This window comes from Rhizobium sp. TAL182 (genome assembly GCF_002117725.1).
Lineage (GTDB): Bacteria > Pseudomonadota > Alphaproteobacteria > Rhizobiales > Rhizobiaceae > Rhizobium > Rhizobium esperanzae.
Map to the genome: position 1 here is coordinate 4082501 of NZ_CP021024.1, position 114073 is coordinate 4196573.

108 protein-coding genes, 2 tRNA genes and 1 pseudogene (2 of these 111 cut by a window edge) are annotated in these 114073 nt (G+C 61.8%); 51 read left to right on the top strand and 60 right to left on the bottom strand.

From position 1 onward, the window contains the following. On the top strand, positions 1-1615 hold the 3' portion of the coding sequence (locus tag Tal182_RS20315) for a M23 family metallopeptidase (protein WP_064805194.1). The gene continues 326 nt to the left of window position 1, outside the view; the window shows 1615 of its 1941 coding nt (coding positions 327-1941); the start codon falls outside the window, past its left edge; the stop codon is at positions 1613-1615. Between the two features lie 57 nt (positions 1616-1672). Here Tal182_RS20315 and clpB read toward each other — a convergent pair whose 3' ends face one another. From clpB to Tal182_RS20345, 6 genes are all read right to left on the bottom strand, one after another. Next, entirely contained in the window at positions 1673-4273 is a 2601-nt protein-coding gene (clpB, locus tag Tal182_RS20320; protein ID WP_064805196.1) for an ATP-dependent chaperone ClpB, read from the bottom strand. A 252-nt stretch (positions 4274-4525) separates the two neighbouring features. Continuing rightward, complete coding sequence (locus Tal182_RS20325; protein ID WP_085860561.1) at positions 4526-5254, bottom strand: DUF4167 domain-containing protein; 729 nt, start codon at positions 5252-5254, stop codon at positions 4526-4528. A 343-nt stretch (positions 5255-5597) separates the two neighbouring features. Further along, a complete protein-coding gene (gene prmC / locus Tal182_RS20330) occupies positions 5598-6458 on the bottom strand; it encodes a peptide chain release factor N(5)-glutamine methyltransferase (RefSeq protein WP_085860562.1) in 861 nt (286 codons plus the stop codon). Beyond that, positions 6455-7534, bottom strand: coding sequence for a peptide chain release factor 1 (gene prfA / locus Tal182_RS20335; RefSeq protein ID WP_064805201.1), 1080 nt, complete (start codon positions 7532-7534; stop codon positions 6455-6457). The genes prmC and prfA overlap by 4 nt, the downstream gene beginning before the upstream one ends. A 28-nt stretch (positions 7535-7562) precedes the next feature. Beyond that, positions 7563-9830, bottom strand: a complete 2268-nt coding sequence (gene ptsP / locus Tal182_RS20340) for a phosphoenolpyruvate--protein phosphotransferase (protein WP_064805203.1) — start codon at positions 9828-9830, stop codon at positions 7563-7565. A gap of 89 nt (positions 9831-9919) precedes the next feature. Beyond that, on the bottom strand, positions 9920-11194 hold the full coding sequence (locus tag Tal182_RS20345; protein ID WP_064697592.1) for an aspartate kinase: 1275 nt from the start codon (positions 11192-11194) through the stop codon (positions 9920-9922). 296 nt (positions 11195-11490) lie between these two features. On the opposite strand from Tal182_RS20345, the gene ubiG reads away from it, so the two are divergent. Then, a complete protein-coding gene (gene ubiG / locus Tal182_RS20350; RefSeq protein WP_085860563.1) occupies positions 11491-12237 on the top strand; it encodes a bifunctional 2-polyprenyl-6-hydroxyphenol methylase/3-demethylubiquinol 3-O-methyltransferase UbiG in 747 nt (248 codons plus the stop codon). An 81-nt stretch (positions 12238-12318) separates the two neighbouring features. On the opposite strand, the gene Tal182_RS20355 is transcribed toward ubiG, so the two are convergent. The 4 genes from Tal182_RS20355 to Tal182_RS20370 are packed head-to-tail and all read right to left on the bottom strand — an operon-like array spanning position 12319 to position 14679. Next, complete coding sequence (locus Tal182_RS20355) at positions 12319-12747, bottom strand: DUF1178 family protein (RefSeq protein ID WP_085860564.1); 429 nt, start codon at positions 12745-12747, stop codon at positions 12319-12321. After that, complete coding sequence (locus Tal182_RS20360; RefSeq protein ID WP_064805208.1) at positions 12744-13601, bottom strand: carbon-nitrogen hydrolase family protein; 858 nt, start codon at positions 13599-13601, stop codon at positions 12744-12746. Before Tal182_RS20360 ends, Tal182_RS20355 begins: the two co-directional genes overlap by 4 nt. An 11-nt stretch (positions 13602-13612) precedes the next feature. Continuing rightward, positions 13613-13870 (bottom strand): glutaredoxin 3, encoded by a 258-nt coding sequence (gene grxC / locus Tal182_RS20365; protein WP_064805210.1) that lies wholly within the window; start codon positions 13868-13870, stop codon positions 13613-13615. A gap of 32 nt (positions 13871-13902) precedes the next feature. Continuing rightward, positions 13903-14679: a ComF family protein gene (locus tag Tal182_RS20370; protein WP_085860565.1), complete on the bottom strand. Its 777-nt coding sequence runs from the start codon at positions 14677-14679 to the stop codon at positions 13903-13905. 77 nt (positions 14680-14756) lie between these two features. On the opposite strand from Tal182_RS20370, the gene Tal182_RS20375 reads away from it, so the two are divergent. Beyond that, positions 14757-15641 (top strand): methyltransferase domain-containing protein, encoded by an 885-nt coding sequence (locus tag Tal182_RS20375; RefSeq protein WP_085861004.1) that lies wholly within the window; start codon positions 14757-14759, stop codon positions 15639-15641. A gap of 15 nt (positions 15642-15656) precedes the next feature. Here the strand turns inward: Tal182_RS20375 and Tal182_RS20380 are convergent, their stop codons facing one another. The 6 genes from Tal182_RS20380 to Tal182_RS20405 all read right to left on the bottom strand — a co-directional run bounded on the left by Tal182_RS20380 (position 15657) and on the right by Tal182_RS20405 (position 19801). After that, positions 15657-15824 (bottom strand): Flp family type IVb pilin, encoded by a 168-nt coding sequence (locus Tal182_RS20380; RefSeq protein ID WP_064805214.1) that lies wholly within the window; start codon positions 15822-15824, stop codon positions 15657-15659. A gap of 78 nt (positions 15825-15902) precedes the next feature. Then, positions 15903-16220: a hypothetical protein gene (locus tag Tal182_RS20385; RefSeq protein ID WP_085860566.1), complete on the bottom strand. Its 318-nt coding sequence runs from the start codon at positions 16218-16220 to the stop codon at positions 15903-15905. Positions 16221-16367: 147 nt separating this feature from the next. Next, positions 16368-16781, bottom strand: coding sequence for an 8-oxo-dGTP diphosphatase MutT (gene mutT, locus Tal182_RS20390; protein ID WP_064805216.1), 414 nt, complete (start codon positions 16779-16781; stop codon positions 16368-16370). Further along, complete coding sequence (locus Tal182_RS20395; protein ID WP_085860567.1) at positions 16778-17584, bottom strand: GNAT family N-acetyltransferase; 807 nt, start codon at positions 17582-17584, stop codon at positions 16778-16780. The genes mutT and Tal182_RS20395 overlap by 4 nt, the downstream gene beginning before the upstream one ends. Further along, complete coding sequence (argJ, locus tag Tal182_RS20400) at positions 17565-18806, bottom strand: bifunctional glutamate N-acetyltransferase/amino-acid acetyltransferase ArgJ (protein WP_085861005.1); 1242 nt, start codon at positions 18804-18806, stop codon at positions 17565-17567. Before argJ ends, Tal182_RS20395 begins: the two co-directional genes overlap by 20 nt. Before the next feature lie 113 nt (positions 18807-18919). Then, positions 18920-19801, bottom strand: a complete 882-nt coding sequence (locus Tal182_RS20405; protein WP_064806365.1) for a peptidylprolyl isomerase — start codon at positions 19799-19801, stop codon at positions 18920-18922. A 246-nt stretch (positions 19802-20047) separates the two neighbouring features. Between Tal182_RS20405 and secA the strand changes: the two genes are divergently transcribed. From secA to Tal182_RS20420, 3 genes are all read left to right on the top strand, one after another. Then, a complete protein-coding gene (gene secA / locus Tal182_RS20410) occupies positions 20048-22762 on the top strand; it encodes a preprotein translocase subunit SecA (RefSeq protein WP_085860568.1) in 2715 nt (904 codons plus the stop codon). Positions 22763-22939: 177 nt separating this feature from the next. Next, on the top strand, positions 22940-24355 hold the full coding sequence (locus Tal182_RS20415) for a lipopolysaccharide biosynthesis protein (protein WP_085861006.1): 1416 nt from the start codon (positions 22940-22942) through the stop codon (positions 24353-24355). Continuing rightward, complete coding sequence (locus Tal182_RS20420) at positions 24356-25633, top strand: GNAT family N-acetyltransferase (RefSeq protein WP_085860569.1); 1278 nt, start codon at positions 24356-24358, stop codon at positions 25631-25633. Positions 25634-25648: 15 nt separating this feature from the next. Here Tal182_RS20420 and Tal182_RS20425 read toward each other — a convergent pair whose 3' ends face one another. Then, a complete protein-coding gene (locus tag Tal182_RS20425) occupies positions 25649-27277 on the bottom strand; it encodes an AMP-binding protein (RefSeq protein ID WP_085860570.1) in 1629 nt (542 codons plus the stop codon). Positions 27278-27474: 197 nt separating this feature from the next. On the opposite strand from Tal182_RS20425, the gene Tal182_RS20430 reads away from it, so the two are divergent. Further along, positions 27475-28455: an aldo/keto reductase gene (locus Tal182_RS20430; protein ID WP_085860571.1), complete on the top strand. Its 981-nt coding sequence runs from the start codon at positions 27475-27477 to the stop codon at positions 28453-28455. Between the two features lie 64 nt (positions 28456-28519). On the opposite strand, the gene Tal182_RS20435 is transcribed toward Tal182_RS20430, so the two are convergent. Then, on the bottom strand, positions 28520-29098 hold the full coding sequence (locus tag Tal182_RS20435; RefSeq protein ID WP_085860572.1) for a TetR/AcrR family transcriptional regulator: 579 nt from the start codon (positions 29096-29098) through the stop codon (positions 28520-28522). 124 nt (positions 29099-29222) lie between these two features. On the opposite strand from Tal182_RS20435, the gene Tal182_RS20440 reads away from it, so the two are divergent. Further along, positions 29223-30518 (top strand): MFS transporter, encoded by a 1296-nt coding sequence (locus tag Tal182_RS20440; protein ID WP_085860573.1) that lies wholly within the window; start codon positions 29223-29225, stop codon positions 30516-30518. A gap of 123 nt (positions 30519-30641) precedes the next feature. After that, positions 30642-30726, top strand: a tRNA-Leu gene (locus Tal182_RS20445). Between the two features lie 172 nt (positions 30727-30898). Here Tal182_RS20445 and Tal182_RS20450 read toward each other — a convergent pair. Together Tal182_RS20450 and Tal182_RS20455 are read right to left on the bottom strand one after the other, a co-directional pair. After that, positions 30899-31186: a hypothetical protein gene (locus Tal182_RS20450; protein WP_064697599.1), complete on the bottom strand. Its 288-nt coding sequence runs from the start codon at positions 31184-31186 to the stop codon at positions 30899-30901. Positions 31187-31353: 167 nt separating this feature from the next. Next, the gene (locus tag Tal182_RS20455; RefSeq protein ID WP_064805249.1) at positions 31354-31635 is read right to left on the bottom strand and encodes a hypothetical protein; all 282 of its coding nucleotides are present in this window, start codon (positions 31633-31635) and stop codon (positions 31354-31356) included. A gap of 209 nt (positions 31636-31844) precedes the next feature. Between Tal182_RS20455 and Tal182_RS20460 the strand changes: the two genes are divergently transcribed. Next, positions 31845-33590, top strand: coding sequence for a cation:proton antiporter (locus tag Tal182_RS20460; RefSeq protein ID WP_085860574.1), 1746 nt, complete (start codon positions 31845-31847; stop codon positions 33588-33590). 16 nt (positions 33591-33606) lie between these two features. Here the strand turns inward: Tal182_RS20460 and Tal182_RS20465 are convergent, their stop codons facing one another. Continuing rightward, the gene (locus tag Tal182_RS20465; RefSeq protein ID WP_085861007.1) at positions 33607-33897 is read right to left on the bottom strand and encodes a hypothetical protein; all 291 of its coding nucleotides are present in this window, start codon (positions 33895-33897) and stop codon (positions 33607-33609) included. A 195-nt stretch (positions 33898-34092) separates the two neighbouring features. Here Tal182_RS20465 and Tal182_RS20470 point away from each other — a divergent pair, with 195 nt between their 5' ends. Both Tal182_RS20470 and Tal182_RS20475 read left to right on the top strand, forming a co-directional pair. Next, positions 34093-34683, top strand: a complete 591-nt coding sequence (locus Tal182_RS20470) for a YqaA family protein (RefSeq protein WP_064805251.1) — start codon at positions 34093-34095, stop codon at positions 34681-34683. Between the two features lie 22 nt (positions 34684-34705). After that, positions 34706-35218 carry a disulfide bond formation protein B gene (locus tag Tal182_RS20475; protein ID WP_064811443.1) on the top strand — a complete coding sequence of 171 codons (513 nt, stop codon included), beginning with the start codon at positions 34706-34708 and terminating at the stop codon, positions 35216-35218. Between the two features lie 10 nt (positions 35219-35228). Here Tal182_RS20475 and Tal182_RS20480 read toward each other — a convergent pair whose 3' ends face one another. Together Tal182_RS20480 and Tal182_RS20485 are read right to left on the bottom strand one after the other, a co-directional pair. After that, positions 35229-35786 (bottom strand): HNH endonuclease, encoded by a 558-nt coding sequence (locus tag Tal182_RS20480; protein WP_064710619.1) that lies wholly within the window; start codon positions 35784-35786, stop codon positions 35229-35231. Positions 35787-35897: 111 nt separating this feature from the next. After that, positions 35898-36590 carry a DNA-3-methyladenine glycosylase gene (locus Tal182_RS20485; protein WP_085860575.1) on the bottom strand — a complete coding sequence of 231 codons (693 nt, stop codon included), beginning with the start codon at positions 36588-36590 and terminating at the stop codon, positions 35898-35900. On the opposite strand from Tal182_RS20485, the gene gluQRS reads away from it, so the two are divergent. Next, positions 36589-37470, top strand: a complete 882-nt coding sequence (gluQRS, locus tag Tal182_RS20490; protein WP_064811445.1) for a tRNA glutamyl-Q(34) synthetase GluQRS — start codon at positions 36589-36591, stop codon at positions 37468-37470. The genes Tal182_RS20485 and gluQRS overlap by 2 nt on opposite strands. On the opposite strand, the gene Tal182_RS20495 is transcribed toward gluQRS, so the two are convergent. After that, complete coding sequence (locus Tal182_RS20495) at positions 37435-38358, bottom strand: YihY/virulence factor BrkB family protein (protein ID WP_064805259.1); 924 nt, start codon at positions 38356-38358, stop codon at positions 37435-37437. The two genes, gluQRS and Tal182_RS20495, sit on opposite strands and share 36 nt — an antisense overlap. 75 nt (positions 38359-38433) lie before the next feature. On the opposite strand from Tal182_RS20495, the gene Tal182_RS20500 reads away from it, so the two are divergent. The 7 genes from Tal182_RS20500 (at position 38434) to Tal182_RS20535 (ending at position 44208) form a co-directional block, all read left to right on the top strand. Further along, the gene (locus Tal182_RS20500) at positions 38434-39267 is read left to right on the top strand and encodes an SDR family oxidoreductase (protein ID WP_085860576.1); all 834 of its coding nucleotides are present in this window, start codon (positions 38434-38436) and stop codon (positions 39265-39267) included. A gap of 18 nt (positions 39268-39285) precedes the next feature. After that, positions 39286-39489 carry a twin transmembrane helix small protein gene (locus tag Tal182_RS20505; RefSeq protein WP_064805263.1) on the top strand — a complete coding sequence of 68 codons (204 nt, stop codon included), beginning with the start codon at positions 39286-39288 and terminating at the stop codon, positions 39487-39489. 406 nt (positions 39490-39895) lie between these two features. Continuing rightward, positions 39896-40474, top strand: a complete 579-nt coding sequence (locus Tal182_RS20515; RefSeq protein WP_064811447.1) for a cob(I)yrinic acid a,c-diamide adenosyltransferase — start codon at positions 39896-39898, stop codon at positions 40472-40474. Between the two features lie 32 nt (positions 40475-40506). Beyond that, positions 40507-41289: a rhomboid family intramembrane serine protease gene (locus tag Tal182_RS20520; protein ID WP_085860578.1), complete on the top strand. Its 783-nt coding sequence runs from the start codon at positions 40507-40509 to the stop codon at positions 41287-41289. A 184-nt stretch (positions 41290-41473) separates the two neighbouring features. Next, positions 41474-42223, top strand: a complete 750-nt coding sequence (locus Tal182_RS20525; protein WP_085860579.1) for an electron transfer flavoprotein subunit beta/FixA family protein — start codon at positions 41474-41476, stop codon at positions 42221-42223. A gap of 24 nt (positions 42224-42247) precedes the next feature. Continuing rightward, the gene (locus Tal182_RS20530) at positions 42248-43177 is read left to right on the top strand and encodes an electron transfer flavoprotein subunit alpha/FixB family protein (RefSeq protein WP_085860580.1); all 930 of its coding nucleotides are present in this window, start codon (positions 42248-42250) and stop codon (positions 43175-43177) included. 149 nt (positions 43178-43326) lie between these two features. Further along, entirely contained in the window at positions 43327-44208 is an 882-nt protein-coding gene (locus Tal182_RS20535; RefSeq protein ID WP_064805274.1) for a 3-hydroxybutyryl-CoA dehydrogenase, read from the top strand. A gap of 174 nt (positions 44209-44382) precedes the next feature. On the opposite strand, the gene Tal182_RS20540 is transcribed toward Tal182_RS20535, so the two are convergent. Continuing rightward, complete coding sequence (locus tag Tal182_RS20540) at positions 44383-45045, bottom strand: TlpA disulfide reductase family protein (RefSeq protein ID WP_085860581.1); 663 nt, start codon at positions 45043-45045, stop codon at positions 44383-44385. Positions 45046-45069: 24 nt separating this feature from the next. Here Tal182_RS20540 and argH point away from each other — a divergent pair, with 24 nt between their 5' ends. The 4 genes from argH to Tal182_RS20560 all read left to right on the top strand — a co-directional run bounded on the left by argH (position 45070) and on the right by Tal182_RS20560 (position 51041). Continuing rightward, positions 45070-46473, top strand: coding sequence for an argininosuccinate lyase (argH, locus tag Tal182_RS20545; protein ID WP_085860582.1), 1404 nt, complete (start codon positions 45070-45072; stop codon positions 46471-46473). Between the two features lie 154 nt (positions 46474-46627). Beyond that, positions 46628-46822: a lipoprotein gene (locus Tal182_RS20550; protein ID WP_003582619.1), complete on the top strand. Its 195-nt coding sequence runs from the start codon at positions 46628-46630 to the stop codon at positions 46820-46822. 12 nt (positions 46823-46834) lie between these two features. After that, positions 46835-48103 (top strand): diaminopimelate decarboxylase, encoded by a 1269-nt coding sequence (gene lysA / locus Tal182_RS20555; RefSeq protein ID WP_085860583.1) that lies wholly within the window; start codon positions 46835-46837, stop codon positions 48101-48103. A gap of 268 nt (positions 48104-48371) precedes the next feature. Then, positions 48372-51041, top strand: coding sequence for a TIGR02302 family protein (locus tag Tal182_RS20560; RefSeq protein WP_085860584.1), 2670 nt, complete (start codon positions 48372-48374; stop codon positions 51039-51041). A gap of 33 nt (positions 51042-51074) precedes the next feature. Here Tal182_RS20560 and Tal182_RS20565 read toward each other — a convergent pair whose 3' ends face one another. From Tal182_RS20565 to Tal182_RS20575, 3 genes are all read right to left on the bottom strand, one after another. Further along, on the bottom strand, positions 51075-51434 hold the full coding sequence (locus Tal182_RS20565) for a response regulator (RefSeq protein WP_010028815.1): 360 nt from the start codon (positions 51432-51434) through the stop codon (positions 51075-51077). A gap of 136 nt (positions 51435-51570) precedes the next feature. After that, a complete protein-coding gene (hpt, locus tag Tal182_RS20570) occupies positions 51571-52113 on the bottom strand; it encodes a hypoxanthine phosphoribosyltransferase (protein WP_064805282.1) in 543 nt (180 codons plus the stop codon). Between the two features lie 129 nt (positions 52114-52242). Beyond that, entirely contained in the window at positions 52243-52896 is a 654-nt protein-coding gene (locus Tal182_RS20575; RefSeq protein ID WP_064806375.1) for a hypothetical protein, read from the bottom strand. 206 nt (positions 52897-53102) lie between these two features. On the opposite strand from Tal182_RS20575, the gene ftsE reads away from it, so the two are divergent. The 4 genes from ftsE to Tal182_RS20595 all read left to right on the top strand — a co-directional run bounded on the left by ftsE (position 53103) and on the right by Tal182_RS20595 (position 56442). Then, the gene (gene ftsE, locus Tal182_RS20580) at positions 53103-53762 is read left to right on the top strand and encodes a cell division ATP-binding protein FtsE (RefSeq protein ID WP_064805284.1); all 660 of its coding nucleotides are present in this window, start codon (positions 53103-53105) and stop codon (positions 53760-53762) included. Beyond that, entirely contained in the window at positions 53755-54774 is a 1020-nt protein-coding gene (locus Tal182_RS20585; RefSeq protein ID WP_085860585.1) for an ABC transporter permease, read from the top strand. Before ftsE ends, Tal182_RS20585 begins: the two co-directional genes overlap by 8 nt. 66 nt (positions 54775-54840) lie before the next feature. Continuing rightward, complete coding sequence (locus Tal182_RS20590; RefSeq protein WP_189636981.1) at positions 54841-55557, top strand: YdcF family protein; 717 nt, start codon at positions 54841-54843, stop codon at positions 55555-55557. Positions 55558-55644: 87 nt separating this feature from the next. Then, positions 55645-56442 carry a 1-acyl-sn-glycerol-3-phosphate acyltransferase gene (locus Tal182_RS20595; protein WP_064811453.1) on the top strand — a complete coding sequence of 266 codons (798 nt, stop codon included), beginning with the start codon at positions 55645-55647 and terminating at the stop codon, positions 56440-56442. Here the strand turns inward: Tal182_RS20595 and Tal182_RS20600 are convergent, their stop codons facing one another. Further along, positions 56443-56973 (bottom strand): gamma-glutamylcyclotransferase, encoded by a 531-nt coding sequence (locus Tal182_RS20600; RefSeq protein ID WP_085861008.1) that lies wholly within the window; start codon positions 56971-56973, stop codon positions 56443-56445. It lies immediately after the preceding gene. Between the two features lie 49 nt (positions 56974-57022). Between Tal182_RS20600 and Tal182_RS20605 the strand changes: the two genes are divergently transcribed. Next, complete coding sequence (locus Tal182_RS20605) at positions 57023-58039, top strand: DUF2125 domain-containing protein (RefSeq protein ID WP_085860586.1); 1017 nt, start codon at positions 57023-57025, stop codon at positions 58037-58039. Here the strand turns inward: Tal182_RS20605 and Tal182_RS20610 are convergent. The 4 genes from Tal182_RS20610 to Tal182_RS20625 all read right to left on the bottom strand — a co-directional run bounded on the left by Tal182_RS20610 (position 58036) and on the right by Tal182_RS20625 (position 61385). Next, complete coding sequence (locus Tal182_RS20610) at positions 58036-58455, bottom strand: GNAT family N-acetyltransferase (RefSeq protein WP_064805294.1); 420 nt, start codon at positions 58453-58455, stop codon at positions 58036-58038. The genes Tal182_RS20605 and Tal182_RS20610 overlap by 4 nt on opposite strands. A 9-nt stretch (positions 58456-58464) precedes the next feature. Beyond that, complete coding sequence (locus Tal182_RS20615; protein WP_064811456.1) at positions 58465-59391, bottom strand: prephenate/arogenate dehydrogenase family protein; 927 nt, start codon at positions 59389-59391, stop codon at positions 58465-58467. Beyond that, entirely contained in the window at positions 59388-60485 is a 1098-nt protein-coding gene (gene hisC / locus Tal182_RS20620; protein ID WP_170965834.1) for a histidinol-phosphate transaminase, read from the bottom strand. The genes Tal182_RS20615 and hisC overlap by 4 nt, the downstream gene beginning before the upstream one ends. A 123-nt stretch (positions 60486-60608) precedes the next feature. Beyond that, positions 60609-61385 carry a class I SAM-dependent methyltransferase gene (locus Tal182_RS20625; RefSeq protein WP_085860588.1) on the bottom strand — a complete coding sequence of 259 codons (777 nt, stop codon included), beginning with the start codon at positions 61383-61385 and terminating at the stop codon, positions 60609-60611. 53 nt (positions 61386-61438) lie between these two features. Here Tal182_RS20625 and gloB point away from each other — a divergent pair, with 53 nt between their 5' ends. Beyond that, positions 61439-62209: a hydroxyacylglutathione hydrolase gene (gloB, locus tag Tal182_RS20630; protein WP_085860589.1), complete on the top strand. Its 771-nt coding sequence runs from the start codon at positions 61439-61441 to the stop codon at positions 62207-62209. Continuing rightward, positions 62209-62631, top strand: a complete 423-nt coding sequence (locus tag Tal182_RS20635; protein WP_064805304.1) for a cupin domain-containing protein — start codon at positions 62209-62211, stop codon at positions 62629-62631. Before gloB ends, Tal182_RS20635 begins: the two co-directional genes overlap by 1 nt. A 3-nt stretch (positions 62632-62634) precedes the next feature. Here Tal182_RS20635 and Tal182_RS20640 read toward each other — a convergent pair whose 3' ends face one another. Together Tal182_RS20640 and Tal182_RS20645 are read right to left on the bottom strand one after the other, a co-directional pair. Continuing rightward, the gene (locus Tal182_RS20640) at positions 62635-63525 is read right to left on the bottom strand and encodes an EamA family transporter (RefSeq protein WP_064805306.1); all 891 of its coding nucleotides are present in this window, start codon (positions 63523-63525) and stop codon (positions 62635-62637) included. A 30-nt stretch (positions 63526-63555) separates the two neighbouring features. Next, on the bottom strand, positions 63556-64335 hold the full coding sequence (locus Tal182_RS20645; protein ID WP_064805308.1) for a DUF3108 domain-containing protein: 780 nt from the start codon (positions 64333-64335) through the stop codon (positions 63556-63558). Between the two features lie 240 nt (positions 64336-64575). Between Tal182_RS20645 and rpmB the strand changes: the two genes are divergently transcribed. Together rpmB and Tal182_RS20655 are read left to right on the top strand one after the other, a co-directional pair. Then, complete coding sequence (rpmB, locus tag Tal182_RS20650; RefSeq protein ID WP_008527777.1) at positions 64576-64872, top strand: 50S ribosomal protein L28; 297 nt, start codon at positions 64576-64578, stop codon at positions 64870-64872. A 109-nt stretch (positions 64873-64981) separates the two neighbouring features. Further along, positions 64982-65617: a VUT family protein gene (locus tag Tal182_RS20655; RefSeq protein WP_064805309.1), complete on the top strand. Its 636-nt coding sequence runs from the start codon at positions 64982-64984 to the stop codon at positions 65615-65617. A gap of 6 nt (positions 65618-65623) precedes the next feature. Here the strand turns inward: Tal182_RS20655 and Tal182_RS20660 are convergent, their stop codons facing one another. The 5 genes from Tal182_RS20660 to Tal182_RS20680 all read right to left on the bottom strand — a co-directional run bounded on the left by Tal182_RS20660 (position 65624) and on the right by Tal182_RS20680 (position 71133). Beyond that, on the bottom strand, positions 65624-66190 hold the full coding sequence (locus Tal182_RS20660; protein WP_064805311.1) for an AAA family ATPase: 567 nt from the start codon (positions 66188-66190) through the stop codon (positions 65624-65626). Positions 66191-66248: 58 nt separating this feature from the next. Next, a complete protein-coding gene (locus Tal182_RS20665; RefSeq protein WP_085860590.1) occupies positions 66249-67274 on the bottom strand; it encodes an esterase-like activity of phytase family protein in 1026 nt (341 codons plus the stop codon). Between the two features lie 24 nt (positions 67275-67298). Further along, entirely contained in the window at positions 67299-69200 is a 1902-nt protein-coding gene (gene cobT, locus Tal182_RS20670; RefSeq protein ID WP_064805314.1) for a cobaltochelatase subunit CobT, read from the bottom strand. A 13-nt stretch (positions 69201-69213) separates the two neighbouring features. Then, positions 69214-70206: a cobaltochelatase subunit CobS gene (gene cobS / locus Tal182_RS20675; protein ID WP_064805316.1), complete on the bottom strand. Its 993-nt coding sequence runs from the start codon at positions 70204-70206 to the stop codon at positions 69214-69216. A 309-nt stretch (positions 70207-70515) separates the two neighbouring features. Then, positions 70516-71133: a J domain-containing protein gene (locus Tal182_RS20680; protein ID WP_085860591.1), complete on the bottom strand. Its 618-nt coding sequence runs from the start codon at positions 71131-71133 to the stop codon at positions 70516-70518. 102 nt (positions 71134-71235) lie between these two features. Here Tal182_RS20680 and Tal182_RS20685 point away from each other — a divergent pair, with 102 nt between their 5' ends. Then, positions 71236-71520 (top strand): BolA family transcriptional regulator, encoded by a 285-nt coding sequence (locus Tal182_RS20685; RefSeq protein WP_170965835.1) that lies wholly within the window; start codon positions 71236-71238, stop codon positions 71518-71520. A gap of 46 nt (positions 71521-71566) precedes the next feature. On the opposite strand, the gene Tal182_RS20690 is transcribed toward Tal182_RS20685, so the two are convergent. The 3 genes from Tal182_RS20690 to Tal182_RS20700 are packed head-to-tail and all read right to left on the bottom strand — an operon-like array spanning position 71567 to position 74594. Continuing rightward, complete coding sequence (locus tag Tal182_RS20690; protein WP_085860592.1) at positions 71567-72880, bottom strand: HlyC/CorC family transporter; 1314 nt, start codon at positions 72878-72880, stop codon at positions 71567-71569. Further along, positions 72877-74010, bottom strand: a complete 1134-nt coding sequence (gene aroB / locus Tal182_RS20695) for a 3-dehydroquinate synthase (RefSeq protein WP_085860593.1) — start codon at positions 74008-74010, stop codon at positions 72877-72879. Before aroB ends, Tal182_RS20690 begins: the two co-directional genes overlap by 4 nt. Then, complete coding sequence (locus tag Tal182_RS20700) at positions 74007-74594, bottom strand: shikimate kinase (RefSeq protein WP_085860594.1); 588 nt, start codon at positions 74592-74594, stop codon at positions 74007-74009. Before Tal182_RS20700 ends, aroB begins: the two co-directional genes overlap by 4 nt. A 148-nt stretch (positions 74595-74742) precedes the next feature. Here Tal182_RS20700 and Tal182_RS32355 point away from each other — a divergent pair, with 148 nt between their 5' ends. From Tal182_RS32355 to Tal182_RS20720, 5 genes are all read left to right on the top strand, one after another. Continuing rightward, positions 74743-74919 (top strand): hypothetical protein, encoded by a 177-nt coding sequence (locus tag Tal182_RS32355; RefSeq protein ID WP_020922424.1) that lies wholly within the window; start codon positions 74743-74745, stop codon positions 74917-74919. Positions 74920-74924: 5 nt separating this feature from the next. Continuing rightward, the gene (gene xerD / locus Tal182_RS20705) at positions 74925-75875 is read left to right on the top strand and encodes a site-specific tyrosine recombinase XerD (protein WP_085860595.1); all 951 of its coding nucleotides are present in this window, start codon (positions 74925-74927) and stop codon (positions 75873-75875) included. Between the two features lie 62 nt (positions 75876-75937). After that, entirely contained in the window at positions 75938-76891 is a 954-nt protein-coding gene (locus Tal182_RS20710) for an acetyl-CoA carboxylase carboxyltransferase subunit alpha (RefSeq protein WP_011427025.1), read from the top strand. A 196-nt stretch (positions 76892-77087) separates the two neighbouring features. After that, entirely contained in the window at positions 77088-78320 is a 1233-nt protein-coding gene (locus tag Tal182_RS20715; protein WP_064805326.1) for a murein L,D-transpeptidase family protein, read from the top strand. Positions 78321-78325: 5 nt separating this feature from the next. Beyond that, the gene (locus Tal182_RS20720) at positions 78326-78550 is read left to right on the top strand and encodes a sulfurtransferase TusA family protein (RefSeq protein ID WP_085860596.1); all 225 of its coding nucleotides are present in this window, start codon (positions 78326-78328) and stop codon (positions 78548-78550) included. Between the two features lie 67 nt (positions 78551-78617). Here the strand turns inward: Tal182_RS20720 and Tal182_RS20725 are convergent, their stop codons facing one another. Further along, positions 78618-79787: a GTP-binding protein gene (locus Tal182_RS20725; protein ID WP_085860597.1), complete on the bottom strand. Its 1170-nt coding sequence runs from the start codon at positions 79785-79787 to the stop codon at positions 78618-78620. Between the two features lie 30 nt (positions 79788-79817). Next, positions 79818-80951: a D-alanyl-D-alanine carboxypeptidase family protein gene (locus Tal182_RS20730; RefSeq protein WP_064805331.1), complete on the bottom strand. Its 1134-nt coding sequence runs from the start codon at positions 80949-80951 to the stop codon at positions 79818-79820. A gap of 157 nt (positions 80952-81108) precedes the next feature. On the opposite strand from Tal182_RS20730, the gene Tal182_RS20735 reads away from it, so the two are divergent. The 3 genes from Tal182_RS20735 to Tal182_RS20745 all read left to right on the top strand — a co-directional run bounded on the left by Tal182_RS20735 (position 81109) and on the right by Tal182_RS20745 (position 82987). Beyond that, entirely contained in the window at positions 81109-82272 is a 1164-nt protein-coding gene (locus Tal182_RS20735; protein WP_085860598.1) for a M20 aminoacylase family protein, read from the top strand. Positions 82273-82326: 54 nt separating this feature from the next. Then, positions 82327-82403: transfer RNA gene (locus Tal182_RS20740), tRNA-Arg, on the top strand. A 320-nt stretch (positions 82404-82723) separates the two neighbouring features. Continuing rightward, positions 82724-82987, top strand: a complete 264-nt coding sequence (locus Tal182_RS20745) for a DUF982 domain-containing protein (RefSeq protein ID WP_064805335.1) — start codon at positions 82724-82726, stop codon at positions 82985-82987. A 130-nt stretch (positions 82988-83117) separates the two neighbouring features. On the opposite strand, the gene Tal182_RS20750 is transcribed toward Tal182_RS20745, so the two are convergent. Continuing rightward, positions 83118-83633, bottom strand: coding sequence for a DUF2937 family protein (locus tag Tal182_RS20750; protein WP_085861010.1), 516 nt, complete (start codon positions 83631-83633; stop codon positions 83118-83120). 167 nt (positions 83634-83800) lie between these two features. On the opposite strand from Tal182_RS20750, the gene Tal182_RS20755 reads away from it, so the two are divergent. Both Tal182_RS20755 and Tal182_RS32360 read left to right on the top strand, forming a co-directional pair. Further along, entirely contained in the window at positions 83801-84040 is a 240-nt protein-coding gene (locus tag Tal182_RS20755; RefSeq protein WP_085860599.1) for a hypothetical protein, read from the top strand. 120 nt (positions 84041-84160) lie between these two features. Next, complete coding sequence (locus Tal182_RS32360; RefSeq protein ID WP_164517809.1) at positions 84161-84313, top strand: hypothetical protein; 153 nt, start codon at positions 84161-84163, stop codon at positions 84311-84313. Between the two features lie 68 nt (positions 84314-84381). On the opposite strand, the gene Tal182_RS20760 is transcribed toward Tal182_RS32360, so the two are convergent. Further along, positions 84382-84672 carry a BON domain-containing protein gene (locus Tal182_RS20760; RefSeq protein ID WP_064805340.1) on the bottom strand — a complete coding sequence of 97 codons (291 nt, stop codon included), beginning with the start codon at positions 84670-84672 and terminating at the stop codon, positions 84382-84384. 61 nt (positions 84673-84733) lie between these two features. Next, entirely contained in the window at positions 84734-85384 is a 651-nt protein-coding gene (locus tag Tal182_RS20765; protein ID WP_085860600.1) for a hypothetical protein, read from the bottom strand. 379 nt (positions 85385-85763) lie between these two features. On the opposite strand from Tal182_RS20765, the gene dxr reads away from it, so the two are divergent. Further along, entirely contained in the window at positions 85764-86954 is a 1191-nt protein-coding gene (gene dxr / locus Tal182_RS20770) for a 1-deoxy-D-xylulose-5-phosphate reductoisomerase (protein ID WP_085860601.1), read from the top strand. A 15-nt stretch (positions 86955-86969) separates the two neighbouring features. Here dxr and ugpC read toward each other — a convergent pair whose 3' ends face one another. The 7 genes from ugpC to hemA form a co-directional block, all read right to left on the bottom strand. Further along, positions 86970-88055, bottom strand: a complete 1086-nt coding sequence (ugpC, locus tag Tal182_RS20775; protein WP_085860602.1) for a sn-glycerol-3-phosphate ABC transporter ATP-binding protein UgpC — start codon at positions 88053-88055, stop codon at positions 86970-86972. Positions 88056-88066: 11 nt separating this feature from the next. Continuing rightward, the gene (locus tag Tal182_RS20780; RefSeq protein WP_085860603.1) at positions 88067-89989 is read right to left on the bottom strand and encodes a glycoside hydrolase family 127 protein; all 1923 of its coding nucleotides are present in this window, start codon (positions 89987-89989) and stop codon (positions 88067-88069) included. 19 nt (positions 89990-90008) lie between these two features. Beyond that, on the bottom strand, positions 90009-90872 hold the full coding sequence (locus Tal182_RS20785; RefSeq protein ID WP_011427038.1) for a carbohydrate ABC transporter permease: 864 nt from the start codon (positions 90870-90872) through the stop codon (positions 90009-90011). After that, positions 90869-91786 (bottom strand): sugar ABC transporter permease, encoded by a 918-nt coding sequence (locus Tal182_RS20790; protein WP_064811472.1) that lies wholly within the window; start codon positions 91784-91786, stop codon positions 90869-90871. Before Tal182_RS20790 ends, Tal182_RS20785 begins: the two co-directional genes overlap by 4 nt. Positions 91787-91859: 73 nt before the next feature. Then, positions 91860-93098 carry a sugar ABC transporter substrate-binding protein gene (locus tag Tal182_RS20795; RefSeq protein ID WP_085860604.1) on the bottom strand — a complete coding sequence of 413 codons (1239 nt, stop codon included), beginning with the start codon at positions 93096-93098 and terminating at the stop codon, positions 91860-91862. Between the two features lie 69 nt (positions 93099-93167). Continuing rightward, positions 93168-94232 (bottom strand): LacI family DNA-binding transcriptional regulator, encoded by a 1065-nt coding sequence (locus Tal182_RS20800; RefSeq protein WP_237350420.1) that lies wholly within the window; start codon positions 94230-94232, stop codon positions 93168-93170. Between the two features lie 259 nt (positions 94233-94491). Next, complete coding sequence (gene hemA / locus Tal182_RS20805) at positions 94492-95706, bottom strand: 5-aminolevulinate synthase (RefSeq protein ID WP_085861011.1); 1215 nt, start codon at positions 95704-95706, stop codon at positions 94492-94494. 328 nt (positions 95707-96034) lie between these two features. On the opposite strand from hemA, the gene Tal182_RS20810 reads away from it, so the two are divergent. The 3 genes from Tal182_RS20810 (at position 96035) to Tal182_RS20820 (ending at position 104871) form a co-directional block, all read left to right on the top strand. Then, positions 96035-96292, top strand: coding sequence for a YMGG-like glycine zipper-containing protein (locus Tal182_RS20810; protein WP_011427043.1), 258 nt, complete (start codon positions 96035-96037; stop codon positions 96290-96292). Between the two features lie 167 nt (positions 96293-96459). Beyond that, entirely contained in the window at positions 96460-98388 is a 1929-nt protein-coding gene (locus tag Tal182_RS20815; RefSeq protein ID WP_170965836.1) for an autotransporter assembly complex family protein, read from the top strand. Positions 98389-98448: 60 nt separating this feature from the next. Beyond that, entirely contained in the window at positions 98449-104871 is a 6423-nt protein-coding gene (locus Tal182_RS20820; RefSeq protein ID WP_085860605.1) for a translocation/assembly module TamB domain-containing protein, read from the top strand. 176 nt (positions 104872-105047) lie between these two features. Here the strand turns inward: Tal182_RS20820 and Tal182_RS20825 are convergent, their stop codons facing one another. Further along, positions 105048-105485, bottom strand: a complete 438-nt coding sequence (locus Tal182_RS20825; RefSeq protein ID WP_170965837.1) for an Lrp/AsnC family transcriptional regulator — start codon at positions 105483-105485, stop codon at positions 105048-105050. Between the two features lie 122 nt (positions 105486-105607). Between Tal182_RS20825 and rocF the strand changes: the two genes are divergently transcribed. From rocF to Tal182_RS20840, 3 genes are all read left to right on the top strand, one after another. Then, complete coding sequence (gene rocF, locus Tal182_RS20830) at positions 105608-106543, top strand: arginase (RefSeq protein ID WP_064811477.1); 936 nt, start codon at positions 105608-105610, stop codon at positions 106541-106543. A 22-nt stretch (positions 106544-106565) separates the two neighbouring features. Continuing rightward, positions 106566-107765, top strand: a complete 1200-nt coding sequence (rocD, locus tag Tal182_RS20835) for an ornithine--oxo-acid transaminase (RefSeq protein ID WP_085860606.1) — start codon at positions 106566-106568, stop codon at positions 107763-107765. Between the two features lie 198 nt (positions 107766-107963). Then, positions 107964-108440 (top strand): chemotaxis protein CheW, encoded by a 477-nt coding sequence (locus tag Tal182_RS20840; RefSeq protein WP_064707940.1) that lies wholly within the window; start codon positions 107964-107966, stop codon positions 108438-108440. A gap of 184 nt (positions 108441-108624) precedes the next feature. On the opposite strand, the pseudogene Tal182_RS20845 reads toward Tal182_RS20840, so the two are convergent. From Tal182_RS20845 to fdhF, 4 genes and pseudogenes are all read right to left on the bottom strand, one after another. Beyond that, positions 108625-110282, bottom strand: a pseudogene (locus Tal182_RS20845) (OFA family MFS transporter). Positions 110283-110461: 179 nt separating this feature from the next. Continuing rightward, a complete protein-coding gene (locus Tal182_RS20850) occupies positions 110462-110707 on the bottom strand; it encodes a formate dehydrogenase subunit delta (RefSeq protein ID WP_064805366.1) in 246 nt (81 codons plus the stop codon). After that, complete coding sequence (fdhD, locus tag Tal182_RS20855) at positions 110697-111521, bottom strand: formate dehydrogenase accessory sulfurtransferase FdhD (protein WP_085860607.1); 825 nt, start codon at positions 111519-111521, stop codon at positions 110697-110699. The genes Tal182_RS20850 and fdhD overlap by 11 nt, the downstream gene beginning before the upstream one ends. A gap of 73 nt (positions 111522-111594) precedes the next feature. Further along, positions 111595-114073, bottom strand: partial view of a formate dehydrogenase subunit alpha gene (gene fdhF, locus Tal182_RS20860; protein ID WP_085860608.1) — the 3' portion only. 401 nt of this gene lie beyond the right edge of the window; 2479 of the gene's 2880 nt are visible here — the last part of the coding sequence; its start codon lies beyond the right edge, outside the window; its stop codon occupies positions 111595-111597.

The window sequence follows — 114073 nt, forward strand, 5'->3', positions numbered from 1 at the left end:
CGTCCATGACGGCGAAAAGGAGGTCGTGCGCCGCCAGCCGTTCGCGCATGTGAAGATGACGCTGGCCGCCAACCATGTGGCGACCGAGGACTACCCCGATTTCGATCCTCTGGCGATATTTTCCGCCGACGAACCGCAGCCCGCCCCGCAGAGCCGCACCGGCGTACTCTACGGCTCCGACGTTGAATCCGAGGTCAGTCTGAAGACCGTTCCCTTCCCGACCGCCAAGACCAGTATGAAAATGGCCTCCGGCCTGTCGCTCGAGGAGGTCGAGGAGAACGTCCGTTCCAACGGCTCCGTGCTGACCGACGGCAATACGCAGCTCGCAGCCCTCTACTACGTCGATCCACGTCGTTTCTCCAATGAGGAAGCCGATGTCGATCTGACCGCCGGCCTGTCAGCCCGCGTGCTCGAGCAGAACATGACGGTTTCTGCGCCGGAATCGATCACGCCGCAGACCGAAGAATTCGCCGACGACATTCTTCCGGTGCGCGCCGATACACCGATCGCCAAGGCGCTTACGGATTCAGGCTACCCACAGCAATATGCCGATGGCATTGCCAACTATATCTCGCAGCAACTCGGCGCCAGCGATCTCGAAAAGGGTGACGTGCTGCGCATCGGCATCATCCAGAAGGGCGAACAGGCAAAGATCATCCGGGCCAGCGTCTACCGCGGCACGCGCCATCTCGTCACCGTAGCCCTCGACGACAAGGGCAAATACGTGTCCGGCAGCGAGCCGCCGATGCTGGATGCCATCGCCACCGCTTTCGATGACAATACCTTCGCTCCGCCGCCCGGCCAGAACCTGCCGCGCGTCTATGACGGCATCTATCGTGCCGCCCTTTCCTATGGCATGACCAAGGATATGACCGCGCTGATCATCAAGCTGCTCGCAAGCAATGTCGATTTCCAGGCGCAGCTGAGATCGACCGATAAGCTGGAGGCCTTCTTCTCCGTCGCCGACAGCACCGGCCAGGCGACCGAGGATTCCGAACTGCTCTACGTCAATGCTCGTTTCGGCGATACGCAGACGCGCTTCTATCGCTTCCAGGATCCCGACGACGGCACGGTCGATTATTTCGACGAGAACGGCAAGAGCATCCGTCAGTTCCTGCTGCGCAACCCGGTTCCGAACGGCATTTTCAAGTCGGGCTTCGGCATGCGCCGCCATCCGATCCTCGGTTTCGCGCGAATGCATACCGGCGTCGATTGGGCGGCGCCGCGTGGCACCGCGATTATCGCCTCCGGCAATGGCACAGTCGAAAAAGCCGGCTGGGATTCCGGCGGCTACGGCAATCAGACGATCATCCGCCATGCCAATGGCTATGAATCCTCCTATAATCACCAGAGCGCCATTGCCAAAGGCGTCGTTCCCGGCGCGAAAATACGTCAGGGCCAGGTGATCGGCTGGGTCGGCACGACGGGTGAATCCACCGGCCCGCATCTGCATTACGAGCTGATCGTCAACGGCACCAAGGTCGATCCGCTGCGCATCCGTCTGCCGGGCGGCAAATCGCTGCAGGGCGAGGCGCTGGCGAAATTCGAGGACGAGCGAAAGCGTATCGATACGCTGCTGAACAACCAGACGCCGGATCAGGTGGCGAGCAAGTAGTCTCTAAACGAGAAATGGCGGCTGAAGCCGCCATTTCTCATTTCTCGACAAACCAAATTATGCCGCTGCGCTCACCGTCTGCCGCGTGCTGAACTGCAGCCGGTCCGAACCATTCGTCACCTTGACAGTCGATCCGTCCGGCACCTGGCCCGACAGGATCTGCTCGGCCAACGGGTCCTGCACGAATTTCTGGATCACCCGCTTCAGCGGCCTTGCGCCGTAAACCGGATCATACCCCTTGTTCGCCAGCCAATGGCGAGCTTCCTCGTCGAGATCGATAACAATCTTGCGTTCGGACAGCAGAGCCACCAGCCGCTTCAGCTGGATATCGACAATCGCGCCCATCTCCTCGCGTTTCAGGCGGTGGAAGAGGATGATCTCATCGATGCGGTTCAGGAACTCCGGCCGGAAATGCCCACGCACGACGTCCATCACCTGCTCGCGAACCGTATCGCTGTCATCGCCGTCCCTGAGCTGCGTCAGATATTCGGCTCCGAGGTTCGAGGTCATGATGATCATCGTATTACGGAAGTCGACCGTCCGGCCCTGACCGTCCGTCAACCGTCCGTCGTCCAGCACCTGCAGCAGGATGTTGAAGACGTCGGGATGCGCCTTCTCGATCTCATCGAACAACACGACCTGATATGGCCGGCGGCGCACGGCTTCCGTCAACGCCCCGCCTTCGTCATAACCAACATAGCCGGGAGGCGCGCCGATCAACCGGGCGACGGAGTGTTTCTCCATGTATTCCGACATGTCCATGCGCACCATGGCCGTTTCGTCGTCGAAGAGGAAGCGGGCGAGCGCCTTGGTAAGTTCGGTCTTGCCGACGCCGGTCGGGCCGAGGAAGATGAACGAGCCGATCGGCCGGTTCGGATCTTGCAGGCCGGCGCGGGCGCGGCGGACGGCGCGCGACACGGCCTGAACCGCATCGCCCTGGCCGATCACCGATTTCGCCAGCTCGTCTTCCATCCGAAGCAACTTGTCGCGTTCGCCTTCCAGCATCTTGTCGACCGGGATGCCGGTCCAGCGGGAAACGACATGGGCGATATTGTCGGGGCTGACCACCTCCTGCACCATCGCGCCGCGTTCACCATCCTGCTTCTCGGCTTCGACCAGCTGCTTTTCGAGATCCGGAATGACGCCGTAGGTGAGCTCGCCGGCGCGCTGGAATTCACCCTTGCGCTGGGCAATCGCCAGTTCGTTGCGGGCGTCGTCGAGCTGCTTCTTGAGATCGGCGGCAAGGCCGAGCTTCTGCTTTTCCGCCTGCCAGCGGGCCGTCAGCGCATCGGCCTCCTCTTCAAGCGCGGTGAGTTCGGTCTCCAGTCGCTTCAGCCGGTCGGCGGAAGCAACGTCGGTCTCCTTCTTCAGCGCCTCACGCTCGATCTTCATCTGAATGATCCGGCGGTCGAGTTCATCGAGCTCTTCCGGCTTGGAATCCACCTGCATGCGCAGTCGCGCCGCCGCCTCATCCATCAGATCGATGGCCTTATCGGGCAGGAAGCGATCCGTGATATAGCGGTTGGACAGCGTCGCGGCGGCGACCAGCGCCGCATCGGCGATGCGAACCTTGTGATGCTGCTCGTATTTTTCCTTGAGTCCGCGCAGGATCGAGATCGTATCTTCGACCGTCGGTTCGTCGACGACGACAGGCTGGAAACGGCGGGCAAGCGCCGGATCCTTCTCGACATGTTTACGATATTCGTCGAGCGTGGTTGCGCCGACGCAATGCAGCTCGCCGCGGGCAAGCGCAGGCTTTAGAAGGTTGGAGGCATCCATCGCCCCGTCCGCCTTGCCGGCGCCGACCAGCGTGTGCATCTCGTCGATGAATAGGATGATCTCGCCGTTTTCCGCCTGAACTTCATTGAGGACCGCTTTCAGCCGCTCTTCGAATTCGCCGCGATATTTCGCGCCGGCAATCAGCGCGCCCATGTCGAGCGCCATCAGCTTCTTGTCCTTCAGCGATTCCGGCACGTCGCCGTTGACGATGCGCAGAGCCAGACCTTCGACGATCGCCGTCTTGCCAACGCCCGGCTCGCCGATCAGCACCGGATTGTTCTTGGTGCGGCGCGACAGGACCTGGATGGTGCGGCGGATCTCATCGTCGCGGCCGATCACCGGATCGAGCTTGCCCTCGCGGGCTTCGCCAGTGAGGTCGCGGGCGAATTTCTTGAGTGAATCGAAGCCCTGCTCGGCGCTGGCGGAATCCGCGGTCCGGCCCTTGCGGATATCGTTGATGACCTGGTTGAGACCTTGGGCTGTCACGCCCGCATTCTTCAGCGTCGAATAGGTCGAAGCCGAGGATTCGATCGCCAGCGCCTGCAGCAGACGTTCGACCGTAACAAAACTGTCGCCGGCTTTCTTGGCCACCTCTTCGGCGGTCGAAAGCACCTTGGCGAGCGGTTGCGCCAGGTAGATGTTGCCGTTGCCGCCCGATATCTTCGGCAACTTGGCAAGAGCCGCGTCATTGGCAAGGCGAGCAGCCTTGGCATCGCCGCCGGCACGCTCGATCAGCGACGCCGCCATGCCCTGATCGTCATCGAGCAGAACTTTGAGCACATGTTCGGGTGAAAATTGCTGATGCCCCTGCGCCAGCGCATAGGTTTGGGCCGACTGAATGAAACCGCGCACCCGCTCGGAATATTTCTCGATATTCATATTCTACCTCCATTGATCGCCCTGCCCTTACGAGGCGCAGACCGATGATTGAGATCGACCCCCTGAAAAGGCAGGCCGCGCTTGGCCCATCTGGGATTTGGGCGAAGCAGTCGAGGAGAATATGGTACGCTGTTTCGGGAGTTTAAAGAGCCCATAAGACGAAAATCCCCGGCACGAGGCCGGGGATTTTCAAGGAAATTCGAACAGATGGCATGAGCACCCGGCTCTCCCCGAAAGGAGCGGCCAGATCCCTTAATCCGATGCGGCATCCGCCAGAACCGGCGCGTCGGCGGAAGCACCCTCGCCCTCGGAGGCTGCATCGCCGTCTGCGCCGCGGCGCGGGCGACGGGGACGATTGCCGGGGCTACGACGACGGGGCTGGCGTTCGCGTGACTGGCCGGCAGACCCTTCCTCGTCCATGGCGACCTCGGCAGGAATGCCTTCGATCTCCGGCTGCGGGCCGGTTCCGTCGATGATTTCGGGTTGGGGTGCCGGGGCAGGCGCCGCAACGGGTGCCGGCGCGGACTTTGGTTGTGCCTGCGGCTGATGCTGCCTGCTCTGCGGCGGCTGGACGACGACGACATCGTCGCCATCATTGTCGCTGGTATCGATGTCGTCGCTGTCGCGATCCGCCGCGTCGCGGTCATTGTAGTCGCTGCGATCGTCGCGCTGGAACCGCTCTTGCATCTGCGCCTGAGCGCTGGCAATGATCCGATTGTAATGTTCGGCGTGCTGAAGATAATTCTCGGCTATCACGCGGTCGCCAGAGCTCTGGGCATCACGGGCAAGTTGCGCATATTTCTCGGCGATATGCTGTGCAGTACCGCGAATCTTAACATCGGGACCGGAGCTGTCATAGCTCCGGGTCAGCGGGTTACCGCCCTTGCGGTTGAAATTGTTGTTATTGTTATTTCCGCCGCCGCCATTGTTATTGTTGTTACCACGCCCTCGACCGCGCTTGTTTTGCTGTCCTGGCCTCATAGATCGTTCACCTGAATTCTCTGTTTGTGATGGATACATGGCACCAACCGCCATGACCGGAAAACCGGGTCAGGACCTTTGTGCCGCGAGCATACTGCGCCTTTGCGCCGACCTGCCGCTTGGTTCTCAAGTCAGTTTGACTGATTCACGCGTTGGGTCGTGTTCAACCGTTGAAACTCTCGTTTAAAAGAGCGGACCCCCGAGGCAAACCAAGTGCCGAACGAATCTCGTTCATTCCTATCTGCCCAACACGTGTCCGCAACCTATATTGCTTCCCTGGGAAATCCAAGCCTTTTCTTCGCAATAGCAATAATGTCCCGTCCGATGCCGCAGTTACCGCCTTTTACGCAAGCGCGAAAACAAGCGCCCTGTCGTTCTGACCATAATCTTTCACGGATTTGAGGCACTTGAAGCCTTTCGCTTCGAAGATCGCCGTCACATCGTTTCGCTGATCGTAGCCGATTTCCAGTCCGAGAACCCCGTTGGGCCTCATGAACCTTGCCGCATCCTTGGCTATGGCTTTGTAAGCGTCAAGCCCATCCGGGCCGCCATCCAGCGCTGCAACCGGATCAAATTTCGTCACTTCGGGAGCGAGATCGTGAATGACATTGGAGGCAATATAGGGCGGATTTGAGACAATCGCGTGAAAGGAGCCCTGGATGTTCTCGAACCATTTCGACTGCACGGCCTGAAAACGATCCTGCAACCCGTTTCTTTCTGCATTTGACTTCGCCGTCCTAAGTGCATCAGCCGATATGTCGCTGCCGATACCTGACGCCTCGGGACATTCACTCAAGAGCGCGAGGCATATCGCCCCACTCCCGGTTCCGATATCAAGAATATGGAGATGGCGTTGCGCCTTTGCAAGGTCCTTCAAATAGGGAAGCACCGTATCGACCAGGATTTCCGTATCCGGACGCGGCTCCAGAGTTTCCGCCGACAAGCCAAGCGGCAGGCCGTAGAATTCCCGCTCGCCCAGAATACGATGCACCGGCTCATGGCCGAGACGCCGCTCCAAGGCCCTCGAAATCGCCTCCGCCTGATCTGAAGAGAGCCTCTCGGCCGACCGCGTCAAAAGCTCCGTTGACGACAGTTTCAAAATGCCTGCGACAAGCAGCCGCGCATCGGTCACCGGATCGACAATGCCTGCCTCTGTGAAACGACGGCGCGCTTCGGCAAGCATATCGGCGACCGTAGCGCTCATTGCTGTTCGCCGAGCTGCGCCAGCTGGCTTGCTTGATAATCGGCCATCAGTGCGTCGACGACCTCTTCGATCTCGCCTTCCATCATCCGGTCGAGCTTGTAAAGCGTCAGATTGATGCGATGGTCCGTTATGCGACCCTGGGGGAAATTATAGGTACGGATGCGTTCCGAACGATCGCCGGAGCCGACCTGGCTCTTGCGATCGGCCGAGCGCTCACTATCGGCCCGCTGCCGCTCGGCATCGTAAAGCCTGGAACGCAAGACCTGCATCGCCTTGGCGCGGTTCTGATGCTGTGATTTTTCCGAGCTGGTGACGACGATGCCGGTCGGCAGATGGGTGATGCGCACCGCCGAGTCCGTCGTATTGACGTGCTGACCTCCGGCGCCCGAAGAGCGCATCGTATCGATGCGGATGTCTTCCGGCCGAATGTCGATGTCGATCTCCTCGGCTTCCGGCAGCACCGCCACCGTCGCGGCCGAAGTATGGATGCGCCCGCCTGCTTCGGTCTCCGGCACGCGCTGCACACGGTGCACGCCGGATTCGAACTTCAACTTGGCGAACACCCCCCGGCCTGTGATCGTCGCGATGATTTCCTTGTAGCCGCCGGCTTCACCCTCGCTTGCCGAGAGCACCTCTACCTTCCAGCCCTTTTCCGACGCGAAACGCTCGTACATCCGGAAAAGATCGCCGGCAAAAAGGGCAGCTTCCGAGCCGCCGGTGCCGGCGCGGATTTCCAGGATCGCGCTCTTTTCGTCGGCTGCGTCCTTCGGCAGAAGCAGGATCTGCATTTCCTGCTCCAGCGCCTCGATCCGCCCTTTCACTTCGGGCAGTTCGAGCTCGGCAAGATCGCGCATCTCGCGATCGACCGATTTGTCCTCGAGCAGCGTTTCGAGATCGGCGAGCTCGGCGACAGCCTTCTCATAGGCGCGGATCTTCGTCACGACGGGCTGCAGCTCGGAATATTCGGATGCAAGCTTCACATAGACATCGGCGGCCGGGCCAGCCGACATGCGCGCTTCGATCTCGCCGAAACGGCGTTCCAGCTCGCGCATTTTTTCAACGGGAAGCTTCGCCACCCTTCACTCCGATTCTTCTTATATTTCTCTAAAGGGGAATATTGTGGCTCTCGGCGAAGCGGGCAAGCACCTCGCGCATCGGCACCGTGCTGCGATGATCGTCCAGCACTTCGTCCATCACCTTCGCCAGCGCTCCGACATCAAGCCCGAGCAGCATCGCCTTTACCGGACCAATCGAGGCCGGCGACATCGAGATCGACCGAAAGCCGATGCCGAGCAGCGCCATTGCCGAAAGCGGCTTGCCGGCAAGCTCGCCGCAAAGCGTCACCGGCGTCGTGTTCCGATCCGCCCCGCGCACGATATCACGGAGGATCCGCAAAAACGGTTTTCCGAGGGGGTCGAAGCGATCGGACACCCGCGCATTGCCGCGATCGACCGCCATAGCAAACTGGAAAAGGTCGTTGGAACCGACCGAGACGAAATCGACCGCCTCCATCAGTTCGTCGAGCTGCCAGAGCAGCGCAGGCACCTCCAGCATCGCTCCGAATTGCAGCTTGCGCGGCAGTCCATGCCCGAAGCGCGACAGATGCTGCACTTCTTTCTGCAGGAGTTCGCGCACCATCTTCAGCTCGGAAACCTCAGTCACCATCGGCACCATCAGCTTCAGCTCGGTGCCGGCGGACGCCTTCAGCATGGCGCGCAGCTGGGTGCGCAACAATCCCGGACGGTCGAGCGACAGCCGGATCGCGCGCCAGCCGAGTGCGGGATTTTCCTCCTCATGGCCTCGGAAATAGGGCACCACCTTGTCGCCGCCGATATCGAGCGTGCGGAAGGTGACGACGCGGCCTGCCGCCTGTTTGATCACATTGCGGTAGAACTGCTCCTGCTCTTCCGCCTTCGGCATGGTCGAGGCAATCATGAACTGCAGCTCGGTGCGGAAGAGACCGATGCCCTCCGCACCCGATTCCGAGAGCTGCGGCAGGTCGACCAGCAGGCCGGCATTCATCATAAGCGAGATCCGCTGGCCGTCTTTGGTGACCGGCTCGATCGCGCGCAACGCCCGGAACTGCTCCTGCCGCCTCGCGCGGAAGCGCACTTTTTCCTCGTAGGAGCGCCGATGATCGGCCATCGGCCGGAGATGCACATGCCCTTCGTCGGCGTCGATGATCACGGCATCGCCATTCTCGGCGAGCGCCACAACACCCGCCGCCTGGCCGATGACGGGAATGCCCATGGCGCGGGCGACGATCACCACATGGCTCGTCACCGCTCCCTCTTCCAGCACCAGCCCGCGCACGTTGGCACGGGGATAATCGAGCAGCTCGGCCGCCCCCATGGCCCGCGCCAGGATGATCGCGTCATTGGGAAAACCCTCGGCGGTCGTGCGCCCGGTATAACCCGTCAACTGCCTGAGCAGCCGGTTCGCCAGGTCCTCGAAATCGTGCATGCGTTCGCGCAGATAAGGGTCGGTCAACCGCATCATCCGCGCCTTGGTGTCGCTCTGCACCTTTTCGACCGCCGCTTCCGCCGTCAGGCCGTTGCGGATCGCTTCCTCGAGCTTGCGCACCCAGCCCTGGTCATGCGCGAACATGCGATAGGTTTCGAGCACCTCGCGATGTTCGCCTTCCATCGAGACGTCGCGGCGCGACAGCATGTCGTCGATCGAGATCCTGAGCGACCCCATGGCCTCCGCCAGCCGGCGGATTTCCTTCTCGGCATCCTCGTTCAGCAGGTTGGTGACGACGATGCGCGGCTCGTGCAAGACGACATAGCCAAGGCCGATGCCGTCATTATAGGTGTCGCCGTCAATCGTCACCGAACGCGTCAGGTCGAGTTCGAGGCCCGGTTTGGTGATCTTCTTGAGCTCGCCGGTGGCGATCATCTCGGCAAGCACCATCGCCGTCGTTTCGAGTGCTTCCACCTCCTCCTCGCGATAGTTGCGGCTCGCCTTGTTCTGGACGACGAGAACGCCAAGCGAGCGCCCGGTCCTGAGGATCGGCACACCGAGGAAGGAATGGTAGATTTCTTCGCCCGTCTCCGGCAGGTAGCGGAAGGCCGGATGCGACTGCGCGTCGGAAAGGTTGAGCGGCTGCGCCGAGGCGGCGATCGTGCCGACTAGGCCCTGCCCCATCTTCAGCTGCGCCAGGTGCACCGCCTCGCGGTTGAGACCTTCGGTCGCGTAGAGTTCGAGCACACCGTCGGCGCGCAGCACATAGACGGAGCAGACTTCCGCCACCATGTTGCTGGCAATCTGTCGGACGATTCGGTCAAGACGATCCTGCGGCTCCAGCGGCTCTGCCATCAACTCGCGCAGCCGCCTGAGCAGCACGCGCGGACCGCCGGAAAGGTCTCTCATGGCGTCTCAAGCTCCCGAAACAACGCACTCTGTCCCGGCCGGCCTGCCTTCGTCTCCTCAACCTGAAGGGGCAGGCCGCCCGCTGGGAATCAATTCTTATCCAGACCGTAGCAGGAATGCAAAGTCCTGACAGCGAGTTCTGCATAGGGACCGTCAATCAGGATGGAAATCTTGATCTCGGAGGTGGTGATCGCCTTGATGTTGATGCCTTTTTCGGCAAGTGCACGAAACGCGGTCGCTGCCACGCCGGCATGGCTGCGCATGCCGATGCCGATGACCGAGACTTTCACCAGCCCCGATTCGTTTTGCACGACGTCGTAGCCGATCTTCTCCTTATGGTCGCCGAGCACCTTGATCGCCTTCTCGACATCGCCCGACGGCACGGTGAAGGTCATATCGGTCTTCGATCCGTCCTCGGAGATATTCTGGACGATCATGTCGACATTGATATGGGATTCGGCAAGCGGTCCGAAGATCGCGGCGGAAACGCCCGGCCGGTCGGCAAGACGGCGAAGCGAGATCTGAGCCTCATCCTTGGCATAGGCGATGCCGGTGACTACTTCCTGTTCCACGATTTCATCCTCGTCACAAATCAGCGTTCCGGGCGGGTTCAACAGATCGCCCATGCCCGGAGCATCGGGATCTTCGAAAGACGAGCGCACGAAGGTACGCACCTTGTGCACCATGGCAAGCTCGACCGAGCGCACCTGCAGCACCTTGGCGCCGAGCGAGGCCATCTCAAGCATTTCCTCGAAGGCGATCTTCTTCAGCCTGCGCGCCTGCGGCACGATGCGCGGATCGGTCGTATAGACACCGTCGACATCGGTATAGATATCGCAGCGATCCGCTTTGACAGCCGCGGCAATGGCGACGGCCGACGTGTCCGACCCGCCGCGTCCCAGAGTGGCGATGCGGTTGTCCGGTCCCAACCCCTGGAAGCCGGCGATGACGGCGACCTGCCCCTCGCCCATCCGCTTGACGATGTCGGAACCGTCGATCTCCAGAATCCGGGCTGCGCCATGTGCGTTGTCCGTGCGGATCGGAATCTGCCATCCCTGCCAGGACCGCGCATTGATATCCATCGCCTGCAATGCGATCGCCAGCAGCCCCGAGGTCACCTGCTCACCGGAGGCGACGACCGCATCATATTCCCGCGCATCGTAAAACGGCGAATTGGCGCCGATGACCTTCGGCGTGCCCTGCACCCAGCCGACCAGCTCATTGGTCTTGCCGGACATCGCCGAGACCACCACCGCGACCTCGTGACCGGCATCGACTTCGCGTTTGACGTGGCGGGCAACGTTCTTGATGCGGTCCAGGTCAGCGACGGACGTGCCGCCGAATTTCATTACGATGCGTGCCATATGCCTCTACCACGACTGGCGCCGGGAAGCGGAAACCCGACCCGGCATCACGAAAGCTCTGGGGCGAACGGCTTGGCGAAAGAGCCGGGCTCCTACTTTCTGGAACCGCTCTAAAAGCCCAGGCCCTGAAGGCCCCAAGTTGCGGGGTCTCTTAGCGAGTTTGGCGGGGGGAGGCAAGCGCACGATATAAAGCAATTGCCGAGCGTCTGCACGCCCGTCGCTCCTCGATAACCTCCGCCCTTGACTTATGTCGCCGATCGTCCGACTTCACTTGTCACGAACGCAAGGAGAAGACGATGACGGAAGGCGCCAGGAGCACGATCGACCAGGGCGAAGTGGACCGCTTCTCGGCGATGGCGGCGGAATGGTGGAGCCCGACCGGCAAGTTCAAGCCACTGCACAAATTCAACCCCGTCCGTCTCGCCTATATAAGAGACAAGGCCTGTGAGAATTTCGGCCGTGATCCGAAAAGCGCCCGCCCGCTCGAAGGCCTGCGCGTGCTCGATATCGGCTGCGGCGGCGGTCTCCTGTCCGAACCCGTCGCCCGCATGGGCGCCTCTGTCGTCGGCGCGGACCCCTCCGAGAAGAATATCGGCATCGCCTCGACCCATGCGAAGGCCTCAGGCGTTGCGGTCGACTATCGCGCGGTCACCGCCGAGGAACTTGCCGACGCCGGCGAGACTTTCGATATCGTCTTGAACATGGAAGTGGTCGAACACGTCGCCGACGTCGAGTTCTTCATGACGACCTGCGCAAAGATGGTTCGCCCCGGCGGCCTGATCTTCATCGCCACGATCAACCGCACGATGAAGGCGGCGGCCCTTGCCATCTTCGCCGCTGAAAACATCCTGCGCTGGCTGCCGCGCGGCACCCATCAGTATGAAAAGCTGGTGCGCCCGGAAGAGCTGGAAAAGCCGCTCACGGCAAGCGGCCTTGAGATTACCGACCGCACCGGCGTCTTCTTCAATCCGCTGTCCAACCAGTGGAACCTGTCCAAGGATATGGACGTGAACTACTTGTTGCTGGCAAAGCGGCCCGCATAGTTCCCGCAGACAATTAGTCGGCTAAATGTCTGCGGCGCCTTCCGCCAACTTTCAAGAGGGGCCAGGTGAACTGAATGCATCTCAATTCACGTCTTCCGGCAGTACCGGAATGGCGGCGATCTCGATGCCTTCCTCCACCAGCGCCTGGGCCTCGTCGACCGTCGCCTGGCCGATGATGCCGCGAGCATCCGCCTCGCCATAATGGATCTTGCGGGCTTCCTCAGGGAACTTCGTGCCCACATCCTCGGAATTGGCTTTGACGGCCGCGACCGCCTCTTTCAGCTTTTGCAGGGCCTCCCGGCGCATGGCGTCCATCGCCAGCGTCTGCCTCTCGTCCTTCTTGCGCGCAGTCGACACCGAAGGCGCCATCAGGAGCTTGGATATGGCGGCGGAATGGCAAACCGGGCAGGTCAGAGACCCGCTCGCGACCTGACGGTCGAAATCGGCGCTTTCTGAAAACCAGCCTTCGAATTCATGGGCATTGTCGCAGGTGAGGGAATAGCGGATCAAGCGGCGACGCCTCCTGCGACTGCCCCCGCGATCTTCTCAACCGAGAATTCCCGACCGTTCCTGAGGTTCGGGATCTTGTCATGGGCGGCCTTGACCGCACCGGGATCGATCTCGGCGACGATGACCGCCTCGCCCGTTGCGCCGGCCGAAGCCAGCACCGTGCCCCAGGGGTCGATGATCATCGAGTGACCGAAGGTCTCGCGCCCGTCCTCGTGCCGGCCGGCCTGCGCCGCGGCAACGACGAAAACGCCGTTCTCGATCGCGCGCGCTCTCAGCAGGATTTCCCAATGCGCCTCACCGGTTTGCTTGGTAAACACGGCAGGAACCGTCATTACCTCGGCGCCGGCAACGGCCTGAGCGCGGAAAAGTGCGGGGAAGCGAACATCGTAGCAGATCGCAAAACCCATTTCCGCAAAGGGCAGCGACAGAACGCGGGCTTCCGAGCCGGCCGTATAGAACGCGCTTTCGCGCCAGCTCTCACCATTGTCGAGATCAACGTCGAACATATGGATCTTGTCGTAGCGATTGAGGATCCGCCCGTCAGGACCGAAGAGGAAACCACGATTGGCGATCTTGCCGTCGGCAAGCGCGATCGCCGTCGAGCCGACATGCATGTGGATGCCGAGTTCCCTGGCAAGCTCGGACCCCGTCTTGACGATGATATCGCGCGCCTCATCGGTAAGCACGGCGCGTGCCGCCGCGCGGTCACGCTGCAGCATACCGGTCATTTCAGGCGTCTGCACATAGGTGGCGCCTTTGGCGGCCGCCTCGCGCACCAGCCGCGCCATGGCGGTGGCGTTCTTTGCCGGGTCGACCCCGGAGCACATCTGAACGGCGGCGGCCTTGAAGCTCATCGGGTCTTCCTTCAGGCCGCCAGCATCGGATCGAGCTTGCCGGCGCGATCGAGCGCGAAGAGGTCGTCACAACCGCCGACATGTTCGGCGCCGATGAAGATCTGCGGGAAGGTCGCGCGCCCATTCGCCTTGCCGACCATCTCCTGGCGAAGATCCGGCGAATAGGTCGCGTCGTGCTCGATATAGTCGACGCCTTTTTGTTCGAGAAGGGACTTGGCGCGGCTGCAATAGCCGCAGAACTGCCGTGTATAGATGGTGACGGGTACCATGATATCTCCAGACGGATGCCGGGTATTTTCTGTCATATAGGCTCGGAAAGGGCCCTTGCAAAGGTTAAAACCGTTATCTCGGCCGCACCCGCCTTCCGCAGCGTCCGGCTGGCGGCGGCGACTGTCGCGCCTGTTGTGTAGACATCGTCGACAAGCACAATACGCTTGCCGAAAACGTCGTTCTCGCAGCCTTTGGCAATCGCGAAAGCACCTCTGACATTGTCCTCGCGCGCCTTGGCGCCGAGGCCGACCTGCTGACTGGTGCGCTTGACGCGGATGAGCGTTGCAGCAAGCAGCGGTTTGCCCGATAGGCTCGCGATATGGCGGGCAAGTTCGGCAGCCTGGTTGAACTTACGGGACAGCATGCGGGTGCGGTGCAACGGCACCGGGATCAGCGCATCGCAGCTTTCCACCGCGCCGTCGGAGGCACGCAGCATCCAGCCGGCCATCATCGGCGCCAGATCGGTGCGATCGCGATATTTCAACCCGTGAACGAGATCTCGGACGGCATGGTCGTGCGTCGCCGCTGACCGCAACCGGTCGAAAGGCGGCGGATTGGCGATCGCCTCGGCGCTGAGGATGCCGGCGCCGAGATCATGCGAGAAGGGAATACCGAGCACTTCGCAATAGGGCCGCTCGATGAAGCGGATGCCGGACCAGCATTTCGCACACAGTCCGCGATGGCCGCCGGTCGAAATGCCGCAGACGGAACAGGCGGGCGGATAGAGAAAATCGGCAAGCGCCGAAAACGGTCGCAGGAGATGCGCCCGGAGCAAGTCTGCCGGCCATTCGGAATGGATCCGTTTCATGAGGGCGAGACTAGCCTGTTCTCTTCGAAAGGAAAATCGCCTTGCCGCTGCAGCGAGCCGGGACTATGGACATCCCCATGGAAACGATCTTCGACAGAGCCCTGATCGCCGCACATCGCCATCGCGCGCTTGTTAACAAGGACCCGAAAGCCACTTTCCTGCTCGACATCGCGGCCGAGGAAATGGCCGAGAGACTTGATGTCGTCGAGCGGCGCTTCGAAACCGCCGTTGAATTGCATGGCACGACCGGTGCAGCCGCCCGCGCGGCAATGGCGACGGGCAAGATCGGCACGATGATCCGCGTCGAGAGCGAGAAGACCTATGCGGGCCCAGGCGAAACTTTTGTCGAGGCGACGCTCGAGGACGTGCCGCTTGCGCCGCAATCGGTCAATCTTATCCTCGCGCCGCTCAGCCTTCATCTGACCAACGATACGCCCGGCGTTTTCATCCAGATTCGTCGTGCCCTGAAGCCGGACGGCCTTTTCCTGGCGGCCATTCCCGGCGCCGGCACGCTGCAGGAACTGCGCGACGTGCTTTTGGCAGCCGAGGTCGAGATGACGGGCGGCGCAAGCCCGCGCGTCATCCCTTTCGCCGATGTGCGCGATATCGGCAGTCTGATGCAGCGCGCCGGCTTCACCCTTCCGGTGATCGACGCTGAGAACTATACGGTCCGATATGACTCGCTCTTCCCGCTGATGCGTGATCTCAGGGCGATGGGCATGAGCAATCCGCTTGCAGCCCGCAGTCGCATGCCGCTGACGCGCGCCTTCTTCCTGCGTGCCGCAGAGATCTACGCCGAACGCTATTCCGATTCCGACGGACGCATTCGCGCGACATTCTCGATCATCTATGTCTCCGGGTGGGCTCCGCACGAGAGCCAGCAGAAGCCGCTCCAGCCGGGCTCGGCCAAAGCACGCCTTGCCGACGCGCTGAAAGTGGACGAACACAAGCTCAGGCAGTGATCGTCCGCAGCTTCGTCAATTGACGGTGATGTTGTTGCTGACCACGTTGAAGACGTTCTGCAGGCTGCCGCTAAAGATGCCGAGACCGGAGACAAGCGCTGTGCAAATGATGGCGGCGATCAGGCCGTATTCGACCGCCGTTGCGCCGTTGTCATCTGCAAGAAATGCTTTCCAAAGACGCATTACCCCAACCTTCTGCGTGAACCGCCTGCAACGATCAATTCCACAGCCACCGAGCGATGGCCATCCCAAGCGTCCGCTTCAGCAACCGGCGCCGACGCCGTAGCCTTGGACGACGCAGACTGAGCCGGGCGTGTCCTGAAGGACGCTACGACGAATGGTATAGTGCTTGCCGCTTTCGTTCTTCGGAATCGATCCGGTCGTGATCGTATCGAAATCGACCGGTGCACTCGCAAAGACACTTTTCTTCGAGGAATCCGTAAGCATAGGCGTCAGAATCAACGTCAACGCGACCACCGCCGTGCCGAACAGAAGGGCGATATTGAGCGCACCCGTCCTGCGCGAGGCAGACGAAGCCCGTTCCTTTTCCCGGACAGCTTTCCAGAAATCGTCGTCCATGACGTCAAGCCTTTTAATACACGCACGCCAGATGCTTGATTGAGGCCGATCTTTGGCAGAAGGTGTTAAACGATCCATTAATATCCACAGCCGAAAACGCCGCGGCACAATAAAAATCAGCCGATGCTAATACATGTCGGGACGCGCTTAAAGTAAATCCTGCAGCATCGGGATAAGCGGCTCGTCGGCGGGCGGCATGGGGTAGTCGCGCAGCGCCTGCGCACGCACCCATTTCAAAGCCTGCCCCTCAAGGCCTTGGGCAATCCCCTCATAGCGCCGGCAGATATAGAGCGGCATCAACAAGTGGAACGTCTCGTAGGAATGGCTGGCAAAGGTGAGCGGCGCCAGGCAGGCGATCTTGGTCTTGACACCAAGCTCTTCCTCGAGCTCACGCACCAGCGTCTCCTCCGGAGTCTCGCCGGGCTCGACTTTCCCTCCGGGAAACTCCCAAAGCCCGGCCAGCGACTTTCCCTCGGGACGCTGTGCCAATAGGATACGCCCATCGGCATCGATCAGCGCACAGGCGGCGACCAGCAATATTTTTCGGCCTGCCTCGCTCATCGGGGACCTCGTTGCCAATAGCAATAATGATAGGCATCGCGAAAACCGAGGCGCTCGTAGAGCGCGATGGCCGGGCGATTGGAAAGCCTGACCTGCAGCCAAGCCGAGCGGGCGCTGCGCATGCGCGCCCAGCGCAGCGCCGAGGTCAGGATTTCGGTGCCGAGCCCCTCACGCCGCCGCGTTTCGCAGACTGAAAGCGACATGATGCCGGCAAGATCGTTGTCCTGAACGCAGAGCACGGTCGCGAGCGGTCCCTCCACGGCATTCTCGATCATGAACAGACCCGACGGCGGCTTGATCGCCGAAATGATTTCGGCAAGCGCCGGCTTCAGGCTCAGCGGGGCCCTGTCGACCGCCAGGTTGGCATCGACGAAACGGCCGACATCATGGGTCGGCAGATGATCGAGCGTATCCGGCAGCTCGGCCTCGGCGAGATCGCAGGTCATCACCATGGTCTCGTCGAACCGTGTCCAGTTCCGGGCGCCGAGAAGGTCGATCAGCACCGGCGAGGCGAGCGGCGTCTGACGGACCACGGCGGCGCGGCCATAGGCCTCGAACTTCCGGCTCGCCTTTTCCAGACGGATCTCGACATCGCGATGGTCCGAGGGGTCGAGCGGCACGATGGAATTCAGCCGGTTGGACGGGTGGCCCGCCGTCAGCCGCACCTGCCAGCTGCCGTCATATTGCACGGACGCCGCCGGCCAGGCGCGAAAGCCGACGGCCTCCAGCCTGCGGACCAATGGCAGATTCGTTGAAGATATGGATGCCTGCACCAATAGACGATCAGCTCCGATAGTCGCCATTGATCGCAACATATTCCTTGGTGAGGTCGCAGGTCCAGACGGTCGCCGACCCAGTGCCGAGGCCGATATCGACTTTGACGGGGATATCCTGCGCTTTCATCACGTTTGACGCGGCTGCCTCGGAATAATCCGGGTCACGTTCGCCGTTGACGGCGACCCTGATGTCCCCGAACCAGATGGCGAGCCGGTCGCGGTCGGCCATCTCGCCGGATTTGCCGACCGCCATGACGATACGGCCCCAATTGGCGTCTTCGCCGGCGGCCGCTGTCTTGACCAGCGGCGAATTGGCGATCGACAGCGCAATGCGCTTGGCGGCGGCATCGCTCTCGGCGCCCGTCACGGTGATTTCGAGCATCTTGGTGGCGCCTTCGCCGTCGCGCACAACCTGCAGCGACAGGTCCTTCAGCACTTCGTTGAGCGCGGCGCGGAAGGCGGCAAGGCGCGGATCGTCGGCGCGTTCGATGCGGGCCTGGCCGTCCTCGGCCGCAGCCCCCGTCGCAAACAGCATCAGCGTATCGGAAGTGGACGTGTCGCTGTCGACGGTCATGGAATTGAAGGTCGGCCCGACGCCGTCGGACAGAAGCGCCTGCAGCGCTTCCGACGCGATGTCGGCATCGGTAACGACGAAGGAGAGCATGGTCGCCATGTCGGGCGCGATCATGCCGGCGCCTTTGGCAATGCCGTTGATCGTCACGGCCACGCCGCCGATCTCGGCGCTGCGGGTTGAAACCTTCGGATAGGTATCGGTCGTCATGATCGCCTTGGCGGCTTCGAACCAGAAATCGCCGGTCGCCTCGGCCTGCATCCTGTCAAGGACGCCTGAGAATTTGGTGGCGTCGAGCGGCTCGCCGATGACGCCGGTCGATGCCAGATAGATCTCGTTTTCGCCGCAGCCGACGGCCGCAGCAGCCGACTTTGCCGTCAGGGCGGTCGCCTGGCGGCCCTTCTTGCCGGTAAAGGCATTGGCGTTGCCGGAATTGACGACGACGGCGCGCGCAGTGCCGTGCGGCAGGTTCGCACGGCAGAAATCGACTGGCGCGGAGGGGCATTTGGAACGGGTGAAGACGCCCGCGACCGATGCCGGCTTATCGAAGACCATCATCAGCACGTCGGTGCGGTTCTTGTACTTGATGCCGGCCGAAGCCGTCGCCATGCGCACGCCGCGCAGCGAAGGCATCGGAACGAAGGATTTCGGGGCGAGCGGCGAAACGGAACCGGACATGATCAAACCTGCCAATGAGCATTTCCCGGCGACTGAAAGAACCGGCTCGCCGTCCGGAAATGCGACAACAACGATAAGGAAGGGCCCGGAAGAACCGGGCCCTGATGCGAATATTACTGCTTCGGCGCCGGCTGGGCGGGCTCGCTGCCCGGCTCCGGCTGCTTGTTGGCCTCGTCGTAACCCTTGCGCAGCGTCTCGTCCGAGATCTCGACCTTGGCAGACGATTTGGCTTGGTTGAGGAGGGCAAGATACTTGTCGCGCATGACGAGCTGACGAACCTGGTCCTGCACCTGGTCGAAAGGCGGCGGCGGAGCGTCGCGCTTGTCCTCGACCTTGATGACATGATAGCCGAAATCGGTCTTGACGGGCGTTTTCGAATAGGTGCCCTTCTCGAGTGCGAAGGCCGCGTCCTCGAATTCCTTCACCATACGGCCGCGCGAGAAATAGCCGAGATCGCCGCCTTCCGACTTGTTCGGATCAGTGGATTTTTCCTTGGCGAGTTCGGCGAAATCCTTGCCGGCGTCGAGCTGCTTGATGATGTCCTTGGCTTCGTCCTCGGTCTTGACCAGGATGTGGCGGGCGTGGACTTCCTCCTGCTTCGGCAGCGCGGCGACTTCCTTGTCGTAACGAGCCTTGATTTCGTCGGGTGTCACGGTGTCGACGACGTGCTTCTTGAAATAAGCATTGTGAAGCTCGCGGTCGGTGAGGTACTGCATGCGCTTCTTGAACTCGTCAGTCTGGTCGAGCTTCTCCGTCGTCGCGCCGGCCGCTAGCAGCTTCACATCGATGGCGGCGGACAGGGCTGCGACCTTCTTCTGGTCGTCGGGAAGCTGCGCCAGCTGCGGATCGAGGTTGGCGACGGCGAGATCGAGCTCAGACTGGTGGATCTCCAGATTGCCGACCTTGGCGACGACGGCGTCCTCTGCACGGGCCGGAGCCTGGAATGCAACGAAAGTTGCAAACGCCAGCACGGCGAATTTATTGGTGCTCAACATCAAATAACCCTTCACAGTTACATCGCCGGCTTCAGCATCGCCTGTTCCAGCTCAAAATAGCCATCAACACCGGATTGTGGCCTTTCTGTATCCGCCAAATCCGTTGACATCATTCGACCCCCCTCTTATCTGTCACGCAACCTCGCGTCCAGAACAGTTTCCGGGCGTTTCAAGGCGTGCGCCTGATTTTCGGCTGGGCCGCGGACAAGAAACGTCGCGGATGAATATTGAGAAAGGACCAGTCACATGGTCAGCTTTGGCGGTATAGCCCGCAAGTTATTTGGGTCGTCCAATGATCGCCGCGTGCGGTCCTACCAGCCGAACGTCGCCGCGATCAACTCCATCGAAGAGAAGACGAAGGCGCTGACGGACGAGCAGCTCGCGGCAAAGACCGCCGAATTCCGCGCCCTTCTCGCCGAAGGCAAGACGCTCGACGACATTCTGATTCCCGCCTTTGCCGTGGTGCGCGAGGCGTCGCGCCGCGTTCTCGGCCTGCGACCATTTGACGTACAGCTGATCGGCGGCATGATCCTGCATTCGAATGCGATCGCCGAGATGAAGACCGGCGAAGGCAAGACTCTCGTCGCCACCCTGCCGGTCTATCTGAACGCGCTTTCCGGCAAGGGCGTGCACGTCGTCACCGTCAACGACTATCTTGCCCAGCGCGATGCGGCGACCATGGGCCGCGTCTACGGCTTCCTCGGCATGACCACAGGCGTCATCGTCCATGGCCTCTCCGACGAGGAGCGCCGCGCGGCCTATGCCTGCGACATCACCTATGCCACCAACAACGAGCTCGGCTTCGATTATCTGCGCGATAACATGAAGTACGAGAAGAATCAGATGGTCCAGCGCGGCCACAATTTCGCGATCGTCGACGAAGTGGATTCGATCCTCGTCGACGAAGCGCGCACGCCGCTGATCATCTCCGGTCCGCTCGATGATCGCTCGGAACTCTACAATACGATCGACGCCTTCATTCCGCTGCTCGCACCCAGCGATTACGAGATCGACGAGAAGCAGCGTTCCGCCAACTTCTCCGAAGAGGGCACCGAGAAGCTGGAAAACCTGCTGCGTCAGGCCGGCCTCTTGAAGGGTAACGCGCTCTACGACATCGAGAACGTCGCGATCGTCCACCACATCAACAATGCGCTGAAGGCCCACAAACTCTTCCAGCGCGACAAGGACTATATCGTCCGCAACGACGAAGTCGTCATCATCGATGAATTCACCGGCCGCATGATGCCGGGCCGCCGTTATTCGGAAGGCCAGCACCAGGCGCTCGAAGCCAAGGAAAAGGTGCAGATCCAGCCGGAGAACCAGACGCTGGCGTCGATCACCTTCCAGAACTACTTCCGCATGTACGACAAGCTCGCCGGCATGACCGGCACGGCGCAGACGGAAGCGGAAGAATTCGGCAATATCTACAATCTCGATGTCATCGAAGTCCCGACCAACCTGCCGATCAAGCGTCTCGACGAGGACGACGAGGTCTATCGGACCTTCGACGAGAAGTTCAAGGCGATCATCGAGGAGATCCTCGACGCTCACAAGCGAGGTCAGCCGGTGCTCGTCGGCACCACCTCGATCGAGAAGTCGGAACTGCTCGCCGAGCGCATGCGCAAGCAGGGCTTCAACGATTTCCAGGTGCTGAACGCCCGCTACCACGAGCAGGAAGCCTATATCGTTGCCCAGGCCGGCGTGCCGGGCGCCGTCACGATCGCCACCAACATGGCCGGCCGCGGCACCGACATTCAGCTCGGCGGCAACCTGGATATGCGCATCGAGCGCGAACTCGGCGAACTCGAGGCCGGTCCGGAGCGCGACGCCAGGATCCAGGCGATCGTCGAGGAGATCAAGGAGCTTAAGCAGAAGGCGCTCGCCGCCGGCGGTCTCTACGTCATCGCCACCGAACGCCACGAGAGCCGGCGCATCGACAACCAGCTGCGCGGCCGTTCCGGCCGTCAGGGCGACCCCGGCCGCTCGAAATTCTACCTTTCGCTTCAGGACGATCTGATGCGCATCTTCGGTTCCGACCGCATGGACAGCATGCTGACCAAGCTCGGCCTCAAGGAGGGCGAGGCGATCGTCCATCCATGGATCAACAAGGCTCTCGAGCGCGCGCAGAAGAAGGTCGAAGCCCGCAACTTCGATATCCGCAAGAATCTGCTGAAGTATGACGACGTCCTCAACGATCAGCGCAAGGTGATTTTCGAGCAGCGTCTCGAACTGATGGAATCGGCCAATATTTCCGAGACCGTCTCCGATATGCGCCGCGAAGTGATCGAGGATCTGGTCGAAAAGCATATCCCCGAGCGCGCCTATGCCGAACAATGGGATGCGGTCGGCCTGAAGACCGGCGTTGCCAATATCCTGAACCTCGATCTGCCGATCGAAGAATGGTTCAAGGAAGAAGGCATCGGCGAAGACGACATTCGCGAGCGCCTGACGCAGGCCGCCAACACCGCCTTTACCGAAAAGGCCGAGCGCTTCGGCGACGACATCATGCATTACGTCGAACGCTCGATCGTCATGCAGACGCTCGACCATCTCTGGCGCGAGCATATCGTCAACCTCGACCATCTGCGCTCCGTCATCGGTTTCCGCGGCTATGCCCAGCGCGATCCGCTGCAGGAATATAAGTCCGAAGCCTTCGAACTCTTCACCGGCCTCCTCAACAATCTGCGCGAGGCCGTCACCGCCCAGCTGATGCGCGTCGAGCTGGTGCAGCAGGCGGCTGCTGAGCCGGAACCGCCGCTGATGCAGGCCCATCATCTCGATCCGACGACCGGCGAGGACGATTTCGCGCCGATCTACCAGGCTTCCGAAGTCATCGTCTCGCCTGAGAACCGGAATCCGGACGACCCCGCCACCTGGGGCAAGGTCGGGCGCAACGAGGCTTGCCCTTGCGGTTCCGGCAAGAAATACAAGCATTGCCACGGTGCCTTCGAGCAGGTCTGAGGAAAATCGCGAAAAGCTGGAAAATGCCGCCTCCGGGCGGCATTTTCTTTTCTGCGGCAGCACAAAAAACCTGGCCTTCACCACCGAATGGCAGCCCGATCCGGAACCGTTTCTTAACCCTGTTCTGTCAAGACTTCGGGGACGATTTGCCTGACCTCAGAGTTTTGCGTGTTCATCATGGCGGTCATAGAAACAGCGGAGAAACTGCTGCCCGCGGGCCTGCGCCCGATCGGCGGCCGTACGCTGCGCATGCTTGCCGCCATGCTCACCGAAGGCGGCGAAAAAGCCGCCGCCCGGCGGATGGCGCTGACGGCCTTCTCGATCCGCATCCTCAGCGCCGCGCTTGCCTTTATCTCGCAGATCGTGCTCGCACGGCTGATGGGCGAATATGAATATGGCATCTTCGTTTTCGTCTGGGTGCTGATCGTCGTCTTCGGCGATCTCTCCTGCCTTGGCTTCCACACCGCGATCGTCCGCTTTCTGCCGCAGTACAAGGCGGCAGGCGCCTTCGACGAAATCCGCGGCCTGACCGGCACGGCACGCATTTTCGCGATGCTTTCCGGCACAGTAATGCTCGTCGCCGGCATGATCGGGCTGCATTTCTTCGGCGATAGGATCGAGACCTATTATCTCGTCCCGATCTTCCTCGGCCTGCTTGCCATGCCGATGATCGCGCTCGGCGATATTCTGGAAGGCACGTCGCGGGCGAACCATTGGCCGGTGATGGCGCTGAGCCCGGTCTATATCGTCCGGCCGATTCTCATCATCGCCTTCATGCTGATCGCCATTGCAATGGGTGCACAGCATACGGCCGTCACCGCCATGCAGGCAGCACTTGCCGCCACCTTCGTCACCGCGTTGGGCCAGTACGGCGCGACACTCTATCGCCTTCGCCGGCACTATGACGAAGGTCCGCGCAAAATCGATTTCCTCGCCTGGCTCGGTGTCGCCTTCCCGATCTTCCTGATCGAGGGCGTGAGTTTCCTGCTCACCAATTCCGATGTCATCGTCGTCGGCATTTTCCTTGAACCGCACGACGTCGCCATCTATTTCGCCGCCGCCAAGACCATGGCGCTGGTGCATTTCATCAATTTCTCGGTCAAGGCCGCTTCCGGCCCGCGCTTTTCCTCGATCATCGCCGAAGGCGACCACGCTCAGCTGGCGGCGGCCGCCGCCGACGCCGCCCGCTGGACCTTCTGGCCGGCGCTCGGGGTCGGCCTCGCCGTGCTCGCGGCTGGCCATCTGCTGCTGTCGCTGTTCGGCGGCGCCTTCACGTCAGGTTATCTTGTCATGGCGATCCTGCTCGCCGGCATCCTTGCCAAGTCACTGGTCGGCCCGGCTGAAACACTGCTGATGATGGCGGGCAAGCAGAACCTCTGTGTGGCGCTCTATGCCGGCGCATTGGCTGCCAATGTCGGCCTCAACCTTGCTTTGATCCCGGATTACGGCATCGAAGGCACCGCTGTCGCCACAGCCTCGGCCATGGCGGTCGAAGCTATCCTCCTGCATGTCGCCGTGCGCCGCACGCTCGGCATCGCCCTCTTCGCCTTCGCCAGCCCCTCCGCCGCAACGCCAGAAATGAGAGTTCGATAGATGGTGCGCCTGCCCCCCGTCACCGAAAGCACCGACAGCATCAGCAACCGCATGATCCATGAGCTCGCGGCGCTGCATTTCGAAGCGCCGCAGGCCGAGGCCCGCGCCGAGATTGGCCGGCCGGGGCGCGAGCTCTGCCTCTATCCCGGCAAGCTCGGCTACGAACTTCAGGATGAGCTCGACTTCCTGTCCAACCGGGCGATGGAACCGAACGTCTTTTTCTCCGGCCGCTTCCTTGCGCCGGCCATGCCGCGGATCGAGGACCGGCAGGTCAATTTCGCCCTCATCCGCGATCACGGCGCCGGCCGCAGCCGCATGCGCTTCCTCCTGCCGTTTTCGGTCGACAGACCGGGTTTTGCCGTCGGTCCCTCGATCATCCGCGGCTGGTCGAACAGCTTCGGCCCGCTCGGCACACCGCTCGTCGACAGCGAAGATGCGGCCGAAACCCTCGACAATTTCTTCGAAGGACTGACCGTTCCCGATCTCAGCCTGCCGAGCACACTGGTCTTGCCGGATCTGAGATTGAACGGCATTTTCGTGCGCATGCTCAAGGCCGTGGCGCTCAGCCGCAACCTTCCGCTCACCGTGACCAATCCCTATCTGCGCCCGATGCTGCAGAGTGAGGAAGAGGCGCCCGCCTATCTCGGCAAAACCATATCCTCGTCACACATGCGTGAGATGCGCCGCCAGTGGCGCCTGCTGGAGGAACAGGGAACGGCCGTCTACGCCGTCGCCCGCCAGCCGCGCGACGTCCACGTCCGCTTCGAGGAATTCCTGGCGATGGAGGCCGGCGGCTGGAAGGGCAAACGGCGAAGCGCTCTCGTCACCGATCGCTATCATACTGCCTTCGCGCGTGAGGCCGTGTCGAACCTTGCCGCCGTCGACGCCGTGCGCATTCATACGATCGATCTTAACGGCAAAGCGATCGCCGCCATCGTGGTGTTGATGATGGGCGGCGAAGCTTATACCTGGAAGACCGCCTATGACGAGAACTATGCCCGCTATTCGCCGGGCAAGCTCTTGATGAGCGAACTCACGGAATGGCACCTTGATGACGCCAACATCGTGCGCTCGGATTCCTGCGCCGTCTCCGATCATCCGATCATGAGCCGCTTCTGGCAGGAGCGCGAGGAGATGGGAACTTTGGTCATCGGCCTGACCCAGAACGGCGACCGCGACATGCGCCAGGCCGCCGCCCAGCTCCACATGTATCGCAGCACGCGTAACATGGCGAAGATGTTGCGCGAGAAGATCATGTCGCTCGCCGGCCGGGGCTAAAGCATTTCCGGGAGCTTAGCCTTCAGCCGCAGCTTTCTCGCGCAGCAGCCGGCGGATGACCTTGCCGGTTGTGGTCAACGGCAATGACTCGACGAATTCCACCTCGCGCGGATATTCGTGCATCGAAAGCCGCATCTTCACCCATTCCCTGATTTCGGCGGCCAGCGCCTCGCTCGGCGAATGACCGGGTGACAACACGATATAGGCCTTGACGATCTCGGTGCGCACCGCATCGGGTTTGCCGACGGCCGCGGCAAGCTGCACGGCGGGATGGCCGATCAGGCAATCCTCGATCTCGGCCGGACCGATGCGATATCCGGACGAGGTGATGACGTCGTCGTCGCGGCCTTCGAAGGTGACGTAGCCGTCTTCGTCCTGCCGGCCGATGTCGCCGGTAAGCAGCCAGCCGTGGAGAAATTTTCGCTCGGTCGCCGCCGCATCGTTCCAATAGCCGAGGAACATGACGGGATCGGGACTGGCGATGGCGATCTGACCGGATTCGCCCGCCGGCAGCTCGTCGCCGGCCTCGCTGACGATCGCGACGCGATGTCCCGGCACCGCGCGTCCGATGGCGCCGGCCTTGGTGACACCAAAGGCGGCACTCGACGACAGCACGAAATTGCACTCCGTCTGGCCGTAGAATTCGTTAACGGTGACGCCGAGCGTGCGCCGCGCCCAGTCATAGGTCTCGCGGCCGAGCGCTTCTCCCGCCGAGCCGATCGTGCGCAGCACCAGATCATATTTCGAGCGCGGATCGGAAACCGATCGCATCAGCCGCAGCGCCGTCGGCGGGATGAAGGCATTGCGCACCTTCATCTTCGCCATGATCCGATAGGCCGCGTCGGCGTCGAATTTCTGCGCCGGCGACGAGACGACGGGAATGCCGAGCAGAAGGCTCGGCAGCAACGCATTGAGCAGACCGCCGGCCCAAGCCCAGTCGGACGGGGTCCAGACCTTGTCGCCCGCCTTGGGAAACCCTTCATGGGCGAACTGCATGCCGGGGATATGCCCGGGCAGAACACGGTGGCCATGCAATGCGCCCTTGGGCGGCCCCGTCGTGCCCGAGGTGAAGATCATCAGCGCCGGATCGTCGGGCGTTGTCTTCTCTCCCTCGAAGACCGGCGCATGCGAGGCGGTCAGATCGGCAAAGGAGAGGGCGTCGGCAGCCTCGCTGACACTGATCACATGTCGCAGCTCCGGCAGCCGATCGCGAATTTGCCGGACACGATCGAGGCCGAAATCATTGGTGATGATTGCCGCCGCGCCTGAGATTCTGAGCCGATATTCAAGCGCCTCGATGCCGAACAGCAACGCCAGCGGCAGGGCGATCACACCCATTTTATAGATCGCGACGTGCGCAATCACGGTCTCGAAGGACTGGGGCATCAGCAGAGCGACGCGATCACCGCGCTTGATGCCGAGCGATGCCAGCGCATTGGCGAACATCGATGAGGCCGCGGAAAGTTCACCATAGGTCAGTGAAAGATGGTCGCCGTCCGGGCTGAAATGCTCCAGACAGACACGCTCCGGATCTCGCACCGCCCATTCGTCGCTGACGGCGCGGCCGATATTGAAATCCTCCGGAATCCGCCAGGAAAAATCACGGTAGAGATCGCCATAACGATCGAAGGACGGCAGTCGCATAGTCGAATTCCGGTGAAATGCTGCAGCAGCTAACACCTTGCGGCGCGGATACGCAAGCCGCAGACAAAACGGCGGCCCCATCACGCACCATTGTACTTGCCGCCCGCAGATTTCTCATTCAGCCCCCTGCGACGTTGGCGGCTTCGCACTAGATCATGAAACGCCGTGCGGGGTTATCTCAATTCTGGAGTCGTTTCATGGAATACGTCAAATTTGGAAAGACCGGTCTCGAAGTCTCGAAAATCTGCCTCGGCTGCATGACCTTCGGTGATCCCGGCCGCGGCAATCATGCCTGGAGCCTGCGGGAAGAGGAAAGCCGGACGATGATCAAGCAGGCGATCGACCTCGGCATCAATTTCCTCGACACCGCCAACACCTATTCCAACGGCTCCTCGGAGGAGATCGTCGGCCGTGCCATCAAAGACTTCGCCAAGCGCGAGGACATCGTATTGGCGACCAAGGTGTTCAACCGCATGCGGCCGGGCCCGAACGGCGCCGGTCTGTCGCGCAAAGCGATCTTCGACGAGATCGACAATAGCCTGCGCCGCCTCGGCACCGACTATGTCGACCTCTACCAGATCCATCGTTTCGACTATACGACGCCGATCGAGGAAACGCTGGAAGCGCTGCATGACGTCGTCAAATCGGGCAAGGCGCGTTATATCGGCGCCTCGTCGATGTATGCCTGGCAATTCGCCAAGGCCCTTTATGTCTCCCGGCTGAACGGCTGGACCGAGTTCGTCAGTATGCAGAACCACCTGAACCTGCTTTACCGCGAGGAAGAGCGCGAAATGCTGCCCTTCTGCGAAGACCAGAAGATCGCCGTCATTCCCTGGAGCCCGCTGGCCCGCGGCCGCCTGACCCGCGACTGGGACGAGACGACGGCGCGCAGCGAAACCGACGAATTCGGCAAGACGCTCTACACGCAGTCCATCGATGCCGACCGCAAGATCGTCGATGCCGTGGCCGAAATCGCTAGAGCCCGCGGCATCTCCCGCGCCCAGATAGCCACGGCCTGGATCCTGCAGAAGAGTGTGGTGACCGCCCCGATCATCGGCGCTTCCAAGCCGAACCACTTGGCGGATGCCGTCGCCTCGCTATCGGTCAAACTCACCGCCGAGGAAATCGCGGAACTCGAAGCGCCCTACATCCCGCACGCCATCGCCGGCTTCAAATAGCCGTTGGCATCTCGATGGGCAGACTGGCGTGGGGAGGGTCGGACCCTCGGCTTCCGGGCTCGGATTATGTCCGGTTGGCGGGATCGAGCTGCCGGCGCATCGTCACCAGAAACTGCTCGGCAAGCGCCCTGTCCTCGACGGCGCGGGCAAGAATGACGGCCCCCATCATCGATGAGAGCGTCGTCGCTGCATTGGCGCGACGCTCCTCCTCGGTCTCGCCGGCAACGATATCGGCAAGTGTGTCGACCAATACGGACAGACCGTCGCTGAAGACCGCGCGCATCGCGCCGCGGCTGCGGCTCACCTCCTGAATCAAGGTCGCGAAAACACAGCTGCCGCCCGGATCGTCAACCGTGCGCCAATGAATATAATGGTCGAGAAGTGCCTGCAGCGGCCGGTCGGGTGACTCGGCAATATGTTCCCTCCAGCGCGTCTCGACCTTGTCGATCAGCTTGCGGCTGACCTCAAGCGCCAGTTCGTCCTTCGAACTGAAGTGGCCGTAGAAGCCGCCATGCGTCAGCCCCGCCGCTTTCATGATATCGGCAACGCCGACGCCATCGAAACCGTTCTCGCGAAAGAGCACGCCGGCAACATCGAGAATCCTCTCGCGGTTCTCGACAAATTTTTCGCGGCTGACCCGCATCTTCATCTCCAGAAATCGTCGCTTGACAAAATATATGATGTCTATCATCAATAAGCAACAAATATGATGGCCATCATGTAAAGCGGCTCTGTCTTCCCCACCTGAATTCGAATGGAATCCCCTCATGGTTTCAGCAGTTCTTGCCTCCTCCCTTGCGCGGCGCAACATTCATTACGGTTGGGTCGTCGTTGCCGCGACCTTCCTGACCATGCTGGTGACGGCAGGCGCCATGGGCGCCCCCGGCGTCCTCATCAAGCCGCTCCAGGACGAGTTCGGCTGGGAAACGGCGCAGATTTCCTCCGCACTGGCGATTCGCTTGCTCCTTTTCGGTTTCATGGGCCCGTTCGCCGCCGCCTTCATGAATTATTTCGGCGTGCGAAAGGTCATCGTCTTTGCACTGGCGCTGATCGGCTCAGGCTTCATCGGTTCGCTGTTCATGACCAAGCTTTGGCATCTGCTGGCCCTGTGGGGCATCGTCGTCGGCTTCGGCACCGGCCTGACAGCTATGGTGCTGGCGGCAACGGTTTCGACGCGCTGGTTCGTCAAGCACCGCGGCCTTGTCGTCGGTATGCTCTCGGCGAGCTCGGCAACCGGCCAACTCGTCTTCCTGCCGCTGATGGCGGAACTCACCGAACGTTACGGCTGGCGGGCCACCGTGTTCTTCGTCTGCGCCATGATCATGCTTGCCGCGCTTCTCGTCCTTCTCTTCATGCGTGACCGTCCCTCTGACGTGAACCTGCCGTCGCTGGGAGAAGCCCATGTCGCGCCTGCGCCGGCCCGCACGACGCTCGGCGCTGCGCTGATGACGCCGATCACCACGCTCCGCGAAATCTCGACGACCTCGACTTTCTGGATCCTGTTTGCCACCTTCTTCATCTGCGGCCTTAGCACCAACGGCCTGATCCAGACGCATTTCGTCACCCTGTGCGGCGATTTCGGGATCGTGCCGGTGGCAGCCGCCAGCGTGCTTGCCGTCATGGGCATCTTCGATTTCTTCGGCACCATCGGCTCCGGCTGGCTCTCCGATCGCTTCGACAATCGTTGGCTGCTGTTCTGGTATTACGGCCTGCGCGGTCTCTCGCTGCTCTATCTGCCCTTCAGCGATTTCAGCTTTTACGGCCTCTCGATCTTCGCGATCTTCTACGGTCTCGACTGGATCGCCACCGTGCCGCCAACCGTCAAGATTGCCGCCGACCGCTTCGGCCGCGAAAAGGCCGGCCTCGTCTTCGGCTGGGTCTTTGCCGGCCATCAGCTGGGCGCCGCCACCGCCGCCTATGGCGCCGGCCTGTCGCGCACGGAGCTGTCGAGCTACCTGCCCGCCTTCTTCGTCGCCGGCGCTTTCTGCCTCTTAGCTTCGATCCTGGCGATCACGCTGAAGAAGTCCGGCCTGACCAACCCGGCACCTGCCGCCGTCCACTGATATGAAAAAGGATCCGGCCTCGAAACCAGGCCGGATCCTCCAACGCTTCATGCGATAACTTCGCCGGCCCGTCTTGCGCGCGCGGGTTCTCGCATGTTAGACAGCCGCCCGTCCGTATCCGTTGCCCCATTGGCGGAATTGGTAGACGCGCTCGACTCAAAATCGAGTTTCGAAAGAAGTGCTGGTTCGACCCCGGCATGGGGCACCAGCCTCCGCTCTATGAGCTTCGGCTCGGCGAGCCGAAGAGAGCAGCTAAGCGAAGGCGGACTGGTTCGATGATGCTCCGCTTAGCGGCGCCATTATCCCGAATACAATCGTGTCGCGCCTCCGCATCATCAAGCTGACGCGGAAACACGGAACGAATTCACATCTGCCCGAAACTACTTGTTCTTCAGCAGCCACATCTTGCCGGCCATCGTGATGCCGTAGACATCTTTTGATGCGTCATCGTCGAGGTGACGCCGCTCGAGGAAGCCCGGCTCTTTCAACTCGCCCAGCGTCTTAGCCGTGACCGATTTCACCTTCTGCGGCCGCTCTTTCCAGCGGTCGGTCTTTGCGTAGGTCACCGTCGCGTTCTGATGCGTCCATTTATTCGCCGGCTGAGGATAGAGATCTCCGGCCTTGGCGAGCTTGAGTGCAACAATCTGGGATGGGGTAAGCTCAATCATACTGAAAAATTCCTGTGCGGGTTCTGTGCGCCGAAAATGCGCTTCGAACGAAAGGGTGCTCATAACACCGCCTGATCACTTCCACCACCGCATTGCGCCTGCGTGCCACGCGAAAGGCGAAAACCCGGCTTGCGGGAGCCGGGCTTCGTCTTTGTCGCGAATTTTTGTCAATAGCAGCGCCTGACCGTCCTGGTCACTTCGCCTTCATCGGTCTGACGGGTGACGCTCCTGACATCGCAGCCATCATGTCGATAGCGACGATGCTCGCGTTCGCGCACGCCGAAGGTCACGCCGCGCTCGCTGATGGTGATGCCGGGCCGCACTCGCTCGTAACGATAGTCATCGTCATAGGAACGCTCCCTGACATAAACGCTGTCGGCGAGGACAGGCGCTGCAAACGAGCAGGCGGCAAGGGCCGTCACGGCACAGTTCAGAATGATCTTTCTCATGTCGTTTCTCCTTGTCTAAAGGGCCAACGAAGCAAAAGGGAAGTGGTTCCGACATCAGCGGCAACCCTGTCATTCTCGAATAAACGTGGAATTTATTGTTCGCGACCAAGCCGACACCTCCCAGAGCAGCCGCAAAACGCAAATCAACTATTTAATTTTGCTTGCGCTTCGTCCAAGGTGGCGGCCGTTACCATCAGGCGAGGGCAGACGTGCATCAGGAAGTGGGACTCATTGCGACGGTCGCCGTCAGTTTTGTTTTCGCGGCGGTCCTCGGTTATGGCGCCGACCGGCTGCGGCTGCCGCCGCTCGTCGGCTATCTGATGGCCGGTATCCTGATCGGGCCGCTCACGCCAGGCTTCGTCGCCGATACCGCCCTTGCCGGTCAGCTTGCCGAAATGGGCGTCATCCTGCTGATGTTCGGCGTCGGCCTGCATTTTTCCGCATCCGACCTGCTTGCCGTACGCGGGATCGCGGTGCCGGGCGCGATCGGCCGAATTATCCTGGCCACGCTGCTGGGCATCGGCCTCTGCATGCTCTGGGGCTGGAGCCTCGGCGCCGGCGTCGTCTTCGGGCTCAGCCTCTCGGTGGCGAGTACGGTCGTGCTCCTGAAGGCGCTGGAGGAACGCAATCTCGTCAATGCGCCGAGCGGGCGCGTCGCCGTCGGCTGGCTGATCGTCGAGGATCTGGTGATGGTGCTGGCCCTGGTGCTGCTGCCGGCGCTGGCAGAGCTTCTCGGTGGCCACGCCGTCGATACCAATCACGGCCTCGGTGAGCTGCCGCTGGTGCTGACGATCGGACTGACCTTGTTCAAGGTGCTGGCCTTCGCCGCCATGGCGATCTTCCTCGGCCCCCGTATCGTGCCCTGGCTGCTGACGATGATCGCCCGCACCGGCTCGCGCGAACTCTTCACGCTGACGGTGCTGGCGATCGCGCTCGGCATCGCTTTCGGCTCGGCGGCGATTTTCGGCGTCTCCTTTGCACTCGGCGCCTTTTTCGCCGGCGTCGTCATGAGCGAATCCCAGCTCAGCCACAGAGCAGCGGCCGATTCGCTGCCCTTGCAGAACGCCTTCTCCGTGCTGTTCTTCGTCTCGGTCGGCATGCTCTTCGACCCCTCGATCCTGGTTCGCCAGCCGCTGGCCGTGATCGGCGCCCTGGCCCTCGTCATTCTCGGCAAGGCTGTCATTACCTTCGCCATCGTCATGCTGCTCAGATATCCGATCGGCATGGGGCTGACCTTGGCCGGCGGCCTTGCCCAGATCGGTGAATTTTCCTTCATCCTCGCCGGCCTCGGCGTCTCGCTCGGGCTTCTGCCGCATGAAGGCCAGGATCTGATCCTTGCCGCAGCGATCCTGTCGATCACCCTCAACCCGATCGTGATCGTCGCAACCGAGGGCCTGAAGAAACATATCCATGCGCAATGGCCCTCCCTCTTCGAAAGTTTCGGCAGAAAGAGGCAGAAGACGCTCGGCAAAGAACTGGAAAAGATCAGGGCGCTCGGCGAAGAACGCGAACGCCAGCATCAGCTGAAGATGCAGCAGCTGATCGAAACGTTTCCGCTGTTCTCTCAGGTCGGGGAGGATGCGCAGGAAGAGCTGCTGCTGCTCTTCAAGGCGAAGTCGGCTCCACCAGGCGAACGTGTCATCCGTCGCGGCGATCGCGGCGACAGCATGTATTTCATCTCCTCAGGTGCGGTCGAAGTGCGTCTCGCCAGCGGCGCGATTCGCCTGGAACCGGGCGCCTTCTTCGGGGAAATGGCGTTGCTGAGCGGCGGAAGGCGCACGGCAGACGTCATCGCCGTCGACTTCTGTCAGTTCGAGGTGCTCGAGCGGCGCGATTTCAACATGTTCATGTCGCATCATCCCAACTTGCGCGCCATCGTCAGCGAAATGGCGCAGAAGCGCACCGAAATGAACGTCCTGCGCCAGCAATGGGAAAAGTCGATGGATCTGTCCTGAGGGCGCGGCGCTCGTCTCAACCCGCCGGCCAATAGCCATCGGAGCGGAAATCGCCCGGAATCGGGTCGAGCCGCGACAAGGTCTCGGCTGCGAAATCGATCTGCAGCGACAGGTATTTCAGGGAGGCCAGCATCGGCACGCCGGTGGCAAATTCCCGGATGCGGGACGGGTGATAACCGCTTTCCTTGAGCCGCCGATTCGCTTCCTGGCGCACGTCTTCCCTGCTCGGTCCCGGGCTCGCTTCGGCCCGGTCATTTATTTGCACGGCCCGCCCAAGGCCGCCTTCGATCACTTTGAACATTCTCATGCCACCCTGCACGTCGACCACGTAAACCTTGCCGCAGAATGGCCGATTCGCAATCCCATGAAATCTTGGGAGAGGCGGCGACGCCTCTGCATCACAAAATTTTTAGACGGCGGTGGCACGAAGGACACAGGCGAGCATTTACAGCGCCGCATACGACCCCTAAAGCTTTTTGCACCGCAATAGGAAAGGAATGGAATGCTTCGCAGACTTTACGACTGGACCATGTCTCTGGCCTCGCGCAAATCGGCCGAAGTCTGGCTCGCCGTCATCGCCTTCGTCGAAAGCTCCGTCTTTCTCGTCCCCGCCGATGTGCTGTTTCTGCCGATGGCGCTTGCCAAGCCGGAACGCTCCTACCGCTATGCGCTGATTGCGACCGTCGCCTCCGTGCTCGGCGGCATCGCCGGCTGGGCGCTCGGCTTTTACGCCTATGAGACGGTGGCGCGACCGGTTCTCGAATTCTACGGCAAGCTCGATGCCTTTGAGCAGATGAAGGCCTATGTCAGCTACGAGTGGATCCTGCTGCTGCTCGTCACTTCGGGTATCGCGCATCTGCCGCCGATCAAGGTCGTGACCATCCTGTCCGGCGTCATCCACGTCAATCTCGGTCTTTTCATCGTTTCGGCGATTGTTGCGCGCGGCGCGCGTTTCCTGTTCCTCGCTTGGCTGCTGCGCCGCTACGGCGAGCCGATCCGGCATTTCATCGAAAAGCGCCTCGGCCAGATCGTAGGCATCGGTGCTGGTGCGGTGATCGTGCTATATGTCGGCTACCGCTCTTTCGCTCACTAGGCCTATTTTGCGGAGTTCCGCCATGACTGTTTCCTCGCCGCTCGCCCGCCCCGGCTTTACCTATTCCATATTGCTCGCTATCGGCATGGCGGCGGTGGTCGGTGCCGCGCTCGGCTTCCAGTATATCGGCGGCTATATTCCCTGCGCACTCTGCCTGCTGCAGCGCCAGCCCTATTATTATGCCATCCCGATCGCCATTCTCGCTGCCATCTGCGAGCTTGCCGGTCTGCCGAACTGGATTTCCCGCGCAATGCTGCTTGCTGCCGGCATCCTGATGCTGGTGACGGCCGGCATGGGCGTCTATCACGCTGGCGTGGAATGGCATTTCTGGCCGGGGCCGGCGACCTGCTCGACGACTGCAAACAGCATGACGAGCAATGCCGGCGATCTGCTCACTGAGCTCAATACGATCAAAGGCCCATCCTGCACCGATGCGGCGCTCAGGGTGCTTGGCCTCTCTTTTGCAGGCTGGAACGTGATCGCCGGCATTCTGCTCGCAGCTTTCGCCTTCGTCGGCGTCCGCAAATCTGCGTGAGGCGAGCCTATCAGGGCTGCAGTTCGGTATCCCAGTAGAGATAGTCGAGCCAGCTTTCATGCAGATAGTTGGGCGGAAACAGCCGGCCGTTATTGTGCAGATCCTGCACCGTCGGCTGATAGGGCTTCTGCGCCGGGAACATGCCCGCCTGCTTCGGAAGCTTGCTGCCCTTGCGCAGATTGCAGGGCGAGCAGGCTGCCACGACATTCTCCCAGGTCGTCTCGCCGCCATGGGCACGCGGGATGACGTGGTCGAAAGTCAGGTCGTCATGAGAGCCGCAATACTGGCACTCGAACCGGTCGCGCAGGAAGACGTTGAACCGGGTGAAAGCCGGATTGCGCGATGGCTGAACGTAAGTCTTCAGGCACACGACACTCGGAAGCCGCATTGAAAAGCTCGGTGAGGAGACCGAGTGTTCATATTCCGCGATGATGTTCACACGGTCGAGGAAGACCGCCTTGATCGCGTCCTGCCAGGACCAGAGCGACAAGGGATAATAACTCAGCGGCCGGTAGTCGGCGTTCAGGACGAGCGCCGGCAGGGCCTGCGGGGAGACTGCAATCGTCAAGGGACTCTCCTGATCGATTCGGCATCTGCACCTGTATATTAGGCCGGTTGTTACAGGATTGTGAAGTCGAATAAATTCAGAGGATAAAGGCAATTTGAAGAGTGTTGCCGATCAGCCCATCGGCAACATGTCGTGCCGCATTTTCGTGGCGTAATAGGCCCAGAAAAGCCGCGCCGCCACGGAGCGCCATGGCGACCAGATCTCCGAAAGCTTGGCAAGCGCCTTTGTTTGCGGCCGCGCCGCAAGTCCAAGCGCAGCGCCGACGGCATTCTGCAGCGCCACATCGCCAGCCGGAAAGACATCGGCGTGGCCGCCGCAGAACATCAGATAGACCTCCGCCGTCCATGGACCGACGCCCTTCAAGGCGGTGAGTTCGCCAAGCGCTTCGTCCGGCGGCTTCAGGCAGAGTCCGGAAAGATCGAGGCGGCCGGAGGCAACGGCCTCAGCAACCCGTGACAGCGTATCGGCCTTGGCGCGCGACAGGCCGAATTCCCGCCAAGCATCAGGCGCAAGCAGCGCGTAACTTTCGGCGGTCAGCTGCCCGTCCGCCGCCAGCATGCGCCGCCAGATCGCCTCGGCGCTGGCGCGCGAAACCATTTGCGAGACGATGATATGGGCAAGGCCGGCAAAACCGGGTTCGCGCAGCCGTAGGGGAACAGGCCCTGCATCCGCTGCAATCGGTGCAAGCCGCGGATCGAGGACAAGCAGCGCGTCGAGTCCCAGCCTGACGTCATCGTCGTTGCGGATGATCTGCACGCGTCCTCCCAGTGGTTCGAAACTTGAATCCGTGGCAGAAGAAAGCATGACCACGAGCGAGCGTCAAAAACCTGTCTTTCGTTTTGCGCCGAGTCCCAACGGATCGCTGCATCTCGGCCATGCGCTGTCGGCCTTTTTGAACCGCGACATGGCCGAAGCCGAAAATGGCCGCCTTCTGCTGCGCATCGAGGATATCGATCAGACGCGCTGCACCCCCAGATTCGAGGCCGGCATCCTGAGGGATCTCGACTGGCTTGCTATCGACTGGGAAAGCCCGGTGCGGCGCCAGTCGGAACATTTCCCGGAATATCAGGCGGCGCTCCACGCATTGATCGAGCGCGGCCTGGTCTACCCGGCCTTCTTGACACGCGGCGAGGTGAAGGCGTGTGTCTCCGCCTACGAGGTAACGGGCCAGTCCTGGCCGCGCGACCCCGATGGCACGCCGCATTATCCGCCGATTGATCGCGAGCGGTCCGAGGCCGAATGGCGGGATATTCTTTCTTCGGGCAAAAAACATGCCTGGCGGCTCGATATGCGCAAGGCGCTCGACCTGATCGGCGAACTGCTGTTCTGGACCGAAACCGGCGACGGCAGGACAGGCGAGATCGCCGCCGAACCCGACGTCTGGGGCGACGTCATCCTGTCTCGCTCGGATGCCCCCTCGAGCTATCATCTTTCGGTGGTCGTCGACGATGCGCTGCAGGGCGTCACTCATGTCGTACGCGGGCTCGACCTCTTCCACGCTACATCGGTGCACCGGCTGCTGCAGGTGCTGCTCGGCCTGCCGCAGCCCCTCTATCACCACCATCGTCTCATTCTCGATACCGATGGCCGCAAGCTTTCGAAAAGCGAAGGTGACAGCGGCCTTGCCGAATTGCGTGCCCAGGGCATGTCAGGGGCCGATATTCGCCGCCTCGTCGGGCTCTGACCGCCGTTTGACACGCTCCCTGCCGACGATCGAAAGTGTGTGCGAGAACATCCGGAAGACGCGGAACTTGATCAGCGCCGCGTTGATCTCTGCGCCGATGATGAAGATGACGCCGACCATGTAGAGGAAGATCAGCACGATCATCACCGAGGCGAGACCGGCATAGGTTGCGGTATAATTGGCGAAGGTCGCGAGATAATAGGCAAAGACCAACGCACCGGCCAGCCACAGAAGCAGCGTCAGCAGCACGCCGGGAATGACGTCGAACACCCGCCGCTTGCCGGCCGGCAGCCACAGATGCATGACCAGCAGGCCGACGGTGAGCACGACAAGCGTGCCGTAGATGCGCCAGCTGAAGACGACGTCGAGCGTATCGGCAAACAGCGGAAGCCACTTCCGGGCATAGTCGAGAGCCAATGGCACCGCCACCAGCAGGATGCTGATCGCCGCGAAGATGATGACGGCAATCAGCACATAGCCGAGGCTGGCGAGGCGGGTGAAATACCACGGCCGCGTTTCCTGCACCCGATAGGCACGGTTGAGCGAGATGCGCAGCGCTTCGACGCCGTTCGAAGCGAAATAGGCCGCCGCCAGCACCGAGATCGTCAGCAGCCCGCCGCGCTGAATGGTCAGGACCTGGAGCACCTGGTCGGCGAGCGGCTTGGCGATCGCTTCCGGCCAGGTGTCGAAGATCAGGTGAATGGCGGTGGAGGAAAACTGATCGGCGCCGAGGAAGCTTGCAAGCGCCGTGCCGAAGATCAGGAACGGGAAAACCGCAAGCAGGCTCGACAGCGCCACGTGGCTCGCCATTGCAAAGCCATCGTCCTCGACCATGTGACAGATCGCGTCATAGACCACGTCGTAGCTCGTGCGCAGCACCTTCCGCATTCCGTCCCCGGCTTCCAGATTGTATCCTCTGGTCGAATATGGGAAACGAGTCCCATTTTGTACAGGAATCATTCCATGGCGGAACAGCGCACAATCGTCGTCACCGGCTGTTCCTCCGGCATCGGCGCTTACTGCGCCCGAGCGCTGAAAACCGATGGCTGGCGTGTCTTTGCGACGGTGCGCAAAGCCGATGATCTGCCGGCGCTGGAAACCGACGGCATCGAAGTTTTCGTGATGGACTATGCCAGAGCCGACACCATCTCCGACCTGGTAGCCGCGGTCCTCGATCGCAGCGGCGGCCGCATCGACGCGCTCTTCAACAACGGTGCTTATGGCCAGCCTGGCGCGGTCGAGGATCTGTCGACGGCGGCGTTGCGCGCGCAGTTCGAAGCGAACTTCTTCGGCTGGCACGAATTGACGCGGCAGCTCATTCCGTCGATGCGCGAACATGGTCGCGGACGGATCGTGCAATGCTCCTCCATTCTCGGCCTGGTTCCCTATCGCTATCGCGGTGCCTATACTGCCTCGAAATTTGCCCTCGAGGGCCTCAGCATCACCCTGCGCATGGAACTCTACGGCAGCGGCATCCATGTGAGCCTGATCGAGCCCGGGCCGATCGCCACGCGTTTCACCGCCAACGCGCTCGCAAAGATCAAGGAAAATATCGATCTCGAGAATTCGCCGCACGCAGCCGATTATGCCAGACAGTTGGCGAGGCTTGACGGCTCCGGGCCGGTCAACCGCCACAAACTTGGTCCGGACGCGGTCTACTCGGCATTGAAACACGCATTGAACTCGAAAAGACCAAGGCCACATTATCCTGTAACGACTCCGGCTAAACAGGGCATGCTCCTGAAGCGGCTGCTTCCGGCGGACCTCTTCTACAATCTGATGCGCTGGACCGATTGATCGAGAAAGTTGAATACCATGTCCACGGCCACCTATATTCTTGCAATCATCGTCATGGGCCTCGTCGCCCTCGTGCTGATCCGCGGCCTCTTCAACATGATGAAGGGCGGTGATGCCAACCTTTCCAACAAGCTGATGCAGCTTCGTGTTCTGTTGCAGGCAATCGCCGTCGTCCTGATTATGATCACACTCTGGATCACCGGCGGCGGCCGTCCGAGCTGAGGGACCATGGAGCGGGGATTTTAATGATGCACGCAAACATATCCTCCCTCATTCCTGTGCTCGTCACAGGAATGAAGCCACGGCGAGTTCGCGCCGTGAATGACCATAGCCTGCCATTGAAGAAGTCTCCCGCGCCCAAGGACTTGGGCGCACTGGATTCCTGTGACGAGCACAGGAATGAGGGAGGTGAGGCAAGCGCTGGCTCGAGGAAGCACCCTGACGCGGTGTGCGTCAGTATGCCGGGGCCGGTTTGGCGAAAAGGCCAACCCCACCTTCCGTCGTCCTCGGGCTTGACCCGAGGACCCATCCTCCTAACCGCCGACGGATGCGGTGTGGATGCTCGGGTCAAGCCCGAGCACGGAGGTTGGGCGGAGGCGGCCGCCCTCCCCCTGACAGGCGGTGCGGCATGGTGAAGCTCAACAAGATTTACACGAAAACCGGCGACGACGGCACGACTGGACTGGCCGCTGGCCGGCGCCGAAGGAAGGATGACCTGCGCGTCGCCGCCTACGGCACGATCGATGAGGCCAATTCCGCGATCGGCTTGGCGCGGCTTCACACGACAGGCTTGCCCGAGCTCGACGCGATGCTGATGTCGATCCAGAATGATCTCTTCGACCTCGGCGCCGATCTCGCCACTCCCGACACCGGCGAGCCCCCGGTCTACGAGCCGTTGCGGATCGTCGAGACGCAGGTCGAGCGGATCGAATGCGATATCGACCGGCTGAACGCCGATCTGGATCCGCTGAAATCCTTCATCCTGCCGGGCGGCAGCCCGGCTGCCGCCCATCTGCATCTGGCCCGCACGATCGCGCGCCGCGCCGAGCGCCTGATGGTCACGCTTGCGCGCACGGACGGGGAGATCGTCGGCGAAACCGCGATGAAATATATCAATCGGCTCTCTGATTTCCTCTTCGTCGCGGCCCGTCATGCAAATGACCAGGGTCGTGCGGATGTGCTTTGGGTTCCGGGAAAAAACAGATAGGTTTGCCGCGATCACGATCGCCGGGGGGCCTTATGTTCATACCACTTCACGATGCCAATACGCTGAAGCATATCAAGGTCCAGTGGGTGACCCTCGCCTTGATCATCCTGAATGTCGCGGTCTGGCTCTTCACCAGTCTGGAGAGCGAACTGGCTGCCCAGGCGACGACGGTTGGTCTCGGCTTTATTCCGGCGATCGCCTTCGGCCACGCGCAATTGGCACAGGGACTGGAAATCGTGCCGGAGCCGCTGACCTATCTCACCTATGCCTTCGTCCATGCGGGTTTCTGGCATCTGGCCTCCAACATGGTCTTCCTCTGGGTTTTCGGCGACAATGTCGAGGATGCGATGGGGCATATGCGTTTCCTGCTTTTCTACCTCCTCTGCGCGGCTGCCGGCGCCCTTTGCCATGGTCTGCTGACGACGACGTCGGAGGCGCCGCTGGTCGGCGCTTCCGGGGCGATCTCCGGCGTCGTTGCCGCCTATGTCATGCTGCATCCGCGCGTCAGGGTCTGGGTACTGGTGTTCCTGCGTGTGCCCTTGCCCTTGCCGGCCTTCGTGCCGCTGCTTTTGTGGATCGGACAGCAATTCTTCATGCTGGCGATTGCGCCGGATGGCGATGTTTCCTGGGGCGCCCATGTCGGCGGCATCCTTGTCGGTGCCCTGCTGATCCTCGTCCTGCGCCGTCCGGGCGTGCCGCTCTTCGACCGGGAAATCGTAACGCCCCGCGCCGTAAGGGATGAAGCCGGCGCCGTTGCGGCCGCCACGGGCGGCCGCAACGAGCAGCGTCTTCCCTGGGGCCGAGGCCGGCGCTGATCAATATGTTGACGTGTACGTAAACGTCCATATATTGCCGCGGCGATTCCCCGCCGGCGTCATGCAAGCGTTGTATTTGGAGGAAAAACGCGTATCCATGTCGCCATTCGACAATCGAAGCGGCGCCTGAGCGCGCATTTTCCAAAAAACTCGTGAAACCAGTTTCTCTTGAAGGAAGGCCCCCATGAAGATTCTCGTGCCCGTCAAGCGGGTTGTCGACTACAACGTGAAGATCCGGGTTAAGCCGGATGGCGCGGGTGTCGAGCTTGCCAACGTGAAGATGTCGATGAACCCGTTCGACGAGATCTCGGTGGAAGAGGCGCTGCGGCTGAAGGAGGCCGGCAAGGCGGAAGAAGTGGTGGTGGTGTCGATCGGCCCGGCCAAGGCCGAGGAGACGCTGCGCACCGCGCTCGCCATGGGCGCCGACCGGGCGATCCTGGTCGAGACCGACGATCAGGTCGAGCCGCTCGCCGTCGCCAAGATCCTCAAGGCGGTCGCCGATGCCGAACAGCCGGGTCTTGTTATCGTCGGCAAGCAGGCGATCGACGACGATTCCAATCAGACCGGCCAGATGCTGGCGGCACTGCTGGGTTCGGCCCAGGCGACCTTCGCCTCGAAGATCGAGATCGGCGACGGCAAGGCGACGGTCACCCGCGAGGTCGATGGCGGCCTGCAGACGATCGAGATCAAGCTGCCGGCGGTCGTGACCACCGATTTGCGCCTGAACGAGCCGCGTTATGCCTCGCTGCCGAACATCATGAAGGCGAAGAAGAAGCCGCTCGACAAGAAGGCTCCTGCCGATTTCGGCGTCTCCACGACGCCGCGGCTGAAGGTGCTGAAGACCGAGGAGCCGTCCGGCCGCAAGGCCGGCGTCAAGGTCAAGTCGGTCGCCGAACTCATCGACCGGCTGAAGAACGAAGCCGGCGTGCTGTAACGGGCAAGAACAGGAGCAACTATCATGAGCATTCTTCTTCTGGCCGACCATGACGGCAATCACCTTTCCGACCAGACCGCCAAGGCACTGACGGCAGCAAGCCAGATCGGCGCCGACGTGCATGTGCTGGTTGCCGGCAAGGCTGCCAGAGCGGCGGCCGATGCGGCGGCAAAACTTTCCGGTGTGACCAAGGTGCTGCTCGCCGAAAGCGACGCGCTTGCCAACAATCTCGCCGAGCCGCTGGCCGACCTGATCGTCTCGCTCGCCGGCTCCTACGACACGATCGTCTCGGCCGCCACCTCGGTCGGCAAGACGGTGCTGCCGCGGGTCGCCGCCCTGCTCGATGTCGCCCAGATCTCGGAGATCATCGAGGTCGTCAGCCCCGATACCTTCAAGCGACCAATCTATGCCGGCAATGCCATCCAGACGGTGCAGGCAAGCGACGCCAAAAAGGTGATCACCGTGCGCACCGCCTCCTTCGCCTCGGCAGCTGAAGGCGGTTCGGCAACGGTCGAGGCGATCCCGGCCGTCTCCGATCCGGGCCTGTCGCGTTTCGTCTCCGATGCGCTGTCGGCCTCGGAACGTCCGGAACTGACCTCGGCGAAGGTCATCATCTCCGGCGGCCGGGCGCTCGGCTCGGCCGAGAAGTTCAAAGAGGTCATCCTGCCGGTTGCCGACAAGCTCGGTGCCGCCGTCGGCGCATCGCGCGCCGCCGTCGATGCCGGTTATGCCCCGAACGACTGGCAGGTCGGCCAGACCGGCAAGGTGGTGGCGCCCGATCTCTATATCGCCTGCGGCATCTCCGGCGCCATCCAGCATCTGGCCGGCATGAAGGACTCCAAGGTGATCGTCGCCATCAACAAGGACGAGGAGGCGCCGATCTTCCAGGTTGCCGACTATGGTCTGGTCGCCGATCTCTTCGACGCACTGCCGGAACTGGAAAAGGCGCTCTGAGCGAGGCAAATGCCTTTCTTTCGCACTTGCGAATGACTGGAAAATTGTCTTTTATCGGTCTACTACTTACTGCCGGGCGATCTTTCGTCCGGCAGTATTGCTAATATAATACGGCACCGCGGGGGCGACTGCCGAGCGGGGGTTTGGAGATGAATGCGGTGTTGAAGAATATTGGTATTATCGGTGCCGGCCAGATGGGCTGCGGCATCGCGCATGTTTCGGCCGCCGCAGGTTACAGGGTTCATATCTACGATCTCTCGCAGGACCGCATCGAATCCGGCCTCGCCACCATCAACGGCAATCTCGCCCGCCTGGTGACGAACGGCAAGATGACCGACGAGGAGCGCAAGGCGACCTTGTCGCGCATATCAGGCTCCGCCGATGTCAACGATCTCGCCCCGTCCGATCTCGTCATCGAGGCGGCCACCGAGGACGAAAGCGTCAAGCGCAAGATTTATAGCCAGGTTTGTCCGGTGATGAAGCCGGAAGCGCTGCTGGCCACCAACACCTCTTCGCTTTCCATCACCCGTCTTGCCGCCGCCACCGACCGCGCCGAGCGCTTCATGGGCATACACTTCATGAACCCGGTGCCGGTGATGAAGCTGGTCGAGCTGGTGCGCGGCATTGCAACCGATGAGAAGACCTTCACCGCCGCCAAGGAGTTCGTCGGCTCGCTGGAGAAGACCGTCACCGTCGCCGAGGACTTCCCGGCCTTCATCGTCAACCGCATCCTCTTGCCGATGATCAACGAGGCGATCTATACGCTCTACGAAGGTGTCGGCACCGTCGACGCCATCGATACGGCGATGAAGCTCGGCGCCAACCATCCGATGGGGCCGCTGCAGCTTGCCGATTTCATCGGCCTCGACACCTGCCTGTCGATCATGCAGGTGCTGCATGACGGCCTGGCGGACTCCAAGTATCGCCCCTGCCCGCTGCTGGTGAAATATGTCGAAGCCGGTTGGCTCGGACGCAAATCCGGCCGCGGCTTCTACGATTATCGTGGCGAAGTGCCCGTCCCGACGCGGTAAGCAGACATCATCAGAAAGGGCGAATGGACCGCACGCCCGCGAAATGCTTTCCTTACCGGGAACGGGAGGAATGCCATGTCGACCGAAACACCCATGTTCCTGCTGCAATGTTGCGTCCTGATCGGACTCGCAGGCGTCTTCCTCATAAGAGGCGATGGGGACTGAGCGATATCCTCACGACTCGATTGCGCCCTTGATCAGCGCCTTTGCATCTTCGCTGTCCCAGGCGGCAGGCCCGTTCATGGCGGAAATCAGGCAGCCCTTGTCGTCGAGCAACAGCGTCACCGGCAGGCCGAAAGCGAGACCTTCCTTCTTCAGGCTATTGAAGACGCCGATTGTATTGTCGCGGTAAAGCTGCAGCGCATCGACACCGGTCTCGGCAAGGAAAGTCTTCGGCTTTTCATCGTCGCCAGTGTCGATATTGACCGGCACGACCTGGAACTTGTCGCTGCCCATCTCCTTTTCCAGAGCGTTCAGTGCCGGCATCTCCTCGCGGCAGGGCACGCACCATGTCGCCCAGAGATTGAGCAGCACGGTCTTGCCGGCGAAATGATCGAGCGTCAGCGGTTTGCCATCCGGTCCGTTGAAGGACACAGTGGTCAGTTTGCGCGGCTCGTTGGCGGCAACCATGGCGGCGACCTGACCCTTCATGAGCGGCGTCAGATTGGCGGCGCGCCCCTTTGCCAACGGGCATTCGGCCGAAGCGCTGCTGCCGATGCCATTGCCAATGCCCGTCTCCTTCACGTATACCGCTGCCGCACCTGCAACGACACCTGCGACGGCGGCGATTGCGATCAGTTTTCCGGACGGCAGGCCGAAGGGTTTTTTCGTCGTCATTTCATTCTCCAGGACGGGCATCTTATGGCCGAGAGCAACACGGACACCAAATCCTCCAACCAGATGTGGGGCGGGCGTTTCGCTTCCGGCCCGGACGCGATCATGGAGGAGATAAATGCCTCGATCGGTTTCGACAAGAAGCTATTCGCCCAGGATATCCGTGGTTCCGTCGCCCATGCGACCATGCTCGCCCATCAGGGCATCATTTCATCGGACGATAAGGACAAGATCGTTCACGGGCTAAACACGATCCTGTCAGAAATCGAAAGCGGCAATTTCGAATTCTCGCGCCGGCTCGAAGACATCCATATGAACATCGAAGCGCGCCTGGCAACGCTGATCGGACCGGCCGCCGGCCGCCTGCACACCGCCCGCTCGCGCAACGACCAGGTGGCGCTCGACTTCCGCCTCTGGGTGAAGGAAGAGCTTGAGAAGACCGAGAAGATGCTGACCGGCCTGATTGCCGCCTTCCTCGACCGCGCCGAGGAACATGCCGAAAGCGTCATGCCGGGCTTCACCCATCTGCAGACTGCCCAGCCCGTCACCTTCGGCCATCACTGCATGGCCTATGTCGAAATGTTCGGCCGCGACCGTTCGCGCGTGCGCCACGCGATCGAACATCTGGACGAAAGCCCGATCGGCGCGGCTGCGCTGGCCGGCACCGGCTATCCGATCGACCGCCACATGACGGCCAAGGCACTGGGTTTCCGCGAGCCCACCCGCAATTCCATCGATACGGTCTCCGACCGCGACTTCGCCATCGAGTTCCTGGCGATCGCCGCGATTACGGGCATGCATCTGTCGCGCCTCGCGGAAGAGATCGTCATCTGGTCGACGCCGCAATTCGGTTTCGTGCGTCTATCCGACGCCTTCTCGACCGGCTCCTCGATCATGCCGCAGAAGAAGAACCCCGATGCCGCCGAACTGGTGCGCGCCAAGACCGGCCGTATCAACGGCTCGCTGATCGCCTTGCTGACGATCATGAAGGGCCTGCCGCTCGCCTATTCCAAGGACATGCAGGAAGACAAGGAGCAGGTCTTCGACGCAGCCGAGAGCCTGGAGCTGGCGATCGCCGCCATGACCGGCATGGTACGCGACATGACCGTCAACACAGCGCGCATGAAGGCGGCGGCCGGCTCCGGCTTTTCGACGGCGACCGATCTTGCCGACTGGCTGGTGCGCGAAGCGGGCCTGCCCTTCCGGGACGCCCATCACGTCACCGGCCGCGCCGTGGCGCTCGCCGAAAGCAAGGGCTGCGATCTTGCCGAGCTGCCGCTCTCCGACCTGCAGGCGATTCATTCCGCAATCACCGACAAGGTCTATGACGTGTTGACGGTGGAAGCCTCGGTCGCCAGCCGCAAGAGCTTCGGCGGCACGGCGCCCTCTGAAGTGCGCAAGCAGATCGCCTTCTGGCGCGCCCGCAATTGAGAGAGATCGGGCGGGTGAAAGCCGTCTCCCCCTTCCTGCAAAGCGCGGAAATGCCGTCCAACAATCAGGGTGCACAAGGCGGATAAACTTCGCTATGAAGATCCCGTCGTTCGATATGAATGATATCAGCCATACGCCGCACAAGAGGATATCCATGCAGAAGAGCTTGCCGCACCTCATCCGCCTGACGGCGGTGCTCGCCGTCATCGGCCTTGCCGTTGCCGGATGCGGACGCAAGGGCGATCTCGATCCGCCGAGTGCTGCGGCGACGAAGGAAGGCGACGTTTCCAAGCCGACGAAACAGCCCGGCACCGTCGATAAGCCCTTCCTTCTTGACCCTCTCCTTTAAGGCGCGCGCCCCGTGAACCATTTCGATTACCGCGACGGCATCCTTTACGCCGAGAACGTCCCCGTTCCCGAGATCGCCAAGGCGGTCGGTACGCCGTTCTATGTCTATTCCACCGCAACGCTGGAGCGCCACTATCGCGTCTTCTCCGAAGCCTTCGCCGATGTCGACTCGATGGTCTGCTACGCGATGAAGGCGAACTCGAACCAAGCCGTGCTGAAGACCTTGGGACGCCTCGGCGCCGGCATCGACGTCGTCTCGGAAGGCGAACTGCGCCGTGCGCTTGCTGCCGGCATTCCGGCGAACCGCACCATGTTTTCGGGCGTCGGCAAGACGCCGCAGGAGATGGATTTCGCGCTAGAGGCCGGCATCTACTGCTTCAATGTCGAATCTGAGCCTGAGCTCGAGATCCTCAACCAGCGCGCCGTCAACGCCGGCAAGAGAGCACCGGTCTCCTTCCGCATCAATCCGGATGTCGATGCCAAGACGCATGCGAAGATCTCGACTGGCAAGAAGGAAAATAAGTTCGGCATTTCCTGGGATCGCGCCCGCGCCATCTATGCCCATGCCGCCAAGCTGCCGGGGATCGATGTCACCGGCATTGACATGCATATCGGCAGCCAGATCACCGAGCTGCAGCCCTTCGACGACGCCTTCAAGCTGCTGCGCGATCTCGTCGCCACGTTGCGTGCCGACGGCCACGCCATCCATCACGTCGATATCGGCGGTGGCCTCGGCGTTCCCTATAAGGATGACAACAATCCGCCGCCGCTGCCCGATGCCTATGCGGCGATCGTCAAGAACCAGCTGCGCGGTCTGAACTGCAAGATCGTCACCGAACCCGGTCGCCTGATCGTCGGCAATGCCGGCATTCTCGTCACCGAAGTTCTTTATGTGAAGGACGGCGGCGAGAAGACTTTCGTCATCGTCGACGGTGCGATGAACGACCTCATTCGCCCGACGCTCTACGAGGCCTATCACGAAATCCGTCCGGTGACGATTTCGGCGGCAAACGCGCCGCGCATCCGCGCCGATGTGGTCGGCCCCGTTTGCGAGACCGGCGATTATCTGGCGCTCGACCGCGAAATGGCGATGCCGAAGCCCGGCGATCTGATGGCCGTCAGCACTGCCGGCGCCTATGGCGCCGTCCAGGCCGGCACCTATAACAGCCGTCTGCTGGTGCCCGAGGTTCTGGTCAAGGGCAGCGATTTTCATGTGATTCGCCCGCGCAGGACCTATGCCGAGCTGATCAGCCTCGATTCCGTTCCGGCCTGGCTCGACTAGAGCATGTCGCGCAAAAGTGTGAAGCGGTTTTTCGATAACGACAGGCGTAAAACAAAGAGTTAAAGCGCAAGAAGCGAATCTGAAAGACCACGACGCGCTTTAGCAGCAACATCACTTTTCGGCGAATAAACGTGAAAAGGCGGTATTCCTGCCCGTTCGCCCTCGCCTTCGCCACAAAGAGTGTTATCCTTTCGTTCATGAGCGTATTGCCCCGCAATCGCCGGAAGCGCCTTCTGTACCAGAACGCCAGATCGCGGAGACCGGACCGATGACAAGCCCCTCGAGGCAGAGGAAGGGTGCATTCGCGCTCCGCCCCTCGCTTGCCCGGCTGGTAACGACAAAACGCCTGCTGGCGCGCACCGTGCTCTTCTTCGAGCAACTGCTGCCGCTGCTGATGCCGGTCCTCTGCATCGTCGCCATTTATCTCTCGGCCTCCTGGTTCGGCATCTTCCGCAACGTGCCGGACTGGCTGCGCATCTTGCTGCTGATCGCCTTTGCCGCGGCGTTCCTCGTCTCGCTTGTCCCCTTCCGCCATCTGCGCTGGCCGAAAACCGCTGAAGCCGATCGCATGCTGGAAGAGCGCAATGGCCTGCCGCACCAGCCAGTTTCGGTCCAGGAAGACGAGCCCGCCTACAACACGCCCTTTTCGCGGGCACTTTGGCGTGAGCACCAAGTGCGCATGGCCGAAAAGATCGCAGCACTCGATGCCGGCATGCCGCAGCCTGATATCGCCGCACATGACCGCTTCGCCCTGCGCGCCATCCCTGCTCTGCTGCTCGTCACCGCTTTTGGCTATTCGCTGTCGCTCAACGGCGGCTCGGTCAGTGACGCATTGCAGTCAGCGCCCGAGCAGGTGGCGGTCGATCCGGCGGTGCGTATCGACGCCTGGGTGACGCCGCCCTCTTATACCGGTCGCGCGCCGGTTTACCTGACCGCCGACGGCAGCGAACAGGCGCCGATCGGCATTCCGCAGTTTTCCGGTCTCACCGTGCGCGTCAGCGGCGGAAAGACGGCCGAAAAGGTCGTGTTCCGCAAGGCGAACGGCGAGGCGCGGGATATCGCCGTACAGACCGACACAAGGCCGCAGCAGGCAAGCGCACCTGCCGGCGAGCAGCCGACGGCCGGCGCGCCTGCCAACAATGCCCTCATCGCACAGACGCATGTGATGAAGCTTGAGGAAAATGGCGCGCTCGAGGTCAACGGTCGCCGCTGGAGCTTCGACGTGCTGCCCGACAAGGCGCCTGAAATCGCCTTTGACGGCATGCCGAAGGCAAGCGTCAACGGCGCGCTGGAAATCGGCTTCACCGTCAAGGACGACTATGGTGTCCAGGAGGCCCATGCGGAGATCGTTCCTCTGGAAAACGATCCGGCGGCGACGCCGCTCTATCCACTGCCGGAGTACCGGCTGGATATTCCCCGCCGCAACGCCCGCGACGCCAAGGGCGTGACCAGCCGGACTCTGACCGAACATCCGCTTGCCGGCAAGCCGGTGCGTATTACCCTCGTCGCCAAGGATGCCGCCGGCCAGACCGGCCGCAGCCCGCCCTACGAAATGACGCTGCCGTCGCGGCCCTTCAACGAGCCGCTTGCCGCAGCCGTCGCCGAGGAACGGCAGGTTTTCGCGCTCGATACCCGTAAGATGCCGCAGGCGATCGCGCTGAACGAGGCGCTGACCATCCGTCCCGAGGAGACCATCCCCAAGCTCACCAACTACCTGCTGCTGGAATCGGCCTTGGCCCGCATGAAGCTGGCAAAGGGCGAGGAGGCGCTGAAGGATACGGCCCAGTATCTCTGGGAGATTGCGCTCGGCATGGAGGACGGCGATCTTTCGCTTGCCGAGCGCAAGCTGCGTGAAGCCCAGCAGAAGCTTGCCGACGCATTGGACCGCAACGCGCCCGACGAAGAGATCAAGAAGCTGATGGATGAGCTGCGCAAGGCGATGCAGGACTATCTGACGGAGCTTGCCGAACGCATGCAGAACGCCCCGACGATGCAGCCGAACCAGAATGCGCAGAACATCCTGCGCCAGCAGGATCTGGAACGGATGATGGACCAGATCGAGAATCTCGCCCGCTCGGGCAACCGCGACGCGGCACAGCAGATGCTGTCGGAATTGCAGCGCATGATGAACAACCTGCAGGCTGGCCGGCCGCAGCGGGGCCAGCAGGGTCAGGAAAACAGCGAAGCCCGCAAGCAGATCGACAAGCTCGGCGAGATCCTGCGCGATCAGCAGAAGCTGATGGAAGAAACCTTCCGCCTCGATCAGCAGCTCAAGGACCGTATGCAGCGTGGCGAATCCGATATGGGCGAAAACGATCCACTGCTCGACGAGATGATGCCGGGAGAGAATGGCGAGCCGCAGGATCAGCAGCAAGGGCAGCAAGGCCAGAGCCAGCAAGGTAAGGGCCAGCAACCTTCCGACCAGATGACCGCCGAGCAGCTCAGGGAAGCACTGAAACAGTTACGCGCCCAGCAGGATGCCCTCGGCAAGCAGCTCGGAGAATTGCAGAAGAAACTCGGCGAAATGGGCATGAAGCCCGGCCCGGGCTTCGGCCAGGCCCAACGCGAGATGGACGGCGCCGGCCGCGAGCTCGGCCAGGGCCGCGGCGACACGGCCGTCGAGAGCCAGGGCCGTGCCCTGGAAGCCCTTCGCCAGGGTGCCCGCGACATGATGAACCAGATGATGCAGGCGCAACGGGGCCAGCAGGGACAGGGCCCGAACGGCCAGGTCGGCCAGGGCGATCAGAACGGCCGGGATCCGTTGGGACGGCCACGCATGACCAACGGCTATATCGAGGACGATGGCGTGAAGGTGCCTGACGAAATCGACGTTCAGCGCGCACGCGAAATTCTCGATGCGATCCGCGAGAAGCTCGGCAACAATCCGCCACAGGAAATGGAACGGCGGTACCTCGAACGGCTTCTGGACATCCAGTAAGCCTCATACCGCCGTCAAAGATAGCCGCGCGCTTTAAGCGACGAGTGCCCGGGCGACAGCCTTGCGTATATCGGGAAGCGCAAATGGCTTGGCGACGACGTCGATGATTTTTTCTGCAAGATCGTCGGCGCGCTCGCGCTGCTCGGCATAACCGGTCATCAGCAGGATCTTCAAAGCAGGGAAGGCGTCTTTCGCCTGATGGGCGAGTTCGATGCCGTCCATCACGGGCATGCGGATATCCGACAGCAGCAGATCGTAGACCCCGTCCTTCAGCTTCTCCAGCCCCTCGGCGCCGTCGGCCGCCTCATCGGTCTCATGACCGTCGAGCCGCAAGGCCCGGGCTACGAAAGACCGCAGGGAATCCTCGTCTTCCGTAATCAGAATTCTTGCCATATGTGCATTGCTCCGTCTTCAGCCCCGCGACGGAAATCACCAGACTTTCCTTTTCGATCGGTAAAGATGGCGAAGCGATGGACGAGATGGTTAACAACCCGTCTTCACGCGGCAATGACGCGACGCCCGCATTCCGTCAGGCGTCGCCGGTCACCACGCCGACGAAGGGGAGTTCGCGAAACGCATAGGCAACGTCCATGCCGTAACCGACGACGAAGTAATCGGGACATTCGAAGCCGACATAATCGGCCTCCAGCTTTTCCTTGCGCTTGACCCGCTTGTCGAGCAGCACGGCGATCGTCACGTTGCGCGCGCCACGTTCGAAGAGCAGCTCCTTGGCAAAGAGCAGCGTCCGGCCGGACTCGAGAATATCGTCGATCAGGAGGACGTCTCGGCCATGCACGTCGCTGTCGATATCCTTGACGATGCGCACCCCCTGGGAAACCGTGCCGGTGCCGTAGCTCGACAGCGTGATGAACTCGACCTCGGGAGCAAGCCCGGTGTCGTGCAGGGCGCGGATCAGGTCGGCGGCGAAGATGAAGGAGCCCTTGAGCACGGCAATAACGAGCAGGTCCTTGGTCGGGCCGTTGGCGATCTCCCGCGCCATCGCATGATTGCGCTCCGCGATCTGCTCGGCGGTGAAGAGCGGCTCGATGTTTTTTCCGCGCACGACAGGCATAAGGGCTTGCTCCATAAAAAGAAGGGTAAGCCGTTAGCACATATGCGCGCCTGAAACAGCCTCGCCGTTCATGAAATCAACGGGATTGGCCCGCCCTGTGGCGGAAAGCCATCACGAATCCGGTTATTTCTACGGCAGGAAGGAAAGCCGAACCTCCGGCAATTTTCCGCCGGCGTGCTGGACTCGCGCCGAAAAACCACGGCTTTGGCCGTCATAGATGACGTCGGCGGGCGGATCAATGACGACGCTTGCCGTCAGCCGTTCGTCTGCCACCAGATCGGCGCGGATCGGATGCACCGTCTGCGTCGTGCCGCTTTCGTTTTCGATGATGCCGTTGACGACGAGCACACGCATGCCGTTCGCATCACGCGGCGTCACGGTGACATGGGTGAAATGCAGCGGCGCTCCGGAGGAGGCGCCCGCGGCGGAAAGGCCGGAAAAGCCGCCTGCGAGCCCGAAAACGAGCACGGCAAGCGCCAGTACCAGCACCGCGAAGCTGCGCAGCGACGCCCGCTGCAGCCAGGATTCCGCCCTTCGCAGAGCGGAAGCAGTCATCGCCAGCAGGAACGGCGGCCGTGCGGCGCGCGCTGCCGCCATGCGCCTGCTGTTGTCGTTATGGATCCTGGAGCTGAAGTCCTTCGGCCGGGTTTTGCCGACCGTCACGAATTCGGCGTCGGAAATATCGGCAGGACGTGTCGAACGATACTGGCGGCGCGCGGGTTCGGGCGGCAGGAAATCATAGGCCTGGCCCGGTGTCCGGCGGCTGAAGGAGGATGCTTCCATGGTGGCTGCCTCGCAGATGTCCACATGGTTTCGCTGCCGCAAGAAATCTTGGCATTGAAACGAATCCTGCTCAGTCGTAAATTTTAATGGTTAATGCTTCGCAAAGATTGCCATCAAACGGGCGTCTTTCCGGCAAAATTTACCGGCTGTTAACGGTGTTGGTTAACAAGTCGCGCGGTGAAACCAAGAACAGACTGAGCTGCCCGTTGATCCACTTCGAGAATGTCGGTTTGCGCTATGGCATGGGCCCGGAAATCCTCCGGGACCTGACCTTCGACATTCCGAAGAAATCCTTTCAGTTCCTGACGGGCCCATCCGGTGCCGGCAAAACCTCGCTGCTGCGGCTGCTCTTCATGTCGCTGCAGCCGACACGTGGCCTGATCCGCATGTTCGGGCGCGACATTTCCGAAATTCCCCGGCCGGAACTGCCGCTGCTGCGCCGGCGCGTCGGCATCGTCTTCCAGGATTTCCGCCTGCTCGACCATCTCACGACCTATGAAAACGTCGCTTTGCCCTTGCGGGTGCGCGGCAAGGAGGAAAGCTCCTACAAAACCGATGTTCTGGAACTCTTGAAATGGGTCGGGCTCGGCGAACGCATCAACGTGCTGCCGCCGGTCCTCTCCGGCGGGGAGAAGCAGCGCGCCGCCATCGCCCGGGCGCTGATGGACCGGCCGGAAGTCCTGCTGGCTGACGAGCCGACGGGCAATGTCGACCCGCCGATGGCGAGGCGCCTGCTCAATCTTTTCCTCGAACTCAATCGGCTTGGTACGGCGGTCGTGATCGCCACCCATGACCTGACGTTGATGGAACAGGTGGAAGCCCGCCGTATGATCCTCTCGGAGGGGCATCTCGATATCTATGACTGAGCCCCCGTCCAGGAACCGAGAGAAGGCGTCGGCCCAGCCTGCCGCCCAGCAGAAGCGCCCGGAAATGCGTGTGCGCCCGACCGCGCCGATCCTGCCGCCCTCCAATATCCAGGGCAATGCCCTGGTGGTGGTCATATCGATCATGGCCTTTCTCGCCTGCCTGACGCTCGGCGGCGTCAGCATGGTGCGTTCGACGGCGGCAAGCTGGGAGAGCCAGATCTCCCGCGAGATCACCATCCAGATCAAGCCGGACGACAATCTCGATATGGAAAAGGCGCTGACGCAGGCACGCGACCTGGCGCTGACCTTCGTCGGCACCAAGAGCGGCCAGATCGTCGACGAGGCAGCCACCGCCCGGTTGCTCGAACCCTGGCTCGGGCCTGGTCTTGATCTCAAGGATCTGCCTGTTCCCCGTCTCGTCGTCATCACCATCGACGAAAACAATCCGCCGGATTTCGATGCGATGCGGGGCCTCCTGAAGGACAGCATCCCGCAGGCGAGCCTTGACGATCACCGCACCTGGGTCGACCGGCTGGTCTCCATGGCGCATACGACGGTGCTGATCGGCACCGGCGTCCTGCTCCTGGTTTTCTCGGCCATGGTGCTGACCGTCGTCTTCGCCACGCGCGGCGCGCTGTCGGGCAACCGCCACATCGTCGAAGTGCTGCATTTCGTCGGTGCCGAGAGCTCCTTCGTCGCTACTGAATTTCAGAAGCATTTTCTGAAGATCAGCCTCAAGGGCTCGGCGATCGGCAGCGCGCTTGCGGCTCTTTTCTTCGCCACCGCCGGCTTCTGGCAGAGCCGCACGCTGGCCACGCCGGAGACGGATCAGGCGACGGCGCTATTCGGCACCTTCTCCGTCGGCGTACTCGGTTATGCCGGCATCTTCGCGACGATGATCGTCATCGCGCTCTTGACGACCGTCACGGCGCGGCTGACCGTCATGCGGACGATCTATGAAATCGATACATTGCGTTCGGACCCGACACGCACCGACGGCATCGCAAGTTGATCGTGCCATGCCGTTTTATCGTGAAAGCGTCTGTTCCGCGCCGCAATCAGCGTATAATCACGATTCATGACCATGGGCGATACGACACGCAATCCGATTCGGCAGGACCCGGAGCTTGATCGTCCGGCGGGCCTGCCGCCGCGGCGCGGTCCGATCCGCCGCCTGCTGCGCTGGGGCGGCTTTGGCTGCGTTCTGGCAATCGCCCTGGTGTTCGGCGGCTTCCTGCGGTTTGCCGATTCCGTAACCACGCTCAAGCCACCGGTCGAGCCCAAGGCAGACGCGATCGTCGTGCTGACCGGTGGCTACCAGCGCATCGACCAGGCCGTGGAACTGCTGCAGAAGGGGGCGGGCAAACGACTGCTGATCTCCGGTGTCCACCCGACGACGACGCCGGCGCAGATTCGCAAGATGACGCAAGGCCCGGCCGATCTTTTCTCCTGCTGCGTCGATATCGGCCATGACGCAATAGATACGATCGGCAACGCCGAGGAAACCTCCAACTGGATCCACGCCAGGGGATACAGAAGCGTTCTCGTCGTCACCAACAATTATCACATGCCGCGCAGCCTCGCAGAACTCTCCTATGTCGATCCGGACATCGAGTTCATCCCCTATCCGGTGGTCAATTCGGATTTGAAGACCCGCAACTGGTTTACCGACCCGAACGCGATGCGCGTCATGCTCGCCGAATATGCAAAGGTGCTGTTAACAGGCGCCCGAAATATCACCGGCTTCGGCCGTCACACCGGACTGCGCTCGGCAAGCGTATCCGCCGCAGACTGAGCTTTTGCATCGAGGCCGCATCAAACGCTTTTTATGACCGGCAATATCGTGTAGGCCGGTCGCATGAGCCTGCCTCGGGATAATTTTATGATCGCCCTGCGTTCCGTCCTCTTCAACACGATCTTCTACGCCAATCTCATCATCCGGATGATCGTGCTCTCGCCCTATTATTTCGTGGTGCCGCGGCTGACGGCCTATGCGATTCCGAAGAATTGGGCGCGCTCCAATCATTGGCTGATGCGCATGATCGTCGGCACGACCTTCGAGATCGAGGGGCTGGAGAACCTGCCTGAGGGCAGTTTTATCCTGGCGCCGAAGCACCAGTCCTTCTGGGACACCTATGCGCTGCTGCCCAATCTCAAGGATCCGGTCTACATCCTGAAGCGCGAGCTGATGTGGATTCCGCTCTTTGGCTGGTATGCGAAGAAGCAGCGCATGATCCCGGTCGACCGCGGCGCCCGCGGCAAGGTGATGGTAGAAGTGCTGAAACGCACCAAGGAAGAGCTTTCGACCGGCCGTCAGCTGATCATCTATCCTGAGGGCACCCGCCGCCCGCCGGGGGCGGAGCCGGTCTATAAATACGGCATCGCCCGCATGTACCGCGATCTTGGCATTCCCGTCGTGCCGGTTGCGATGCATCCCGGCCTCTTCTGGCCGCGGCGGAGCGTCCGCCGTTATCCCGGCCATTTCAAGGTCAGGATCCTGCCGCCGATCATGCCGGGAATGGATCCCGATGCCTTCTTCGCTCATCTGATCGAGGTCACGGAACGGGCAAGCGACGAGCTCCTCATCGACACCGTCGACCGTAATCCGCATCTGCCGTTGCCGCCAACAGCGGTCGCTCGGCTGACCGAGTTGCGCAAAGTGACGGCGGCGACGGCCTGATCAGCCGGCCCGCAGCCGCTCCACCTCGTTGCCGACCTGCTCCAGCCATGGGTCGCGAATGCCCATCTGTTTCAGGTGCGCAAGCGTGTTGAAGACATAGGTATCGTTCGGGCCTGACTGTCCTCTGGCCTCGTTCACAACCCGCGCGGCCGCAAGCGCATCGAGCGTACCGGCATATTGCTCGTGGTCGCGATCAGCGATGTAGGTAACCGCTTCCGTTCGGCGACCGCCGGCAAACTGCAGCCGAACCCGGCGCTCCAGATAGACATTGGTGACGAGTTCGCGGGCACGGAGATATTCGATCACCTCGTCCCATTTGTGCGCCGAAATACGGAACGCCATGCCGCGGCATGCTCCACCCCTGTCGAGGCCGAGAACCAGGCCCGGATTGTCGCGCGTGCCGCGATGAACGAAGGATCGGACGCACAGCGAACGCCGGTAACCATGCACCAGAGCTTCTGCCCGCTCCAGGAACTCGAAGCCCGGATTCCACATAAGCGAGCCGTAGCCAAACACCCAAAATTCGTCCATATCGCACGCCAGACCGGAATCACTTTGCGATTCACCATTGGAGAACATCATGGCAGCGTCAAGCCGATCCGGCAGCAGCCAAACCGGCAACAGCAAGAAATTTTGGTTGCTGGGCGGAGGCATCCTCCTGGTGATCGCCCTTTATACCGGCGGCTGGTTCTATGCCGCATCGGCTTTGAAAACGACGGTGTTGAAAGCAATCGCGCCGCGCGATCAGGCAGGCGTCACCGGCGAATGCTCCGATATCGAATTCCGCGGCTATCCCTTCCGCATCGGTCTGTTTTGCTCCAAGGTCGATGTCGACGACAATGTCAACGGCGTCTCCGCCACCTTCGGCGCATTGCGCTCCGCCGCGCAGGTCTATGCGCCGAGCCATATCGTCTGGGAGCTCGATTCGCCGGCCGAAATCCGCACCACAAACGGCCTTTCGGTTTCGGCTCAGTGGACGAATCTGCAGGCGAGCCTGACGACCAAGCTGCAGGGCGTTGATCACAGCTCCACCGTCATCGAGGGTCTTAAGGCGACGGCAGTCTCCTCCTATACCGGTCAGACCATCAGCTTCGATGCGGCTCGCACCGAAATTCACCTGCGCCAGAACGGCGCCGATCTCGACGGCGCAATCTCGGTGCAGGATGCGAACACCGCGATCAAGGACTGGCCGCAACTCTTCCCGAAACTCTCCGCCAGTATCGATCTCACGATCGCCGGCAAAGCCGGCCTGATTGACGGCAGCGACCCGAACGGCCTCAATGGTTCTGCCGGCGAACTGCGTCGCATCGTCGCCGACATCGGCGACGGTAAGGTGATGACGCTCACCGGCCCCTTTTCCTTCGACGAGCAAGGCTTCCTCTCCGGAAAATTCAAGCTGGAAATCGAACGACTCGGCCCCTGGGGCGACAGCCTGAAACAGGCCTTCCCGGATATTGCCTCGACCGTCAACACGGCGACGAAGATGTTGAAGGCGCTGGCCGGCGGCAGAGACAAGGTCTCGGTCGATCTCGTCGTCGACCGCGGCAATGCCACCGTCAGCGGCTTCATTCCGCTCGGTCAGATCCCGCCGATCTAATCAATCCGTTTGGTGAAGAACACCTCAGGCACCGATTGCAGGCCAAGCAACTCGATCGCGCCCGTTTCGGTAAATCCGTTGCGGCGATGCCAGTCCTGCGGCCGGCTCTCGTCGCATTCGCTCGACGTCATCAGCAGCCGGGCGCCCTCGCCACGCATGGCCGCTTCCCAGGCGAGAAACAGTGCGGTGCCGACGCCCGACCGGCGATTGCCGGGCAGAACGCGGATCATCTCCATATAGGGAACCCTGCCCCAGAAGCGGGAGAAGCGCAGGAAGCCGACGATCTCGCCGGACTCCCTGGCAATCAGGTATTCGCCAAGCGCCACGCATCGCGATACCCACGCCTTGCCGGCACCGGCATCCTCGCGAGCCAGCCAGTCGATATCCGCCTGACTTGCGCTCGCCACCTCCACCATCGCGAGAGTCTACTTCTTATCAAGCGGGTGGGGGCGGCCGAAATCGGGCGCGTCAACATCCTGGCCAGCCTGGATAATCGAGCGACGGATGGCGCGCGTGCGGGTGAAGAGTTCGAAAATCTTGTCGCCTTCACCCCAGCGGATCGCGCGCTGCAGATAAGCGAGATCTTCTGAGAAGCGCGCCAGCATTTCGAGGATCGCATCGCGATTGTGCAGGCAGACGTCGCGCCACATCGTCGGGTCGGAAGCGGCAAGTCGGGTGAAATCGCGAAAGCCGGAGGCCGAATATTTGATGACCTCGGACTCCGTCACCGTCTCCAGATCGTCGGCGGTGCCGACGATGTTGTAGGCAATGATATGCGGCAGGTGCGAAACGATCGCGAGCACCTTGTCGTGATGCTCCGCATCCATCTCGTCGACCTTGGATCCGAGCGCTTCCCAGAAGCTGCGCAGCCGCTTCAGCGCCGTCTCGTCGGTTCCCGGAACGGGCGTGAAGATGCACCAGCGACCTTCGAAGAGGCCGGGGAAACCGGCATCCGGGCCGGATTTTTCCGTGCCGGCCAGCGGATGACCGGGGATGAAATGCACGTGGTCGGGCATATGCGGCTGCATTTGCGCGATCACCGATGCTTTGGTGGAACCAACATCGGTGACGATTGCCCCCGGCTTCAGGCTGCCGGCGATTTCCTTCGCCACGCTTTCCGAAGCGCCGACCGGAACCGAAACGATGATGAGGTCGGCATCTCGAACAGCATCGGCCGAAGAGGTCGTATAACGGTCGCCGAGGCCGAGCTCTTCGGCGCGCTTCAGCGTATCGGCACTGCGCGTTGCGACGACGATCTCTTTGGTAAGCCCGAGCCGCCGGATATCGTGAGCAAGCGAAGAGCCGATCAGCCCGATGCCGATCAGCGCGATGCGATCGAACAGCACGCTCATGCCTGCCGTCCCATGAACTCACGCAGCGTGGCGATGACGCCGCGATTGGCCTCTTCAGGACCGATGCTCATCCGCAGCGCATTGGAAAAGCCGTAGCTGCGCACGGCGCGCAGGATGTAGCCGCGGCTCGTCAGGAGCTCGTCGGCATCGGCCGCGCGCCTGCCGTCGACGTCAGGAAAATGAATGAGCACAAAATTGGCGACGGAGGGCGTCACTTTCAGCCCGATCGCTTCGAGGGCCTCGGTGAGCGTCTCCACCCACATCTGGTTGAAAGAGACGGCCTGCTGGACGAAGGCCTGGTCGCGGATGGCCGCGGCACCGGCGGCAATCGCGGCCGCATTCAGGTTGAACGGAGCGCGGACACGGTTCACGGCGTCGACGATCTCCGCGGGCGCATACATCCAGCCCACGCGCAGAGCCGCAAGACCGTAGGCCTTCGAAAAAGTGCGGGTCATCACCACGTTGGAACTGAACGATACAACCTCGATGCCGGCTTCATAATCGTTGCGGCGCACATATTCGGCATAAGCCGCATCGAGCACAAGCACGACGTGTTTCGGCAGGCCGGCCTGCAGACGGCGGATTTCGCTGACCGGAACATATGTACCGGTGGGGTTGCCTGGATTGGCGATGAAGACGATCTTCGTCCTTTCCGTCACCGCTGCCAGGATCGCATCGACGTCGACGGTATAGTCCTTCTCCTTGACGACGACGGGCGTGGCACCCGTGCCCATGATCTGGATCTTGTAGACCAGGAAGCCATGCTCGGTGATGATGCCTTCGTCGCCGGCGCCAAGATAGACATGGCAAAGCAGGCCGAGCAGCTCGTCGGAACCATTGCCGCAGAGGATGTTTGCCGGATTGAGGCCTTGCACGGCGGCGATCGCCTCGCGCAGTTCAATTGCCTGCCCGTCGGGATAACGTCCCAGATTGTCGGCAGCTGCCTTGACGGCGGCGATCGCCTTCGGGCTGGCGCCGAGCGGCGTTTCGTTGGAGGAAAGCTTGTAGACGCGGGCAACACCCGGCGCGTGTTCCTTGCCCGGCACATAGGATGCGATATCGAGAATACCGGGACGCGGAACGGGCTTGCTCATCTCAACGCTCATGGGTCGACCTTGGATTTTCCGGAAAATGACCAAGTGGCATTAAAGCGGAATGTGATTGTTGTCGAGAGGCATGGGCGTGACACAAGCAGAAGGAGAATATCATTATGATATTCAGCTGTTGCGTGTTGTCGGTACGCCGTGCGGCGCGAGAACGGGCACGAAGACGCGGCGGGAGGCACGGGCGGCGACCGGCAACCCCTGATAGAGCCGCTTCTGCGCCTCGACGATGATGACACCCGAAAACGCCGGCCATAAGGTGCGGCCGATCCGCTCGAAGGCGCGGCGAAGGCGCAGGATGGTCCTGAGCTTCGAGGGCGGAAAGAACAGCGCTTCGGCGGTCGCACCCGGCGTGAAGTTGGTCTCGCGCAGCAAATGCGTCAGCTGGCCCCGGGAATAGGGCCGGCCCGAACCGAAGGGGGTGTGTTCCATGCGGGCCCAGACTCCGCGCCGGTTCGGCACCACGATAACAAGCCGCCCGCCCGGCGCCAGCACCCGCCAGAGCTCCTTCAGCGTCTCGCGCGGGCTTTCCGCGAACTCGAGTGAATGCACCATCAGCACCCGGTCGATCGAGGAATCCGGCAGCGGCAGTTCCTCATCGAAGATAAGCGTCGTCGACGACAGCGAGCCCATCGGCCAGTTCACCGCGCCCTGTCCAGCCGGCATGAAGGCGAAGGTGCGTTCGGTATCCGCCTGGAAGCGATCGAGGAAAGGCACGGCGTAACCGAGCCCGACGAGACGCTCCTGCGGCAGGCGCACCCAGAGCGACGAAAGCGCCATGGCGATCGACTGCTCGGCAAGACGCCCGAGGTCGGAGTGATAGAACTGACGTAGGTCGACGATATCGGCGTGCATTGCGATAAATGTTATCAGCGGGTGGTTGGACTTCAAGGCCGGACTCTCTACATTCCCGCGAGAGTCGTGGGACAAGGGATTGTTTGAAGATGAAACCTTTGGAATTAGACATTTTTCTCTGCCGCACCGACAATTTCGGCGTGCTCGTGCACGACCCCGAGACAGCATTTACCGCGGCGATCGATGCGCCGGAGGAGGCGCCGATCCTGGAAGCGGCAACACGGCGCGGCTGGAAGATTACCCACATCTTCACCACGCATCACCACACCGATCACGTCGCCGCCAACCTGGCGCTGAAGGAGCAGTTCGGCTGCGAGATCATCGGTCCGATCAACGAGGCCATCGCCATTCCTGGTCTCGACCGGACGATGGCCGATGGCGACAGCTTCCTTTTCGGCGATCACACGGTCAAGGTCATTGAGACTCCCGGTCACACCGCCGGTCACATCTGCTATCACTTCGTCGACGATAAGCTGCTTTTTGCCGCCGACACGCTGTTTGCGCTCGGTTGCGGCCGCCTGTTCGAACGCCCCGCCGCCGACATGTGGCATTCCCTGCAGAAGCTTGCCGTGCTGCCGGACGAGACCGCCGTCTATTTCGGCCACGAATATACATTGTCTAACGCCCGCTTCGCACTGACTGTCGATCCCGACAATGAGCGCCTGAAGAGCCGCGCCGCCGAAATCGAAGCCCTGCGCGCCGAAGGCAAATTCACCATCCCGACGACGCTCGGACTGGAAAAGGAAACCAATCCGTTTCTGCGTGCCGCCGATCCCGCGATCCGCCGCAATCTGCTCATGGAAGGCAAGACGAATGAGGAGGTCTTTGCCGAGATCCGCAAGCGCAAGGACAACTTTTGATGTCGCCTGAAGGGATCATTCGCGAGCTCGGCATGCAGCCGCATCCCGAAGGCGGCTGGTACGTGCAGACATTCCGCGACACGGCGGGTGGAGCGCGCGGTCATTCGACGGCGATCTATTATCTGCTGACAAAGGGACAGCGTTCGCACTGGCATCGGGTCCATGACGCGGCCGAGGTCTGGCATTATTATGCCGGTGCGCCGCTGGCGCTGCACCGCTCGCAGGACGGGATGGCAAGCGAGACACTGACGCTCGGAACCAACCTTCCTGCCGGCGAGCGGCCGCAGGCAATCATTCCCGCCAATTGGTGGCAATCGGCCGAGCCGCTCGGCGATTTCACCCTGGTCGGCTGCACTGTCTCGCCCGGTTTCGAATTTTCGAGCTTCGAGATGGCGCCGGCGGATTGGAAACCCGGCGGCTGAGACTTACTCTGCGGCCGCGGGCTGTACCTGGCTTTTGCGGCGGAACATGTCCTGGGCGGCGAGCACCGCTCCACCGGTGACGAGCAGGCAGGCGAGAGCAATGCGCCAGCTCGGCTCGGCAAATCCGAACAGCGTCAAGATGAGCGTCGAAAGCAGCGGCGCGGCATAACTTGCTGCGCCGAGAATCTGGATATCGCCATTCTTGACGCCGTAATCCCAGGCATAGAAGGCCGCCCCGACCGGGAAGAGGCCGAGCCCGACGACGGCCACCCATTCGACGCCGGTTTCCGGCCAGACAGTCGCCTCCAGGCCGAGATGGCTGAAGAAGGACAGGATGGAGGTCGCAAGGCAGAAGCCGGTGACGACATCTGTGGAGACAGCCTCGAAACGCCGTGTCAGCAGGGAATAGCCCGACCATGTGAAGGCGCAGAGGAAGGCAGCGCCATAACCGACTGCGTAAGCTCCATCGAAATCGATGCCATTGCGGCCGACAATCAGGAAGGTTCCGCAAAGCCCCGCAAGCGCGCCCGCCACGTGATACCAGCGCAACCGCTCTCCCGGCAGCAGCGCCGAGCCAACGACGATCAGAAGCGGCCAGAGATAGGAGATCAGCCCTGCCTCCACCGCAGGCGCACTCCTGAGCGCGGTAAAATAGAGGAAGTGATAGCCGAAGAGACCCGCAATACCGGTGATCCAGACCCGGGCAGGCTGCTTCAGCAGCCCCAGCCGCGCCGGGTTGAGGACAAGCATGACGAGACCCGGAATGCTGCCGATCGCAAAGCAGACGGCCGAAAGCTGGAAGGGCGGCATCTTGCCGGAGCCGGCCGTCAATAGTGCCAGGAACGACCACATCAGAATAGCTGTAAAACCGACTACCGTCGCACGAAGCTTCACCTGTCCCCCTTCACGGAGGCGAAAGCTCCGTCAGCCGACGCTGCCATATTTGACGGCGGTGATCGTCACCATTCCATATTCTGTGGGAATGCGCACATAGACCGGAGCGTATACATTGGCCGCCTCCGACTTGGCAAACCAGATTTCCATGCGGTCGCTCTTGCTGAGATAGTCGATGTCCTTGCGGCCCTTTTTGTAGCCGGAGCGCGGCACGAAACGCACGCCGCAGACGACCGCCTTGCCCTTGAAGCCGTCGGTCGAAAAATCCTCGTCGCCTTTCGGCGAAAGCACCAGATCCATGCGCGTCTCGCCGTCGAAGATCGGCAGCGTCTGTGCACAGACCTTGGTATCCCCGGTGAAAACAAGGCCGGAGATCGGATCGAGCACCGAACGCATGTCGCCCGGGGTGACGTCGATCCAGTTCTTCGGGCGCTTCGGCGGCGGTGTCGTCGTCGCCGAGATGATGTTGCCGTTGCGGTAACTGACCTCGTAGACGCGGGCCTTCTTGCCGCTCTTGTAATAGAGCGAATATTTCAGCGCCTGCAGCCGGTCATTACGGACGACGCCGGTGACGCTGGTCTTTGCCGAGATTGTCTTGATGAGATCGGCAAGGCCGGCGGATTTGATATCGCCCGCGATCTTGTAAGAGTGATCATCCTCGATCTGCGTCAGAAACGCCGCGCGCGCGATCGGCAGGCCGGCAAGCGTCACCCGGTATACTGTCTGATGCTGGATTTCGGCCGCCGATGCCGGTATGGCAAGGAGTGCGGCGATAGCCGAAATGAAAATGCGTCTGCCCGAGTGAGCCATGAGTGAAGCCTTGTCTTGCCGCGCGCCGGCAGCCCTGCCGAGCGCTCTATACTCCTGCCGCAAAGGGAAGAAAACAGCAGCTTTTTGACAGAATTGCGGGAAAGGCCAAGGTTTGGCTTGACGCGCGCAGCCTCTCTGACTATAGAACCGCAACTTTCCAATCATGCCTGTTGGATTGCGCGCCCGGTTTTGCCGGGGATGTCAATTCGATGGCCCGAGAAAAACAAGAATAGGTGTTCCATGTCCCGCGTGTGCGAATTGACCGGCAAGGCCGTCCTGACTGGTAACAATGTCAGCCATGCCAACAACAAGACCAAGCGCCGGTTCCTGCCGAACCTGTGCCAGGTAACGCTGATCTCCGACGCTCTCAACCAGCGTTATCGTCTTCGCGTTTCGGCTGCGGCTCTTCGCTCCGTCGAACATCGTGGCGGCCTCGATGCCTTCCTGATCAAGGCAAGCGAAAACGAACTGTCGATGCGCGCGCGCCTGCTGCGCCGTCAGATCGTCAAGAAGACTGCCGAAGCCGCTGCTGCGTAAGCTTCTGCCCTTCTTTCATACGGCTTCGAAAGGCTTGAACGGATAACACCGGACAAGCCTTTTGCTTTGCCAGAGCACTCCAACTGGTGGCATCACCCAGGATAAAAAAATGCTGAAGACGCGCTACACCATTGCCTATGTCGCACTGATGACGCTTGTCGTCGTCGCCTCCAACTTCCTGGTCCAGTTTCCGCTGAACGTTGAAGTCGGCGGCGTCAACCTGGCCGACATCCTGACCTGGGGCGCCTTCTCCTATCCGGTCGCCTTCCTGATTACCGATCTGACCAACCGCCAGTTCGGCCCGCAGGCAGCCCGCAAGGTTGTTTTTGCCGGCTTCGTCGTCGGCGTGACGCTGTCCTTCTTCACCTCGGTGCCGCGCATCGCCATCGCCTCCGGCTCGGCCTATCTCGCCGGCCAGCTGCTCGATATCGCCGTCTTCAACCGCCTTCGCCGCCAGGCTTGGTGGCGCGCGCCGCTCATCGGCTCGCTGATCGGCTCGGCGCTCGACACGGTGATGTTCTTCTCGCTGTCCTTTGCCGCATTTTTCGTCTTCCTCGGCCCGAACGAGCCCTTTGCGCTCGAAGCAGCTCCTGTCCTCGGCATCTTTGCCGCCGAGGCCCCGCGCTGGATTTCCTGGGCGATCGGCGATTTCGCCGTCAAGATGATCGTCGGCCTCGTCATGCTGCTGCCCTATGGCGCGCTCATGAACGTGCTGCGGCCGATGCAGCCCGCACGCGTCAGCTAAAGCCTTTCAACGACGCTGTCGGACCGCGCCGGCGGCGATGGCCGGATGCAGCAAAACCTCTGCAACCAGATCATCGATCTCTCGTGACGAATCGAGCCGCAGGACCGGGGCCGTCTGCGTTTCCAACCATTGCTCATGCGCCGCAAGACTGCGGCGTTCCGGACCGGCCGTGTCGTAACTTGCCGCCCATTCCATGAATTCCCCGCTTTTGATTTCCATATCGCCCCCAGGCCCGATCCTGTCTCCGTAGCGGGCGATCTCGCGCGCACGGATCCGCGCCATCCGCAGCTCCGGCTCGATCCTGAGGAACACGATCAGATCATAGAACGGCTCGACCTGCCTCGCCCATTTCAGCGCCGATCCGGAGAGGATCCAGCCGTCATGCCGTGCCGCCTCGGCAAGAAGCAGCCGTATGCGTTCGTCGGCGTCCCGCGGGGTCGTGAATGGCGGGTCGGTCGGCAGCCAAAAGAAATCGTCGGTATCGAGATGAGCGATATCAAGCCGTTCGGCAAGCGTATAGCCGAGCGATGTCGTACCGGAACCGGAGGCACCCATGATATGAATATGCACCATGACTGTCCCTCCGAAAGCTGCTCTCGATGCGACAATGGGATAGCCGAGGCATGTGACGTCAATCCGACGCCGCGCTGAGCACGTGGCGATCGGCGAGCCGGAATTCCAGCATCAGATTGCGCTGCAGGATCGAGTGGTTGTCGTCCGACACCATAATGACATGGACCGTGCCGTCGGAGGACTGGAACACGTCAAGCCCTTCCATATTGTCGATCTGCGAGTTGAAATTGCCCTCGATCAGCAATTCGCCGTCGACGATCGCCCCCGGCCGGATATCGGCGCCTTTGATGCGCCGAAGGCGCATGCCTATGCCTTCAGCCATATTGAACCGCCGCTCCAGGAGCAGCAGGTCGCCGTCCGGCAGGAAGGCACCGTCGGTCACGTCGAAGCTGCCGTCGCGTTTGATCGAGAACAGCCCTTTCAGCGGGCCGCTGAGAATAGCCGCCATCCGGTTGCCCTCGCTGTCGAGACCGCGCTCGGAGACGATGACCACGCCGCTCTTCAATGGACTGGAGGCGGGCGCCACGGCTATGGTTTCGATACCGCGATTGTCGCTCAGCATCTTGCGTGGGATGAGGATCGGCAGGGTCGCGATCGCGCGCGATGCGGCAAAGCCGGGATCGGGATAGGCATCGACGCGATGGTTCTGCTCGAAAGAGACCAGAATGCGGTCGCCGTCGAGCGCCAGGCCCTCGGCATCCATATAGCCCTTGCCCTCGAGACTGCGGCCGGCGCGGTTCTTCATCGGGGTGATCTCGACCTGAGAAAGGCCCGAAAGCCTGCCCTTGGCATCGCGCTCGATGCTGCCGGTCAGCCACTGGCCGGTGTCGAGGACGACGATGAAGTGTTTCTGGTCCTGCCGGAAACGGATGGAGGAAAGCGAGCCGAACAGCGCGCGGCTGGAAACCATCTCCAGCCCGCCGAGAAATTCCAGCGATCCGAACGTCGTCTCCGACGATCCGATCCTGAAATCGCTAATTTGTCGGCCAATGACGGGTATTTCGTCGCCGGCCATCGCCGCGGAAGCGCCCCCTGCCAGGCAGAGCAAGACCGATGCCGCACGGCAGAGGCGCTTGACCATCATTCCACGTGTTTCCTTCCAGGAGCGTCAGCCGGCACGGCGTAACCGGCCGCCGCGCGGCTGGGCGGATTGATCTTCGAAGAGTGAGGCAAGCTGTTCGGTCATCGCCCCGGCCAACTCGTCCGCATCGACGATCGTCACGGCGCGGCGATAGTAGCGCGTCACGTCGTGACCGATGCCGATCGCCAGCAATTCGACAGGCGAGCGCGTCTCGATCTGCTCGATGACGGCGCGCAGATGCCGCTCGAGATAATTGCCCGGATTGACCGACAGCGTCGAATCGTCGACCGGCGCGCCGTCCGAGATCATCATCAGAATGCGGCGCTGCTCGCGGCGGGCGAGCAGGCGGTTATGCGCCCAGATCAGCGCCTCGCCGTCGATATTTTCCTTGAGCAGGCCTTCGCGCATCATCAACCCGAGATTGGCGCGTGCGCGCCGCCACGGCGCGTCGGCCGATTTGTAGATGATGTGACGCAGGTCGTTGAGACGACCCGGCGTCTGCGGCTTGCCGCCGGCAAGCCAGGTCTCACGCGCCTGCCCGCCCTTCCAGGCCTTGGTCGTAAAGCCGAGAATCTCGACCTTGACGCCGCAGCGTTCCAGCGTGCGGGCAAGAATATCGGCGCAAGTGGCGGCAACCGTGATCGGCCGGCCGCGCATGGAGCCGGAATTGTCGATGAGCAGGGTGACGACCGTGTCGCGGAACTGTGTGTCGCGCTCCATCTTGAAGGAGAGCGGCTGCATCGGATCGATGATGATGCGCTGCAGCCGGGCCGTATCGAGATAGCCCTCTTCCAGATCGAAATCCCAGGAGCGGTTCTGCTGCGCCATCAGGCGGCGCTGCAGCCGGTTTGCGAGACGCCCGACTGCGCCCTGCAGATGCGCCAGCTGCTTGTCGAGAAAGGCACGCAGGCGCTCCAGCTCGGCGGCATCGCAGAGCTCCTCGGCGGTGATGATCTCGTCGAACTCTTCGGTATAGACGTGATAATCGACCTTCTCGTTGAAATCGGCAAAAGGCGTGTTCGGACGGCGGGTCTCGCCCGGCGTTTCCGAATCGTCCTCACCCTCTTCCATCATGTCGTCGTCGGAGATTTCGGCGCCTTCAGTCTCGCCGTCCTCCATCTGCTCGTCGGAGACTTCACTGTCCTCCACGGGCGCGGCATCGGTGCCGGCATCCTCGTCGACCTCGTCCTGGTCCTGCTCATCGCCGCTCGGCTGGTCTTCCTGCTCCGACTGATCGTCATTGTCGGCTTCGCTGTCGTCGTCGCCGTATTCCTCGGCCATTTCCATGGCCGACAGCATGTTGCGGACGACCTTGGCGAAGGCCTGCTGGTCGTTGATCGCGCCCGACAGGTTGCCGAGTTCAGCCCCCGCCTTGTCTTCGATGAAACCGCGCCAGAGATCGAGCACCTTGCCGGCCGAGGCCGGCGGGCGTTGGCCGGTCAGCTTCTCGCGCACCATCATGGCGACGGCTTCGCCGATCGGCGCGTCTTCCTGGCGCTCGATGCCGGTGAAATTCGCCTTGGAATATTTCTCTTCCGTCATGGAGCGCAGGTTCGCCGCCACGCCCTCCATGCGCAGTGTCCCGATCGATTCGACACGCGCCTGCTCGACCGCATCGAAGATCGCCCGGGCGTCCGAGCCCTGCGGCGCCATCGTCGTATGCATCTTCTCGTCATGGCAGGCCAGGCGCAACGCCATGGAATCACCGAGCCCGCGGGTGACCGCCAGCTCATGCGCCGTCGGCCGTTTGGAAAGCTCCGGCAGACGGATGCGCTCGCCGGTCATTCCAGGCCGTTCATTGGCGAAGGTCACCTCGACATCGCCGTCGCCGGCGATCGAGCGGACGCAACCGGATATCGCCCGGCGCAACGGCTCGACGTCGACCGGCGCGCCGGGTTTTGCTTTCGAATTGTCACCGCGAGCTGCCATGATCGGTCGGGCCTCAGGCTCCGAGGACGATGTTGGCAGCACTTTCCTTCAGCTCGACGCCGAAGGCGCGCTGATAGTGCTCCGCGACCAGCGGGCGCTCCAGCTCGTCGCACTTGTTGAGGAAGGTGACGCGGAAGGCAAAGGCGAGGTCGCCGAAGATTTCTGCATTCTCGGCCCAGGTAATAACAGTGCGCGGGCTCATGACAGTCGAAAGATCGCCGTTCATGAAGGCGGCGCGTGTCAGATCGGCGACGCGGACCATTTTCGAGACGATCTCGCGCCCTTCCCTGTCCTTGCCGAAGCTCTTCACCTTGGCGGCGACGATGTTCACTTCGTGATCATGCGGCAAGTAGTTCAGCGTCGTCACGATCGACCAGCGGTCCATCTGCGCCTGGTTGATCTGCTGCGTGCCGTGATAGAGGCCCGTGGTGTCACCGAGGCCGATCGTATTGGCGGTGGCAAACAGGCGGAAGGCCGGGTGCGGCCGGATAACGCGGCTCTGATCGAGCAGCGTCAGGCGGCCGGACGATTCCAACACCCGCTGGATGACGAACATCACGTCGGGACGGCCGGCATCATATTCATCGAAGACGAGCGCGACATTGTGCTGATAGGCCCAGGGCAGGATGCCGTCCTTGAATTCGGTGACCTGCAGCCCGTCCTTGACGACGATCGCGTCCTTGCCGACGAGATCGATACGGCTGACATGGCTGTCGAGGTTGATGCGCACGCAGGGCCAATTGATGCGCGCCGCCACCTGCTCGATATGCGAGGATTTGCCCGTGCCGTGATAGCCGGAGATCATCACGCGACGGTTATGCGCGAAGCCTGCGAGAATGGCGAGCGTCGTCTCGCGGTCGAACAGGTAGTCGGGATCGAGATCCGGCACATAGGCGTCGCCCTTGCTGTAGGCGGGAACGCGGATGTCGGAGTCGATGCCGAAGGTCTCGCGGACCGAAACGGTGGTATCGGGCAGTTCTGAAATATCGAGGTCGATCTTGCTCATCATGTCTCCAAGGCGGGTGAAGCCACCCGGCCAAACTGTCTCAGGCCATGTCGCAACCGTGACGCCGCGATTTTATTCCGCGCCCGTCCAGGTCGGAACGTCGGCGATACTTCTCCGGGACTGAAACGAAACCTCGGCGGGATAATGACCGCGTGCGAGCATTCTTGAAAGAGTCCCGGACAAGAAACGCCGCGTCCGGAAGGTCGGCCGAGGCGATGTCGGGAAAACACGCAGATAGGAGCCGCGTTTGCCTGCGGCCTCAGCCGATTTGGACCATACCCGATTGAAGCCCAAGAGCAAGGACGGGAATTAACAAAAACCGTTCTGCTTCAACAATTGATAGGCTTGGATGACGGCGCGGAAACGCTCTTCCGAGCCGCGGTCGCCGCCATTGGCATCCGGATGGTGCTTCTTGACCAGTTCCTTGTAGCGGCTCTTGATCTCTGCCGACGTCGCATTGGCGTTGAGGCCCATCGTGTCGAAGGCTTTGCTTTCGAGCGATTTCAGCTTGCGTGTCTGGGGAAAGCGCGGGCCGCTGCCCCTGCCGCCTTCCTTGACGAAGCCGAAGGGATCGCGAACCCGTGTATAGGCGCCGGAGCGCACCTCGGAATGCAGCGGACTATCCTTGGCCGACTTGTTGACGCCGACGGTCCATGTCGGACGATGGCCGGTGATCGCCTCTTTCTGGTAGCGCGCGATCTCGCCGTCCGAAAGCCCGGAGAAATAATTATAGCCCTTGTTGTATTCCTTGACGTGCTCGAAGCAGAACAAAAAGAACTGGCCTTCCGCATTGCGTCCCACGGGAGCGCGATGCGAGCCTTTTTTGTCGCAGCCGTCCCACTGGCAGGTAGGCGGTGCCTGCTCTGCCTCCTGCTCGCGTTTGCGGCGTGTGCGGATGCGATCGAAATATTTGGAATCAAGTCTCATGGCGGCGCTAATTATGAGGCTGTCGCGAGGCGACAACAAGAATTGACAAATGGGAATGTTGCTGGCTTGGTGGGAACCCTTTTCGCCAAGCAGCAAGACCGGATGATGACCCTGCGGACCCGCATCGAAGAAAAACTTGTCGAAGCCTTCGCGCCCGAACGCCTGAGCGTCGTCGACGAAAGCCATCTGCATGCCGGCCACCAGCCTGACATCACAGGCACCGGCGAAACCCACATGCGGGTGAGGATTGTTTCGGCAAAATTTACCGGCCTCTCCCGCCTGGCGCGCCACCGGGCGATCACCGACCTGTTGAAACCGGAGCTTGATGCCGGCCTGCATGCGCTGGCCGTCGAACCCGCCGCACCCGGCGAACCGACCCGCTGGTAGAGGCACAGCAGCCTATATGGGTATAGGATGCGGGCAATCCAACGGATCACACCGGTTTCGCATCGTCTTCCTGCGCGGGGCGGATGCGCAGCTTGGTGATGCGGTTCTTCTCCCGCTTCATGACGACGAAACGCTTGCCGTAGAAGGTAAAGGCCTGACGCTCTTCCGGGATGGTCATCGATTCATGGATGACGAGCCCGGCGATGGTCGTCGCCTCCTCGTCGGGCAGGTTCCAGTCGAGCGCGCGGTTGAGATCGCGGATCGGCACACTGCCATCGACGACCACCGAGCCGTCCGCCTCCTGACGCACGCCCTGCATCTCGATATCGTGCTCGTCGGAAATGTCGCCGACGATTTCCTCGAGAATATCCTCCAGCGTGACGATGCCCTGCACCTCGCCATATTCGTCGACGACGACGGCGAAATGCTGCTTGCGCCGCAGGAAGGCGTTGAGCTGGTCCTCGAGATTGGTGCTGTCCGGCACGAACCACGGTTTCTGCGCGATTTTCACGATATCGAGATTCTGCGGCTCCATGTGCGGTTCGGCAAGCGCCCGCAACAGATCCTTGGCGTGGACGACGCCGATGATGTTGTCGATCGTGCCGCGCCACAGCGGCATGCGCGTATAGGGACTTTCAAGAATGGCGCGCACCACCGCTTCCGGCGGATCGTCCGCGTTGATCGCCCGCATCTTGGTGCGATGGACCATGATGTCGGAGAGTTCCAGCTCGCCGAGATCGAGCACGCCGCCGAGGCGGTCGCGGTCGGCCTTCACCACCGAACCCTCGCGGTGCAGCAGATCGACGGCGCCGCGCAGCTCCTCATGCGCCGTCAGCATCGATACTTCCCGCGAAAGATTGATGCCGAACAGCGCCAGGATCTGCCGCACAACCGCATTGACGAAGGAAGACACCGGGCCGACGACGGCGACGAACAGTCTGGTGGGAAGTGCGACGGCAAGCGCGAAGCGTTCCGGCGCCGAGATCGCCCAGCTCTTCGGCAGCACTTCCGCGAAGATGACGAGAATGATGGTCATGGCGAGTGTCGCCAGCGCCACGCCCGAACCGCCGAACAGCCCAAGGAAGAGGCTGGTGGCGATCGAGGAGGAGAGGATGTTGGCAAGATTGTTGCCGATCAGCAGCGTACCGATCAGCCGGTCGCGCCGTTCGATCAGCTGCCGGACGAGGCCGGCGCGTTCATCGCCGTTGACCTCAAGCGTATGAATGCGGCTGCGCGAAACGGCGGTGAGCGCAGTCTCCGTGCCGGAAAAGAAGGCGGACGTCAGCACGAGCGCCGCGATCGAAAGGATCTCCGGCCAATAGGCCGCGACAAATGTCAGAACGCCTTCGATCGTCGTCAAGGATGTTTTTCCCGGAGAAAGCTGAGCACTTCGGATGCCGGAACATCGTTGGCGACGAAGGACTGGCCGATACCGCGCGTCAGGATGAAGGTGAGCTTGCCGCTTTTCACCTTCTTGTCCTGTGCGATCGCCTCCATCAGCACCTCGGCCGGCGGCAGCTCGCCCGAAATCTCGGACATGCGGGTCGGCAGGCCGACCTCCCGCAGGTGCCGCTCGACGCGCCGCGCATCGTCGGGGCTTGCAAGGTTCATCCGGGCGGAGAATTCATGCGCCAGCACCATGCCGATCGCAACACCCTCGCCGTGCACCAGGCGGCGGCTGTCATAGGCGGTCGCCGCTTCCAGCGCATGGCCGAACGTGTGGCCGAGATTGAGCAGCGCCCGCTGGCCGGTCTCACGTTCGTCGGCAACGACGACATCGGCTTTCGCCTGGCAGCTGGCAGCGATGGCCTCTATGCGGGCGGAGCCGCCCGTAAACACCGACTTCCAGTTCGCTTCCAGCCAGGCAAAGAAATCCGGTTTGTCGATCAGCCCATACTTTGCGACTTCGGCGTAGCCGGCGCGGAATTCCCGCTCGCTCAGTGTATTCAGCACATCCGTATCGGCCAGGACCAGATCCGGCTGATGGAAGACGCCGATCAGATTCTTGCCATGGCGGGGGGAATTGATGCCGGTCTTTCCGCCGACAGAGGAATCGACCTGCGCCAGCAGCGAAGTCGGCACCTGCACGAAGCGTACGCCGCGGCGGACGATGCCGGCCGCAAAGCCGGAAAGGTCACCGATGACGCCGCCGCCGAGCGCGATCACGCAGTCGTTGCGTTCGACCCGGGCTTCGAGCACCTTGTCGCAGACATCAATGAGATGTTCGAAGCTCTTCGTCTTTTCGCCGGCCGGCAGCACGACCTCGGCCGAGACGATGCCTGCCGCATTCAGGCTCGCGGCGAGGGTCTCGAGATAGAGCGGCGCGACATTTTCGTCGGTGATGATGGCCGCCTTGCGGCCCTTGAGACGCGAGACGATCTCGGCGCCGGCCCGCGCAATCAGCCCCGGCCCGATCAGGATGTCGTAGGCGCGCTCGCCGAGCGGCACATGCACCGTCTGGACTGATGAGGTGGAGCTTATCGCATTCATGATGCTGCACTTTCTTTCTGTTCGGCCACGGCCTTCAGCACCTCGTCTGCCATGATTTCCTTGCGCACATCACGCGAGAGTACGGTGAGGTCGGCCTGCGCATAGATCGGGTAACGCGCGTTCATCAGGCTTTCGAGGGTCTGCTTCGGATTTTCGGTCTTGAGCAGTGGCCGCGTGTCACGCTTGTTGACCCGCTCCCAAAGCACGTCGAGGTCCGCCTTCAGCCAGATCGAAAGGCCGCCCTTCTTGATATGCCTGCGCGTGCGGTCGTTGATGAAGGCGCCGCCGCCGGTGGAGACGACACGTGGTCCGCTCTTGAGGAGCCGTTTCATCACCCGCGTTTCCAACGCCCGGAACTCTTCCTCGCCATAGGCTGCGAAAAGTTCGGCGATCGTCATGCGCGACACCCGCTCGATTTCATGATCGCTGTCGATGAAGGGAATGCCGAGTTGGCTGGCGACGATACGCCCGACGGAGGATTTCCCGGCGCCCATCAGACCGACGAGGACCAGATTGCGTGAACCGAGCGCAGCGCGAGCTCTGTCTTTCAGGCTGTCAGCAACGGTCAGCAGTGGTTCACTCATCGGTCCATTCACACTTTGTTTGCAAACCGTATCGACAAATGCAGGTGGAGCGTCAAGTCGCGGACAAGGGAATCATGGCTTGAATGGCGCTTCTTGCACTTGCGAATACGCTTCTTATAACAGAAGCAGAGCATGAAGGAGTTGCCGGATGCCGACCCTGTTCCGTTTCCTGTTCTTCTGCGCGATCCTCGCCGGGACGGTTTACGGAGCGATGTGGGCGCTCGTGACCTTCGTCGAGCCGCAGCAGCGCGACGTGACGATCCGTATTCCCTCCGAGCGGGTCAACCCGCCGGCGACGGGCACGATCGACACGACCGGGAAGTGAGTGAGATGGATCTAAGCCGCGTCCACGTGGAATCCTTCCTGGAAATGATGAGCGCCGAACGTGGGGCTGCCGCCAACACCCTGCAATCCTACCAGCGCGACCTCGACGATGTCAGCGCTTTCCTGAACGGCCGCCGCATAAGGTTGACCGAAGCCGCCTCCACCGACCTGGCCGCCTATCTCGCCTCGCTGGCGCGCCAGGGCTTCAAGCCCTCCTCGCAGGCACGCCGGCTTGCCGCCATGCGGCAATTCTACAAGTTCCTCTATGCCGAGGGCCTGCGCACCGACGACCCCACAGGCGTTCTCGACGCGCCGAAGAAGGGGCGTCCGCTGCCGAAGACGATGGGGGTCGAGGAGGTCGGCCGCCTGCTGTCCCAAGCGCAGACCGAGGCCGACGATCCGGCTCCGGGCCAGTTGCAGCGCCTGCGCATGCTGGCGCTGCTGGAACTGCTTTATGCCACCGGCATGCGCGTCAGCGAACTCGTCTCGCTTCCCGCCCGCGTGCTCGACCAGGAGGGGCGCTTCCTGATGATCCGCGGCAAGGGCAACAAGGAGCGGCTGGTGCCGCTGTCGCACTCGGCGATCGCGGCCCTGAAGTCGTATGGGCGGCTGCTGGCCGCCGAAACCGCCGCAGCGAAGGAGCCGCAGGAAAGCCCTTGGCTGTTTCCCGCCGCTTCCAAGGAGGGATATCTGCCACGCCAGGTTTTCGCACGCGACCTTAAAAACCTGGCGATCCGCGCCGGCCTGGCGCCGTCGCTGATCTCGCCGCATGTCATGCGCCACGCCTTTGCCAGCCATCTGCTCGCCAACGGCGCCGATCTGCGCGTCGTGCAGGAACTCCTCGGCCATTCGGACATTTCGACCACACAGATCTACACGCATGTGCTCGAAGAGAGGCTGCAGCAGCTCGTCCAGACGCATCACCCCCTTGCCAAACGGGCGAAAAAGCACGAATAGGACCGGCGACAAGGGGCGGAGCCAGGAAAACGCCCCGGGCACAAGGAACGGAAACGCACCTCATGCACAATTATCTCGACTTCGAAAAGCCGATCTCCGACCTCGAAGGCAAGATCATCGAGCTGAAGAAGCTCGCATCGGAAGACGAGAGCATCGACACCACCGATGAGATCGGCAGGCTGGAGGTTCGCGTCCGCGAAGCGATCGTCGAAATCTATTCCAAGCTCAATGCCTGGCAGAAGACGCAGGTTGCCCGCCATCCACAGCGCCCGCATTTCGTCGATTACGCCAAGACGCTGTTCCAGGAATTCACGCCGCTTGCCGGCGACCGCAAGTTTTCCGAGGACGCTGCGATCCAGGCGGGGCTTGCCCGCTTTCGCGGTCAGCCCGTCGCCGTCATCGGCCAGGAAAAGGGCAACGACACCAAGTCCCGCCTGAAACACAATTTCGGCAGCCCCCGCCCGGAAGGCTACCGCAAGGCGATCCGCATCCTCGAGATGGCCGACCGTTTCGGCCTGCCTGTCATTTCGCTGGTGGATACGGCCGGCGCCTATCCCGGCGTCGGCGCCGAAGAGCGCGGCCAGGCCGAGGCGATCGCCCGTTCGACAGAAATGTGCCTCGGCGTCAAGGTTCCCCTGGTTTCCGTCGTCATTGGCGAAGGCGGCTCGGGCGGCGCGATCGCAATTGCCACCGGCAACAGGGTCTATATGCTCGAGCATTCAATCTACAGCGTCATTTCGCCGGAAGGGGCGGCCTCCATCCTCTGGCGCGATTCGACCCGCGCCCGGGAAGCGGCGACCAACATGAAGATCACCGCCGAAGACCTGAAATCGCTCGGCGTCATCGACGGCATCATTTCCGAGCCGCTCGGCGGCGCCCATCGCGACCCCGACAGTGTGATAGCCGCAACCGGCGATGTAATCGCCAATGCGCTCGGCGAAATGGCATCGCGTTCCGGCGAACAGCTGCGCAACGAGCGGCGTCAGAAATTCCTCAATATGGGCCGCAACCTCTAAGACAAGTTGCGCTTTTCAGCGATTGGGGCCAAATCTTGGCCACATTGATATTATCTGTAACATTCGCGCTTGCGGGGATGTTCGGGGCACGTCATAGGCTGGTAAGGTTTTATAAAGTATAAACCGCCTATGATTCCTTCCAGTGCCCGAACTCCATAGGCGGACCGGGTCGCACTATCTTTATGGGCTAATTTGGATGCGCATACGTCATTTTGCCTATGTTTCCCTCATGGCGCTGGCTCTGACCGGCTGCAATGACACGTTGGAAGTGGCGCAGGTCGATCTCTCCAAGGTCAAGAACAAGGTCGAGCAGCCGCTCCCTCCCCATATCCTCAACGCCATGGCCGCCAAGGGCATGGACCGCAATTCGCCCATCATGATCCGCATCTTCAAGGAAGAAGGTGCAATGGAGATATGGAAAGCGAAGACCGACAACCGCTTCGACAAGATCGCCGATTACAAGATCTGCGCCTGGTCCGGCCGCCTCGGTCCGAAGGTCAAGACCGGCGATCGGCAGGCGCCGGAAGGCTTCTACGAGCTGACGCGCGCCAACCTGAATCCCAATTCGAAATATTATCTGGCGATCAACACCGGGTTCCCGAACCGCTACGACGCGGTGAACGGCCGCACCGGCTCCGATCTGATGATCCACGGCGCCTGCTCGTCCTCCGGCTGCTATTCGATGACCGACCAGCAGGTGCTGGAGATCTACGCCTTTGCCCGCGACGCTTTCAAGGGCGGCCAGTCGACGGTGCAACTGCAAGCCTTCCCGTTCCGCATGACGGCGGAAAACATGGTCAAGCATCGGCTCGACCCGAACAACGACTTCTGGAAGATGCTGAAGGTCGGTTACGACAATTTCGAAGTGACGAAGCGCCCGCCCGAGGTGAACGTCTGCGAGAAGAAATATGTCTTCAACCAGCAGGCAACCGATGGCGGCGCCTTCAATGCCGCCGGCAAATGCCCTGCCATGTCGACGCCGCCGGCACTGGCGGCAGCCCTGGCCTCCTATGGCAAGACCTATGACGCCGACTACGCCAAGGCGATGAGCAAATATGACGGCATGGCCTGGTACGACCCGTCCGAAGCCGAGCGCAAAGCCGTCGTCGCCAAGACGCGCAAGGGCCGCGAACTCGCCTTCGCGCCGACCGGCACCTCGCTCGAAGCCGGCCGCATGGTCAAGGTCGCCGAACTGGAAGACCTGATGGCCAAGCGCACGACGCAGAGCCTCACCGCCAACTCCGCAGCCGGCGCCACACCCGCAACGCCGGCCCAGCCGCAGGCAACGACCGTCGCCGCCGCGACGCCTGCGGTCGTGCCGGTGCCGATGCAGAATCCGCTCGCCTATACCGCGCCCGCGCCGGAACCACAGGAGACGGCAGAAGCCGCGGCAAAGAAGCCGTTCTGGAAGTTCTGGGCGCGGAACTGAACGGCTTGAACCCCGTTCTCTACGATCTTCGCGGCTTGAAATGCCCACTTCCCGTGATGAAGACACGCCGGAAGCTTGCCGCCATGGCAAGCGGCACGCTCATCCTCGTCGACACCAGCGATCCGATGGCGGTGATCGACATGCCGCATTTCTGCAATGAGGACGGCCACGAACTGGTCGAGACGGAAAAGACCGAGAGCGGTCATCGCTTCCTGATCCGCAAGCGGTAAAACATGTCGCCAGCGCATCGGCCAGAAAATCGGACTCGATTTTCGGATAGCACGATGCGGCGCGCCTTTAGATGCGCAAACCCGGAATGGCGAGAGGGTTATCGGACAGCGCCTGACGATCCGGTGTATCGATCCGCGGCTTGCCGAGGAAGGCGTCAAAGAGATCCTTCACGAAGGCCTCGGGCAGGTCCTTGGTGATCAGCACCATGCGCGTGCGCCGGTCTTGCGGATCCGGCCACGCCGGTAGCCGCACCGGCGGATGGAAGATGCTCTGGACGCCGTGCAGCACCAACGGCCGTTCCGGCCGATCGGAGACCGAAACGATCGCCTTCATCCGCAGCAGCTTCTCGCCATGGGCCGAGCGCAGGAGATCGATGAACATTTCGAGCGCCATCGGATCGATCGGCTTCTCTTCGACGATGGAGAAAGACCGGATCGAGGCATCGTGACGATTGACGTCGTGCGGATCCTGACCCGCATGGCTGTGATCATGGCGGTGGCCATGGTGATGGTGAGCGCCATTGTGATCATGATCGTGGCCGTGATTGTGGTGATGCGCCTCATGCGCATCCTCGTCCTGCAGCCAGCGGCCGACATCGGCGATCTTCGTCGCCGGATCGTAGAGCCCGTTCACCAGCACCGCGGCGCTGCCGGCGTCCATGCCGTCGGCATCCATCATCGCCGCGCGTGGATTGAGCGCCCGCAAGCGCTGTTCCAGCCCGGCCGTTGCGCCTGCCATCGATGTCTTCGAGACGATCAGCCGGTCGGCAACGGCCGCCTGCTTGCGCGCTTCCTCGTGATTGTCGAGCGTCTGCAGCCCGTTGACTGCGTCGACGACCGTCACGACACCGTCGAGTTCGAAATTCGTGGCGATGACGGGATTGCCCATGATCGCCTGCATGACGGGCGCCGGATCGGCAAGGCCGGTCGTTTCGATCACGACGCGCTTCACCGGCTTGACGCGACCCGTCTGCACGGCGTCCATCAGGTTCGCCAGCGTATCCACAAGTTCGCCGCGCACCGTGCAGCAGAGGCAGCCGTCGGATAACTCGATGATCGAATCGCCGGAACTTTCGACCAGCAGATGGTCGATGCCGACATCACCGAATTCGTTGATGATGACAGCCGCATCCTTCATGTCAGGGTCTTTGAGGATGCGGTTCAGCAGCGTCGATTTGCCGGCGCCGAGAAAGCCGGTCAGGATGGTGACCGGAATCCTGTCGTTGAACGCGCTCATATCTGCCTTACCTTAGAAGCCCATCTTGTCTTAAAACGCGGTCGGGCGCGGCAGCGGCACCGGGACGTTGGCGATGCCGCCAGCCGTATCGCCGGTCGCCACCTTTTCCGGCTGCTGAGGCGGCTGCGGGTCCTGCCCCGGAATGAGGCCGGCGAAGACGAATTGCGGGTCGTGGTCCATTTCCAGAATATAGGGCGAGTGCACCTTCATGCGGCCGACCTCGTCTCGCGTTTCGCTGCGCACCTTGGCGCCCTTGGCGCTGCAGATATCAGCGGTAATGTCGGTCACCTGGTCTTGTCCCGGCCCGTAGGGCTTCAGCGAACCGAGCGTCTCGTTTCCGGGAAACTGCGTCGTAAAGCCCTTCTGCAACAGGTTCGCCGTCGCATCGGCGCGCGCCGCGAGACTGTCCGTGCCGAGCACGACGGAAACAAGCGTACGGCCGTTGCGCGTCGCCGAACCGATCTGGTTGAAGCCCGAGGCGCAGATAAAACCCGTCTTCATGCCGTCGGCGCCGGCGAAACGGCCGATCAGCATGTTGAGGTTCGGCACGTTCTGCTGGCCAGTGGTGAAGCCCTCGAGCGCGAAATAGGCAGCATATTGCGGAAAATCGCGGCGCAACGCCACCGTCAGCACCGCCAGGTCACGCGCCGTGGTGTATTGGCCTTTGCCGGGCAGGCCGTTCGGATTGACGAAATGCGAATCCGTCATGCCGAGCTTCAGCGCCTCGCCGTTCATCCGAGTCACGAAACCTTCCTGCGTACCGCCGACGGCTTCTGCGACCGCAACCGCGATATCGTTGGCCGATTTCACCATCAGGATCTTCAACGCACTGTCGAGCGTCAGCTTCTGGCCCGGTTTGAAATACATCTTGGCGGCTGGCTGTGCGGCGGCGCGTTTGCTCATGACGATGGGCGTATCGAGGCTGATCTGACCGGCGCGGATCGCATCGAAGACGGTATAGACGGTCATCAGCTTGGTGAGCGAGGCCGGATACCACTTGCGGAAGGCTTCTTCGTGTTCGAGGACGCGGCCTGTCTGCACGTCGACGAGAATATGTGGATTGGCCTGAACGAGCGAAACGGAGGCGACAAAAGCGGCAGTCGCGGCAATCATGAAACGAAACGGCCGCATGGCGGCAAACAAACGGAAGTGGCTCGTCGACACGGTTCGTCCTTCAGATGTCCGGAAAATCTCGCAACCTTCATCTATCTAGCCTATATGGCTATGACATGGCAAAGGTCATTGACGAAGTAATTTGCATGGGCCTCACGCCCATTGAAGCGACGAACGATTGTCGGGATTTGATAACAGGAAAGCCAATATGCCGATTTTGAACAGAGCCGCCGAATTGCAGGACGAAGTCGCCGAATGGCGCCGCCATATCCATGCCCGGCCCGAGCTTCTTTTCGCGGTGGAAAACACGGCCGCTTTCGTCACTGAAAAACTCAAGGAATTCGGGGTCGACGAGATCGTCACCGGCATCGGCCGCACCGGCGTCGTCGGCCTGATCAAGGGCAAGGGCGAAGGCCGCCGCACGATCGGCCTGCGGGCCGACATGGATGCCCTGCCGCTGACCGAAGTCACCGGCAAGCCCTGGGCTTCGAAGACACCCGGCAAGATGCATGCCTGCGGCCATGACGGCCATACCGCCATGCTGCTCGGCGCCGCGAAATATCTCGCCGAAACCCGCAATTTCAACGGCAATGTCGCCGTCATCTTCCAGCCCGCCGAAGAAGGCGGCGGCGGCGGCAATCTGATGGTCAAGGATGGCATGATGGAGCGCTTCGGCATCGAAGAGGTCTACGGCATGCACAACCTGCCGGGCCTGCCCGTCGGACAGTTCGCGATCCGCAAGGGCGCCATCATGGCGGCGACCGACGAATTCACCGTCACCATCAAGGGCCGCGGCGGCCACGCCGCCCAGCCGCACCGGACGATCGACCCGATCGCCATCGCCGCCCAGATCGTCGGCAATCTGCAGATGATCGCCTCGCGCACCGCCGATCCGATCAGCTCTGTCGTCGTTTCGGTGACGAAGTTCAATGCCGGTTTCGCCCATAACGTCATCCCCAATGACGCGACCTTCGCCGGCACCGTGCGCACCCTCGACAGCGAGGTGCGCACGCTCGCCGAGACGCGCTTCCGGCAGATCATCGAGGGCATGGTCGCAGCCCATGGCGCCGAGGCCGAAATCAGCTTCAACCGCAACTACCCCGTCACCGTCAACCATCCCGACGAAACCGAGCATGCGGTGGCCGTCGCCAGCGCCATTGCCGGCGAGGCCAACGTCAATGCCGAAATCGATCCGATGATGGGCGGCGAGGACTTTTCCTACATGCTCAACGCCCGCCCCGGCGCCTTCATCTTCATCGGCAACGGCGACAGCGCCGGCCTGCACAACCCGGCCTACGACTTCAACGACGAAGCCATCGCCCACGGCATCTCCTACTGGGTCCGCCTCGCCGAACAACGCCTCGGCCTTTGACAAGAATTAAGGCTTGGCTTCGCGCCAAGCCTTTTGTATGCATGGCGTGCAAGTGGTCCCGTAGCTCAGCAGGATAGAGCATCAGATTCCTAATCTGGGGGTCGCGCGTTCGAATCGCGCCGGGATCACCACTATCAAACAATCTACATCGAAATGTTGCCGCCGCATGTCGCAATCGTTTTGCAGCTGCTTCCGTTGATTTCCAGGGATTCAAACGAGGCAGCGGCAAGCGGCTCGATACGTGGCTGACATCGGATTTCTCCGGCTTATACCTTCAAAGATGATGTCGAGCTCGGCTGTGAGCATCCCCGTTCACGATGCATTGTGCCCTCTTTCGAGGTGCCAATTCATTGCCTTTCGATGCCATGCCAGCTTTTGCGTAAACCGTCGCGCGCAGTGGCACGCCCCTTGCACCGTTAACAATATGCCATCCCATCAGGAGTATTGTGTAATGGAATGGGGCACTTCGATCGAATTCGATCCCGTCATCCTTCTCTTTAACAACCCGGAACGGCTTTTTTCCGTCAGGACGGCCGTGGGGGCCGCCCACGCGCTGATGAACGAGTTCCCTTACGACGACGGAAAGGAGTTCCTTGCTGCGATTGAAATCTGCCTGGACGTCGTGAAGGGTAACGCTAAATCTGAGCAACTGAGGGCGGCGATTATTCGCGCCGCGGACGAAGCTGGCGTAACGGCCATCGCCGTTCTTCATTGAGCTAGGCAGGGCGTCGTGCAGCGGCCGCTTGCTTTAAGTCGTCTGCTTCCTCGCATGCTGCGGGAGGAGTGGAATGACTGATCTCGTCTTAAAGATGGGCAGCAGGGCGGCGCCTGACTCCCGTATATGCTCACGGCACCTGACGATAGGCTCGTCGGCGTCCAACGCGTCGTGCCCCCAATCCCAGCAGCGCCGCCACAACCGATCCGCCGACAAAACCGATGGCGCCCCAGACGAGGCCGGCAAAGCTCATCGGCACCCCGGGCACGAAGTCGCGCCAGGTATTGGCGAAAACCACATCATCCGCATTCCTCAGCAGCAGGAAGGGCTTGGCGACGGGGGCGGCGGTGCCGAGTTTCAGTTGCTGCGACTGCAGTTCTTCGTAACGCGCGATCGTGCTCTGCATCGAGACGCCGCGGTCGCGCAGGAAATCGTCGGAAGATTGGGCATAGGCGTTCAGCGCCTGCTCGCGGTCGAGCTGATGCTGGGCGGCTTGGCGGTTGAAGTCCTCGACGATGACACGCAGCTCATCGATCGCGCCGCCGATCCGCTGGCGATATTGCTGCGCAAATTCAGGCGCTTGCGAAAACACCGTGCCGCCGGCAAGTCCGGCGACAATGGCGATGATCCTTGCAATCTGTCCCACGATCGAGGCCTCCGGCTGTGCATCTGCGCTAACGATCCGCGGCCGCAAAGGTTTCTGCCTTCGATACAATCGGTAACGCTATGTGATTGAACCGGCGGCGCTTCCGACGAGTTGAGACTATGACCAACAAGTCGCTCCCGTGAGCAACTGAGAAAGAGAGGTTCGTCATGAAACAGTTTATCCTTGCTTGCACGCTCGCTGCAGCGTCCGTCCTTTCCGCCATGCCGTCCCAGGCGGCCAGCGTGACGATCACCACGGATAACCCACGTCCTTATTATAGCGATTCGGAAGGCCCCTATTATCGCCACCACATGATGCGCCGCGTCTCCGATGATTGCTTCACCAAGACGGAAAGAATCCGCCGTCACGGCCATACGATCATCAAGGAGACCCGGATCTGCCGATAAGGCAGTGTCTATGCACGAAAAGCCCGGCCGCTCCTCCCCTGGTCGGGCCTTTCCTCTGATTTCGCCATCAGGAACTTCGCGACATCGGCCGCGTTTATCGCGAAAATGGGAGAACGCATCATGCGTATCAAGATGACTCTTTTGGCAATCGCCTATGTCGCCGTCAGCGCTCTGCTGCTTGCCATCGCCTATCAGCCGCAGGGGCCGGTGACCGCAGCGAAGACCGATCGCCTGGAAGGTTCATCCTTCCTCGTCGAGCGCTTCGCAGGTTGATCAGCCGAGCACCGGCGTAACAGCGTGCGGCCGGCAAGACCGGCGATCGCAAGCGAGTTTCGATAATATCAATGCGGGTCGCCCCTAGCAGACCCGCTGAGCAGGATTCGGTTCTGCACCGCGGTCACGCCTTCCACCGCCCTGGCGACGGCGGTTGCCCGTTCGATCTCCCCGACCGTACCAACAGTGCCTGTCAACACGACCTGATCTTCCTCCATCGTCACTTCCACATCCGACGCATCGATGCCGCCGGCAATTGCCAATGCATTGGCGACGGCGGCCTCGAGAGATGCGCGATTGGCGATCTCCGCTTCCATTTCGGGCGCAAGCCCGTGAAATGTCGGCTCTTTGAAAACCATATTCCATTCCTCCGAAAAACCTGAAGAAGAAACGCCACCAGCCTCGTTTGGTTTCGTACCGCTACCACTGCACGCGATAGCGAAGATTGACGCTGCCGGCCTCATCGGGCGAGAACGGATTGCTGACCGAGGCATCGAGGTTGAGGTTCGGCAGGATGGCCTGGTTGACCGCCACCGTGCTCGAGAAGTCGCCGCTGGCATTGCTGACGCCTGCGCCTGCCGAAAGCGAGGTTCCCGTCCAGGGATGGATCAATTTCAGCGCCTGCAACGCCGTCACCGAAGTCTCCCTGGCATCGACCGGATCGTAACGGACGCTGACGGAGCGGCTCGATTGCATGTCGAGCGAATCCGACAGGATCCAGCTGCGCGAGCGGCTGAGCGTCAGCGCGCCGCTGCCGCGCAGCGTGTCGACGCTGACCCTGGCGCCCTGCTGCGCTTGGCCTGCCGGCGTAACACTCGTCTTGCTGATCCTGCCCCAGAGCATGGCCTGTTCGGAATCGGGCAGCGGCGCACCGCCTTTTGTCGCTGCCAATGCGAGGTCGGCGCCGGCGCTCGTCTCCCATTCCGCCGGCAGACGAAAACCCATCGTCGCCTTGTACGACCGATCCGAAACCTTGGCAGGCGACCAGATCAGCAGGTCGTCCGCCTTTGCAGCCGCGCTCAGCGAAGACAGGATGGCGAAAAGAAGGATGATTATTCTGAATATCGTCATGTGATCCGATCGCTTTGACCTGACACGTGCCGGCTCATCGAATGGCACGATACCGCACCAAAGTGCCCGCAGAGAACGTGGACGGGCAGCACGGCCAAGCCGTTCATCCCGATGTCATCCTCGATTTAATGTTGGCCGAAAAAGCCGAGGGCAGCCAAGTGCCCGTTTTTCAATGGCCGCCACAGCGCCCCGATTGCCCATGTGCCTGCGAGAGGCCGCAGGGGAATCACATCCCCTTCAGGAATGTCCTAAGGATCACATCCAGCCGCCGCTCTGTAAACCCCTGCAGGGCCGATATCTGCTGCACCGCACACTTGCCGCACCCTCCAAACCCTAGTAGAGCCTGAGCCTACGAGAGACATTTTTCGCGAAACTCCAAATGATGACCGGCAAAACCGCGCCGCGGCGCCTCAGCATCTTCGGCTCCACCGGGTCGATCGGCCGCAATACCCTCAATGTTGTTGAACATCTGGGCGGGCGGGAGAACTTCGAAATTTCCGTTCTGACAGGCAACGGCAATGTCGAGCTGCTCGCCCGGCAGGCCAGATCCTTCGGCGCGCGGCTGGCGGTGACGGCAAACGACCGGCATTATGAAGCGCTGAAAAGCGAACTTTCCGGCAGCGGCATCGCGGTCGCGTCGGGGAAATCCGGCCTCATGGAGGCAGCTGACCGCGAAGCCGACTGGGTGATGGCGGCAATCGTCGGCACCGCGGGTCTGGCGCCGACACTGGCCGCTGCACGCCGTGGCGCCGATATCGCCCTTGCCAACAAGGAATGTCTGGTGTCGGCCGGCGATCTCTTCATCGGGGCGATCCGCGCCGGCGGCGGCAGGCTGCTTCCCGTCGACAGCGAGCACAATGCGATTTTCCAGGTGCTGGAAGAAAACCAGCGCCATGCCGTCGAGCGTGTTGTCCTGACCGCCTCGGGCGGCCCTTTCCGCACCGCCTCGTTGAAGGAGATGGCCGATGTGACGGTGGAAACCGCGCGCGCCCATCCGAACTGGTCGATGGGCTTGAAGATCTCGATCGACAGCGCCTCGATGTTCAACAAGGCGCTGGAGATGATCGAAGCCCGCCACCTTTTCGGATTGAGGCCCGAGCAGATCGAGGTGATCTTCCATCCGCAGTCGATCATTCATTCCATGGTCGGCTATACCGACGGTTCGGTGCTGGCGCAGCTCGGCGCACCTGACATGCGCACCGCCATCGGGTACGCGCTGTCCTTTCCGCGCCGGCCGAACCTGCCGGTCGAGCGGCTGGATTTCGCAAGGCTCGCGAGACTGGATTTCGAAGCGCCGGATCAGGTGCGGTTCCCCGCCCTGCGGCTGGCGCGCCTTGCGATGACGCGCGGCGGCGTTCAGGGCGCGGTGCTGAACGGCGCCAAGGAAGTGGCGCTGGAGGCCTTCATCGAAGGGCGCCTGTCCTTCCTCGCCATGGCCGAGGTCACCGAGAGGGTCATGGATGATCTGGCCGGCCTGCCGCCGGCTGCCGGCATGGACGATGTCTTCAACGCCGACAGGCAGGCCCGGCAGCGCGCGTCGGCGCTGATGAAACTCGATCTTGTCGGGTGAGGGTTCGGGCGGCGATTATCGCAGCCGATTGCCGCCTTCGTCAAACAATCGGCAATTCGACGGCTCGAACTGCAGGCTGACCTCTTCCCCGGCAGCAATGCTGGTCGGTGACCGGTGCTCGACGGTGAGCGACTGGCCATCGCAGAGCTGGCAGTAGAGATACTGCGTTCCGCCGAGATATTCCGAAAAATCGACCCTTGCCGTCATGCTGCCTGTGAGCTCCGGGGCCACCTTCAGATGCTCCGGCCGCAGACCGAGCGTCACGGCCGCACCGGCCGGCCTGTCTTTCGGCAACAGGCCACTTTCGACGCGCCCGCCGGCAACGTCGACCAGACCGTCTTCGCCCCATCGAGCATTCAGGAGATTCATCCTCGGCGAGCCGATGAAGCCCGCCACGAATGTATTCGAAGGATTCTCGTAGATTTCGCGCGGTGTTCCGGCCTGCTCGACGCGACCGTCACGCAGCACGACGATCTTGTCGGCGAGCGTCATCGCCTCGGTCTGATCATGGGTGACATAGATCATCGTGTTGCCGAGCTCGCGATGAAGGCGGGCGATCTCGATGCGCATGGAAACGCGCAGCTCTGCATCGAGATTGGAGAGCGGTTCGTCGAACAGGAAAACATCGGGCTCGCGCACGATCGCCCGGCCGATCGCCACACGCTGGCGCTGGCCGCCGGAAAGCTGCCCGGGCCGCCGGTCGAGCAGATGGTCGATCTTCAGGATCGCCGAGGCGGCCTTGACGCGCGTCTCGATCTCCGCACCATTCGTACGCGCCATCTTCAGTCCGAAGGCCAGGTTGTCGCGCACGCTCATATGCGGATAGAGCGCGTAGGATTGGAAGACCATGGCGATGCCGCGCTCGGACGGATCGAGATCGGTGACAACACGTCCCTTGATCTCGATCTCCCCATCGGTCACGTCCTCAAGACCCGCGATCATCCGAAGCAGCGTCGATTTTCCGCAGCCGGACGGACCGACGAAGACGACGAAATCGCCCTCCTCGATCGTCAGGTCGATGCCATGGACCACCTGCAGATTGCCATAGCTTTTTCGCACGTCCTGAAGGACGACGCTCTTGTTACCCATACCGTTCGTCATCCCCAAACGACCTACTTGTCCGCCTGGACCCAGACGAGCATCTCTCCGGGCGCGCGGTTGTCCCAGAGATGATAGGGCACAAAGCGTGCGGTGGCGACCCGCCTTTCGGCCGGCGCCTTGCGGTAGAGCGAATTGCCCCAATTCGATGTTTCCTCACGCTCGACCTTGAGATCGAGGGCGACGGCATCATTGAGGTCCTTCAGCACGACGGTTTCGGCGGCCGGGAGTTCGCGGGGCAGAACGATGGCGTTGAGATCTTTGCCATTGTCCGTTGTTTCCACGCAATAGACGAGCGGACCGCGCATCAAGGCGACGCGGCCGGCATCCTGGCGCACTTTCGGATTGGCATATTGCGGGCGAAGCGCCAGCGGCAGGTAGAGGGCCACCTTATCACCGTCCGCCCATTCGCGGTCGATCCTCGCATATCCGTCGCGGACATGAGCATCGAGGTCGAGCATCGCCCCGTTGACGCTGAGGGTTGCGCCCTCCGCCCAATCCGGAATGCGCAGCGACAGTGCAAACCGGGCCGGCTTTGCCAGCTTGGCCGTGAAGGCGACGGCGCCGTCCCACGGATAGTTGGTGGCCTGTTCCAACTCCACCTCGGCGCCGTTGGCAAGCTTCAGCCGGGCGGTGCTTTCGCCATAGAGATGTACGGCGATCTCATCATCGGCAACCGCATACATGTATGAGCCAATCGACGTCACCAGCCGGGCGATGTTCGGTGGGCAACAGGGGCAATGGTGCCATTTCCAGCGGTGGTGCTTGCCCGCACTTTCGAGCGGATTGTCATAGAAGAAGGTCTTGCCGTCTGTGGAAAGGCCGGGCAGCGCGCCGTTATAAAGGGCCTGCTCCATGATGTCGGCGTAACGCCGGTCCGGCCTGCGCCCGAGCATGCGGCTTGCCCAGAAGACCAGACCGACAGAGGCGCAGGTTTCCGCATAGGCCGTATCATTGGGCAGGTCGTAATAGTCGGTGAAACCTTCGTTGGACGCGGCCGGGCCGATGCCGCCGGTGATGTACATCTGCTTGGTCGTCAGATCGTCCCAGAGCGTTTCCAGAGCTGCCGTCAGGCTGTCGTCCTTGTATTCGGTGGCGATGTCGGCCATGCCGGAATAGAGGTACATGGCGCGCACGGCATGGCCGACGACCTTCGTCTGTTCTCGTACCGGCAAGTGCGCCTGACCATATTCATAGGTCTTCTGATGGAAGTCGGCAGCGCTCCGGCCGTCGCGAGCCGCTTCGGCCGTGAAGAAGTGCGGCTCGGTGCCGCGCTCATCGATGAAGAATTTCGAGAGGTCGAGATATTTCTTCTCGCCGGTCACGCGAGCGAGCTTGACCAGTGCCAGCTCGACTTCCTCATGGCCGCAATAGCCTGGTATTTGACCCTCTCCATGGCCGAAAACCTTGATCATGTAGTCGGCGAAGCGGCACATGATGTCGAGCAGCTTGCGCTTGCCGGTCGCCTGATAATAGGCGACCGCGGCTTCCATCAGGTGGCCGGCGCAATAGAGCTCGTGATGGTCCCGCAGGTTGGTCCAGCGGCGGGATGGCTCGACGCGCTGGAACCAGGCGTTCAGATAACCGTCCTTATCCTGCATCCGCTCATACATGTCGATGATCTCATCGGCCCGAGCCTCCAGCTTCGGGTTCGGCCGGCGATAAAGCGAATAGGCGATGGTCTCGATCGACTTGCCGAGATCGGAATCCCAGAACATCTGCGTCGTCCCGCCCCACGGCTGAATGGGAATGACGACGCCGGGGCTCGGCTGACTGACGTCGATCGCCTTGAGCATGCCGGCTTCGACGCAGCGGTCGAGCAGGGTCTCGGCGGTCGAATTGCAGACGGCATCCTGCCATTTGCCCCAGAACCCGCCGAGCTCGACATCGGGAACGGCGACGGGGCGAAACTGGCGGTCGTTGCTTGACTTGGTCATGGGCTCTACCTTCTTGGGATCATTTCACCGCGCCGGCCATCAGCCCGCGCATGTAGTAGCGTTGCAGGAGCAGGAAGACGATCAGGCAGGGGATCGTCATGACGACGACACCGGCCTGCACCGCTCCCCAGTTGATGGCGCCGAGCCGCCCGGCGCGAACTGCCGTCATCAGCACCGGCAGGGTGTATTTCTCATTGCTCGAGAGCAGCACAAGCGCGGCGAGAAACTCGTTCCAGGCATTGAGGAACGCAAAGATCGCCACCGTCGCAACACCGGGAAGCACCAGCGGCAGGAGAACCCGCGCCAGGAGCCTCAGATCGCGCGCGCCGTCGATGCGCGCGGCCTCTTCGATTTCCTTCGGCACGGCGTCGAAGGCATTGCGCATCATGAAAACGGAGAAAGGCAGCTGCAGCGTCACATAGACGAGCGTCAGCCCGAGCAGCGAATTGTTGAGGCCGAGTTTTGCCAGGATGATGAAGAGCGGCGTCAGGATCGACTGGAACGGAATCATCAGCGTGGCGATGATCAGCACGAAGAGCGCATTCTTCATCGGGAAGCGATAACGCGAGAAGCCATAGCCCGCGAGCAGGCTGACCAGAACAGTCAGCACCACGGTGGCGACCGACACCAACAGCGAATTGATCATGTGCTGCCAGATGCCGGCGCCGAACGTATCGAGCAGCGCATAGGCATCGAAGCTGACCCCGGATGTCGGCCACGGCGGCAAGGGCGGCAGGCTGGCTTCGGCACCCGGCCGGAAGGAGGCGAGCAGCGTGATCGCGAAGGGCGCCAGAAAGAAGATCGAAATGGCGATGCCGGTGAGATGATAGGCCGACTTCGTGCGGATGGCCTTGCGGGCGCGGCGTTGCCTTGACGTCGTCATGGACGCTCCTCCCCGACGCGAAGCAGCCAGAGCTGGACGATGCTGATGGCAACCAGGATGGCGAGAAGGGCGATCGAAAGCGCTGCGCCATAACCGAGATTGAAGGAGACGAAGGACTGGTTGAAGACGTAATAGACCACCGAGATCATCTTGTTCTGCGGTCCGCCCGCCGTCATGATGTAAAACTGGTCGAAGGCAAGAATCGAGCCGGTGACCGAGACGATCAGCGCCAGCGCGATCGTCTTACGCATCAGCGGCAGCGTCAGATGCCGGAAACGCTGCCAGCGGCCGGCGCCGTCGATGCGGGCCGCCTCCGTCAGCTCGGACGGAATGGCCTGAAGCCCGGTCAGCAGAATGATCATGGTGAAGCCGGCGATCTTCCAGACGACCATCACCACAACAGTCAGAAAGGCCGTGTCGAAGGTCGCAAGCAGATTGGGGCTCTTTTCCAGAAGACCGAGCGCCTTCAAGGCTGGGCCGATGAAGCCGCTATCGACATTGGCAAGCCAGACCCAGAGCAGCGAGGCGGTGGCAAGGCCGACCACGACAGGCAGGAAGATGATCGTGCGGTAGGCGCTGACGAACTGCCGTTCCTTCTCGACGAAGATTGCCAGCGGAAAGGCGACGGCAAAGATCGCAATGGTGACGATCACGGTGTAATAGGCGGTGAAATTCAGTGCCGCCATGAAGCGAGTGTCGTTGACCATTCGGAAATAATTGTTGAAGCCGATCCAGCGCGACGCCCCCATCAACGGCCAGTTATGCAGGCTCATCCACCCCGTGAAGAGAACCGGCATGATGAAGAAGACGATGACCAGCGCCATGGCCGGCGCGATATAGGCAAGGCCGCGCCAGTTGGATCTGCGCCGCCGCCTGCGCCGAGGCAATAGAGTCTCTGAACCGGAACCGGTCATCAAACGCTCCGCATCTGTCAATTGAAGTTGGCCGGGAAGCTGCCACCGCTCCCCGGCCGCGGCCTTGGGAGAATTATTGGCCGCTATCGATGATCGACTGCATTTCCGACTGGGCGCTGGAGAACGCCCCGTCGACATCGTCGCCGAAGATCGCCGCATTGGTGAAGCTTGCCCAGGGACCGTTGGCGCTGTTGATCAGGTCGTTGAATTGCAGCGTATAGGGCGTCTTGGCGACACTGATTGCCTTCAGACCGACCTGCATGCGCGGGTCGAGACCTTCGAGCACCTTATCGGCAATGTCGCCGCGTGTCGGCAGGCTGCCATATTTCGCCATGATCTTCTGGCCGTCCATCGAATAGATGTATTCGAGAAATTCCTTCACGGCGTCGATCTTCTTCGTTCCCTTGGTGATGACGAAATTGTCGCCGCCGGCAAAGGACGACGGTTTGCCGTCGACGCCGGGAATGAGGGTCACGCCGAAATTGATCTCAGGATGCTGGGTCACCAGCGTACCGATGGCAAAGGCGCCGAGGCTCTGCTGGCCGATCTTGCCATTGGTGAAGGTCAGGAAGTTCGTACCGTTGTCGCTGGCCGCACCCGCCGGCACGAGGTCCTTCGTGACCATGTTGCGGTAGATGTCGACGGCCTTGCGCATCTGAGGCGTATCGAGCGTCGCTTTCTTGCTGTCGGCCGACAGGATGTCGGCGCCCGCACCCCAGACGAGCGGGGTGAAGGTGAAGATCATGCAGCCGCCGCAGCCGCCGCCGGAGAAATAGAAGCCGTAGGTATCGTCACCGAGAGCCCGGATCTTCTCGGCATTGGCGGTGATTTCGTCCCAGTTGGCCGGCGCCCTTTCCGGGTCGAGGCCGGCCTTCTTGTAGAGATCCTTGTTCCAGGCGAAAACCGATGTTTCCACAGAGAGCGGCAGGCCGTAGATCTTGTCCTGATAGGTGCCGAGGCGGACATGCGACGGCGACAGCGAGTTGAAATAGGGCAGCGACTTCGCCCAGTCCGTCAGGTCTTCCAGCTGGCCGGCCGCGGCAAAGGCGGGATTGTAGATGAGGTCCATCGACAGGGCATCCGGCGCCTGTCCGCCGGCGATTGCCGTCGCATATTTCTGCACCAGCTCGGAGAACGGCACTTCGGTCATCACGACCTTGTTCTCATGACTGGAATTATAAGCCTCGACGACCTTCTTGAACGCGTCGCCGATCCCCGACCGGACCCACATTTCGACGTTTTCGGCAGCCGATGCAGCCGACACCAGGCACAAAGTAGCGATGCCGGTCGCCGCCAATAGACGCTTGATCATGACACTCCTCCCAATATGGCGCATCTACTCGCGCCTTTGCTCATTTCCCTGATTCTCATTCCCTTAGTCTCATTCCGGAGGAGTCCTACCCCCGCATGACCGCCGGATGACGAGCCGGCAGGGCAATTTCCTCACTCCCGGCTCGACGGGCCGTCCTTCCGCAAGCGCCAGCACCGTCAAACCGGCCTGCCGCCCGAGCTCCTTCAGCTCCATATCCACCGTCGTCAGTGGCGGCCGCGTCTGGGCCGCAACAATCTCCCAATTGTCGAAGCCGATTACCGAAACATCCTGCGGCACCTTGACGCCGCGCTCACGCAGCGCATCCACCGCGCCACGGGCGATCTGGTCGTTGCCGCAGAAGAGCGCATCCGGCTTTTCCCCCGGTCTCTTCCAAAGCTGTTCCACCGCCTCATGGCCCCAGCTTTCCGACCAGACGCCATAGAGCACCGGCTCGCGGTGGCCCGCCACCTGATGATAGGCCCCGGCCCGCTCCCGCACCGAAAAGAAGTCTTCCGGCCCCGTAATATGCGCAATCCGCCGCCGCCCGATCGTCGCGAGCCATTCGACCGCCAGCCTCGCACCCTGTTCGTCGTCCGAACGGAAGGTAACGCTGTTCTGCGTCCCCTCGGTGAAGGCGTAGACGACAGGCACATGCAAATTCGACAAGTCGACAGGCAGACGCCTGTCCAGCCGCTTGCCGGTTGCGATGATACCGTCGACCTGCTTGTCCAGCATCGCATCGACATGGATCTGGGCGAGCGCCGGATCATCTTCGATGGCGCACAGGAAAACCGAGACCCCATGATCGACGAGCGCGTCCGAAATACCCGCCATCACCGGCAGCGTGAAACGGCCGTAAGTGTCGTTCGTCAGCAGCCCGATGGTGAAGCTGCGCTTGCTGAGAAGACCTCTTGCCAGCGCATTCGGCCGATATCCGATTTCGCCGGCAATCCGCTTCACGCGCTCGCGGGTTTCCGCTCCCATCCGGCCGGTGTCGTTGAGAGCCTTCGACGCCGTCGAGATGCTCACGCCGGCAGCCGACGCGACCTCATGGATGGTGATCCTGCCTCTTTTTCCTCCCGATATGTTCAGGCCTTCCTCCTTCTGAATTGGCTTGAGAAAAGCTTTTACCAATCTCTCTGTCAAGTGAGAAAAGGTTTTCTCATGCAATTCGACAGATGGAACAACAAGCGTGAATTGAAGGAAGGAAGGCATGGAAAAGGCCGATGCGAATCCACGAGACCGGACTGCAATGCGTCATTCATCGATAGAGCGACAGGGCAAAGGCTAGATAATCTTATCCAGCTGATGAATGCGGAACAAACAATCGCCGTCAGAACCTCCGATGGAGGTTCTGATTCGCGAGGTTAGAACCCAGGCGATCGTTGAAAGATCAGGCGACGTGCCTTGCTAGCGCGCAACGCGACCAGAGCGAATGCAGGGCTTCGACGAGATGGGCGATATCGGCGTCGGAATGCAGCGGTGTCGGGGTGATGCGCAGCCGCTCGGTCTTCTTCGGCACGGTGGGATAGTTGATCGGCTGGACATAGACACCGCAATTGTCGAGCAAGAGGTCGGAGATCCACTTGCACTTGGCTGCATCGCCGACCATCACCGGCACGATATGGCTGGGATTGTGCATATGCGGAATGCCGCGCTGATCGAGCAGCGAGCGCAATTTGCGCACCCGGTCCTGATGGCGGGCGCGCTCGAACTGGCTGACCTTCAGATGCTGGATCGAGGCGACGGCGCCGGCTGCCAATGCGGGCGGCAGCGCCGTGGTGAAGATGAAGCCGGAGGCAAACGAGCGGATGAAATCGCACAGTGCCGTCGACGCAGCGATATAACCGCCCATCACCCCGAAGGCCTTGCCGAGCGTGCCCTCGATCACCGTCAGCCGCTCCATCAGCCCCTCGCGCTCGGCAATGCCGCCGCCGCGCGGGCCGTACATGCCGACCGCATGCACCTCGTCGAGATAGGTCATCGCGCCGTATTGGTCGGCCAGGTCGCAGATCTCCTTGATCGGGGCGATGTCGCCGTCCATCGAATAGACGCTCTCGAAGGCGATCAGCTTCGGCGCCTTCGGATCGGCGGCGGCAAGCTTGGCTTCGAGATCGGCGACGTCATTGTGTTTCCAGATCACCTTGTCGCATTTGGCATGCCGGATGCCCTCGATCATTGAGGCATGGTTGAGCGCATCGGAGAAGATGATCAGGCCGGGGATTTTGGCACCGAGCGTGCCGAGTGCGGCCCAGTTGGAGACATAGCCTGAGGTGAAGATCAGTGCCGATTCCTTGCCGTGCAGATCGGCAAGCTCACGCTCGAGCAGGACGTGGTAATGGTTGGTGCCAGAAATATTCCGGGTGCCTCCCGCACCCGCGCCACAGTGGTCGATGGCGGTCTTCATCGCCTCGATCACTTTCGGGTTCTGGCCCATGCCGAGATAGTCGTTGGAGCACCAGACCGTGACTTCCTTCTCGCCATCGGCCGTATGGCGCGTCGCCCGCGGGAAGTTGCCGCGGTGACGTTCGAGATCGGCAAAAACGCGGTAGCGGCCCTCGGCATGAAGCCCGTCCAGCTCGTTTTTGAAAAATGCTTCGAAATCCATCATATGCTCCAGTATCACGCGGCCGTTCTTGCCGATGGGACGTCCGCGCGTCAATGCTTACCCTTTGGTTTAACATCAACTGCGGCAAAAGGCCCAGTTTTTTGAATGATTCCAGACAAAAAAATACGCGCGCCACAATCAACGGGGCCATGCGGCAAAAGCGCCCGACATAGGCGCAAAATCCGCAACACCCGCAACACCCCTTCAATGCAAAAAAATCCGGACAAGAGTGGACAACCCTTTCTTCCGACATAGTTTTCGAGCTAGCGTGCCAAAAAAACAATAGGGACGGCCTATGCCCATTGGGCGACAACCCAGGAGAAAAGAGATGAAAAAAGCTGTCATACTCGCATTGATCGGCCTGTCGGTCGCAAGCTGCACACCGACCCAGCAGGGCGCCGGCATCGGTGCTGCATCCGGCGCAGTCATTGGCGGTGCAGTCACCGGCAACGTTCGTGGCGCGGCGGTCGGCGCCGCCATCGGCGGCGTGTCGGGCGCCCTGATCGGCAGCGTCGCGGAACAGCCCGGCCAGTGCTACTATCGCGACCGCTATGGCCGCCGTTACATCGACGCTTGCCCGCGCTGAGAGCGCTGGCAAAACGCAAAAACAGGAAATCCCGGACACACATCCGGGATTTTTTGTGCTGAATTAGCGCATGGGCAATTTAAAATGGTACACCCTGCGCGATTTTGCCGCTAAGCTGTTCACGGCTGGGCAACGAAGCTTCATGTAGGCGTAACCAAAAGCAGCGGATGCGGATTAGAGGGACAAGTCCGAAAACAGGTTTTGCGTATCGGCGAACAGGCACCATGATGGTGGTCGCAGCGGCAGCTGCTTTCTCACCGGTCCTGATCGGCGATGCTTACGCCTTCAAGCTTTTCGGCATCACCATCTTCGGCAAGGAGGAGGACGAGAGCGAACAGGTGCCCGATCCGGTGCGCTATCACGTCGAGCTCAAGGCCGACACCGCCGATCCCGATCTCAGGGAAGCGCTCGAAAACAGCTCCCGCCTCGTCAGCGACCAGAAACAGCCCGTCTCCGGCGATCTCGGCATCGTCGTCAAGGCGCGTGACGACCGCGAGCGGCTGATCGCCACCTTGTATGAAAAAGCCCGTTACGGCGGCGTGGTGACGATCACCATCGACGGCAAGGATATCGACGAGCTGCCGCCCAATCCGACATTCGACCGCTCCGGGCCGGTCCCCGTCACCGTCAATATAACCCCCGGACCCGTTTTCAGGGTCAAAGAGGTGCAGTTCGGCGGCGACGCCGCGGACCGCAATCCCGCCGATTACGACCTTGCCCCCGGCGCCGAGGCCGGCTCGCTCGCCATCATCAAGGCCGGCGACAAGATTGTCGAACAGTTGAAAAGCGAAGGTCGGCCCTTCGCTAAATTGACCGAACGCAAGGTCGTCGCCGATCACAGGAGCGACACGGTCGACATCGTGCTTGCTGCCGAAGGTGGGCCTGTCGCCCCGATCGGCGATGTCGGGGTCACCGGCGAAAAAACCGTGCGGCCAGGTTTCATCCAGCGTTATTCCCGGCTGAACAAAGGGGATGCCTATTCGCCGGAAAGGCTGAAGAAGGCCGGCGAGCGGCTTCGCGCCCTCGGCGTCTTTTCGAGCGTCACCATTCATGAGGGCGATGTGCTGTCGCCTGATGGTACGCTGCCGATGACGATCGAGGTGTCCGAAGGCAAGAGGCGTTATTTCGGCGTCGGCGCGCAATATTCCACCACCGACGGCCTCGGCATCCAGGGCTATTGGGGCCACCGCAACCTGTTCGGCGAGGCCGAGACACTGAGGATCGAAGGCTCGGTCTCGCGGCTCGGCGAAGCCACCGATGTCGGCAGCCTCGACTATTCCGCCGGCATCCTCTTCACCAAGCCCGGCGCCTTCTTCCCGGCCGCCACGCTGAAGGCCGGTATCGTCGCCAAGACCCAGAATCCGGACGCCTATAATGCGACGCTCGTCACCGCCTCGCTCGGGCTTTCCTATGAATTGACCGAGAAGGACACGGTTTCGGCGAGCGGCGAAGTCAGCTGGGAGCGCGATGACGACGCCTTCGGCACCAATGACTATCTGACCATCGCCCTGCCGCTTCAGTATGATCGTGACGCACGCGACGACAAGTTCAATCCGACCGAAGGCTATCGCGCGACAGTCTCGGCAAAGCCCGGCTACGAGGTCTTCAACGCCACACCCTATGCGGCGTTCGAAGGCTCGATTTCCGGCTATCTGCCGTTCGGCGCCGAGGATCGCCTCGTGCTTGCCGGCAAGGTCGCCGCCGGCGTGCTGATCGGCGGCGGCGGAATCGAGGACATTCCTGCCACGCAGCGCTTTTTCGCCGGCGGCGGCGGCTCGGTGCGCGGATACAGTTATCAGGAAATTTCGCCTTACAACGACAATGGCGATGCCACCGGCGGCCGTTCCTATGTGACCGGGTCGCTGGAGGCCCGCTTCAAGATCACCGATACGATCGGCCTCGTGCCCTTCATCGATGTCGGCACCGTATCGGACAGCACCTTCCCGGGTTTTTCCGATATCCGCGCCGGCGCCGGCGCGGGAATACGATATGCCACACCTTTCGGGCCGCTGCGGCTTGATTTTGCCGTGCCGCTGAACAAGTACGAAGATGGCACAGATTATGGAATTTATGCCGGCATCGGCCAATCCTTCTAGGGTTGCGATTCCGGTTTGTTCCAATCGATGGGCCGCATGAAAACGGGGTAGTTCGCGCCGATGCAAACGCTGGCAAAAATCGTCAACTGGATCGTGCGGGTCACCGGTTATGCCGTCGGCGCCATCTTGATTCTCGCTGTCGCGGCGCTTGCGATCTTCGGCTTCACCTCCTTTGGCGCCCGCATCGTCACCGAAAAGATCGCCTCCACCCTTTCCAACCGCGATATGACGATCGAGGTGCGCGAACCGGAAGGGCTTTTGACCGGCGGGCTTCGCGCCACCGAAATCTCCCTATCCGACACGAGGGGCGTTTTTGCGGAAATCCACGGTGTGGCGATCGATTGGAACCCGCTGGCGCTGTTGACGGGAACATTCCACGCCAAGCGTTTCCAGATCGACACGATCAACGTGCTGCGCAAGCCGGTGCGCACCCTGCCCTCGCGGCCCAGCGCCGAAAACTCCGGCGGCTTCACTCTTCCGGTCAAGATCGATGTCGACCATGTGGCCTTGCCCGATATCAAACTGGCCGAAGCTTTTGCCGGGCGGGCTTTCGCGCTCGCCGCCGAAGGCAGCCTTTCGGCAAATGGCGACGGCGGCGAAGCGATGGTCAATGTCAGCCGCCACGCGGTTCCGGATGCGCGCCTTACTGCCGATATCGCCTACGCGCCGGCCGAAAACCGGCTGCGGCTGAAGGCGCAGCTTGCCGAGCCGAAGGGTGGGCTGTTGGCGGGCTTCCTCGGCCTGCCTGGCAATCCTGCGGTCAACATCGACCTCGACGGCCAGGGACCGATATCCGACTGGACAGGCAAGATACAGGCTGCGCTCGACGGGCAGCAGCGCGCTGCAATCGAGGGCCGGCATGCGATTGGCGCAGACAGGCTGCATCATCTCGATCTCAAGGGTGGCGGTGACCTGAGCTCGCTTCTTCCCGCAGCATTCCGGCCGCTTTTCGCCGGCCAGACCAATATCGATCTTGCCGCCACCTTCGACGACCACGGCAAGATCGATATCCAGACCGGCAATATCGCCACCGGCAGCGTCGTCATCGCCGCATCGGGCGCGCTTGATCCGGCCGGCAACAACAGCCTGAACGCCAATCTGCTCGGCACATCCGGCCCCGTCGATTTCCGCTGGCCGCTCGCCGAAGGCGAAGCGCGCTTCCTGATTTCAGGCCTCAACCTGGCTCTGACGGGCGATGCGCAGAGCGCCCGACTGAGCCTCAGCGGCTCGCTCGACAGCGCCACCCTGCCGCAGGCCGATATCGGCAACGTCAAGCTGACGGCAAAGAGCGATGCCTTCAATCTTGCCGCCCGTTCCGGCAGCGTTCAGCTGCGCCTCGTGGCCGGGGACGCAACCTTTGCCGAACCGAACCTCAATCGCGCAGTTCAGGGCCCTATCACGATCGCCTCGCCGCTCCAAATTTCGTCGGGCGACATTGGCTTCAACGGCACCACCGTCGAAAGCGCCAATATCAACGGCAGCCTCAATGGTTCCTATCGGCTGGCAGACCGCGCGCTGACCGGCAATGTCAAGCTGAGCGTCGAACCAGCGGCCCTGCCGGCCGCGGCGACGAGCAGGTTCGATCAGCCGATCTCGCTCGAAAGCCAGGTGACCGGCACGATCCCGTCGAAATTCGCGCTGTCCAATCTCGTCCTGAAATCCGGCACGCTTGAAGCCGCCGGCAACGTCGCGTTCGACGGTTCGATGTTGAACGCCGATCTTTCAGGTCGGCTGCCCGATATCGGCAAGCTGATGACGGGCGCGAGCGGCGGCGCCGGTTACGCGCTGAGGATCGGAGGCGAACTGCCGGCGATCTCCGTGACAGCCAATATCAAGGCTCCCAGCCTTGAGATGGCTGATCGCGCGCTCGCCGACCTCAATATCGATCTGTCGGGCGTCGCCGATGCCAAGGCGCCGCAGGGGAAGTTTGCGGCCACCGGCACGATCGACGGACAGCCGATCGGAATCAACGGTGACATCCGTTCTGAGAACGGCAGGACGAGCATTCCCGCACTGACCGCCGATGTCGGCGGCAACCGGCTGACCGGCAAGCTGGAGCTTTCGCCCTCCCTGACGCCCTCGGGCGCATTGACCTTCGATTTCCCCAAGCTCGGCTTGCTGGCTGCGCTCGGCGGCCAGAAAGCCGAAGGAGATCTCAAGGGTTCGCTCGGCATCGAGAGCGACGGCGGCAAGATCGCGCTCAAGCTCGTTGCATCAGGTGCCTCGATCCGCCGCGATACGCTGGCGATCATCAAGCCGGATATCGACCTCACGGTCAGCGATCTCAGCGCCCTTGCGGCAAACGGCACGATCCGCGCCGAAGAGCTGGCTGCCGGAGAAAACAGGCTCGCCGGCCTTTCGCTCGATTTCACCAAGCAGCAGAACCGAACCGATTTCGATCTCAACGCTGCCTATGACGGCAACCCGGTGCTGGCCGCCGGCAATATCCAGGCATCAGGCGGCACGATCGCGGTAAATCTTGACCGCTTCTCGGCCAGCCCCCGCAACATCCCGGTCGAGCTTGCCGCACCGACTGAGGTCACGATCGGCGGCGGCACCGCCAGTCTGGACGGACTGACGCTGAAAACAGGCACCGGTTCGGTGAGCGTCACCGGTTCCGCCGGCGAGACGCTGAAGCTGAATGCCGACATCCACCAACTGCCGGCAGCGCTGGCCAATGGTTTCGTGCCGAACCTTTCGGCCGGCGGCACAATCTCGGGAACGATTGCCGTGACGGGAACGCCGGCAGCACCCATCGCCGATTTCAAACTCGACTGGAAGGATGCGACGACCGGGCAGCTTAAGGGCGCGGGCCTGGCACCGCTCGGCATCAACGCCAACGGCAAATTTGCCGAGAAGAAGCTCGATTTCGACACGACAATCGCCGGTGCCGACAGCCTGTTACTCAAGGCCCGCGGCAACGTCGCTCTCGCTGATCCGACGGCGCCGGTGCTCGATATCGACGCCGATATCCTCAACCTGCCGGCGCAGGTCGCCAATGGTTTTGCTTCCGATCTCGCCGCCGAAGGCACGATCACGGGAAAGGTGACCGCCGCCGGTTCCCTTAAGGCCCCAATCGCCAATTTCGACCTCGCCTGGAAAAGCGCTGCGACGCGCCACACCAAGCGCGCCGGCCTCGCGGCTCTTGATGTGACTGCGTCCGGCAAATTCGCGGACAACAAGCTCGATTTCGATGCCGCAGCCATCGGCGCCGACAGACTCTCGCTCAGGGCAAACGGCAACGTGGATATCGCCGGGACGACGATCGGTAACATCAAGGTCGGCGCAACACTGGACAATATCCCCGCAGCGATTGCCAACGGCTTCGTTCCCGATCTCGCAGCGGAAGGCGCAATCTCCGGAACCGTCGCGGCCAGCGGGTCGCTTGCAGCCCCGGCCGCCGATTTCGATCTCCATTGGCAAAACGCCGCGGCGAGCCACACGAAACGGGCCGGCCTTGCCGGTCTTGGCCTCACCGCGTCCGGAAAGTTCGCCGACAACAAGCTTGATTTCGACGTCGCAGTTGCCGGCGCAGACAGCCTCTCGCTGAAGGCGAACGGCAATGTCGCCGTTACCGGCACGACGATCGGCACCGTCGCGGCCGATGCGACGCTGTCAAATGTTCCGGCAAGCCTGGCAAACAGCTTCGTCGCCGATCTCGCCGCCGAAGGCACGGTCTCGGGGAGGGTCTCGGCTGCGGGCTTGCTTTCGGCCCCCACCGCCAATTTCGACCTCAATTGGAAAGACGCTGCGACCAGCCACACGAAGCGTGCCGGCCTTGCCGCTCTCGCCGTTACCGCATCGGGGAAATTTGCCGATAACAAGCTCGATTTCAACGCGGCGGCCGGTGGCGACCAAGGTCTCTCATTGAAGGCCATGGGCAATGTCGCTCTCGCCGGTGCGGCAATCGACAGCGTGAAGGTCGATGCCGAAATCGTCAAACTCCCCGCCGCCCTCGCCAATGCCTTCGTCCCCGATCTGGCGGCCGGCGGCGTGATATCCGCCACGCTTTCGGCAGCCGGAACACCCGCTGCACCCAAGGCAGATTTCAAGCTCGACTGGGCGGACGCCGCGACCAGTCACACCAGAAGCGCGCATCTTTCCGGCCTCGCGCTTGCCGCATCGGGACACCTCGCCGACAACAAGCTCGACTTCAACGCCAATCTCGGCGGCAAGGACGCCCTGTCGCTGAATGCCGCGGGCAATGTGGCGATATCGGGCACTTCGATCCGCAACATTGACGTCAAAGCCGATCTTGCCAATCTACCCGCGAGCCTTGCCAACGGCTTCGTTGCCGGCCTTGCCGCGGAGGGCACGGTATCGGGAACGGCATCCGCCTCAGGACCGCTGCCCAAGCCCGCCGTCGATTTCAAGCTCGATTGGAAGAACGCCGCCACCGCCCAGACCAGGAGCAGCGGCTTGTCGGGCCTGAGTGCCGTGGCCTCCGGCAAGTTCGCCGATGGCAGGGTCGACTTCGATGCCAGCCTTGCCGGCAAGGACGGCATGTTGGCCAAGGCGGTGGGTGGCGTGACGATCGCGGGAACGGCCATACGCGACCTTTCGATCAATGCCGATATTCCGGCGCTGCCGGCAAATATCGCCAATGCCTTTGTTCCCGGCCTCGGTGCCGAAGGCACTCTGTCGGCGAGCGCCCAGACATCTGGAACGCCGGCAGACCCGATCGTCGATTTCAAGCTGAACTGGAAAGATGCCGCGACCAGCCACACCAAGGCCGCCGGCCTCTCCCGCCTTGCTTTGGCGGCGACGGGAAAATATTCCGGCGACCGACTGGATTTCGATGCCGACCTCAGCGGCAGTGGCGGCATTTCGCTGAAAGCCGCCGGCAATCTTTCCATTGCAGGCACTACGATCCGATCGATCGACGTCACCGCGAACGCTGCCAATGTTCCGGCCGCCATCGCCAACGGCTTTGTTCCGGGCATCGGAGCCGAAGGCACGATCACGGCGACGGCCAAGGCGACGGGCGCGCTGTCCTCGCCCGCCGTCGATTTCAAGGTCGATTGGAAGAATGCCGCGACGAGCCAGACGAAAGGCGCCGGTCTTTCGCCATTCAGCATCGGGGCATCCGGCAAGCTTGCCGATAACAGGCTGACAGTCGACACCAACCTTGCCGGCGATGCCGGCATGTCGCTGAAAGGCGGCGGTAGCGTCGTGATGTCAGGCAACCGCGCCGTCGACATGCGCTTCAACGGCAATGTTCCCTTCGCCGTGCTTGGCGCCCCGCTCGCACAGCAGGGCTTTGTCGCCGACGGCGTCGCCAGCGTCGATCTTAAGATTGGCGGAACGGCCGCGGCACCCGTCATCAACGGCACTGTCTCGACATCAGCCGCCAAGCTCGTCGACGTCAGGCGCAATCTTGCCGTCAACAATCTCGCAGCCACCGTCACCTTCAACGGCAACCAGGCCGTCATCTCGCGCCTCAGCGGCAATCTTGGCGGCGGCGGCACGATTTCGGCAAGCGGCACCATCGGCATCCAGCCGGCCGGCGGATTTCCCGCCGACATTTCGATCAAGCTCGACAAGGCCGTCTATGTCGACGGAACGCTTGTTGTCTCGACTGTCAACGGAACGGTGGGCCTGCGCGGGCCGATCATGAGCGCGACGCTGAGCGGCAAGCTCCGGCTGGACAAGACCTCGATCACCGTCCCGGAGAGATTGCCGACCTCGCTCCGCGAAATCGACATCCGGCATAAGAATGCACCGCGAGCGGTGCTGGCGCAGCTGCGCGATGACGGCGAGCGAAAGCCGGGCGAGAAGTCCTCCGTTATCACGCTCGACCTCCAAATCGATGCGCCCTCCCAGATCTTCGCGCGCGGCCGCGGCATCGATGCCGAGCTCGGAGGTCTCGTGACCATCCGCGGAACGGCGGCAGCACCCATCGTCACCGGCGGCTTTACCATGCGCCGCGGCCGGCTGACCATTCTCAACCGCCGTCTGAACTTCTCCGACAAGAGCAGGATCACCTTTGCCGGCGACCTGACGCCGGCGCTCGACATGGAAGCGACCTCTACCTCCGGCACGACGACCCTGACGGTCGATGTCTCAGGCCTTGCCACCGATCCCTCGATCACCTTTTCCTCCTCGCCCCAGCTGCCGCAGGACGAAGTGCTGGCGCAGTTGATCTTCGGCCAGTCGATGTCGAAGCTCTCGCCGGTGCAGATCGCCCAGCTCGCGGACGCCGTCAGCCAGCTGGCCGGCAACCGCTCCACCTCGCTCTTCGAGGGCCTGCGCAACCAGCTCGGCGTCGACGATTTCGACGTCAGCACCGACGAGAAGGGCCAGACGAGTGTCAGCGTCGGCCGCTACCTCAACGACCGTACCTATTTCGAACTGCAGCAGGGCGGCTCGGCCGGCGCCAAGGCAATCATCAATCTCGATGTCGGCCGCGGCGTCAAATTGCGAGGAGCCGCTGGCGGGAATGGTGCCGGCGAAGCAGGCGTCGTTTACGAGCGGGAATATTAAGCCGGCTAAATCAGGAGCAGAACGCAGCGGACGGCGGTTCGGTTCGGACCTGAGGTCTGCCACTCACCCTAACCCTCTCCCCGCTTGCGGGGCGAGGGGGACGTGCCAAATGCAACGTCGAGGTTGGAGCGGAGGTGCCGGCCGGCGGATGAGGGGCTAGTTCCGCAGATCATGCCCTAGAAACCTGTCTTGCTCGTTTTGAGAAGAATATTGGTCTCGGTCGAATTGATGCCGTTGATCAATCTTATTCGACGCAGCGTCTCGTCAAAGGCGGCGAGATCGCGGTCCTCCAGCTCGGCAACGAAATCCCATTTGCCGTTGGTGCTGTGAAGCGCACGCACTTGTGGCAGGCCCCTGAGCTGATCGGCTACCCGGTCGGCGAGCTTGCCGAGCACCTCGATCATGACGATGGCGCGCACGCCGGCGGATCGCGTCTCGTGACTGGTACGGATGGTGAAGCCGACGATGGTGCCGCTGGCGACCAGCCGGTCGATTCGGGCGGCGACCGTTGCCCGCGATGCACCGGTCATTGCCGCGAGCGAGGAGACGGAGATGCGAGCATTGTGGCGAAGCGCACTCAGAAGTTCCGTATCGAGATCGTCCACGTCGAACACTTTGCCAAAATAGCTTTATCAATCTGCGCAATCATAGTCCATTTCTGGCACTTTTCCATCTTTTTGCCGCCAGCCCTTTATCCCACTATCGGCCGAAACAGGCCTCAACACGGAGCCCTCGAATGAACGCGCAATCGCGATCTGTCACCCTCATCGGCGCACCCTTGGAAGAAGGCTCCGGCCGCAGAGGCGCCGCCATGGGCCCCGCAGCGCTGCGGATTGCCGGCGTCGACCAGACACTGATCGATCTCGGCCACGACGTCGCCGATATCGGCGATCTCTCCATCGTGCCCGCGATGGATCTGCCGAATCATCCGAAAGCCCATAATCTGAGGATCGTCGGCGCCTTTACGCGCGCATTGGAAAGCAGCGTCTATGACGTCGCCGCCGCTGGCCGCTTTCCGCTGATTCTCGGCGGCGATCACAGCCTGTCGATGGGCAGCGTCTCCGGTATGGCGCGTTATGCCGCCAGCAAGGAGCGCCCGCTCTTCGTGCTCTGGCTCGATGCCCATGCCGATTTCAACTCTCCGGCCACGTCGCCCTCCGGCAATATTCACGGCATGCCCGTTGCCTTTTTCTGCGGCGAGGCGGAGTTCGCCGAAATCCTCCCGAAGGACCGGCCCTTCGTCGACCCGAAGAATGTCTTCCAGGTCGGCATCCGTTCGGTCGATGCGCGCGAGCGCGAGGAAATCCATGAACACGGCGTCAATGTCTTCGACATGCGCGCGATCGACGAGCAGGGCATCGGCGCGATCATGCGGGAGATTCTCGCTGTCGTCGCCAAGGCCAACGGGCTGCTGCATGTCAGCCTCGATCTCGATTTCCTCGATCCCGACATCGCCCCAGGCGTCGGCACGACGGTGCCTGGCGGCGCGACCTTTCGCGAGGCGCATCTTGTCATGGAAATGCTTTCGGACAGCGGCCTCGTCTCGTCGCTCGATCTCGTCGAGCTCAATCCGTTTCTCGACGATCGCGGCAAGAGCGCTCGCATCCTGGTGGAACTGACGGCAAGCCTGTTCGGCCGCCGCATCTTCGATCGTCCGACACGTGCCGCATAGACAAGGCTGAGGGAGAAGCGCCATGAACACTTCGGAAAAACTGATCGCAACGGAACAGCGGCTCGGCGCCAACAACTATAAGCCGCTCGACGTGGTGCTGACGCGTGGCGAAGGCGTGTATGTCTGGGATACCGACGGCAATCGTTATCTCGATTGCCTCTCGGCCTATTCTGCGGTCAACCAGGGCCATTGCCACCCGAAGATTCTCGCCGCCATGGTCGAACAGGCGGGCAGGCTGACGCTGACATCCCGCGCTTTCCGCAATGATCAGCTCGCCCATCTCTACGAGGAGCTTGCCGCACTGACGGGCTCGCACAAGATCCTGCCGATGAATTCCGGCGCCGAGGCGGTGGAGACCGCCATCAAGGCTGTGCGCAAATGGGGATACGAGGTCAAGGGCGTGCCTGAAGGCAAGGCGGAGATCATCGTCTGCGCCGACAATTTCCATGGCCGCACGCTGAGCATCATCAGTTTCTCCACAGATCCCGACGCCCGCACCGGCTTCGGCCCCTACACGCCGGGCTTCCGCATCATTCCCTTCGGCGATGCCGAGGCATTCGAGGCCGCGATCAACGGCAATACCGTTGCGGCCCTCATCGAGCCGATTCAGGGCGAAGCCGGCGTCATCATCCCGCCGGCCGGTTACTTTACCCGTATCCGGGAACTCTGCACTGATAACAACGTCACTCTGATCCTCGATGAGATCCAGACCGGCCTCGGCCGCACCGGCAAGCTGCTGGCCGAGGAGCACGAAGGCATCGAGGCCGATGTGACGCTGATCGGCAAGGCGCTTTCCGGCGGCTTCTATCCCGTATCCGCCGTCCTTTCGAATTCCGAGGTGCTGGGCGTGCTGAAGCCCGGCCAGCACGGCTCGACCTTCGGCGGCAATCCGCTCGCCTGCGCGGTGGCGCGCACGGCCCTCAAGGTGCTCGTCGACGAAGGCATGATCGAGAATGCCGCCGCAATGGGCGATTATTTCATCGAAGGCTTGAGGTCGATCCGCTCCAACATCGTCAGGGAGGTGCGCGGTCGCGGCCTGATGATGGCGATCGAGCTGGAGCCCGAAGCCGGCGGCGCGCGGCAATATTGCCATGCACTGAAGGAGCGAGGCCTTCTCGCCAAGGACACCCATGACCACACGATTCGCCTTGCTCCGCCACTTGTTATAACGAGGGAGCAGGTCGATTGGGCCGTCTCGCAGATCGAAAAGACGATCGGTTGAAGTAGATCGAGGCGGAAAAGCTTCACACTCCCGTTCCCGATTTAGATTTGGGCAACACTCTTCCGTTAATGTCGTCGCTAACCGTAACGATGCTTTGCCAAATGCAAAGTCATCGCGTGGTGTGAAGGCAAAGCTCGTCGGCGCCAATGGTGGCGCACCCGCTTCTGCTTTGGCTTACGACAGTTGGGAAGAATTCTAATGGCCACGATCAATTCCACTAGCTTCAGCGGCGATACGCTCGAGATCATTGCCTTCCGCCTGCATGATCAGGAATTTTGCGTCAAGACCACGACCATTCGCGAAATCCGCGGCTGGGCGCCTTCGACCCCGATCCCGCATTCGCCGGCCGATGTCATCGGCGTCATGAACCTGCGCGGTTCGGTCATCCCGATCATCGATCTCGCCTATAAGCTCGGCATGAAGAGCACCGTTGCCAACGAACGCAGCGCCATCGTGGTCGCTGAAGTTCACAGCATGGTCATCGGCATGCTCGTCGACCGCGTCTCGGATATTCTCACCATCTCGTCCAGCCAGGTCCAGCCGGTGCCCGAGGTGACCGCCTCCTTCGACCGCGCTTTCTGCGAGGGCATCATCGCTTCGGAAAACGGCATGATCTGCTTCCTGAACCTCGCCAAGATGTTCAAGGAAAACGAGACGGATGAACTGGCTGCCTGATCTGCCAGAACAATTGGATATCGAAAAACCGCCGTTCTCGGCGGTTTTTTATTGTTCGTCATAGGTAATTTAGGCCTACAGCGGTCGGTCTCGTCGGCGGGACCGGTCAACCGTTTGAGGAAATCGTCGCGCAAGCTGCGATAGAGCGCGCCGCCGCGGAAACCGGGCGGCGCAATTCGACCGCTCACCCGAAGAGGGCGAAAGTCGCCTTCAGCGTAACCCAGACACCCCAGAGCAGCGGAATGCCGACGACGGCCCAGGCCAGCATCGCCTTGGCGTCCAGCCCGCCGGTGCCGATGCCGAAGGAGCCGGTCGGCCCGGCATTGACGGCCGCAGACTTCGCCTGCAGCGCCGCGACCTCGTCATCCCTCATGAACCACTTGTCCGGAAGCGGCCTGACCAGCGCATTGGCGATGAGACCGAGCGCCAGCATGCCGGCAAGGATATACATGGTGCCGGTATAGAGGGCCGGACCAGGGGCAACGCCGGCGGCGATCTGAGCCTCGCGGATATAATTGACCACGACGGGGCCGACGATCCCCGCCGTTGCCCAGGCAGTCAGCAGCCGGCCGTGAATGGCGCCGACGAACTGCGTGCCGAAGATATCGGCAAGGTAGGCCGGGATGGTGGAGAAGCCGCCGCCATACATCGACAGGATGATGCCGAAGGAAAGAACGAACAGCGCCTTGTTGCCCATGCCGGCGAAGGTGGGCGCCAGCGCATAAAGCGCAATGCCGATGAGGAAGAAGCAATAATAGGTGTTCTTCCGGCCGATCTTGTCGGACAATGACGCCCAGAAGAACCGTCCGCCGATATTGAAGAGCGACAGCAAACCGGCAAATCCGGCAGCGATCGTGGCGATCGATGCCTTCTGCCCGGCATCGAGTTGAGCGAAGCCGACATCAGGCAGACCGATCAGCGAGCCGGCGAAGATTTCCTGCAGCATCGGCGAGGCCATGCCGAGAACGCCGATTCCGGCCGAAACATTGAGGCAGAGCACGGCCCAGATCAGCCAAAACTGCTTGGTCTTGTGGGCGTCGCGCAGATGCACGTGTCTGGTGGTGATCATCGTGCTCTTGGCCGCGGGCGGCGTCCAGCCTTCCGGCCGCCAGCCGGCCGGCGGGATGCGATAGCCGAAGGCGCCGCCCATCATGAAGACGAAATAGATCGCCGCGATGACGATGAAAGTCTGCCAGACGCCGACCGATGTATCGGTCTTGAAGGTGTTCATCAGCAGGTTGGCAAGCGGAGCGCCGATCATTGCGCCGCCGCCGAAGCCCATGATCGCCATGCCGGTTGCCATGCCGCGCCGGTCGGGAAACCACTTGATCAGCGTCGAGACCGGCGAGATATAGCCGAGGCCGAGACCAATGCCGCCGATGACGCCGGCACCGAGCCACATCAACCAGAGCTGATGGGTAAGGACGCCGACGGCGGCAAGCACGATGCCGCCGCACCAGCAGCAGGCGGAAACGACGCCCGCCTTACGCGGGCCGGCCCGCTCCAGCCAACCGCCCCAGATGGCGGCCGACGAGCCGAGCAGAACGAAGAACAGCGTGTAGATCCAGCCGAGATCGGCAACGCGCCAGTCGCAGGTGGTGGTGAAGAGCGCCGAGGCGAGGGTCAGATCGGGGCAGGCGGTCGAGGCCGTGATCCCGAGCGACTTGGAAAGCGGCAGCCAGAACACGCTGAAACCATAGGCCATGCCGATGCAGAGATGGATGGCAAGTGCGGCCGCGGCACCAGCCACCTGTTGAAACCGGGCCTTGCGATAATCCTTTCGCGATCAAGCAGGCCTGAGCCCGCCAACGCTCCGTCAGTACGTGTTCTCGCTGCAGTCATGAACAACTCCTCCCTGTTTCAGACCTTGCTGTGATTGTAGCGTCGCCCATTTTCAGGCGCGCAAAGGACGCTGCAACACGTCGAACTTCGTATTTTTAAATCGATTATATTTCGACGTATGCAGTGGCGCATGGGCAGGCAGTTTGCTGCTGCCTCCCCTCCCCAGACGCCACTTTGAATTACCGGACCTGGTTTGCCTCCGCCTCCGGCTTGCGGATCATGGGAGCGGCCTGAAGCACCAGTGCATCCAGACCGTTCTCCTCTTTATCGAGAATTTCAAACAATTGCCGCCGCATGCGCGGCTCCCAGAATTTATTGATGTGCGTGGCGACGCCTTGCGCGGCCTCATTTTGCGGCTGGCTTTTGAAAAAGGTGGCGATCTGATTTGCCATATAGACAAGCTTGGTTTTGGTATCATGCGACATCGGCGATACTTCCGGGCGAGATGCGGTGCGGGTGTGTGAAAATCTCGAAATCTTCGCCGCGCACCAGCGCGACGAGCGTCATGCCGGCCGCTTCGGCCGTGCGGATAGCAAGGGCCGTCGGCGCTGAAATGGCGATGAGCGCGGGGCTGCCGAGGATCGCCGCCTTCTGCACCATCTCGACCGACAGCCGGCTGGTGACGACGACCGCGCCGTTTCCGCCGCTTTCGCCGGCGCGGATGACGGCGCCGCAGAGTTTGTCCAGAGCGTTATGGCGGCCGACATCTTCGCGAACCGCAATCAGCCCGCTGCCGGGAAGGTAGAATCCAGCGCCATGTACGGCCCGCGTCTCCCGATGCAGCGGCTGCGCCTCGTTCAGAAGCGAAACAGCCCGAACGATATCCGCATGAGACAGCGCCAACGGCGATGTCGAGACATCGGGCACCGGCCGCACCGCCTGTTCGATCGATTCGATGCCGCAGAGCCCACAGCCGACCGGTCCGGCCATGCTGCGGCGGCGCGCCCGCAGCCGATCGGCGACATCGTCGGCAAGGCTGACCTGCACGTCGATGCCCTGCCCGCCCGCGACGATCTCGATGGCGGATATCTCCGCCGGCCTGGCGATAATCCCTTCGGTCAGGCTGAAACCGACCGCGAAATCCTCAAGATCCGCGGGTGTCGCCATCATTACTGAATGCGAACTGCCGCCATAGGAAAAGGCGATCGGCACTTCCTCAGGCACGATGCGCGAACCGCTGTGCATGACGCCGTTGCGGCGGGCGGTTTCGGGAGCACGGGCGGTGGTGGGGAAAGTCATCGCAGACGCCTCCTCTTCTCCTCGAGGGGAGAAGGAAGGATCTCGCCGAAAACGCCAAATCGCCCCGGCATTGTCACTCCGCCGCTTCGAGCTTGCCGGCGATGCGGCGCGATTGCCGTGCCTGCTCGTCATATTCGAGCTGCCAGTCGCTCGGCCCGTTCGACGGCGAGACCTGCACCGCCGTCACCTTATATTCCGGGCAGTTGGTCGCCCAGTCGGAGAAATCGGTGGTGATGACGTTCGCCTGCGTATTGGGATGATGGAAGGTCGTATAGACGACGCCCGGCGCAACACGATCGGTGATCAACGCTCGGAGCGTCGTGTCGCCGGAGCGGCTCATGAGCTTCACCCAGTCGCCGTCACGCACACCGCGCTGTTCGGCGTCGTGCGGATGAATCTCCAGCCGGTCTTCCGCGTGCCAGACGACATTCTCGGTCCGCCGCGTCTGCGCTCCGACATTATACTGGCTGAGGATGCGGCCGGTGGTGAGCAGCAGCGGGAAGCGCGGGCCGGTGCGCTCGTCGGTCGCCACATATTCGGTGCGGATGAACTTGCCCTTGCCGCGGACGAAACCGTTGACATGCATGATCGGCGAACCGAGCGGGTTCTTCTCGTTGCAGGGCCACTGCACCGAACCCATCTTTTCGAGGTAATCGTAGGAAACAAGCGCGAAACTCGGCGTCGTCGCGGCAATCTCGTCCATGATCTCCGACGGATGGGCATAATTCCAGTCGAGCCCCATGGTCTGGGCAAGTTTCTGCGTCACCTCCCAGTCACCATAGCCATTGCGTGGCGTCATCAACTTGCGCACACGGTTGATGCGCCGCTCGGCATTGGTGAATGTGCCGTCCTTCTCGAGGAAGGTCGAGCCCGGCAGGAAGACATGGGCGTAGTTGGCGGTTTCGTTGAGGAACAGGTCCTGCACGACGACGCATTCCATCGCCGCAAGCCCGGCCGCGACATGTTTCGTATCCGGATCGGATTGCAGGATGTCCTCGCCCTGGACGTAAAGCCCTTTGAACGAGCCGTCGACCGCCGCATCGAGCATATTCGGAATGCGAAGGCCCGGCTCGTCGCTAAGCTTCACGCCCCAGAGCTTTTCGAAGATATCACGCGTCGCATCGTCGGAAATATGCCGGTAGCCGGGCAGCTCGTGCGGGAAGGAACCCATGTCGCAGGAGCCCTGCACATTGTTCTGGCCGCGCAGCGGATTTACGCCGACGCCGGGACGGCCGATATTGCCGGTCGCCATTGCCAGATTGGCGATCGCGATGACCGTGGTCGAACCCTGGCTGTGTTCGGTAACGCCGAGACCGTAATAGATCGCGCCGTTGCCGCCCTTGGCATAGAGCCTCGCCGCGCCGCGCAGATCCGCCGCCGGCACGCCGGTGAAGATCTCGGTCTGTTCGGGGCTGTGCGCCGGTTCGGCGACGAAGGCAGCCCAGTCCTCGAATTCCGACCAGTCGCAACGCTCGCGGATGAAGGTCTCGTCATAGAGCCCTTCGGTGACGATCACATGCGCCAGCGCCGTCATCACCGCGACATTGGTGCCCGGCTTCAGCGGCAGGTGGTAGGAAGCCTCGACATGGGGTGACCGGACGATATCGGTGCGGCGCGGATCGATGACGATGAGCTTCGCCCCCTGGCGCAGTCGCTTCTTCAGCCGCGAGCCGAACACCGGATGACCGTCCGTCGGGTTGGCGCCGATGATGACAACGACATCGGATTGTTCGACGCTGTCGAAATTCTGCGTTCCGGCCGAGGTCCCAAATGTCTGGCCGAGACCGTAGCCGGTCGGCGAATGGCAGACGCGGGCGCAGGTATCGACATTGTTGTTGCCGAAACCGGCGCGGACCAGCTTCTGCACCAGATAGGTTTCCTCATTGGTGCAGCGCGAGGAGGTGATGCCGCCGATCGCGTCGCGGCCATATTGATATTGGATGCGGCGGAACTCCGACGCCACATGGGCGAAGGCCTCGTCCCAGCTCACCTCCCGCCAGGGATCACTGACCTTTTCGCGGATCATCGGGTTGAGGATGCGGTCCTTGTGAGTGGAATAACCGTAGGCGAAGCGGCCCTTGACGCAGGAATGGCCGCGATTGGCCTGTCCCTCCTTCCACGGCACCATGCGCACCAGTTCCTCGCCGCGCATCTCCGCCTTGAAGGAGCAGCCGACGCCGCAATAGGCGCAGGTGGTGACGGCCGAATGCTCCGGCTGGCCGATCTCGATCACCGATTTCTCCGTCAGCGTCGCCGTCGGACAGGCCTGGACACAGGCGCCGCAGGAAACGCATTCGGAATCCATGAAATTCTCATGCATGCCGGGTGACACGCGGGAGCCGAAACCGCGCCCCTCGATCGTCAGCGCAAAAGTGCCCTGCACTTCCTCGCAGGCGCGCACGCAAAGCGAACAGACGATGCATTTGGAGGGATCATAGGTGAAATAGGGATTGGACTCGTCCTTCGGCATCCATTTCAGATTGATGTCGCCGTTGCTGCGCGCCTTGACGTGATTGTCGCCCTCATAGCCGTAGCGCACGTCACGCAGGCCG

Bases quoted from the DNA above. Each gene is read 5' to 3' on its own strand.
- ugpC (WP_085860602.1), bottom strand. From the start codon at position 88,055: ATGACGAACGGTATGGGTAACAAGAGCGTCGTCCTTCAGGACGTGCGA.
- argJ (WP_085861005.1), bottom strand. From the start codon at position 18,806: ATGTCCGGTTCCGTTTCGCCGCTCGCCCCGAAATCCTTCGTTCCGATG.
- Tal182_RS20325 (WP_085860561.1), bottom strand. From the start codon at position 5,254: ATGAGGCCAGGACAGCAAAACAAGCGCGGTCGAGGGCGTGGTAACAAC.
- Tal182_RS20375 (WP_085861004.1), top strand. From the start codon at position 14,757: ATGGAAACGATCTTCGACAGAGCCCTGATCGCCGCACATCGCCATCGC.
- argH (WP_085860582.1), top strand. From the start codon at position 45,070: ATGGCCGAGAGCAACACGGACACCAAATCCTCCAACCAGATGTGGGGC.
- Tal182_RS20540 (WP_085860581.1), bottom strand. From the start codon at position 45,045: ATGACGACGAAAAAACCCTTCGGCCTGCCGTCCGGAAAACTGATCGCA.
- Tal182_RS20810 (WP_011427043.1), top strand. From the start codon at position 96,035: ATGAAAAAAGCTGTCATACTCGCATTGATCGGCCTGTCGGTCGCAAGC.
- Tal182_RS20610 (WP_064805294.1), bottom strand. From the start codon at position 58,455: ATGGTGGAGGTGGCGAGCGCAAGTCAGGCGGATATCGACTGGCTGGCT.
- Tal182_RS20585 (WP_085860585.1), top strand. From the start codon at position 53,755: ATGACTGAGCCCCCGTCCAGGAACCGAGAGAAGGCGTCGGCCCAGCCT.
- Tal182_RS20760 (WP_064805340.1), bottom strand. From the start codon at position 84,672: ATGGTTTTCAAAGAGCCGACATTTCACGGGCTTGCGCCCGAAATGGAA.
- rocD (WP_085860606.1), top strand. From the start codon at position 106,566: ATGAACACTTCGGAAAAACTGATCGCAACGGAACAGCGGCTCGGCGCC.
- Tal182_RS20685 (WP_170965835.1), top strand. From the start codon at position 71,236: ATGATGACCCTGCGGACCCGCATCGAAGAAAAACTTGTCGAAGCCTTC.
- grxC (WP_064805210.1), bottom strand. From the start codon at position 13,870: ATGGTACCCGTCACCATCTATACACGGCAGTTCTGCGGCTATTGCAGC.
- Tal182_RS20470 (WP_064805251.1), top strand. From the start codon at position 34,093: ATGCTTCGCAGACTTTACGACTGGACCATGTCTCTGGCCTCGCGCAAA.
- Tal182_RS20600 (WP_085861008.1), bottom strand. From the start codon at position 56,973: ATGGACGAATTTTGGGTGTTTGGCTACGGCTCGCTTATGTGGAATCCG.
- clpB (WP_064805196.1), bottom strand. From the start codon at position 4,273: ATGAATATCGAGAAATATTCCGAGCGGGTGCGCGGTTTCATTCAGTCG.
- Tal182_RS20820 (WP_085860605.1), top strand. From the start codon at position 98,449: ATGCAAACGCTGGCAAAAATCGTCAACTGGATCGTGCGGGTCACCGGT.
- dxr (WP_085860601.1), top strand. From the start codon at position 85,764: ATGATGACCGGCAAAACCGCGCCGCGGCGCCTCAGCATCTTCGGCTCC.
- Tal182_RS20550 (WP_003582619.1), top strand. From the start codon at position 46,628: ATGCAGAAGAGCTTGCCGCACCTCATCCGCCTGACGGCGGTGCTCGCC.
- Tal182_RS20785 (WP_011427038.1), bottom strand. From the start codon at position 90,872: ATGACGACGTCAAGGCAACGCCGCGCCCGCAAGGCCATCCGCACGAAG.
- Tal182_RS20535 (WP_064805274.1), top strand. From the start codon at position 43,327: ATGAATGCGGTGTTGAAGAATATTGGTATTATCGGTGCCGGCCAGATG.
- Tal182_RS20665 (WP_085860590.1), bottom strand. From the start codon at position 67,274: ATGATGGTCAAGCGCCTCTGCCGTGCGGCATCGGTCTTGCTCTGCCTG.
- Tal182_RS20710 (WP_011427025.1), top strand. From the start codon at position 75,938: ATGCACAATTATCTCGACTTCGAAAAGCCGATCTCCGACCTCGAAGGC.
- cobS (WP_064805316.1), bottom strand. From the start codon at position 70,206: ATGAGCAAGATCGACCTCGATATTTCAGAACTGCCCGATACCACCGTT.
- Tal182_RS20745 (WP_064805335.1), top strand. From the start codon at position 82,724: ATGGAATGGGGCACTTCGATCGAATTCGATCCCGTCATCCTTCTCTTT.
- rpmB (WP_008527777.1), top strand. From the start codon at position 64,576: ATGTCCCGCGTGTGCGAATTGACCGGCAAGGCCGTCCTGACTGGTAAC.
- Tal182_RS20395 (WP_085860567.1), bottom strand. From the start codon at position 17,584: ATGGCGACTATCGGAGCTGATCGTCTATTGGTGCAGGCATCCATATCT.
- gloB (WP_085860589.1), top strand. From the start codon at position 61,439: ATGAAACCTTTGGAATTAGACATTTTTCTCTGCCGCACCGACAATTTC.
- xerD (WP_085860595.1), top strand. From the start codon at position 74,925: ATGGATCTAAGCCGCGTCCACGTGGAATCCTTCCTGGAAATGATGAGC.
- Tal182_RS20655 (WP_064805309.1), top strand. From the start codon at position 64,982: ATGCTGAAGACGCGCTACACCATTGCCTATGTCGCACTGATGACGCTT.
- Tal182_RS20485 (WP_085860575.1), bottom strand. From the start codon at position 36,590: ATGCTTTCTTCTGCCACGGATTCAAGTTTCGAACCACTGGGAGGACGC.
- Tal182_RS20605 (WP_085860586.1), top strand. From the start codon at position 57,023: ATGGCAGCGTCAAGCCGATCCGGCAGCAGCCAAACCGGCAACAGCAAG.
- Tal182_RS20735 (WP_085860598.1), top strand. From the start codon at position 81,109: ATGCCGATTTTGAACAGAGCCGCCGAATTGCAGGACGAAGTCGCCGAA.
- Tal182_RS20790 (WP_064811472.1), bottom strand. From the start codon at position 91,786: ATGACCGGTTCCGGTTCAGAGACTCTATTGCCTCGGCGCAGGCGGCGG.
- hpt (WP_064805282.1), bottom strand. From the start codon at position 52,113: ATGCCTGTCGTGCGCGGAAAAAACATCGAGCCGCTCTTCACCGCCGAG.
- Tal182_RS20385 (WP_085860566.1), bottom strand. From the start codon at position 16,220: ATGGACGACGATTTCTGGAAAGCTGTCCGGGAAAAGGAACGGGCTTCG.
- Tal182_RS20575 (WP_064806375.1), bottom strand. From the start codon at position 52,896: ATGGAAGCATCCTCCTTCAGCCGCCGGACACCGGGCCAGGCCTATGAT.
- Tal182_RS20840 (WP_064707940.1), top strand. From the start codon at position 107,964: ATGGCCACGATCAATTCCACTAGCTTCAGCGGCGATACGCTCGAGATC.
- Tal182_RS20725 (WP_085860597.1), bottom strand. From the start codon at position 79,787: ATGAGCGCGTTCAACGACAGGATTCCGGTCACCATCCTGACCGGCTTT.
- ptsP (WP_064805203.1), bottom strand. From the start codon at position 9,830: ATGAGAGACCTTTCCGGCGGTCCGCGCGTGCTGCTCAGGCGGCTGCGC.
- Tal182_RS20645 (WP_064805308.1), bottom strand. From the start codon at position 64,335: ATGGCTCACTCGGGCAGACGCATTTTCATTTCGGCTATCGCCGCACTC.
- hemA (WP_085861011.1), bottom strand. From the start codon at position 95,706: ATGGATTTCGAAGCATTTTTCAAAAACGAGCTGGACGGGCTTCATGCC.
- Tal182_RS20425 (WP_085860570.1), bottom strand. From the start codon at position 27,277: ATGCGACTGCCGTCCTTCGATCGTTATGGCGATCTCTACCGTGATTTT.
- Tal182_RS20715 (WP_064805326.1), top strand. From the start codon at position 77,088: ATGCGCATACGTCATTTTGCCTATGTTTCCCTCATGGCGCTGGCTCTG.
- Tal182_RS20795 (WP_085860604.1), bottom strand. From the start codon at position 93,098: ATGATCAAGCGTCTATTGGCGGCGACCGGCATCGCTACTTTGTGCCTG.
- Tal182_RS20850 (WP_064805366.1), bottom strand. From the start codon at position 110,707: ATGTCGCATGATACCAAAACCAAGCTTGTCTATATGGCAAATCAGATC.
- Tal182_RS20345 (WP_064697592.1), bottom strand. From the start codon at position 11,194: ATGGCACGCATCGTAATGAAATTCGGCGGCACGTCCGTCGCTGACCTG.
- Tal182_RS20635 (WP_064805304.1), top strand. From the start codon at position 62,209: ATGTCGCCTGAAGGGATCATTCGCGAGCTCGGCATGCAGCCGCATCCC.
- Tal182_RS20780 (WP_085860603.1), bottom strand. From the start codon at position 89,989: ATGACCAAGTCAAGCAACGACCGCCAGTTTCGCCCCGTCGCCGTTCCC.
- Tal182_RS20660 (WP_064805311.1), bottom strand. From the start codon at position 66,190: ATGGTGCATATTCATATCATGGGTGCCTCCGGTTCCGGTACGACATCG.
- Tal182_RS20360 (WP_064805208.1), bottom strand. From the start codon at position 13,601: ATGAGCTTCAAGGCCGCCGCCGTTCAGATGTGCTCCGGGGTCGACCCG.
- Tal182_RS20415 (WP_085861006.1), top strand. From the start codon at position 22,940: ATGGCGGTCATAGAAACAGCGGAGAAACTGCTGCCCGCGGGCCTGCGC.
- Tal182_RS32355 (WP_020922424.1), top strand. From the start codon at position 74,743: ATGCCGACCCTGTTCCGTTTCCTGTTCTTCTGCGCGATCCTCGCCGGG.
- Tal182_RS20455 (WP_064805249.1), bottom strand. From the start codon at position 31,635: ATGAGAAAGATCATTCTGAACTGTGCCGTGACGGCCCTTGCCGCCTGC.
- prmC (WP_085860562.1), bottom strand. From the start codon at position 6,458: ATGAGCGCTACGGTCGCCGATATGCTTGCCGAAGCGCGCCGTCGTTTC.
- Tal182_RS20405 (WP_064806365.1), bottom strand. From the start codon at position 19,801: ATGTTGAGCACCAATAAATTCGCCGTGCTGGCGTTTGCAACTTTCGTT.
- Tal182_RS20435 (WP_085860572.1), bottom strand. From the start codon at position 29,098: ATGCGGGTCAGCCGCGAAAAATTTGTCGAGAACCGCGAGAGGATTCTC.
- rocF (WP_064811477.1), top strand. From the start codon at position 105,608: ATGAACGCGCAATCGCGATCTGTCACCCTCATCGGCGCACCCTTGGAA.
- cobT (WP_064805314.1), bottom strand. From the start codon at position 69,200: ATGGCAGCTCGCGGTGACAATTCGAAAGCAAAACCCGGCGCGCCGGTC.
- Tal182_RS20505 (WP_064805263.1), top strand. From the start codon at position 39,286: ATGTCCACGGCCACCTATATTCTTGCAATCATCGTCATGGGCCTCGTC.
- Tal182_RS20465 (WP_085861007.1), bottom strand. From the start codon at position 33,897: ATGAGAATGTTCAAAGTGATCGAAGGCGGCCTTGGGCGGGCCGTGCAA.
- gluQRS (WP_064811445.1), top strand. From the start codon at position 36,589: ATGACCACGAGCGAGCGTCAAAAACCTGTCTTTCGTTTTGCGCCGAGT.
- Tal182_RS20755 (WP_085860599.1), top strand. From the start codon at position 83,801: ATGAAACAGTTTATCCTTGCTTGCACGCTCGCTGCAGCGTCCGTCCTT.
- Tal182_RS20380 (WP_064805214.1), bottom strand. From the start codon at position 15,824: ATGCGTCTTTGGAAAGCATTTCTTGCAGATGACAACGGCGCAACGGCG.
- Tal182_RS20370 (WP_085860565.1), bottom strand. From the start codon at position 14,679: ATGAAACGGATCCATTCCGAATGGCCGGCAGACTTGCTCCGGGCGCAT.
- Tal182_RS20525 (WP_085860579.1), top strand. From the start codon at position 41,474: ATGAAGATTCTCGTGCCCGTCAAGCGGGTTGTCGACTACAACGTGAAG.
- Tal182_RS20430 (WP_085860571.1), top strand. From the start codon at position 27,475: ATGGAATACGTCAAATTTGGAAAGACCGGTCTCGAAGTCTCGAAAATC.
- Tal182_RS20765 (WP_085860600.1), bottom strand. From the start codon at position 85,384: ATGACGATATTCAGAATAATCATCCTTCTTTTCGCCATCCTGTCTTCG.
- aroB (WP_085860593.1), bottom strand. From the start codon at position 74,010: ATGAATGCGATAAGCTCCACCTCATCAGTCCAGACGGTGCATGTGCCG.
- Tal182_RS20440 (WP_085860573.1), top strand. From the start codon at position 29,223: ATGGTTTCAGCAGTTCTTGCCTCCTCCCTTGCGCGGCGCAACATTCAT.
- secA (WP_085860568.1), top strand. From the start codon at position 20,048: ATGGTCAGCTTTGGCGGTATAGCCCGCAAGTTATTTGGGTCGTCCAAT.
- Tal182_RS20560 (WP_085860584.1), top strand. From the start codon at position 48,372: ATGACAAGCCCCTCGAGGCAGAGGAAGGGTGCATTCGCGCTCCGCCCC.
- Tal182_RS20615 (WP_064811456.1), bottom strand. From the start codon at position 59,391: ATGAGCGTGCTGTTCGATCGCATCGCGCTGATCGGCATCGGGCTGATC.
- Tal182_RS32360 (WP_164517809.1), top strand. From the start codon at position 84,161: ATGCGTATCAAGATGACTCTTTTGGCAATCGCCTATGTCGCCGTCAGC.
- Tal182_RS20520 (WP_085860578.1), top strand. From the start codon at position 40,507: ATGTTCATACCACTTCACGATGCCAATACGCTGAAGCATATCAAGGTC.
- Tal182_RS20700 (WP_085860594.1), bottom strand. From the start codon at position 74,594: ATGAGTGAACCACTGCTGACCGTTGCTGACAGCCTGAAAGACAGAGCT.
- Tal182_RS20815 (WP_170965836.1), top strand. From the start codon at position 96,460: ATGCGGATTAGAGGGACAAGTCCGAAAACAGGTTTTGCGTATCGGCGA.
- hisC (WP_170965834.1), bottom strand. From the start codon at position 60,485: ATGAGCAAGCCCGTTCCGCGTCCCGGTATTCTCGATATCGCATCCTAT.
- ubiG (WP_085860563.1), top strand. From the start codon at position 11,491: ATGACGGAAGGCGCCAGGAGCACGATCGACCAGGGCGAAGTGGACCGC.
- Tal182_RS20590 (WP_189636981.1), top strand. From the start codon at position 54,841: ATGACCATGGGCGATACGACACGCAATCCGATTCGGCAGGACCCGGAG.
- Tal182_RS20680 (WP_085860591.1), bottom strand. From the start codon at position 71,133: ATGAGACTTGATTCCAAATATTTCGATCGCATCCGCACACGCCGCAAA.
- Tal182_RS20495 (WP_064805259.1), bottom strand. From the start codon at position 38,358: ATGCGGAAGGTGCTGCGCACGAGCTACGACGTGGTCTATGACGCGATC.
- mutT (WP_064805216.1), bottom strand. From the start codon at position 16,781: ATGAGCGAGGCAGGCCGAAAAATATTGCTGGTCGCCGCCTGTGCGCTG.
- fdhD (WP_085860607.1), bottom strand. From the start codon at position 111,521: ATGACTTTCCCCACCACCGCCCGTGCTCCCGAAACCGCCCGCCGCAAC.
- Tal182_RS20450 (WP_064697599.1), bottom strand. From the start codon at position 31,186: ATGATTGAGCTTACCCCATCCCAGATTGTTGCACTCAAGCTCGCCAAG.
- Tal182_RS20595 (WP_064811453.1), top strand. From the start codon at position 55,645: ATGATCGCCCTGCGTTCCGTCCTCTTCAACACGATCTTCTACGCCAAT.
- Tal182_RS20500 (WP_085860576.1), top strand. From the start codon at position 38,434: ATGGCGGAACAGCGCACAATCGTCGTCACCGGCTGTTCCTCCGGCATC.
- Tal182_RS20565 (WP_010028815.1), bottom strand. From the start codon at position 51,434: ATGGCAAGAATTCTGATTACGGAAGACGAGGATTCCCTGCGGTCTTTC.
- Tal182_RS20420 (WP_085860569.1), top strand. From the start codon at position 24,356: ATGGTGCGCCTGCCCCCCGTCACCGAAAGCACCGACAGCATCAGCAAC.
- Tal182_RS20515 (WP_064811447.1), top strand. From the start codon at position 39,896: ATGGTGAAGCTCAACAAGATTTACACGAAAACCGGCGACGACGGCACG.
- Tal182_RS20475 (WP_064811443.1), top strand. From the start codon at position 34,706: ATGACTGTTTCCTCGCCGCTCGCCCGCCCCGGCTTTACCTATTCCATA.
- Tal182_RS20530 (WP_085860580.1), top strand. From the start codon at position 42,248: ATGAGCATTCTTCTTCTGGCCGACCATGACGGCAATCACCTTTCCGAC.